This is a genomic window from Streptomyces composti (assembly GCF_012034205.1).
Taxonomy (GTDB): domain Bacteria; phylum Actinomycetota; class Actinomycetes; order Streptomycetales; family Streptomycetaceae; genus Streptomyces; species Streptomyces composti.
The window spans coordinates 1-89,831 of record NZ_JAATEM010000031.1 but is presented as its reverse complement, the minus strand read 5'-3'; the positions used below and the strand labels follow the sequence as shown (position 1 = coordinate 89,831).

At 73.8% G+C, this 89,831-nt stretch carries 84 protein-coding genes and 1 pseudogene; 46 read left to right on the top strand and 39 right to left on the bottom strand.

Annotation, left to right across the window (positions count from 1 at the left end):
* Positions 1-154 precede the first annotated feature (154 nt).
* A complete protein-coding gene (locus HCJ93_RS23815; protein WP_167997846.1) occupies positions 155-883 on the top strand; it encodes a lysophospholipid acyltransferase family protein in 729 nt (242 codons plus the stop codon).
* 58 nt (positions 884-941) lie between these two features.
* Here the strand turns inward: HCJ93_RS23815 and HCJ93_RS30245 are convergent.
* The 4 genes and pseudogenes from HCJ93_RS30245 to HCJ93_RS23795 all read right to left on the bottom strand — a co-directional run.
* Positions 942-1,189, bottom strand: a pseudogene (locus tag HCJ93_RS30245) (hypothetical protein); the annotation flags it as partial.
* Positions 1,190-1,429: 240 nt separating this feature from the next.
* Entirely contained in the window at positions 1,430-2,503 is a 1,074-nt protein-coding gene (locus tag HCJ93_RS23805; protein WP_167997845.1) for a threonine aldolase family protein, read from the bottom strand.
* Positions 2,500-3,246, bottom strand: a complete 747-nt coding sequence (locus tag HCJ93_RS23800; RefSeq protein WP_167997844.1) for an SDR family NAD(P)-dependent oxidoreductase — start codon at positions 3,244-3,246, stop codon at positions 2,500-2,502. The genes HCJ93_RS23805 and HCJ93_RS23800 overlap by 4 nt, the downstream gene beginning before the upstream one ends.
* Positions 3,247-3,284: 38 nt before the next feature.
* On the bottom strand, positions 3,285-4,682 hold the full coding sequence (locus HCJ93_RS23795) for a DUF6421 family protein (RefSeq protein WP_167997843.1): 1,398 nt from the start codon (positions 4,680-4,682) through the stop codon (positions 3,285-3,287).
* A 253-nt stretch (positions 4,683-4,935) separates the two neighbouring features.
* Here HCJ93_RS23795 and HCJ93_RS23790 point away from each other — a divergent pair, with 253 nt between their 5' ends.
* The gene (locus HCJ93_RS23790; RefSeq protein ID WP_167997842.1) at positions 4,936-5,619 is read left to right on the top strand and encodes a glycerophosphodiester phosphodiesterase; all 684 of its coding nucleotides are present in this window, start codon (positions 4,936-4,938) and stop codon (positions 5,617-5,619) included.
* 41 nt (positions 5,620-5,660) lie between these two features.
* On the opposite strand, the gene HCJ93_RS23785 is transcribed toward HCJ93_RS23790, so the two are convergent.
* The gene (locus HCJ93_RS23785) at positions 5,661-6,203 is read right to left on the bottom strand and encodes a GNAT family N-acetyltransferase (protein ID WP_167997841.1); all 543 of its coding nucleotides are present in this window, start codon (positions 6,201-6,203) and stop codon (positions 5,661-5,663) included.
* A 106-nt stretch (positions 6,204-6,309) separates the two neighbouring features.
* On the opposite strand from HCJ93_RS23785, the gene HCJ93_RS23780 reads away from it, so the two are divergent.
* Positions 6,310-6,702, top strand: a complete 393-nt coding sequence (locus tag HCJ93_RS23780; protein WP_167997840.1) for a VOC family protein — start codon at positions 6,310-6,312, stop codon at positions 6,700-6,702.
* Here HCJ93_RS23780 and HCJ93_RS23775 read toward each other — a convergent pair.
* Positions 6,672-7,625, bottom strand: coding sequence for a GNAT family N-acetyltransferase (locus HCJ93_RS23775; RefSeq protein WP_167997839.1), 954 nt, complete (start codon positions 7,623-7,625; stop codon positions 6,672-6,674). The genes HCJ93_RS23780 and HCJ93_RS23775 overlap by 31 nt on opposite strands.
* A gap of 233 nt (positions 7,626-7,858) precedes the next feature.
* On the opposite strand from HCJ93_RS23775, the gene HCJ93_RS23770 reads away from it, so the two are divergent.
* Positions 7,859-8,623, top strand: a complete 765-nt coding sequence (locus HCJ93_RS23770) for a VOC family protein (RefSeq protein WP_167997838.1) — start codon at positions 7,859-7,861, stop codon at positions 8,621-8,623.
* Between the two features lie 31 nt (positions 8,624-8,654).
* On the opposite strand, the gene HCJ93_RS23765 is transcribed toward HCJ93_RS23770, so the two are convergent.
* A complete protein-coding gene (locus HCJ93_RS23765) occupies positions 8,655-9,236 on the bottom strand; it encodes a MarR family winged helix-turn-helix transcriptional regulator (protein WP_167997837.1) in 582 nt (193 codons plus the stop codon).
* Positions 9,237-9,556: 320 nt separating this feature from the next.
* On the opposite strand from HCJ93_RS23765, the gene HCJ93_RS23760 reads away from it, so the two are divergent.
* The 4 genes from HCJ93_RS23760 (at position 9,557) to HCJ93_RS23740 (ending at position 13,186) form a co-directional block, all read left to right on the top strand.
* Entirely contained in the window at positions 9,557-10,099 is a 543-nt protein-coding gene (locus HCJ93_RS23760) for a DUF5134 domain-containing protein (protein WP_167997836.1), read from the top strand.
* 219 nt (positions 10,100-10,318) lie between these two features.
* Positions 10,319-11,254: a M56 family metallopeptidase gene (locus HCJ93_RS23755; protein ID WP_167997835.1), complete on the top strand. Its 936-nt coding sequence runs from the start codon at positions 10,319-10,321 to the stop codon at positions 11,252-11,254.
* Between the two features lie 63 nt (positions 11,255-11,317).
* Positions 11,318-11,992 (top strand): phosphatase PAP2 family protein, encoded by a 675-nt coding sequence (locus HCJ93_RS23750; RefSeq protein ID WP_167997834.1) that lies wholly within the window; start codon positions 11,318-11,320, stop codon positions 11,990-11,992.
* A gap of 384 nt (positions 11,993-12,376) precedes the next feature.
* Positions 12,377-13,186 (top strand): TetR/AcrR family transcriptional regulator, encoded by an 810-nt coding sequence (locus HCJ93_RS23740; RefSeq protein ID WP_240967791.1) that lies wholly within the window; start codon positions 12,377-12,379, stop codon positions 13,184-13,186.
* On the opposite strand, the gene HCJ93_RS23735 is transcribed toward HCJ93_RS23740, so the two are convergent.
* A complete protein-coding gene (locus HCJ93_RS23735; RefSeq protein WP_167997833.1) occupies positions 13,165-14,676 on the bottom strand; it encodes an LVIVD repeat-containing protein in 1,512 nt (503 codons plus the stop codon). The two genes, HCJ93_RS23740 and HCJ93_RS23735, sit on opposite strands and share 22 nt — an antisense overlap.
* A gap of 177 nt (positions 14,677-14,853) precedes the next feature.
* On the opposite strand from HCJ93_RS23735, the gene HCJ93_RS23730 reads away from it, so the two are divergent.
* Positions 14,854-15,534: a DUF305 domain-containing protein gene (locus HCJ93_RS23730; RefSeq protein WP_167997832.1), complete on the top strand. Its 681-nt coding sequence runs from the start codon at positions 14,854-14,856 to the stop codon at positions 15,532-15,534.
* 16 nt (positions 15,535-15,550) lie between these two features.
* On the opposite strand, the gene HCJ93_RS23725 is transcribed toward HCJ93_RS23730, so the two are convergent.
* Positions 15,551-16,021 (bottom strand): DUF6214 family protein, encoded by a 471-nt coding sequence (locus HCJ93_RS23725; RefSeq protein WP_167997850.1) that lies wholly within the window; start codon positions 16,019-16,021, stop codon positions 15,551-15,553.
* Between the two features lie 237 nt (positions 16,022-16,258).
* On the opposite strand from HCJ93_RS23725, the gene HCJ93_RS23720 reads away from it, so the two are divergent.
* The gene (locus tag HCJ93_RS23720) at positions 16,259-17,611 is read left to right on the top strand and encodes an FAD-dependent oxidoreductase (protein ID WP_167997831.1); all 1,353 of its coding nucleotides are present in this window, start codon (positions 16,259-16,261) and stop codon (positions 17,609-17,611) included.
* Positions 17,612-17,809: 198 nt separating this feature from the next.
* Here the strand turns inward: HCJ93_RS23720 and HCJ93_RS23715 are convergent, their stop codons facing one another.
* Positions 17,810-18,574 (bottom strand): PaaX family transcriptional regulator C-terminal domain-containing protein, encoded by a 765-nt coding sequence (locus tag HCJ93_RS23715; protein WP_167997830.1) that lies wholly within the window; start codon positions 18,572-18,574, stop codon positions 17,810-17,812.
* 73 nt (positions 18,575-18,647) lie between these two features.
* Here HCJ93_RS23715 and HCJ93_RS23710 point away from each other — a divergent pair, with 73 nt between their 5' ends.
* On the top strand, positions 18,648-20,342 hold the full coding sequence (locus tag HCJ93_RS23710; RefSeq protein WP_206317858.1) for a DNA alkylation response protein: 1,695 nt from the start codon (positions 18,648-18,650) through the stop codon (positions 20,340-20,342).
* Positions 20,343-20,459: 117 nt separating this feature from the next.
* Complete coding sequence (locus HCJ93_RS23705; RefSeq protein WP_167997829.1) at positions 20,460-22,553, top strand: HEAT repeat domain-containing protein; 2,094 nt, start codon at positions 20,460-20,462, stop codon at positions 22,551-22,553.
* Positions 22,554-22,634: 81 nt separating this feature from the next.
* Here the strand turns inward: HCJ93_RS23705 and HCJ93_RS23700 are convergent, their stop codons facing one another.
* Positions 22,635-23,225, bottom strand: a complete 591-nt coding sequence (locus HCJ93_RS23700) for an Rv1733c family protein (protein ID WP_167997828.1) — start codon at positions 23,223-23,225, stop codon at positions 22,635-22,637.
* A gap of 166 nt (positions 23,226-23,391) precedes the next feature.
* On the opposite strand from HCJ93_RS23700, the gene HCJ93_RS23695 reads away from it, so the two are divergent.
* The 4 genes from HCJ93_RS23695 to HCJ93_RS23680 all read left to right on the top strand — a co-directional run bounded on the left by HCJ93_RS23695 (position 23,392) and on the right by HCJ93_RS23680 (position 27,336).
* Positions 23,392-24,546 (top strand): WD40/YVTN/BNR-like repeat-containing protein, encoded by a 1,155-nt coding sequence (locus tag HCJ93_RS23695; RefSeq protein WP_167997827.1) that lies wholly within the window; start codon positions 23,392-23,394, stop codon positions 24,544-24,546.
* A gap of 70 nt (positions 24,547-24,616) precedes the next feature.
* Positions 24,617-25,294: a uracil-DNA glycosylase gene (locus tag HCJ93_RS23690; RefSeq protein ID WP_167997826.1), complete on the top strand. Its 678-nt coding sequence runs from the start codon at positions 24,617-24,619 to the stop codon at positions 25,292-25,294.
* Positions 25,291-26,319 (top strand): N-acetylglucosamine kinase, encoded by a 1,029-nt coding sequence (locus tag HCJ93_RS23685; protein WP_167997825.1) that lies wholly within the window; start codon positions 25,291-25,293, stop codon positions 26,317-26,319. The genes HCJ93_RS23690 and HCJ93_RS23685 overlap by 4 nt, the downstream gene beginning before the upstream one ends.
* An 84-nt stretch (positions 26,320-26,403) precedes the next feature.
* Positions 26,404-27,336: a sirohydrochlorin chelatase gene (locus HCJ93_RS23680; RefSeq protein WP_167997824.1), complete on the top strand. Its 933-nt coding sequence runs from the start codon at positions 26,404-26,406 to the stop codon at positions 27,334-27,336.
* 157 nt (positions 27,337-27,493) lie between these two features.
* Here the strand turns inward: HCJ93_RS23680 and HCJ93_RS23675 are convergent, their stop codons facing one another.
* Together HCJ93_RS23675 and HCJ93_RS23670 are read right to left on the bottom strand one after the other, a co-directional pair.
* On the bottom strand, positions 27,494-28,525 hold the full coding sequence (locus tag HCJ93_RS23675; RefSeq protein ID WP_167997823.1) for a lactonase family protein: 1,032 nt from the start codon (positions 28,523-28,525) through the stop codon (positions 27,494-27,496).
* Positions 28,526-28,725: 200 nt separating this feature from the next.
* The gene (locus HCJ93_RS23670) at positions 28,726-30,213 is read right to left on the bottom strand and encodes an FUSC family protein (RefSeq protein WP_167997822.1); all 1,488 of its coding nucleotides are present in this window, start codon (positions 30,211-30,213) and stop codon (positions 28,726-28,728) included.
* 210 nt (positions 30,214-30,423) lie between these two features.
* Between HCJ93_RS23670 and HCJ93_RS23665 the strand changes: the two genes are divergently transcribed.
* Positions 30,424-30,900 carry an Lrp/AsnC family transcriptional regulator gene (locus HCJ93_RS23665; RefSeq protein ID WP_167997821.1) on the top strand — a complete coding sequence of 159 codons (477 nt, stop codon included), beginning with the start codon at positions 30,424-30,426 and terminating at the stop codon, positions 30,898-30,900.
* 286 nt (positions 30,901-31,186) lie between these two features.
* On the top strand, positions 31,187-31,942 hold the full coding sequence (locus HCJ93_RS23660; RefSeq protein WP_167997820.1) for a DUF4142 domain-containing protein: 756 nt from the start codon (positions 31,187-31,189) through the stop codon (positions 31,940-31,942).
* A gap of 34 nt (positions 31,943-31,976) precedes the next feature.
* On the opposite strand, the gene HCJ93_RS23655 is transcribed toward HCJ93_RS23660, so the two are convergent.
* Positions 31,977-32,747 (bottom strand): LysR family substrate-binding domain-containing protein, encoded by a 771-nt coding sequence (locus HCJ93_RS23655; protein ID WP_167997819.1) that lies wholly within the window; start codon positions 32,745-32,747, stop codon positions 31,977-31,979.
* Positions 32,748-32,828: 81 nt separating this feature from the next.
* Here HCJ93_RS23655 and HCJ93_RS23650 point away from each other — a divergent pair, with 81 nt between their 5' ends.
* Entirely contained in the window at positions 32,829-33,218 is a 390-nt protein-coding gene (locus tag HCJ93_RS23650) for a DUF5997 family protein (protein ID WP_167997818.1), read from the top strand.
* Positions 33,219-33,310: 92 nt separating this feature from the next.
* On the opposite strand, the gene HCJ93_RS23645 is transcribed toward HCJ93_RS23650, so the two are convergent.
* A complete protein-coding gene (locus tag HCJ93_RS23645) occupies positions 33,311-34,543 on the bottom strand; it encodes a cation:proton antiporter (RefSeq protein WP_167997817.1) in 1,233 nt (410 codons plus the stop codon).
* A 4-nt stretch (positions 34,544-34,547) separates the two neighbouring features.
* Positions 34,548-35,018, bottom strand: coding sequence for a cation:proton antiporter regulatory subunit (locus HCJ93_RS23640; RefSeq protein WP_167997816.1), 471 nt, complete (start codon positions 35,016-35,018; stop codon positions 34,548-34,550).
* A 285-nt stretch (positions 35,019-35,303) separates the two neighbouring features.
* Between HCJ93_RS23640 and HCJ93_RS23635 the strand changes: the two genes are divergently transcribed.
* A complete protein-coding gene (locus tag HCJ93_RS23635) occupies positions 35,304-36,140 on the top strand; it encodes a universal stress protein (protein WP_309141490.1) in 837 nt (278 codons plus the stop codon).
* Positions 36,141-36,242: 102 nt separating this feature from the next.
* Here the strand turns inward: HCJ93_RS23635 and HCJ93_RS23630 are convergent, their stop codons facing one another.
* The gene (locus tag HCJ93_RS23630) at positions 36,243-36,671 is read right to left on the bottom strand and encodes a secondary thiamine-phosphate synthase enzyme YjbQ (RefSeq protein ID WP_167997815.1); all 429 of its coding nucleotides are present in this window, start codon (positions 36,669-36,671) and stop codon (positions 36,243-36,245) included.
* Between the two features lie 78 nt (positions 36,672-36,749).
* Between HCJ93_RS23630 and HCJ93_RS23625 the strand changes: the two genes are divergently transcribed.
* Positions 36,750-37,829, top strand: a complete 1,080-nt coding sequence (locus HCJ93_RS23625; RefSeq protein ID WP_167997814.1) for an NAD(P)-binding domain-containing protein — start codon at positions 36,750-36,752, stop codon at positions 37,827-37,829.
* Between the two features lie 129 nt (positions 37,830-37,958).
* Here HCJ93_RS23625 and mltG read toward each other — a convergent pair whose 3' ends face one another.
* Together mltG and HCJ93_RS23615 are read right to left on the bottom strand one after the other, a co-directional pair.
* Positions 37,959-38,840 (bottom strand): endolytic transglycosylase MltG, encoded by an 882-nt coding sequence (gene mltG, locus HCJ93_RS23620; RefSeq protein WP_167997813.1) that lies wholly within the window; start codon positions 38,838-38,840, stop codon positions 37,959-37,961.
* A gap of 43 nt (positions 38,841-38,883) precedes the next feature.
* Complete coding sequence (locus HCJ93_RS23615; protein WP_167997812.1) at positions 38,884-40,692, bottom strand: ABC transporter ATP-binding protein; 1,809 nt, start codon at positions 40,690-40,692, stop codon at positions 38,884-38,886.
* Between the two features lie 138 nt (positions 40,693-40,830).
* On the opposite strand from HCJ93_RS23615, the gene HCJ93_RS23610 reads away from it, so the two are divergent.
* From HCJ93_RS23610 to HCJ93_RS23590, 5 genes are all read left to right on the top strand, one after another.
* Positions 40,831-41,277 (top strand): MarR family winged helix-turn-helix transcriptional regulator, encoded by a 447-nt coding sequence (locus HCJ93_RS23610; protein ID WP_167997811.1) that lies wholly within the window; start codon positions 40,831-40,833, stop codon positions 41,275-41,277.
* Between the two features lie 138 nt (positions 41,278-41,415).
* Complete coding sequence (locus HCJ93_RS23605) at positions 41,416-43,290, top strand: ABC transporter transmembrane domain-containing protein (protein ID WP_167997810.1); 1,875 nt, start codon at positions 41,416-41,418, stop codon at positions 43,288-43,290.
* Positions 43,287-45,068, top strand: a complete 1,782-nt coding sequence (locus HCJ93_RS23600; protein ID WP_167997809.1) for an ABC transporter ATP-binding protein — start codon at positions 43,287-43,289, stop codon at positions 45,066-45,068. The genes HCJ93_RS23605 and HCJ93_RS23600 overlap by 4 nt, the downstream gene beginning before the upstream one ends.
* A 302-nt stretch (positions 45,069-45,370) precedes the next feature.
* The gene (locus tag HCJ93_RS23595) at positions 45,371-45,844 is read left to right on the top strand and encodes a DUF5709 domain-containing protein (protein ID WP_167997808.1); all 474 of its coding nucleotides are present in this window, start codon (positions 45,371-45,373) and stop codon (positions 45,842-45,844) included.
* 75 nt (positions 45,845-45,919) lie between these two features.
* Entirely contained in the window at positions 45,920-46,180 is a 261-nt protein-coding gene (locus tag HCJ93_RS23590) for a type B 50S ribosomal protein L31 (protein ID WP_167997807.1), read from the top strand.
* Positions 46,181-46,194: 14 nt separating this feature from the next.
* Here HCJ93_RS23590 and HCJ93_RS23585 read toward each other — a convergent pair whose 3' ends face one another.
* Positions 46,195-46,989, bottom strand: coding sequence for a metal-dependent hydrolase (locus HCJ93_RS23585; protein ID WP_167997806.1), 795 nt, complete (start codon positions 46,987-46,989; stop codon positions 46,195-46,197).
* A 145-nt stretch (positions 46,990-47,134) separates the two neighbouring features.
* Here HCJ93_RS23585 and HCJ93_RS23580 point away from each other — a divergent pair, with 145 nt between their 5' ends.
* Positions 47,135-49,648 (top strand): DEAD/DEAH box helicase, encoded by a 2,514-nt coding sequence (locus tag HCJ93_RS23580; protein ID WP_167997805.1) that lies wholly within the window; start codon positions 47,135-47,137, stop codon positions 49,646-49,648.
* Between the two features lie 18 nt (positions 49,649-49,666).
* Entirely contained in the window at positions 49,667-50,533 is an 867-nt protein-coding gene (locus HCJ93_RS23575; protein WP_167997804.1) for an acyl-CoA thioesterase, read from the top strand.
* Between the two features lies 1 nt (position 50,534).
* On the opposite strand, the gene HCJ93_RS23570 is transcribed toward HCJ93_RS23575, so the two are convergent.
* On the bottom strand, positions 50,535-51,506 hold the full coding sequence (locus tag HCJ93_RS23570; protein ID WP_167997803.1) for a DUF6397 family protein: 972 nt from the start codon (positions 51,504-51,506) through the stop codon (positions 50,535-50,537).
* 182 nt (positions 51,507-51,688) lie between these two features.
* Entirely contained in the window at positions 51,689-52,102 is a 414-nt protein-coding gene (locus HCJ93_RS23565) for a roadblock/LC7 domain-containing protein (protein WP_167997802.1), read from the bottom strand.
* A gap of 76 nt (positions 52,103-52,178) precedes the next feature.
* On the opposite strand from HCJ93_RS23565, the gene HCJ93_RS23560 reads away from it, so the two are divergent.
* A complete protein-coding gene (locus HCJ93_RS23560) occupies positions 52,179-52,607 on the top strand; it encodes a PPOX class F420-dependent oxidoreductase (protein WP_167997801.1) in 429 nt (142 codons plus the stop codon).
* A gap of 116 nt (positions 52,608-52,723) precedes the next feature.
* On the opposite strand, the gene HCJ93_RS23555 is transcribed toward HCJ93_RS23560, so the two are convergent.
* The 5 genes from HCJ93_RS23555 to HCJ93_RS23535 all read right to left on the bottom strand — a co-directional run bounded on the left by HCJ93_RS23555 (position 52,724) and on the right by HCJ93_RS23535 (position 57,945).
* On the bottom strand, positions 52,724-53,329 hold the full coding sequence (locus HCJ93_RS23555; RefSeq protein ID WP_167997800.1) for a GTP-binding protein: 606 nt from the start codon (positions 53,327-53,329) through the stop codon (positions 52,724-52,726).
* Between the two features lie 135 nt (positions 53,330-53,464).
* The gene (locus tag HCJ93_RS23550) at positions 53,465-53,875 is read right to left on the bottom strand and encodes a DUF742 domain-containing protein (protein ID WP_167997799.1); all 411 of its coding nucleotides are present in this window, start codon (positions 53,873-53,875) and stop codon (positions 53,465-53,467) included.
* Between the two features lie 23 nt (positions 53,876-53,898).
* On the bottom strand, positions 53,899-54,336 hold the full coding sequence (locus tag HCJ93_RS23545; RefSeq protein WP_167997798.1) for a roadblock/LC7 domain-containing protein: 438 nt from the start codon (positions 54,334-54,336) through the stop codon (positions 53,899-53,901).
* On the bottom strand, positions 54,333-56,972 hold the full coding sequence (locus tag HCJ93_RS23540; protein WP_167997797.1) for a sensor histidine kinase: 2,640 nt from the start codon (positions 56,970-56,972) through the stop codon (positions 54,333-54,335). Before HCJ93_RS23540 ends, HCJ93_RS23545 begins: the two co-directional genes overlap by 4 nt.
* A gap of 199 nt (positions 56,973-57,171) precedes the next feature.
* On the bottom strand, positions 57,172-57,945 hold the full coding sequence (locus tag HCJ93_RS23535; RefSeq protein ID WP_167997796.1) for an MHYT domain-containing protein: 774 nt from the start codon (positions 57,943-57,945) through the stop codon (positions 57,172-57,174).
* Between the two features lie 151 nt (positions 57,946-58,096).
* Between HCJ93_RS23535 and HCJ93_RS23530 the strand changes: the two genes are divergently transcribed.
* The 4 genes from HCJ93_RS23530 to HCJ93_RS23515 all read left to right on the top strand — a co-directional run bounded on the left by HCJ93_RS23530 (position 58,097) and on the right by HCJ93_RS23515 (position 61,757).
* On the top strand, positions 58,097-58,696 hold the full coding sequence (locus tag HCJ93_RS23530) for a class I SAM-dependent methyltransferase (protein WP_167997795.1): 600 nt from the start codon (positions 58,097-58,099) through the stop codon (positions 58,694-58,696).
* Between the two features lie 103 nt (positions 58,697-58,799).
* Positions 58,800-59,096: a hypothetical protein gene (locus tag HCJ93_RS23525; protein WP_167997794.1), complete on the top strand. Its 297-nt coding sequence runs from the start codon at positions 58,800-58,802 to the stop codon at positions 59,094-59,096.
* A gap of 137 nt (positions 59,097-59,233) precedes the next feature.
* Complete coding sequence (locus HCJ93_RS23520) at positions 59,234-60,145, top strand: hypothetical protein (protein ID WP_167997793.1); 912 nt, start codon at positions 59,234-59,236, stop codon at positions 60,143-60,145.
* A 226-nt stretch (positions 60,146-60,371) separates the two neighbouring features.
* Positions 60,372-61,757 (top strand): tannase/feruloyl esterase family alpha/beta hydrolase, encoded by a 1,386-nt coding sequence (locus HCJ93_RS23515; RefSeq protein WP_167997792.1) that lies wholly within the window; start codon positions 60,372-60,374, stop codon positions 61,755-61,757.
* Positions 61,758-61,835: 78 nt separating this feature from the next.
* On the opposite strand, the gene HCJ93_RS23510 is transcribed toward HCJ93_RS23515, so the two are convergent.
* The gene (locus HCJ93_RS23510; protein WP_167997791.1) at positions 61,836-62,018 is read right to left on the bottom strand and encodes a tail-anchor membrane protein; all 183 of its coding nucleotides are present in this window, start codon (positions 62,016-62,018) and stop codon (positions 61,836-61,838) included.
* 330 nt (positions 62,019-62,348) lie between these two features.
* Between HCJ93_RS23510 and HCJ93_RS23505 the strand changes: the two genes are divergently transcribed.
* The gene (locus HCJ93_RS23505) at positions 62,349-65,318 is read left to right on the top strand and encodes an SCO1167/SCO6262 family helicase (protein ID WP_309141489.1); all 2,970 of its coding nucleotides are present in this window, start codon (positions 62,349-62,351) and stop codon (positions 65,316-65,318) included.
* A complete protein-coding gene (locus HCJ93_RS23500; RefSeq protein ID WP_167997790.1) occupies positions 65,315-66,664 on the top strand; it encodes an SWF or SNF family helicase in 1,350 nt (449 codons plus the stop codon). Before HCJ93_RS23505 ends, HCJ93_RS23500 begins: the two co-directional genes overlap by 4 nt.
* Positions 66,665-66,936: 272 nt before the next feature.
* Here the strand turns inward: HCJ93_RS23500 and HCJ93_RS23495 are convergent, their stop codons facing one another.
* Positions 66,937-67,422: a hypothetical protein gene (locus tag HCJ93_RS23495; RefSeq protein ID WP_167997789.1), complete on the bottom strand. Its 486-nt coding sequence runs from the start codon at positions 67,420-67,422 to the stop codon at positions 66,937-66,939.
* 768 nt (positions 67,423-68,190) lie between these two features.
* Positions 68,191-69,357: a xylose isomerase gene (gene xylA, locus HCJ93_RS23490; RefSeq protein WP_167997788.1), complete on the bottom strand. Its 1,167-nt coding sequence runs from the start codon at positions 69,355-69,357 to the stop codon at positions 68,191-68,193.
* 144 nt (positions 69,358-69,501) lie between these two features.
* On the opposite strand from xylA, the gene xylB reads away from it, so the two are divergent.
* Positions 69,502-70,947 carry a xylulokinase gene (xylB, locus tag HCJ93_RS23485; RefSeq protein WP_167997787.1) on the top strand — a complete coding sequence of 482 codons (1,446 nt, stop codon included), beginning with the start codon at positions 69,502-69,504 and terminating at the stop codon, positions 70,945-70,947.
* A 103-nt stretch (positions 70,948-71,050) separates the two neighbouring features.
* Positions 71,051-72,262 carry an ROK family transcriptional regulator gene (locus HCJ93_RS23480; RefSeq protein WP_167997786.1) on the top strand — a complete coding sequence of 404 codons (1,212 nt, stop codon included), beginning with the start codon at positions 71,051-71,053 and terminating at the stop codon, positions 72,260-72,262.
* A 48-nt stretch (positions 72,263-72,310) separates the two neighbouring features.
* Here HCJ93_RS23480 and HCJ93_RS23475 read toward each other — a convergent pair whose 3' ends face one another.
* From HCJ93_RS23475 to HCJ93_RS23450, 6 genes are all read right to left on the bottom strand, one after another.
* On the bottom strand, positions 72,311-72,505 hold the full coding sequence (locus HCJ93_RS23475; RefSeq protein WP_167997785.1) for a hypothetical protein: 195 nt from the start codon (positions 72,503-72,505) through the stop codon (positions 72,311-72,313).
* A gap of 114 nt (positions 72,506-72,619) precedes the next feature.
* Positions 72,620-73,483, bottom strand: a complete 864-nt coding sequence (locus tag HCJ93_RS23470) for a phosphatidylinositol-specific phospholipase C/glycerophosphodiester phosphodiesterase family protein (protein ID WP_167997784.1) — start codon at positions 73,481-73,483, stop codon at positions 72,620-72,622.
* A gap of 275 nt (positions 73,484-73,758) precedes the next feature.
* Positions 73,759-74,853, bottom strand: coding sequence for an acyl-CoA dehydrogenase family protein (locus tag HCJ93_RS23465; RefSeq protein WP_167997783.1), 1,095 nt, complete (start codon positions 74,851-74,853; stop codon positions 73,759-73,761).
* Positions 74,850-76,031 carry an acyl-CoA dehydrogenase family protein gene (locus HCJ93_RS23460; protein ID WP_167997782.1) on the bottom strand — a complete coding sequence of 394 codons (1,182 nt, stop codon included), beginning with the start codon at positions 76,029-76,031 and terminating at the stop codon, positions 74,850-74,852. The genes HCJ93_RS23465 and HCJ93_RS23460 overlap by 4 nt, the downstream gene beginning before the upstream one ends.
* Complete coding sequence (locus HCJ93_RS23455; protein ID WP_167997781.1) at positions 76,028-77,005, bottom strand: NADPH:quinone oxidoreductase family protein; 978 nt, start codon at positions 77,003-77,005, stop codon at positions 76,028-76,030. Before HCJ93_RS23455 ends, HCJ93_RS23460 begins: the two co-directional genes overlap by 4 nt.
* 276 nt (positions 77,006-77,281) lie before the next feature.
* Positions 77,282-77,866 (bottom strand): helix-turn-helix domain-containing protein, encoded by a 585-nt coding sequence (locus HCJ93_RS23450; RefSeq protein WP_167997780.1) that lies wholly within the window; start codon positions 77,864-77,866, stop codon positions 77,282-77,284.
* Positions 77,867-77,945: 79 nt separating this feature from the next.
* On the opposite strand from HCJ93_RS23450, the gene HCJ93_RS23445 reads away from it, so the two are divergent.
* The 5 genes from HCJ93_RS23445 to HCJ93_RS23425 all read left to right on the top strand — a co-directional run bounded on the left by HCJ93_RS23445 (position 77,946) and on the right by HCJ93_RS23425 (position 82,722).
* Positions 77,946-78,902 carry an NAD(P)/FAD-dependent oxidoreductase gene (locus HCJ93_RS23445; protein WP_167997779.1) on the top strand — a complete coding sequence of 319 codons (957 nt, stop codon included), beginning with the start codon at positions 77,946-77,948 and terminating at the stop codon, positions 78,900-78,902.
* A gap of 96 nt (positions 78,903-78,998) precedes the next feature.
* Positions 78,999-80,537 carry an ATP-dependent DNA ligase gene (locus tag HCJ93_RS23440; protein ID WP_167997778.1) on the top strand — a complete coding sequence of 513 codons (1,539 nt, stop codon included), beginning with the start codon at positions 78,999-79,001 and terminating at the stop codon, positions 80,535-80,537.
* Entirely contained in the window at positions 80,534-80,998 is a 465-nt protein-coding gene (locus HCJ93_RS23435) for an NUDIX hydrolase (RefSeq protein WP_167997777.1), read from the top strand. Before HCJ93_RS23440 ends, HCJ93_RS23435 begins: the two co-directional genes overlap by 4 nt.
* Before the next feature lie 76 nt (positions 80,999-81,074).
* Positions 81,075-82,460 carry an NADP-dependent succinic semialdehyde dehydrogenase gene (locus HCJ93_RS23430; RefSeq protein ID WP_167997776.1) on the top strand — a complete coding sequence of 462 codons (1,386 nt, stop codon included), beginning with the start codon at positions 81,075-81,077 and terminating at the stop codon, positions 82,458-82,460.
* A 25-nt stretch (positions 82,461-82,485) separates the two neighbouring features.
* On the top strand, positions 82,486-82,722 hold the full coding sequence (locus tag HCJ93_RS23425; RefSeq protein WP_167997775.1) for a DUF6213 family protein: 237 nt from the start codon (positions 82,486-82,488) through the stop codon (positions 82,720-82,722).
* Between the two features lie 121 nt (positions 82,723-82,843).
* Here HCJ93_RS23425 and HCJ93_RS23420 read toward each other — a convergent pair whose 3' ends face one another.
* Positions 82,844-83,506, bottom strand: a complete 663-nt coding sequence (locus HCJ93_RS23420; protein WP_167997774.1) for a thiaminase II/PqqC family protein — start codon at positions 83,504-83,506, stop codon at positions 82,844-82,846.
* Positions 83,507-83,706: 200 nt separating this feature from the next.
* Positions 83,707-84,933, bottom strand: coding sequence for an acyl-CoA dehydrogenase family protein (locus HCJ93_RS23415; RefSeq protein ID WP_167997773.1), 1,227 nt, complete (start codon positions 84,931-84,933; stop codon positions 83,707-83,709).
* 173 nt (positions 84,934-85,106) lie between these two features.
* Between HCJ93_RS23415 and HCJ93_RS23410 the strand changes: the two genes are divergently transcribed.
* Entirely contained in the window at positions 85,107-85,748 is a 642-nt protein-coding gene (locus HCJ93_RS23410; protein WP_167997772.1) for a TetR/AcrR family transcriptional regulator, read from the top strand.
* A gap of 75 nt (positions 85,749-85,823) precedes the next feature.
* Here HCJ93_RS23410 and def read toward each other — a convergent pair whose 3' ends face one another.
* Positions 85,824-86,387 (bottom strand): peptide deformylase, encoded by a 564-nt coding sequence (gene def / locus HCJ93_RS23405; RefSeq protein ID WP_167997771.1) that lies wholly within the window; start codon positions 86,385-86,387, stop codon positions 85,824-85,826.
* A 148-nt stretch (positions 86,388-86,535) separates the two neighbouring features.
* Between def and HCJ93_RS23400 the strand changes: the two genes are divergently transcribed.
* From HCJ93_RS23400 to HCJ93_RS23390, 3 genes are all read left to right on the top strand, one after another.
* Complete coding sequence (locus tag HCJ93_RS23400) at positions 86,536-87,774, top strand: Mur ligase family protein (protein WP_167997770.1); 1,239 nt, start codon at positions 86,536-86,538, stop codon at positions 87,772-87,774.
* A gap of 17 nt (positions 87,775-87,791) precedes the next feature.
* Positions 87,792-88,520 carry a type 1 glutamine amidotransferase gene (locus HCJ93_RS23395; protein ID WP_167997769.1) on the top strand — a complete coding sequence of 243 codons (729 nt, stop codon included), beginning with the start codon at positions 87,792-87,794 and terminating at the stop codon, positions 88,518-88,520.
* Between the two features lie 284 nt (positions 88,521-88,804).
* A complete protein-coding gene (locus HCJ93_RS23390; protein ID WP_167997768.1) occupies positions 88,805-89,830 on the top strand; it encodes a 6-phosphofructokinase in 1,026 nt (341 codons plus the stop codon).
* The last annotated feature ends 1 nt before the right edge of the window (position 89,831 follow it).

Sequence of the window (89,831 nt, the reverse complement as noted above, 5' to 3'; positions counted from 1 at the left end):
GGACGTGACGAGAATCTCGCCGCTCGCGGGCTCCGGGGCTGGTTCACGGCGCGTTATTCGGGCACCATCAGCGACAAGCCGTGAACCTACGGCTGCGTAACTTCGACTGGGAGAGGCTCCTTCCCAGCAGAGACGGAAGGGTTCCATCCCGCCCATGGCAGAACTCGTCTACCGCCCCGTGATCGGTTTCGCCCGCACCCTGTTCAAGGTGTGGGACCTCAAGATCGACCTGAGGGGTTCGGAGTACATCCCGCGCACGGGCGGCGCCGTGCTGGTGAGCAACCACATCAGCTATCTGGACTTCGTCTTCAACGGTCTGGCCGCACTGCCGCAGAAGCGGCTGGTGCGCTTCATGGCGAAGGAGTCGGTCTTCCGGCACCGGATCTCCGGACCGCTGATGCGGGGGATGAAGCACATCCCGGTCGACCGCGCCCAGGGCGAGGCGGCGTACGAGCACGCGCTGCGCTCGCTGCGGTCGGGCGAGATCGTGGGCGTCTTCCCCGAGGCGACGATCTCCCAGTCGTTCACGCTGAAGAGCTTCAAGTCGGGTGCGGCACGCCTGGCGCAGGAGGCCGGCGTGCCGCTGATCCCGATGGCGGTCTGGGGCACCCAGCGCCTGTGGACCAAGGGCCGCCCGCGCAACTTCAAGCGCAGCCACACGCCGATCACCATTCGCGTGGGCGAGGCGCTGGAGGCGTCGAAGGACACCTACGCCGGTGTGATCACCCGGCAGCTGCGCGAGCGGGTCCAGGAGCTGCTGGAGGCCGCACAGCGGGCCTACCCGGTGCGCCCGCGGGGCCCCGAGGACACCTGGTGGATGCCGGCCCACCTCGGCGGCACGGCGCCCACCCCGGAGCAGGTCCGCGCGGCCGAGGCCCACTGAGTCAGGCGGCCCGCCGGCGCGCGGACGGACGCGCCGGCTCCCGGTCCGGCCCACCGGCTCACGGGCGGCCCCGCTCCCGGCAGCTCTGCTCCGCCGGCGAGGTGGGGAGCATCTGCCACAGGTCGGCCCGGTCCCGCGCGGTTCCGGGGGCCGTCACGACGGCCGGATGCGGTGCCGCGCAGCGGCCGGGGTGGTCGCGTTCGCCGGCCGCCGGGTCGGGCGTGAAGGCCGGGCGTTCGCCGCGCAGCGAGAAGCGGCGTCGACGCCGGGCCTGTTGCCGCGCGGGTCCTGCCGGTGCCAGGCGCCGCCGCACGAAGGCTCGTCGCGCGCAGTCATGCGGATCGGCGGCCTCGGCCGCCGGGCGGGCCGCCGACGCCCTGACCAGCGGATGCCCGTGGCCGGTCACGTCGTCGGCGGCCAGTACGCGGAGAGGTCCGGGTCTTCCCGGATCGGCTGCGTGCCGCCGGAGCGCAGGAGAGCGGCCGGTCGGATCGCCATGGATCCCCGACCGGCCGCACATCTGCGCACAGCTCGTGGCTCGCCGGGCTAGTGGCGCGCCATCTCCTCCTTGAGGGCCGCGAGGAACGTGTCGACGTCCTCCTCCGTGGTGTCGAAGGAGCACATCCAGCGGACGTCGCCCGCGGCCTCGTCCCAGAAGTAGAAGCGGAACTTCTTCTGCAGGCGCTCGCTGACCTCGTGCGGCAGGCGGGCGAAGACCGCGTTGGCCTGGACCGGGTAGAGGATCTCCACACCGTGCACGGCGCGCACGCCCTCGGCGAGACGCCGGGCCATCTCGTTGGCGTGCCGGGCGTTGCGCAGCCACAGGTCCCGGGCGAGCAGCGCCTCCAGCTGCACCGACACGAAGCGCATCTTGGAGGCGAGCTGCATGGACAGCTTGCGCAGGTGCTTCATGTGCCGGATGCCGTCCGGGTTCAGCACCACGACGGCCTCTCCGAAGAGGGCGCCGTTCTTGGTGCCGCCCAGGGAGAGGATGTCGACCCCGACGGCGTTGGTGAAGGTGCGCATCGGCACGTCGAGCGAGGCGGCGGCGTTGGCCAGCCGGGAGCCGTCGACGTGCACCTTCATGCCGCGGGCGTGGGCGTGCTCGCAGATGGCGCGGATCTCGTCCGGGGTGTAGACGGTGCCCAGCTCGGTGGCCTGGGCTATGGAGACCACCTGCGGCATGGCCCGGTGCTCGTCCTCCCAGCCGTACGCCTCCCGGTCGATCAGCTCGGGGGTGAGCTTGCCGTCCGGGGTCGGCACGGTGAGCAGCTTGATGCCGGCGACCCGCTCGGGCGCCCCGCCCTCGTCCACGTTGATGTGGGCGCTGTCCGCGCAGATCACCGCGCCCCAGCGGTCGGTGACCGCCTGGAGCGCGACGACGTTGGCTCCCGTGCCGTTGAAGACGGGGAACGCCTCGGCGGTCGGGCCGAAGTGACTGCGGATCACCTGCTGGAGGTTCTCCGTGTAGGCGTCCTCGCCGTAGGCGACCTGGTGCCCGCCGTTGGCGAGGGCCAGGGCGGCGAGCACCTCCGGGTGGGCTCCGGCGTAGTTGTCACTGGCGAAACCGCGGACGTCCGGGTCGTGATGACGACGGGCGTCGGTCCGCGGTGGGTTCACGGCTTCTCGGTCAGCCACAGACGGTTTCCGTTCACTTCCGCGGCGGGCTTGTCCCAGACGCCGGCGATGGCCTCGGCCAGGTCCTTGACGTCCGTGAAGCCCGCGAACTTCGCGTTGGGGCGTTCGGCGCGCATCGCGTCGTGCACCAGCGCCTTCACCACCAGGATGACAGCCGCCGAGGTCGGCCCCTGCTCGCCCCCGGCCTTGCGGAAGTAGTCGGCGAGGGCCAGCGTCCACGCCTCGGCGGCGGCCTTGGCGGCGGCGTAGGAGGCGTTGCCCGCGGTGGGCTTGGTGGCGCCGGCGGCGCTGATCAGCACGTACCGTCCGCGGTCGCTGCGCTGCAACGCCTCGTGGAACGCGAGGGAGGTGTGCTGCACGGTCTTCACCAGCAGCAGCTCCAGCAGGTCCCAGTCGTCCAGGTTGGTCTTGGTGAAGGTCTCGCTGCCGCGCCAGCCGCCGACGAGATGGACCAGGCCGTCGACCCGTCCGAACTCCTTCTCGGTGCGGGTGGCCCACTCCCGGGTGGAGTCCAGGTCCAGCAGGTCGACCGTGTCGCCGGTGACGGTGGCGCCGCCGTGCGCGTAGCGCGCCGCGTCCACGGCCTCCGCCAGCCGCTCCGGGTCGTTGTCGGAGGCGACGACGGTCGCCCCCGCATCGGCCAGCCTCAGCAGCGCCGCACGCCCCGCGGGTCCTCCCGCGCCGGCCACCGCGATCACCGCACCGTCGAGCGCCCCGTTCCCCATGTGTCTCGCCTCCTGAGCAGTTGTGTGAACGCGATCGCTCACGCGGCGACCCGCTCGGCGCTGTCCGCCGTGATGCCCTTGGTGGAGGCGATCACGTTCTTCAGCTTCTTGGACAGTGCCTCATAGAACATGCTCAGCGGAAACTCGTCCGGAAGCACGTCATCGACGAGTTTGCGCGGGGGCAGCGTCAGGTCAAGGGCCTCGGGACCCTTGGCCCACTTGGAACCGGGGTGCGGGGCGAGGTAGGTGGAGACCAGCTCGTAGCCCGCGAACCAGTGGACGAGCTTGGGGCGGTCGATGCCGTCCCGGTACAGCTTCTCGATCTCCGCGCACAGCTGGTTGGTGATCTGCGGAGCGCGCTCCCAGTCGATGGAGAGCTTGTTGTCGGTCCAGCGCACCACGTCGTGCTTGTGCAGGTAGGCGAAGAGCAGCTGGCCGCCCAGGCCGTCGTAGTTGCGGACCCGCTCGCCGGTGACCGGGAAGCGGAACATGCGGTCGAACAGCACCGCGACCTGCACGTCACGGGCCTGCGGCACGCCCTCGGCGGCGAGCTTCACGGCCTCCTTGAAGGCGGTGAGGTCGCAGCGCAGCTCCTCCAGGCCGTACATCCAGAACGGCTGGCGCTGCTTGATCATGAACGGGTCGAAGGGCAGGTCGCCGTGGCTGTGGGTGCGGTCGTGGATCATGTCCCACAGCACGAAGGCCTCTTCGCACCGCTTCTGGTCGTGGACCATCGCGGCCACGTCCTCGGGCAGCTCCAGGCCGAGGATGTCGACGGCGGCGGAGGTGACCCGGCGGAAGCGGGCGGCCTCGCGGTCGCAGAAGATGCCGCCCCAGGTGAAGCGCTCCGGCGCCTCGCGCACGGCGATGGTCTCCGGGAAGAGCACCGCGGAGTTGGTGTCGTAGCCGGAGGTGAAGTCCTCGAAGGTGATGCCGCAGAACAGCGGGTTGTCGTAGCGGGTGCGCTCCAGCTCGGCCAGCCAGTCGGGCCAGACCATGCGCAGCACGACCGCCTCGAGGTTGCGGTTCGGGTTGCCGTTCTGCGTGTACATGGGGAAGACGACCAGGTGCTGCAGGCCGTCCTCACGGTTCTGGGCGGGCTGGAAGGCCATCAGGGAGTCGAGGAAGTCCGGTACCCCGAAGCCGCCGTCGGCCCAGCGGCGCAGGTCCTTGACCACGGCCTCGTGGTACGCCCGGTCGTGCGGCAGCAGCGGGGACAGCTGCTCCACGGCCTCGGCGACCTCGTCGACGGCGCGCTCGGCCTCGGCGCGCCGGGGGGCGCCCTCGGCGTCGAAGTCGATCGAACCGTCCTTGTTCTGCCAGGGGCGGATCCGCTCCACGGCATCCTTGAGCACGGGCCACGCCGGGTGCTCGATCACCCTGCCCTCCGAAGGAACCTTCGCCTCCGTACCCGACTGCACAAGAATTTCCGTCATGTCCCATCCTCCACTGGAGAACCTCTCGTACGCCGACCGTATACATACGAGGTTTCTCCCAGCAAGGGGAGCCCCGGGAAAATATCCTGCATCACCCCGGACCTCACCGCATTTTTTCCTGCGATGCACGCGAGTGGGCGATGTCGCGCTCGAACGTGGTTCAGCCTCTGGACGATGCGGGCACAGGCGATACGGTCCAGGAGGGCCGCAGGGACGCGGTCCCCCGCCGCCGTCGACGGAAGCGAGTCGGATCTTGAACTTCCTCACCATCGGTCACCGCGGAGTCATGGGTGTCGAACCGGAGAACACCCTCCGGTCCTTCGTCGCCGCCCAGGAGGCCGGCCTCGATGTCATCGAGCTCGATCTGCATCTGAGCAAGGACGGCGCCCTGGTCGTCATGCACGACGCGGACGTGGACCGCACGACGGACGGCGCGGGCCCGATCGCCGACAAGACCCTCGCCGAGCTGCGCGCCCTGGACGCCGGGCGCGGCGAGCGGATCCCGCTGTTCGAGGAGGTGCTCGACGCCGTCCGGGCGCCGCTGCAGGCCGAGATCAAGGACACCCAGGCCGCCAGGGCGCTGGCGGAGGTGATGAACGAGCGCGGCCTCGCCGAGCGGGTCGAGGTGTCCTCGTTCCACGACGAGGCGATCGCCGAGATCGCCCGGCTGGTGCCCGGGGTGCGCACCGCGCTGGTCGCCAGCCGCTACGGCACCGACGTGGTGGACCGGGCGGTCGCGGTGGGCGCCGCCACCCTGTGCCTGAACATCCGGCGGCTCACCCTGGAGATCGTGGAGCGGGCCAGGAAGGCCGGCCTGCGGATCTTCGGCTGGACGGTGAACACCCAGGACCATCTGCGCCTGGTCCGCGCCCTGGGCCTGGACGGCGCCACCACCGACTACCCGGAGATCAAGCGCACGGGGCGCTTCACGGCGTGAACGGCGGCGGGCTCACACCGTGAGACGCGGCGGGCTGCTGGTCAGACGAGCTCCTTGACCAGCAGCTCGAACTCCAGGTCGTCGCGCTGCGGGATGCCGAAGCGCTCGTCGCCGTACGGGAAGGGGAACATCTTGCCGGTGCGGTGGTAGCCGCGCCGCTCGTACCAGGCGATGAGGTCCTCGCGCACGGAGATCACCGTCATGTGCATCTCCCGCACACCCCAGGTCTCCCGGGCCTGGCGCTCGGCCTCCGCGATGATCGTCTTGCCGAGGCCGGCCCCCTGCAGGGCGGGGCTCACCGCGAACATGCCGAAGTAGGCGTGGTCCCCGCGGTGCTCCAGCTGGCAGCAGGCGATGATCCGCTCGTCGCGCTCCACGGTCAGCAGCCGGCTGTCCGGCGACTCGATGACCTCCCGTACCCCCTCCGGGTCGGTCCGCTGCCCCTCGAGGATGTCCGCCTCGGTGGTCCACCCGGCCCGGCTGGACTCACCCCGGTACGCCGACTCGATCAGCGCGACCAGCTCGTCCACGTCGGCCTCGGTCGCGTCGCGGAATCTGGGTGCGGTGTCGGTGACGGCGTCCATGGGCAACTCCGGTTCCTGTGCAGCTGCGGCAGGGACGAGACTAACCCGGCGGCGCCGGGGCCCTGACGGGCGTCCTTCCTCCGGGACAGGCCCTAGGCTCGGCGGCATGGTGCACGTACTGGGCAGCCGCGTCCTGATCCGGCCCACCGACCCGGAACGCTCACGGACCTTCTACGGCGAGCAGCTGGGCCTCGCCGTCTACCGGGAGTTCGGCACCGGGCCGGAGCGCGGCACGGTCTACTTCCTCGGCGGTGGCTTCCTCGAACTCTCGGGCCGAGCGGAGTCCGCGCCCCGTCCGGGGCTGCGCCTGTGGCTCCAGGTCGCGGACGTCGAGGCGGCGCACCGGGAGCTGCTGGACAAGGGCGTCGAGATCGTCCGGCCGCCGGTGAAGGAGCCCTGGGGCCTGATCGAGATGTGGATCGCGGACCCGGACGGCACCCCGATCGTGCTGGTGGAGACCCCGGCCGATCATCCGCTGCGGTACCGGCCGGGGATCTGAGGTGCCTCTGCCGGGCCGGGTCGGGCCGGGCGCAGCTCCCAGCCGCGGTCGGTGCGCGTCAGTTCGATGAAGCCGGCCCCGGTCAGCAGGCCGTGCATCTCCGTCTCCTCCTCCCCCAGGTGGGCGGCGAGACGGTCGGCCCCGCACAGGCGCAGCCAGCCGGCGGCGTGGGCGAGCAGCCGGTGTTCCAGTCCGGTACCGAGGGCGGCGGGGTCGATGTGCAGGTCGCCGATGTCCGCGAGGCCGTCGGCGCGGAGGTGGCGTTCCGGCCGGGCCAGCGCGGTGTCGACCTCGATGAAGCCGAGGGCGCGCCCGTCGGCGCAGGCGGTGAACCGGGTGCCGCACTCCCCCACCGTCCGCCGGAAGGTGACGCCCCTGACGGGCTCGGGGTGCGGCAGGTCCGCCACCCGCGCCAGCAGGATCACCTCGGTGTCGCCGACGTGCCGGAAGCCCGCGGCCTCGTACACCGCGCGGATGTGCGGCCAGGTGCGGGGCAGCCCGTAGACGACGGGTGCGGGCAGGGCACCGTCGGCGTGGACGCGCCGCACCTTCCAGCGGGCGAGCCGGGCCAGGCAGGCACGCGTCAGCAGCTCGGCGGCGTCCAGGGCGTCCGGCCGGAAGGAGGCCGGCGGACGGCAGACGAACCAGTTGATCTCGCCGCTGTCGCGGTAGGACTCGCCGACCTCGGGGCCGGGCCGGCAGCGCAGCAGATGGGCGCCGGCGACGACGCTGCCGCGCTGCTCGGCGACGAGCGTGACCCGCTCGCTCACCCAGGGGTCGGTGATGAACCCCTCCGGCTGCCGTTCCAGGTCGCTGAGCACGGTGTTGACGGAGACGGAGACGCCGGGGACGACGGCCGCCACATGGGTGTTGACCAGGTCGGTGAGCTGATCGCGGTCGGCGCGGCGGAAGGGAACGCACACCGGGTGCGGGCGCGAAGGACCTCCGGGCAGGGGTGGTTCCAGGATCCGGTGGCCGCCACGCGATGCGGTACGGACAGGAGGGTACGGCGCCTGCGGCGACCCTCACCAGCCCGGGTCCCGGTCCGCCGGTTCCACCGGCCGCCCCGGCGACCCGGATGGCCCACCGGGACGGGCGGGTCTAGCGTGCTCGGAGGGGCGGCCGCCGCGATGGGGTCGCCCGGGGAAGGAGCGCCATGAAGCCGACCGCGCCGGTGAGCGGCGGACCTTGCTGGGCCGAGCTGGGGACCACCGACGTCGACGGGGCCAAGACGTTCTACACCCGGCTGTTCGGCTGGCTCGCCGAGACCGACACCCGTGAGCAGGCGGGCGGCTACACGGTGGCACGGCTCGGGGACGCGCCGGTCGCCGCGCTGACGCCGCTGTTCGATCCCTCGCATCCGGTCGCCTGGAACGTCTCGTTCTCGGTGACCGACGCCGAGGCCTGTCTGCGAGCGGTGCGGCACGCGGGCGGGACGCGGCTGCTCGGGCCGATGGAGGTCTTCGACCTGGGCCGTTTCGCCGTGATCGCCGATCCGGACGGCGCGGTCCTCCAGCTGTGGGAGCCGGGCACCTTCCCCGGCGCCGGGGTGCTCGACGTGCCGGGCGCGCTGGGCTGGGTGGAGCTCCTCACCGGCGCACCGGAGCAGGCGGTGGCCTTCTACACCACCGTGTTCGGCTGGAGCGTGGACACGAGCGGGCCCCGTCCGCGGTGGAGCATCGGCGGCGCCGGCTTCGGCGGCATGACGGCCGTGGACGAGAAGTTCCCGCCCGAGGTGCCCTCGCACTGGCTGCCGTACTTCGCCGCCGAGGACGTGGACGGGACCGCGGAAGCGGCCGCCCGCGGCAGGGGCACGGTGCTGATGGAGCCCACGGCGGTCCCCGGCGGCCCGCGCGTCGCGGTGCTGCGCGATCCGCAGGGGGCGGTGTTCGGGGTGTACGCGGCCTCCCACGAGCGCTGAGCGACGAGGAGTGCGGGCGGGGGGAGTCCGCTCAGGGGCGCAGTGCGCCGAGGCGGCCCTCCAGCTGGGCGAGGAGGGTGCCCAGGAGGGCGGCGAGTTCACCCAGTTCGGGGCCGTCCAGGCCGGACAGCACCGCGGCCTCGTGGGCGAGCTGCACGGGCAGCAGGTCGTCGACCAGGTCACGCCCGGCGCCGGTGAGGCGGACGTGGGTGACCCGGCGGTCACGGGAGTCGCCATGGCGCTCCACCAGGCCCCGCTGTTCGAGCTGCTTGAGGCGTTTGGTCACCGCGGCGCCCGAGGCGAAGGTCTCCCGGGCCAGTTCGCTCGGGGTGAGTTCCTGTCCGGTGCGCCGCAGCGCGGCGAGCAGGTCGAACTCGGGCCGGGTCAGTCCGGCCCGGCGCAGCGGAACGTCCTCGGCCTGCTGGAGCAGGGCCGCACAGCGGGTGATGCGGCCGACGACCTCCATGGGCGCGGTGTCGAGTCGGGGGTGCACGGCCCGCCACTGGCGCACCACCGCGGCCACCGTGTCGCCTCCCGCGCCGGCCGGCGGGGCGGGAGGCGCGGGATCCGCCTTGGCGTCGTCGGGGGGCGGGGTGGCTTCGGGCGCCGTCATGGCCGTGCGTCCTCCGTCGTCGTGCGCGGGCCGGGGTCCGGGGGCCCTGGCGTCGTACCGTCGCCGCGAGCGTACGGGCGTGCGGCCCGCCCGGCCCGGACGACCCGCTGCCGGGGCGGCACGCGCCGCCGCCTTTCACCCGGGGCGCCGTCGGCAGGGCGGGCGAGACCGCTGCTCGCCCATGCCCTGAGCTGCCGTGCACTCCCCCGCACGCCCCCGCGTACCTCCTTGCGCCCGCGTGCGCACCGCCGGGTCCGGGCATCCCTTGACCGATCGTCGAGGTGCCGTCGAGGTCCGGTGACGGGCGGGGGGAGACGGGAGTGCACGGACCTGCGTCGACCGGCTGGCTGCTGGTCGCGCTCTGCGCGGCGACCGGCGCCTACTGTCTGCTGCGGATGCGCAGCGAGGTGGAGGAGCAGCGCCGTGCGGCGGGCGGCGAGGCGCTGATGGGTTTCGGGATGGCCGCCATGGCCGTCCCGGGCGCGGTGTTCACCCCGCCGGAGTGGGTCTGGACCGCGTATGCGGCCGTGTTCGGCGCGGCGGCGCTGCACGCGCTGTGGGCGGCCCGGACGAGCGCGCACCATCTGCACCATCTGGTCGGGGCGGGCGCCATGGTCTACATGTCGCTGGCCATGGGCGCCGCGCCGGGGCACGGGCACGGCGGTTCGGGTCTGCCGCTGCTGACCGGGGTGCTGCTGCTGTACTTCGCGGGCTATGTGCTGGCGACGGGGGCACGGCTGGTCCCCGTGGCGGCGTCGGCCCGAGGCACCGGAGCCGTCGGCTGGGGGGACCGTCCGGAGCTGGCCCGGGCCTGCCGCCTGTCGATGGCGATGGCGATGGTGGCCATGCTGCTCACGATGTGAGCGGCGAGGCGCGCTCCCGTTGAACAAGCCGGGACAGCGCAGGGACCCTGAACGAGCCGGGAGCGCAGGGGCCCTGAACGGGCCGGGAAGGCAGGGGGCCCGTCCCCTGAACGGGGCGAAAGGGCAGGGGCCCGTCGGACGGGCGCATGGGCCGTTGAGTACGTCACTTTGCCCTCTTGGGCCGTATCCCCGACCGTGCGGCGCTCATAGGCTGCACGCATGATCCTTCCCGCCGTCCTGTTGCTGCTCGGCGTGCTGACCGCCGTGCTCGGCCCCCGGCTGCTCGCCCGGGCCGACTGGCCGGACCGGGAACCGGTGGTCGCGCTGTGGGTGTGGCAGTGCGTCGTCGGGGCGGTGCTGCTGTGCTGTGCGCTGTCGATGACGTTCAGCGCCGCGGCGGCCTGGCACGCGGTCGGGGGGCGGGTGTTCGCCACGGCGCCGCGCGCGGTCGTGGAGGCGTACGCGCTCGGCACGGCCGGCCCCTGGGCGGCGACCACCGCGGTCACGCTCGCCTGCGGGGGCCTGTGGACGGCGGCCATGCTGGTCCGGGAGATCGGGCGGGCCCGGGCCCGCCGGCGGGCGCGCCGGGCCGAACTGCGCGAGCGGGTACCGCTGCTGCCGGGCGAGGAGCCGGGCTCGGACCGTCTGGTGGTGCTGGAGGGCGAGCGTCCCGAGGCCTGGTGGCTCCCCGGGACCCCGCCTCGACTCGTGGTCACCACGGCGGCGTTGCGGCGGCTCAAGGGCCGGCAGCTGGACGCGGTCCTCGCCCATGAGCGGGGGCACGCGCAGGCCCGTCACGACTGGCTGCTGCACTGCTCCAGCGCACTGGCCGACGGGTTCCCGCAGGTGCGGGTGTTCGCCGCGTTCCGCGACGAGATGCACCGGCTGGTGGAGCTCGCCGCCGACGACGTGGCCTCCCGCCGGTTCGGCCGGCTGACCACCGCGCTGGCCCTGGTCGAACTCAACGAGCACCGGGGCGTGTTCGGTCCCTGCCCGGCCACGCAGGCCCAGGTCCCGGCCCGGGTGAACCGTTTGCTGACCCCGCCGGACCGGCTCACCGCCGCCCGCCGGCTGCGGCTGACGGCTGCGGCGTCCCTGGTTCCGGTGATCCCGGTACTGGTGGCGTTCGCCCCGGGATTGCGGGCACTGGGGTAGACGAGACTCGAGAGCGTCGGAGCAACGGGCTCCGGGCCCGTTTCCGTCGTCAAGGATTCCCGTATGCACACCCCCCACGTCGAGTCCCCGCCCCGTCTGTCCGGCGGGCGCGGCCCCACCGCCGTGTCCGCCGGGGTGCTGGGCCTGTGCTCCGCGCTGCTGCTGGCGCTGGTCGCCGTCGAATGGCACCCGCTGACCGCGCTGGACGGTGACATCTCCCGGACCACCCACCGCTGGGCGGTGGAGGAGCCGGGCCTGACGCAGGCGTGCCGCGTCCTGACGGACTGGGTCTGGGATCCGTGGACGATGCGCATTCTGTGCGGGGTTGCGGCAGCGGTCCTGGTGTGGCGGTTCGCGGCCCGCTGGACGGCGCTGTGGCTGGTGGTGACGGTGGCCGCGGGGACGGCGCTGCTGCAGGTGCTCAAAGCCGCCGTGGGCCGTGCCCGGCCCGTCTGGTCCGACCCGGTCGACAGCGCCCAGTACGCGGCGTTCCCCTCCGGCCACGCGATGACCGCCACGGTGGTGTGCGGGCTGCTGCTGTGGCTGCTGCACCGCGGCGGTGCGGGCCGGGCGCTGCGGCGTACGGCGCTGGCGGTCGCGGCGGTGTCGGTGATCGGTGTCGGGCTGACCCGGGTCTGGCTGGGCGTGCACTGGGCCACCGACGTGCTGGGCGGCTGGCTGATCGGCGCCCTGGTGGTGGTCGTGGCGGTCCGGGTGCATCTCCACCGGCACCCGTGACCGGGCCGCACCGCCGGCCCTGACCGCACCGGACCGCGCGGCGGCGTCCGCCCAGGCCATCGGCCGCTTCCCCGCCGGACCTGCTCCCCCGCCTGCGGCACGGCGGATGCACCGGAGAACCCGCTGCCGGGCCGGCCGTCGGACGCGCCGCACACGGTGCCACGACGACGCCCTCTGAGCCGCTGCGCTCCCCTCGCCTCCGCAGCGATTCTGGCCGGCCCCTGGCAGGGAAGTAGCCTCAGGCTACCGAACGGGTTCTGACGTCCGCCTCGGACGATCCCCCGCGTCGCCCGAGACGGACGGCAGCCCGAACAGGCCCACCAGGGGCCTGACCGGACGCGTTGAGTATAGTTGGCTGGCAGCCAGTCAACGCAGGAGTCCAGCATGTCCCCGCGCAGCGCCTTGGTCAATGAAGAGTTGCGGCGGCGTTCCAAGGAGCGGCTCCTGCAGGCCGCCGTGGAACTGGTCAGCGAGCGGGGTTACGAGGCGACCACCCTCGGTGACATCGCCGACCGGGCAGGCTCCGCACGGGGCCTGGTCTCGTACTACTTCCCGGGCAAGCGCCAGCTGGTGCAGTCCGCCGTGCACCGGCTGATGCACCGCACCCTCGAGGAGGAGCTGGAGCGCGAGCCCCGCACCGAGGACGGCCGGGAGCGCATGGCACGGGCGATCGACGCGATCCTGGGCCTCGCCCGGGACCGGCCCGTGCTGATGCGCCAGCACATGGCCGGGCTGCTGCAGGCCGAGGGCTTCGTGCCGTGCCCGGAGCAGCGGCGGCTCGCGGAACTGCTGAGCGACACGGTGGCCCGGCACGGCTCCTCGGACGTGGACAACGACTACCCGATGCTGCGCGCGCTGCTGATGGGAGCGGTGTACGCCGCGGTCATGCCGGGGGCGCCGATGCCGATCCCGGTGCTGCGCAGGGAGCTGTTCCGGCGTTACCGGCTGGACTGGGAGATGGGATTCCCGCCGGACACCGAGGTGCCCGGCGGGACGGGTGACGCCGGACCGTCGCAGCGGGCCGATCTGTCGCGCTTCTTCGCCACGGGGCCGGTCACCTGTGCGCGGTCCGGGGCGGAGCCGAAGTCCCGGCAGAAGCCCGGACCGGCACCTGAGGCGCCCGGATCACCCGAGGCCGGACCGGAGTCCGGCGCTCGGCCGGCTCAGTCGAATCAGTCGAGTCGGCCGAAGTAGTCCGGCTGCGTCTGCACGTTGAGCTCGCGCAGATGGATCCGTCGCGCGGGGTCCGTGCGCCGGTCGTCGATCTTCAGCACGTCCAGCCCCTTGGCGATGTCGTTCGAGTAGATGTGGCCGTTGTAGTAGTACGCCGACCAGGAACCGCCGGTGACGATCCGGTCGGTGGTCAGCGGACCGCGCTCGAAGTAGGCGATCTCCCTCGGCCTGGACGAGTCGGTGAACTCCCAGACGGAGACGCCGCCCTGGTACCAGGCCTGGACCATCAGGTCCCGGCCGCGGACCGGGATCAGCGAGCCGTTGTGGGCGACGCAGTTCTCCGTGTCGGCCTGGTGGCGCGGGATCTTGAAGTAGCTGCGGAAGACCAGCTTGCGCTTGTCGCCCTTGCCGACGATGTCGTAGATGCCGTCCGCACCTCGGTTCGGACCGATCTCGGCGTTGCAGGTGGCGCCGCTGCCGCCGCCCAGCTCGTCGGTGAACACGACCTTGTCGGCGCGCTGGTTGAAGGTCGCCGAGTGCCAGAACGCGAAGTTGGCGTTGTCCTGGACGCGGTCGATCACCTTCGGGCGCTCGGGGTTCTTGATGGAGAACAGGATGCCGTCGCCCATGCAGGCGCCGGCGGCCAGGTCCTTGGACGGCAGCACGGTGATGTCGTGGCAGCCGGTGGTCTTGGAGACGCCCGGGTTGGTGGGCGCGCCCGGGTTGCCGCCGCCGTCCGGACCCTCACCCGGGAACAGCACCGGGAAGGCGACGACCGCGGCCTTGTGCGGGGCGTGCCGCGGAACCTTGATCACGGAGATGCCGTCGTGCGGCGGTTGACAGTCCGGGTAGGCGGCGTTCGGGGAGTACGAGGAGACGTAGATGTAGACGTTCCTGCGCTCGGGCACCAGGGTGTGGGTGTGCGAACCGCAGGCGGTCTCGACGGCGGCCACATAGCGCGGGTTGCGCTTGTCGCTGATGTCGAAGACCTTCATCCCCTCCCAGGAGGACTTCTCGGTCGCCGGCTGGGTGGTGCTGTTGCAGCTGCTGTCACTGCGCGAGGAGTCGGTGGAGAGGAAGAGCAGGTTCCCCGAGACGGAGATGTCGTTCTGCGAGCCGGGGCACAGGACCTGGGCCACCGTCTTCGGCTTGCGCGGGTTGCTGATGTCGAAGATGCGGAAGCCGTCGTAGTTGCCCGCGAAGGCGTAGCGGCCCTGGAACGCGAGGTCGGAATTGGTGCCGGGGAGAAGGTCCTTGGGGACGTTGGCCAGGTGCCGGATGTTGGCCGAGTGGACGACCTCGTCCTGGCCGGGGATGTCACCGTTCTGGATGGCTCTGCGGGCCTCGGCCTGGTCACCGCGCGAGACCTCCCCGGAGGGCGCCGGGGCGTCACCGGGGTCGGGGATCGCCGCGGCCGGGCCCGCCGCCAGCATTCCGGCCAGCAGCGCGCCCGCCGCCACCGCGACGTGCAGGCGTCTGCGCCGGGATCGGGAATTGCCGAACAGGATCACTGTCTGCCTCCCTGCTTGGGTCAACCCGGAACGGGTTGCGCAAGGGCAGTATCCCTTGAGCATGTACATACCAACAGAGGGCATGCTTGGAACGCAGTGCGCCGATCAGCGACACACGTGGCGGTGCCGGGGCGGCCCTCCGGCGCGCAGACGGTGTCCCAGCCGCAGGAGGTTCTTGTGCTCTGTCGCCGTGTGCCACGCGGGTCCGCCGTCGCGGCCGGACTGACCGCACTCGCCGTGCTCGGGCTCGCCGCCTGCGAGTCGGGGTCCGGCGGCGCCGACCGGGCGGCGGCGAGCGGCCCTTCGGTGATCGTGCCGGGCGAGCCCGGTGAGCCGAACCGCACCCTGTCCGCCGAGGAGGCCGGCAAGCAGCGCGCCGAGGACGACTCCCCCAACTCCGCGGACGTCTCGTACGTCCGCATGATGATCGAGCACCATGCGCAGGCGCTGGAGATGACCGAACTCGTCCCGGACCGCGCCGAGTCACCGGGGATCGTGAAGCTGGCGGGGCGCATCGCCGCGGCGCAGCAGCCCGAGATCAAGGCGATGAAGGGCTGGCTGAAGACGCACGGCAAGCAGGAGAAGGACGACAGCGGCGGGCACCACCACGCGGCCATGCCCGGCATGGCGACCGAGGCCCAGCTGAAGAAGCTGCGCGCGGCCGAGGGCAAGGCGTTCGACCAGCTCTTCCTCACGCTGATGATCACCCATCACGAGGGGGCGATCACCATGGCCTCGGACGTGAAGGGCCAGGGCAACAACATCCAGGTCGAGGAGATGGCCGACGATGTGATCGCGCAGCAGACGGCCGAGATCAACCGCATGCGTGACATGGCCCGAGGCACGCAGAAGAGCTGACGGCACTGACGCGGCGTCAGCGGTCCGGGGCGGCGGCGCGGCGCCGGGCGTGACGGGGAGTCAGCAGGCCCGCGTCCCGGGCGCGGCCGATCAGGCGGAGGGCCCCGCGGCGGCTGCATCCGGTGGCGCCCATCACGGCCAGCACCGGATCGGTCCCCGCCAGCTGGGCGGCACGGTACTCGCGCGCCACCAGGCGTCTGCCCTCGGGGCCGGTCGGTCTGATCCGGCGTCCCCGGTGCGCCCCGGTGCCGTCTTCCGGTCCCGCCCCGCAGGCGCGGGCCAGGGGCGCCTCGATCCAGTGGGCGAGCTCCGCCAGGTCCTCCAGGGACAGCCCGGGCCCGGCCCGCACCTCCTCCACCCGGACGTCTCCCTCACCCACCACCGCGAGCGCCTCCACGCCGGCCCCGTCGGCGAAGGCGAGCCGGACCCGCAGCCACCGTGTCGCGCGGCTCCCCTCCCGCACCTCCCAGGCGGGGCACACGGACACCGTGCCCTCACCCGGAGAGCGGTCGGCGAGTCGAAGAGCAGACACCTCGGACACACACGCAACGTAACCGTGCGAACCCGCCCAGGCGAACGAACACGCTTCCCGGACGTCGCACGGCACCCTGTCAGCACAACGCCGTCGGTGCGATGCTGGAGGCGTCGGCGCCGGATGCGCTGGAGCGGTCTTTCGGCGCTGGATGGTCTCCTGAAGATCCCCTCGAGGGTGAGGAGCGCGGCCGTGCTGCGAGTCGCCGTCGTAGGTTCCGGCCCGAGCGGTTGCTACACCGCCCAGAGCCTCGTCCAGCAGGACCCCGGGGTGCGGGTCGATGTGCTGGACCGGCTGCCGTGCCCCTACGGCCTGGTCCGCTACGGCGTGGCACCGGACCACGAGAAGATCAAGTCCCTGCAGAACAACCTGCGCTCGGTGCTGGAGCACGAGCGGGTGCGCTTCCTCGGCGGGGTCGCGGTGGGGCCCGGCGGGGTGCCGGCCGCCCGGCTCGGGGAGCTGTACCACGCGGTGGTGTACTGCGTGGGCGCCGCCACCGACCGGCACCTGGGCATCCCCGGCGAGGACCTGCCGGGCAGCTGGTCGGCGACCGAGTTCGTGTCCTGGTACAGCGCGCATCCGGACGCGGCGGACGGCGGGTTCGTGCACGGGGTGCGGTCCGCCGTGGTGATCGGCATGGGCAATGTGGCGGTGGACGTCACCCGGATGCTGGCCCGGGACGTCACCGAGCTGGCCCCCACCGACATGCCGCAGGCCGCACTGACCGCACTCGCGGAGAGCAGGGTGACCGGCATCCACATGGTGGGCCGGCGGGGCCCGTCCCAGGCCCGGTTCACCACCAAGGAGCTGCGCGAGCTGGGCACGCTCCCGGACACCGCGGTGCTGGTGAACCGGCGGGAGGCCGGGACGGACCCGGCGTTCCTGGCCCCCTCCGGGCTGCCCAACGCCCAGCGGCGCAATGTGGAGGTGCTGCGCGGCTGGGCCGACGGGCCCGCAGTCCCGGACGCCCGGCGGCGGATCCGGCTGCGCTTCTACCTGCGGCCGGTCGAACTGCTGGAGCGGAACGGACGGGTGGGCGCGGTGCGCTTCGAGCGGACGGCGCCGGACGGGAGCGGCGGAGGGGGTGTGCGGGGCACGGGCCGGTTCGAGGAGATCGAGGCGCAGCTCGTGCTGCGGTCGGTCGGGTATCGCGGGGTGCCGCTGGAGGGGCTGCCGTTCGACACCGCGACCGGCACCGTGCCGCACCGGGCCGGCCGGGTGCTGCGCGGGGACACGGCGGCGCCCGGCGAGTACGTGGCGGGCTGGATCAAACGGGGCCCGACGGGCGTCATCGGCACCAACCGGCCGTGCGCCAAGGAGACGGTGGCCTCCCTGCTCGCGGACGCCGCCGCACTGCAGCAGCGGCAGGTGCCCTCCGATCCGCTTCCCCACCTGCGGGCGGCGGGGGCCGACCCCGTCGGCTGGTCGGGCTGGTGCGCCATCGAACGTGCCGAGGCAGCCCTGGGCGCCTCGCTGGGCCGCAGGGTCGTCAAGCTCCCGGACTGGGAGTCCCTGCTCGCGGCGGCGCGGACGGCACGGGCTTAGCGGGACGGGACGGGACGGGCCGGGCGGCTCCGGCTCGGTGCCTGCCGGGCAGCAGGCGGTTCCGGTGGTGGTCGGGGGATCGGAGTCCAGGGCCGAGCCGCGGACCGGCCGGGGCCCGGGCAGCCGTCTCGCCCCAGGAGCCGTCCGGCGGCGACGTCACGACCCGTGCCGTCCGGGCGTTTCTTCTCGGCCTCCGGTTCAGGCCGAGCCGCCCGTCACATGGGCGTGCACCTGGCTCGCCAGCTCCTGCTGGTAGTCGGTGTAGGCGGTGCGCAGCGCCTCGCCCGGCCAGTCGGGGGGCAGCAGGGCGGGCGGCAGGACGGGGTCGGCGAGGAGGTGGCGGACCACGGCGGCGAAGGCGGTGAGCCGGTCGGCGGGGTGATCGAGGCGTTCGATGTGTGCGAGCAGCGCACGGGCGTCGGCGGACCAGGTCCCGAGCGGCCACAGGCCGGCGGCGAGGTCGCGGGCGGGCTGCTCGGGGCGGGCGGTGTAGTGCTGGGCGACGGTGCCGAGCGCCGCCGGCAGCGGGCGGTCGAGGTTGGCGGGACGCAGCCAGACGCCCTCGCGCAGTTCGGCGAGGCGCAGCGCGGTGAGGCGCGAGCGCAGCTCCGCGCGTTCCGCGGGGCCGCGGCCGGTCGCGGTGACCACGACCATCTCCCAGTCGCCGTCCCAGGGCCTGGTGCGCGGCCGCACGGCCTCGTCCTGCCGGCGCTGGCGGTCCAGGAGCCGGTCGCTGAGCCGGTAACCGGTCTCCGTGCGCCGCAGGTCCCCGGCGGCCATCATCCGGCTGAGCGCGGCGCGCAGGGTGGACCCGCCGACGCCGAAACCCGCCATCAGACGCGCCAGGTCCGGCGCGGGCAGCTCCGGCGGGTGGGTGCCGAGCAGCAGGCTCAGCACGATCGACCGCGCGGACAGGGGCCGCAGACGGGGCTCGCCGGGGCGCGCGGGGTCGTTGATCGGCATGGGTCCGTACTGTACGTCGGCCAAGCCTGTTGCACTATTGCTGCGACCGTAGGAAGAGTGCAACACTCGCCCCATGGTCATGACTTTCGCGGAAGAGCAGGGCCCGGAGCCGGGCGCACCGGGCGGCGGACACGGCGGGTACGCCACGCACGAGGTCACCAATCAGGCGGGCCCGCTGGCCCCCTACGACGCCTCGGACGACGCCGCCCTTCTGGAGGGGCTGCGCCGCGAGGGCGCCGGGTGGGCCGAGGAGGATCTGCGCCGGCTCGGCCGGGCCGCGGGCAGCGAGCAGGTGCAGGAGTGGAGCGATCAGGCCAACCGCCACGAGCCGGAGCTGCGCACCCACGACCGGTTCGGGCACCGCATCGACGAGGTGGAGTTCCATCCGAGCTGGCACCACCTGATGCGCACCGCCGTGGCCGAGGGGCTGGCCGGGGCGCCCTGGGCGGACGAGCGGCCCGGCGCCCATGTGGTGCGCACCGCGGGCGGCCTGGTGTGGGGCCACACCGACGCGGGACACGGCTGCCCGACCTCCATGACGTACGCGGCCGTTCCGGCGCTGCGCCGGCAGCCGGAGCTGGCAAAGGTGTACGAACCGCTGCTGACCAGCCGGGAGTACGAGCCGGGCCTGCGGGTGCCCACCGAGAAACGCGGGCTGCTGGCCGGCATGGGGATGACCGAGAAGCAGGGCGGCTCGGACGTGCGCACCAACACCACCGTGGCCACCCCGACGGCCGAGGAGGGCGTGTACACGCTGCGCGGCCACAAGTGGTTCACCTCGGCGCCGATGTGCGACGTGTTCCTGGTGCTCGCGCAGGCGCCGGGCGGGCTGTCCTGCTTCTTCGTGCCGCGCGTACTGCCCGACGGCACCCGCAACACGTTCCGCATCCAGCGGCTGAAGGACAAGCTGGGCAACCGCTCCAACGCCTCCTCCGAGCCCGAGTTCGACGGCACCGTGGCCTGGCTGGTCGGTCCGGAGGGCCAGGGGGTGAAGACCATCATCGAGATGGTCAACTGCACCCGCCTGGACTGCGTGATGATGTCGGCGGCGCTGATGCGCAAGACGCTCGTCGAGGCGGGGCACCACGCCCGGCACCGCACCGCCTTCGGAGCGCGCCTGGCCGACCAGCCGCTCATGCGCAACGTGCTGGCGGATCTGGCGCTGGAGTCGGAGGCGGCCACGACGCTCACACTGCGGCTGGCCGGCGCCGCCGACCGCGCGGTGCGCGGGGACGAGAAGGAGCGGGCGTTCCGCCGGATCGCCACCGCCGTCGGCAAGTACTGGGTGACCAAGCGGGGTCCGGCGTTCACCGCCGAGGCGCTGGAGTGCCTGGGCGGCAACGGCTACGTCGAGGACTCCGGGATGCCCCGGCACTACCGCGAGGCGCCGCTGCTGTCCATCTGGGAGGGCTCGGGCAATGTGAACGCGCTGGACGTGCTGCGCGCCCTCGGCAAGGATCCGGCCACCGCCCAGGCCCTGTTCGACGAACTCGCCCTGGCCCAGGGCGCGGACGGCCGGCTGGACGCAGCGGTGGCCCGGCTGAAGCAGCAGCTCGGCGACGCCTCCCCGGTGACGGCCCGCCGGCTGGTGGAGCAGATGGCGCTGGCCCTGCAGGGCTCCCTGCTGGTCCGGCACGCCCCGGCCGCCGTCGCCGACGCGTTCTGCGCCACCCGGCTCGGCGGCGACTGGGGGCACGCCTTCGGCACGCTCCCCTCGGCGGCCGGCCTCGACACGATCCTGGAGCGTGCGCTGCCGGACGAGAACTGACCCGGCATCAAGCCACCGGCCGCAAGGTTTGCGCACAGTCACCCCTCGGGCGCGCATCGTTGTCAGTGTCGTGGTGCAGACTCGCGAGCAGTTGGCACTTCGCCCGGGGAGGACAGCGTGTTCACGGGGATCGACGAGGTCGACTGGGCCTCGATGCGGCATGCGTACGGGAGCGCGGAGGACGTGCCTCTCCTTCTCGAGGGGCTCGCCTCCGGGGACGCCGCCGAGCGGGAGACCGCGCTCGACGGCATGTACGGCGCCGTGCACCACCAGGGAAACGTGTACGACTCGACGCTGGCCTGCGTCCCGTTCCTCTTCGCGCTCGCCGACCGCGAAGAGGTGCCGGAGCGGGCGGGGATAGTGGACCTGCTGGTGAGCATCGGCGGGGAGGATCCGGCCGGCGGCGGCGCCCCGGACGACGGCACGGCGGACGGCACGACGGACGTCGACGCAGCGGGCGATGCCGAGCCGGACCGGCTGCGTGCCCGGGCGCGGGCGGCCGTCCGCGCCCGGGCCGAGGCGTTCGTACGGCTCACCGCGGACCCGGACCCGGCGGTACGCCGCGCGGCGGCGGGCGCGGCCGTCCGGTTCCTGGACGAACCGGGCCGCGCGCTGGGCCTGTTGCACAAGCGGCTCGCGGACGAGCGGGACGAGAGGGTGCTGCTCGCCCTGCTCGAGGGCCTCGGCCGGTTCGCCCGGCGGCACCCCGCGCACGCCGGACGGGCGGTGGAGCTGCTGGCGGCGCACAGCGCCCCGCCGCACGGCCCGGGGCTGCGGCTCGCGGCGCTCGGCCAGCTGGCGGGGTGCGCGCCGGAGCGGCTGCCGGCGGAGCCGGTGCCCACCGTGCTGCGGCTGCTCCGGGAGCGGGCCCGGTTACGCCCCGCCCTCCCCGACGAGACGGGCGGCCCCGACACCGACACCCTCGTCGGCCGGCTGCGGCGGCTGCGTCCCTCGGACGAGGAGGGCGCCCAGCTGCTGCGCACCCTGCACACGGCCCTCGACGACCGGGTCGCCGACCGCACGGCGCTGCTGGCGGGCCAGCTGGCCTGCTCCGACCCGGTGGACCGCTGTCACGCGGTGTGGATGGCGCCGGGCCTCTTCCGCACCTGGCGTGCCGACTACGCGGAGCCGATCGCCCTGATCGGCGCCCAGCTCGCCGACGAGGACGAACGGCTGCGCGACGCCGCGCTGTTCGTCCTCACCGAATTGTACGAACTCGCCGCGCCGGCTGCCGACGCGCTGCACGAGCTGGTGACCGGCCGCCCGGAGACGCGCATACGAAGATGGGGCAGCGGCGCCCCGACCCTGGGCGAGGCGGTCAAGGCGCTGGCCCGCACCGGAGATGCGCGTGCGGTGCCGGTACTGGCCGGGCTGCTGGCCGGACCGGAGGTCCCGGACGACCTCGGCCAGGTGATCCCCCACCTCGGCCCGGCGGCTGCACCGCTCGCCCCCGCGCTGCGCGAGCGGCTCGCCCGGCTCCCCCTCGGTTCACCGGACCTGCACGAGCGCGCCGCGCCGCTGCTGCGGGCGCTGGCCGCCCTCCGCGACACCGAGGCGCTGCCCGCGGTGCTGCGCCTGGCCACCGGGCTGCCCGCGGACCTGCGGCTGCGGGACTCGCTGCTGGACTCGGCCGCCCGGGCCCTGGGCGCGCTCGGGCGGCCGGCCCGGGAGGCGGCGGCGCCCGTGCTGCGCGGCCTGCTGGACGGCGCCTGCGGGGTGTCCGCCGCGGACGCGCTCTGGGCCGTCGAGGGCGACGCCGAGGCCATACTGCCCGTCCTGCTGCGGGAGCTGGCCGGCGACGGGGAGCACGGCGGTCCCCGGGCTGCGGCGGAGGCGCTGGGGCGCATGGGGCCGGCGGCCCGGGCGGGAGTCACGGGGCTGCGCGAGCTGGCCCGTTCCGGCGGCTTGTGGGAGCGGACGGCCGCCGCGCAGGCCCTGTGGCGCATCACCGGGGAACCGGAACCGGCGGCGGACGTGCTGCGGGCGGCGTGGCGGGAGAACGCGTACACTCGCGTCCCCATCGCGGCTCTGGCGGCGGAGCTGGGCCCGGCGGCCGAGCCCCTGCACGGCCTGTTCCGGGCGGAACTGGCCACCCGCCGCCGGCACCGGGCGAGGCCGGGCGGCCACTGCGACAACGATGTGCACGAGGACGAACTGCTGCTCCGCCACTGCCGGGAGGCGCTGCGAGGTTGCGACTCGCCCGTGGCGTAGGCACGGCCGGCCCGCGCTCACCGGATGGACGGGCCGCCCAGGAGCCGGCCGCCGTCGCTCCCGTCCGCGCTCGTCACCGGCTCAGCTGGTGCTGCGGCCCCACTGCGGTCCGAGCCTCGCCCACTCGTCGCCCCACTCCTCCAGGCGGCGCTCCTCGAGCCGCCGGCGCACCGCGCGGACGGCCGCGACCGGGATCAGGGAGGCGCCCACGGCGGCCGTCGCACCGACCAGGGCCGCCCGGAACCGGGCCTCGGAGGCGGTGGTGGGCCGGGTCACCTGGCGGCCCTCGCGGTCCGTCCAGACGGTGACCGGGGTGCCGGCCGCGCTCCCGGCCGGCACCCGTATCTGACCCGTGTGCGAGGCGCCGTCGGGGGCCGTCCAGCGGGCCGTGGCCCACACGTGGTCGGCCCGGCTGTCCCGCCCGTCGTCGCGCGGCGTGCCCGGTGCCGGCTCGGTCAGCTGCGCCTCGGCCCGGCGCCACTCCGCGCGTTCCCTGGCCAGCTCCTGCTCGACCGAGCGGGCCACCCCCGCACCGGCGGCCACCGCGATCAGCAGGGTGAGGACCCAGGAAGCCAGCAGGAACCAGGACTCGATCCGGTCCGATCGCCGCTTCAGCGGATTGCGCCGCCAGCGCCACAGCCACCGGCCGGGTCCCCGCACCGCCCTCGCCATAGACGGCCCCTCCTCACTGCCCGCGGGGTTCTCCCGCAGCCGCCCTCCCATACGCGGGTCCGCCGCCGGATGCTCACCGCGGGCGGTGTGAGCGGGACCGCACCCGGCCCGCGGCGCCGCGACACCCGGCTGAGCTGCGGCCCGGCTGATCCACAGGTGACTGTCAGTGGCGGGGTGCAGACTGGCCCGTGTCCGGAATCGAGACGTCGACGGCGACGTCGCGGAGGTGATCGGCATGACCGAGGTTCTGCTGGCCGTGGGCACCCGCAAGGGCCTGTTCATCGGGCGCCGGCGAGGAGGCGCCTGGGAGTTCGACGAGAGCCCGTACTTCAACGCCCAGGCGGTCTACTCGGTCGCCATCGACACCCGTGGCCCGGCCCCGCGGCTGCTGGCCGGCGGAGACAGCTCGCACTGGGGCCCGTCCGTGTTCCACTCCGACGACCTGGGCCGCACCTGGACCGAACCGGCCCAGCCCGCGGTGAAGTTCCCCAAGGACACCGGGGCGTCCCTGGAGCGGGTCTGGCAGCTGCACCCGTCCGCCGCCGAAGAGGACGTGGTCTACGCGGGCACGGAACCGGCCGCGCTGTACCGTTCGGAGGACCGCGGGGAGAGCTTCGAGCTGGTGCGCCCGCTGTGGGAGCATCCGACGCGGTCGAAGTGGATGCCGGGCGGCGGAGGCGAGGGCCTGCACACCGTGCTCACCGACGCACGCGACCCGCAGGCCGTCACCGTGGCGGTCTCCACAGCCGGCGTCTTCCGCACCCTGGACGGCGGGGCGAGCTGGGCGCCGTCCAACTCGGGGGTGTCCGCGGTGTTCCTGCCGGACCCGGACCCTGAGTTCGGCCAGTGCGTGCACAAGGTGGCGCGGGACGCGGCGGACCCGGACCGGCTGTATCTGCAGAACCACTGGGGCGTCTACCGCAGCGACGACGCGGGCGCGCACTGGACGGACATCGGCGAGGGACTGCCGTCCACCTTCGGCTTCGCGGTGGTGGCCCATCCGCATCGCGGCGACACCGCGTACGTCTTCCCCATCCAGGCCGACTCCGACCGCGTGCCCGCCGGGCGGCGCTGCCGGGTGTTCCGGACGGCGGACGCGGGCCGCAGCTGGGAGCCGCTCAGCGCCGGCCTGCCGCAGGAGGACCACTACGGCACGGTGCTGCGCGACGCCATGTGCCACGACGGCGCGGACCCGGCCGGTGTGTACTTCGGCAACCGCAACGGCGAGGTGTACGCATCGGCCGACGACGGCGACAGCTGGCGGCAGTTGGCCCGGCACCTGCCGGACGTGCTGTGCGTACGGGCCGCGGTGGTCGGGTGAGCCGAGGTCTGCCACGCGGTCGTGGCCACTGGTTGATCTCCCGCGCCGTTGCGGCAGTAGGGTGACGCCCGTGGCACCACGACCCTTGCACGAGATTGTCGAAGCGGGATGGGCCAAGGCCCTGGAACCGGTGGCCGGACGCATCGCCGCGATGGGTGAGTTCCTGCGCGCGGAGATCGCCGCGGGGCGCACCTACCTCCCGGCCGGGCATCACGTCCTGCGCGCCTTCCAGCAGCCCTTCGACGAGGTACGCGTTCTGATCGTCGGGCAGGATCCGTACCCGACACCGGGGCACGCGGTGGGGCTGTCGTTCTCCGTCGCCCCGGATGTGCGGCCGCTGCCCGGCAGTCTGGTCAACATCTTCCGCGAGCTGACCGCCGACCTGGGCGTGCCCCAGCCGAGCACGGGTGATCTCACGCCGTGGACCGAGCAGGGCGTGCTGCTGCTCAACAGGGCGCTCACCACGGCCCCGCGACGGCCGGGTGCGCACCGCGGCAAGGGCTGGGAGGAGGTCACCGAGCAGGCGATCCGGGCGCTGGCCGCGCGCGGCAAACCGCTGGTCTCGATTCTGTGGGGCCGCGACGCGCGCAACTGCCGTCCGATGCTGGGCGATCTGCCCGCGGTGGAGTCCGCGCACCCGTCCCCGATGTCGGCCGACCGGGGCTTCTTCGGCTCCCGCCCGTTCAGCAGGGCCAACGACCTGCTGATCCGTCAGGGCGGCCAGCCGGTGGACTGGCGCCTGCCGTGAGCGGGACCGGGGCCGAGCCGGGGTCCGGCTTCCTCGCCGTCGACTCCGGCGGTTCGGGTCTGCGGGTCGTCGTGGGGACGGCCGGGCGGGGACCGCTCGCCCGTGCCGCCTCCGGCGAACCGGTGCGCACCGGTGCCGGGGGGATCGACGCCGGCCACCTTCTGGAGCAACTGCTGCCCCTGGCCCGGTCCTTGGCCGCCGAGGCGGGTGCCGGGCGGCTGGAGACGGCGGTGGTCGGGGCGGCCGGCCTGGCCAGCCTGGGCGACGAGCTGCGGGCCGAGCTGCCGGGTGCGTTCGCCCGGGAGCTGGGCACGCGGCGGACCGCGCTGGCCGCCGACGCGGTCACGGCGTACGTCGGCGCCCTCGGGCCGCGCCCGGGTGCGGTGGTCGCCGCCGGTACGGGTCTGATCGCGGTCGGCACGGATCTGACCGGCTGGCGCCGGGCCGACGGCTGGGGCCATCTGCTCGGCGACTGCGGCGGCGGCGCCTGGATCGGCCGGGCGGGCCTGGAGGCCGCGCTGCGCGCCCACGACGGCCGCCCGGGCGGCTCCGCCCCGCTGCTGGCGTGCGCCGAGGAGATGTTCGGTCCCGCCGCGGGACTGCCTGGGCAGCTGTATCCGCGCGCCGACCGGCCTGCCGTCCTCGCCTCGTTCGCGCCGCGGGTCGCCGAGTGCGCACCGGACGACCCGGTCGCCGGGAGCATCCTGCGGGCGGCGGCGCGGCACATCGCGGACTCGGCCGCGGCCGTTCTCCCGCGAGGCGGCGACGCCGAGCCGCTGGTCGCGCTCACGGGTGGTCTGCTGAATCTCGGCGACCCGCTGGTGACGGCGGTGGACGAGGAGCTGGCGAAGCGGGTGCCGGGCGTGCCGCGGGTGCCTGCGGAGGGGGATCCGCTGCACGGGGCGGTGCGGATCGCCACCGATCTCGCCACCGGCTCGTTCACCCTTCCGGGCGACGAGGCGATGCTGTGTGTGACGGGTCCGGCAGATGAGCGGAGCATCCCCGAGCCGGGCACCGACACGTAACGCAAGCGACATATCCGGACGGATACCGCTCACCTGCACCCTCCCCGAACAGGGGAGCCCAAGAAGCCACTAACATGCCGCACCATGAGCACCCCCACTGGGCCCGCGTCCGGCCTGCCAGTACGAATGCCGCGCCCCCGCCAGCCTGGACGGCACCGCCGCCCCGAGCCTCTGGTGGCTCCCGAGGGCGCGCCCGCGCTCGTCCTCGCCGTGCCGGGTACTCCCAGTAGTGCCATTCGCTCGCTCGCCGACGAGGTCGTGAGCATCGCCCGTTCCGAGCTGCCCGGCCTCGACGCCCGGATCGGCTACCTCGACGGCGAGGGCGACGCGAGCGCGGAGTTCCCCGCGCTGCAGGCGGTCCTCGCGCGGACCGCCGAGGAGCGCACCGCCCGCTACGAGCAGGCACGTGCCGCCGGTCACGACGTGAAGGAGCCGGACGGCCCCGTCGCCGTGGTCGTGCCGCTGCTCGCCGGCCCGGACAGCGCACTGCTGCGCCAGGTCCGCCAGGCCGTGATGGACAGCCGGGTCGCCGCCGATCTGACCGATGTGCTCGGCCCGCACCCGCTGCTCGCCGAGGCGCTGCACGTGCGGCTCTCCGAGGCGGGTCTGGCGCGCGCCGACCGCGCCCGCCTGTTCACGGTGGCGACCGCCGCCGACGGCATCATCCTGGCGTCCGTGGGCGGCGACGAGGCGGTGCAGGCGGCCGGGATCACCGGCATGCTGCTCGCCGCGCGTCTCGCGGTGCCGGTGATGGCGGCCGCGCTGGACCAGGAGGGCTCGATCGCCTCCGTCGCCGAGCAGCTGCGCGGCGCCGGTTCCCAGCAGCTGGCCCTCGCGCCGTACCTGATCGGCCCGGAGATCGACCAGAGCCTGATCGCCGAGGCCGCGAAGGAGGCGGAGTGCTCCGCCTCCGAGCCGCTGGGCGCGTACCCGGCGATCGGCAAGCTCGCCCTGGCCAAGTACACGACCGCCCTGGGCATCACCCCGCAGCAGCCGCAGGGCACGCCGGCCCGCTAGACGCGGCCGCCGCACCGGCCGGCAGAGGGGCCCGCTCACCGCGAGCGGGCCCCTCTCGGCGTTCGGCCGGTGCTTGCGGCGGGCCGATGCGTGCGGTGGCGGACACGGCGGCCGGCCCGGTGGCACCGGTCGGCGCCTCTGCGGCCGGCGCCGGTGGTCAGCCGATCACCACGCAGGACGCCGCCGTCACGTCGATCGCGCCCCGCCGGCGCGGCACACCGGTGGCCGGATCCGTCTCGAACCAGGCCACGTCGCCCGAGCGTTCGTTGGCGACGTAGAGGAAGCCGCCGTCCGCGGTGAGCGCGCGGGGCCAGTGGCCGCCGCAGGGCACGGTGGCTGTCAGTTCCGGGACCGCGGCGTCCGGGCCGGCCGTGAACACGGACAGCACGTCCTCGCCCCGGGTCGCGGTCCACACGAAGCGGCCGTCGGGCGAGACGGCCACGCCGGACGGGTAGGCGTCCCCGGCCGGGGCGCCGGGCAGCACCGGCAGCTCGGTGAGCGGCTTGAGCAGGCCCTCGGCGGCGTCCCAGTCGCAGACCAGGAGCGTGGGGCTGAGCTCGTTGAGGACATAGGCCCGGGACCCGTCCGGATGGAAGGCCAGGTGGCGCGGGCCGGAGCCGGGGCGCAGGGCGATCTCCCGGTGCACCACGGGCACGCCGTCGTCGAGGGTGCACACCCGCACCGAGTCCGTGCCGAGGTCGACGCTCACGGCCCAGCGGCCGCTCGGGTCGGGCTGCACCTGGTGGGCGTGCGGCCCCTGCTGGCGCTGCGGGTGGGGCCCGGAGCCGGTGTGCGGCAGCGTCCCGGACGGCGCCGGGGCGAGCGAGCCGTCCGCCAGGACGGGCACGGCGGAGACGCTGCCGGAGCCGTAGTTCGCGGTCAGGACGTGCCCCTCGAACAGGCTGAGGTGGGTCGGCCCGTTCCCGTCGACGGGCACCGGAGGGCCCTGTGGTGCGGGCCGGTCGCCGTCCACCCGGTAGGCGGCCACCGCGCCCTCGGCCGTCTCGCTGACCACGTACAGGGTGCGCCCGTCGGCGGAGAGAACCAGATAGGACGGGTCAGGTACGCCGTTCAGGGCCGTCAGGGCGGTCAGCGCGCCGTCGTCGGGCGAGACCGCCGCGGTGACGATGCCGGGGCCGCCGGCCGCCGTGAAGGATCCGATGAACGCCCGTCGCCTGCCGTCCGTCACGGCTGTTCCCCTCTCGTCCCCTGCCGTCCCCTGCCGCTGTCCGCTCGCCTCCCCTGCCGCCGTGCGGCCGGGGCGTGCCGCGTCCGCCCGACGACCGACGGTAGCAGTCGATCAGTTCAGGTCCGGACCAAGTGCCGAGCGGGCGGCGTCCCCGACGGGTGCGTGCGACGCCCCCCGGCGGGTGCAGGGAGTGCGGCGGCTCAGGCGCGGACCAGCGGCGAGCCGGACGGGGCGCGCAGGGGCGCGGCCAGCTCGGCGAGGGCGCGCTCCAGGCCGTGCAGGTGCTCCAGGGCGGGTTCGGTGGCCGCCGGGGCTGTGCGGGGAGCGATCTCGCGCCCCTCGGTCAGCGCCTCGACCGCCGCTTCCACCCGCCAGCAGGCGGCGGCCAGCCGGGCGTCGTGCGAGGCCTCGGGGTCGGCGGCGACGGCGACCAGGCCGCGGATCTCGCGGGCGCAGTCGTCCAGCAGGTCGAGCACCCGGCGGGCCCGCCGCTTGCGGCCGAGCATCGGGTTGAGCGGATGCACCAGCGGGGCGACGGAGAGCCGCACCCGGGCCAGCAGCTGCTCCAGCTCGGCCACCTTCGGCCGAGGGTCCGCGCCCTCGGTGCCGGAGAGCCGGGCGGCCGTCTCGGCCGTGCAGGCGTGGACGCAGCGCAGGGCGCGCTGGATCCAGGCGTCGGTGACGCTGTGCGTGGTCACGGGCAGGAGGAACGCCACCGCGAGCGCACCGCCGAGCACGCCGACACCGGTCTCCGCCAGCCGCAGCGCCAGCAGGCCCGGGCTGAGCACGCCCAGGAGGCCGTAGAGCATCGCGGCCAGCACGGTCACCCAGAGCATCATCCAGGTGTAGGAGAGGGCGGCGGTGTAGAAGATGCCGAAGACCGCGACGGCCACGATCACGGCGGTGGGCAGCGCGTCGCCGTGCACCGGGACGGCGATCAGCAGGCTGAGCGCGCCGCCGAGCACCGTGCCCGTGAACCGGCGGAAGCCACGGACCAGGGTCTCGCCGCGCGAGGTGGTGTTGACGAAGATCCACCAGGTGGCGCCGACCGCCCAGTACCAGCGCTCGCCGGACACCAGCTGGCCGACGACGAGGGCGAAGCCCGCTCCCGCGGTCGCCTGGACCGCCTGGCGGGTGGTGATGCGGGCCAGGCCGGTTCCGCCCGGCGGCGCCGGCACGGTGGCGGGCGGCATCCGGCGCTCGTAGCACCACAGTCCGAACCGCACGACGGCGGCGGTGAGCACGGACAGCAGCACGGAGGCGTACAGCTCGGGCAGCCTGCCCGGCGTCGCCTGCAGGAACTGCGCCACGAAGTACGTCATGAACGCGAACACACCGAGGCTGTGCCCGCGCGGGCCCCAGCGCCGGGCGTAGACGCCCGCGCCGACCACGGCGAGGAAGGCGAGGTCCCGGGCGAGCGGCTGGTCGTGCAGCTCGGCCGCGAGGGCGAGCACGGGCAGGCCGACGGCCGGCAGCAGCGCCGTGGTGACCGCCTGTTCGCGGACGGTGGCGTCGGTGACGGTGAACAGCGCGAGCAGGGCGGCGAGGCCGCCGGTGACGGCACCCACGAGCGAGTGTCCGGCCAGGCCGCACACGAGGACGGCCAGACCGATGCCGAGCACGGCACGGGTCGCGAAGCGCAGCCGCACGCGACCCGGGTCCGGAGCCATGAACGCCCTCTTCAGCACCGTCTACCGCCCCCTGGAAGGTCCATCGGAATGTGGCATGAAAAAGGCGCCGCGGACATCCGCAGCGCCATCGACCCCTCTATATCACCATCACTGCCACCAACGGCTCAAGCAACCAGCTTCTCACTATGCCATTGGTACAGTACGAAGCCCCGAAGAGCGGCCGCTGGAGTGCCAACGGCCGACGCTGACCCGAGGAGGCCGCCTGCCATGGCCGTGGACGAGCTGGACACCCGCATCCTGCGGCTGCTGCTCGAGCAGCCCCGTACCAGCGTGCGGGAGTACGCCCGCATCCTCGGCGTGGCCCGCGGCACGCTGCAGGCCCGCCTGGACCGCATGGAGCGCGAGGGCGTGATCACCGGCACCGGCCCCGCTCTCTCCCCCGCCGCACTGGGGCATCCGGTGCTCGCGTTCGTGCACATCGAGGTCACGCAGGGCCATCTGGACGAGGTCGGCGACGCGCTCGCGGACGTGCCGGAGATCGTCGAGGCGTTCTCCATCACCGGCGGCGGCGATCTGCTGACCCGGGTGGTGGCGCGGGACAACGAGCATCTGGAGGACGTGATCCAGAAGCTGATCAGCCTGCCCGGTGTGGTGCGCACCCGCACCGAGGTGGCGCTGCGCGAGCGGGTTCCGCACCGGCTGCTGCCGCTGGTGGAGTCGATCGGGCGCGGTGCCCGCGGCTGAGACACCGGGATCACCTGCGCCGCGATGTCCGGCTCGCGTGCGATCAGACACCCCGCCCCATGTGTGATCTTCAGCACGCCCCCTGCCGAGACCCTCGACTCTTTGCCCGGAATGCCCGGTTCGCGGGCCGCTGAGCGGGGCGGACGGCACCCGGAGGGCGGTGACGGCACGTCAACTGGCCCAGGAGCCGCGAGATGCGCCGAAAGATTTTTCCCGGAACGCTGATTGTCTTGCCGCTGCCGTGCGTACTTCCTGCTGTTGGGCCGTTCTTATCCCAGGAGGCACGATGCGCATCTCGCGCAGCACGGCAGGAACCGCGTTCGTGGGCGGAGCCATGGTGCTCACCCTCGCCGCGCTCGCTTATCCCACCATGCTGGGCGTGCAGAACACATCGACCAAGCAGGACCGCATCATCGCCAACACCAACTACGGTCCGCTGACGGAGGCGGACCGCGACTTCGTGGTGAAGGTGCGGGCTGCGGGCCTCTGGGAGCACCCCCTGGGCCTGATGGCGATGAAGCGCGGCACCACGAAGGAGATGAAGGAGGCGGGCGAGCATCTCGTCGTCGGGCACGGCCGGCTGGACGAGAGCTGCCGCAAGATCTCGCTGGAGCTGGGCATCACGCTGCCCAACCAGGCGTCGCCGCAGCAGGAGCAGTTCGTGCAGACCGTGAACTCCGCCACCGGCAAGGAGTTCGACTCGGTCGCGGTGAACATCATGCGGGTGACGCACGGCCAGATCTTCCCGGTCATCGCCAAGGTGCGTGCCACCACCCGCAACTCGCTGATCCGGCAGCTGGCCGACCAGGCCAACGACACCGTGCTCGACCACATCACCGTCCTGGAGAAGACCGGCCTGGTCAATCAGGAGCAGGTCAACTTCCAGCAGACCAACCCGCCCAAGATGCCCGCGGAGCAGGTGACCCCGCCGGCGCCGGCGGCCGGCGCACCGGTGAAGGTCCTGGAGATCCCGGAGAATCTGAAGGACCTCAACACCGCCTCGCCCGCTCCGACGCCGTCGCCGTCGGGCGAGGTCAAGTAACGGCCCGCCCCCGGTGGCCCCCTTCGGCACCTCCCTATGACCTGCGGCGGGGCTTGCCCCGCCGTGGGTTCCCGGTGGCGCCGCCGGTGCCTCCCCGGCGGCCGCTGCCCTTGCCGGTGGCCGCCGCCCGCCGATTCCCGGCCCGGTCCCGGCCGGTGCGGCGCTCCTTGTCCCGCCCCGCGGGCTCGGGCCGCTTGCGGCCGCGGGTGCTGTTGACGGTCCGGCCGCGGACGATGCCGATGAAGTCCTCCACCTGGTCGGTGTGCGCGTCCTCCCGCCAGGCCAGCGCCACGCTGGACGCGGGGGCGTCCGTCAGGGGCCGGTGGGTGAGGTCCCTGCGGTGGTGCAGCCGGGCCAGCGACAGCGGCACCACGAGCACCCCGATCCCCGCGGCGACCAGCTCCACGGCGTCGGCGGTGGTGGCGGGCCGCTCCAGGGCGGGCCTGCCGGGCAGGGTGTCCCAGCCGAGGACGTCGTCGAGCGGGTGCAGCACGATGTCGTCGGCCAGGTCCTCGGGAGACACCTCGTCGACGGCCGTCACCAGATGGTCCTTGGGCACCACGACGACGGTCTGCTCGGTGTAGAGGGGGATCGCGCTGAACACCGTCCGGTCGACGGGCATCCGGACCAGGCCGGCGTCCGCGTCCCGGTCGCGCAGCCGCTCGACCGCCTCACCGGGCTGCGCCTGGGTGAGGGTGAGCGGGACGCCGGGCAGCCGCTCGTTCCAGATGCGCACCCATTTGTCGGGCATCACGCCGGGGACGTACACGAGCCGGAACGACGGGGACACTTCCGAGCCTGTCACCAGGCCAGGTTACCGGCCGTGGCCCCGCCCGGGGTCACCGGCCGTGGCGGCGCCCGGGCGCCCGCTCGATACGCTGGACCCATGACGTCGCACCAGAACACCCAGACGATGAAGCCCGCGACCGCGGCGAAGAAGCTGGGTGTGTACCTCGAGGCCACCCCCGCCGAGTTCCGTGAGGGCATGGTCTCGCGGGACGAGCTGAACGCGCTGCAGGCCGACCCGCCCGAGTGGCTGCGGGACCTGCGGCGCAACGGCCCGCACCCGCGTCCGGTGGTCGCGGCGAAGCTGGGTGTGTCCATCTCCGGGCTGGCGCGCGGCGGGGTCACCGAGCCGCTGACCACCGAGCAGATCGAGGCACTGAAGCAGGAGCGCCCCGAGTGGCTGGAGCGGGAGCGCGCCACCCAGGCGGAGGTCCGCAAGGAGGCGGCCCTGCTCAAGCAGCAGCGCAAGGCGGAGCGCGAGACTCGCTGAGACCCGCCCGCATCCGCGCCCGCCCCGGCCATGAACGAAACCGGCGGCCGGTCCGAAGCTCGGACCGGCCGCCGGTTCGGTGGTGACGTCAGCTAGCGCTCCAGACTCTCGTCGACCGGCTCCAGGGACTCCTCCCCGGACTTGGGGGCCGGGGCGGCCGTCGCGGCGCCGCGGCCCGCCAGGCGGAGGGCGATGGGCTCGGTGTAGCGGGCGGTGAGCGGGCCGAGGATGACCAGCACCAGGACGTAGGCGGTGGCCAGGGGGCCCAGCTGGGGTTCGACACCGGCGGTGACCGCAAGGCCGGCGATGACGATGGAGAACTCACCGCGGGCGACCAGCGTGCCGCCCGCGCGCCAGCGCCCCTTGGGCGAGACTCCGGCCCGGCGTGCGGCCCAGTAGCCGGTGGCGATCTTGGTGAGCGCGGTGACCACGGCGAGGGCCAGGGCCGGCAGGATCACCGGCGGGATCGACTGCGGGTCGGTGTGCAGGCCGAAGAAGACGAAGAACACCGCGGCGAACAGGTCCCGCAGGGGCGCCAGCAGGTTGTGCGTGCCCTCGGCGACCTCGCCCGACAGGGCGATACCGACCAGGAAGGCGCCGACCGCCGCCGAGACCTGCAGCTGCTGGGCCAGGCCCGCGACGAGCAGGGTGAGGCCCAGCACCACCAGCAGGAGCTTCTCCGGGTCCTCGCTGGAGACGAAGCGGGAGATGACCCGGCCGAAGCGGACGGCGACGAAGAGCACGAGCCCGGCGACCCCGAGCGCGATGGCCAGGGTGACGCTGCCCGCGGCCAGGCTGACGCCGGCCAGCAGGGCGGTGATGATCGGCAGGTAGACCGCCATCGCCAGGTCCTCGAGCACCAGGATGCTGAGGATGACCGGGGTCTCGCGGTTGCCGAGGCGTCCCAGGTCGCCGAGCACCTTGGCGATCACACCGGACGAGGAGATCCAGGTGACGCCGGCCAGCACCACGGCCGCGACCGGCCCCCAGCCCATCAGCAGTGCGAGGGCGGCGCCGGGCAGGGCGTTGAGCGCCATGTCCACCAGGCCGGCCGGGTACTGGGTCTTGAGGTTGGAGACCAGGTCACTGGCCGTGTACTCCAGACCCAGCATGAGCAGCAGCAGGATCACACCGATCTCGGCGCCGATCGCGACGAACTCCTCACTGGCGCCGAGCGGCAGCAGCCCGCCCTCGCCGAACGCCAGTCCGGCGAGCAGGTAGAGCGGGATCGGTGAGAACTGCAGGCGCCCGGCGAGCCGGCCCAGCAGACCGAGGCCGAGAATGATCGCACCGAACTCGATCAGGAAGATTGCAGAAGAGTGCACGTGCTCACTCCCGGTCGAGTATCCGGGCCGCCGCCTCGACGCCTTCGCGGGTGCCGATGAGGATCAGCGTGTCGCCGCCCGCCAGGCGGAAGTCCGGCGCCGGCGACGGAATCGCCTCCGCCCTGCGCAGCACCGCCACGATCGACACGCCCGTCTCGGTGCGCATCCGGGTCTCGCCGAGCAGGCGGCCGTTCCAGTAGGAGGTGGTGGACAGCTCGATCCGCTCGGCGACCAGACCGAGGTCGGTGGTGTGCAGCAGGTTCGGGCTGTGGTGGTCGGGCATCAGCGCGTCTATCAGCGCCGCCGACTCGGCGACCGTCAGCTTCAGCGACTGGGCGCAGGCGTCGGGGTCGTCGGAGCGGTAGATGTTGACCGTGCGGGCGCCGTCCCGGTGCGCGATGACGGACAGGTGCTGGTGCTCACGCGTCGTGAGGTCGTATTGCACGCCGATGCCAGGCAGCGGCGTGGTGCTCATCCGTGGAGCAGGCACAGCCCGTCCCCTTCCAGTTCTGCTTCGTTCTTGGTCGTGCGACATGCCGGGCATGCCGAATGTGGCGCTTCATCGTACTGATGGTCCACACCCACGGCGGACATCGTGCCATCCGGCCGTTCGGCGCGGACATGGGTGTCGCCACGGATGGACAGACGCCCGCCGCGGCACCAGGATCCCCGCCGGAGGTCGTGTCGCCGCGACCCGGCCCGCCCGCGTAGACGTCCGCGCCCGCGGGTACCCGGTGGCACCCGGGGACGGGAGTGAGCAGTGAACGACACCGTGATCGTGGGAGTGGACGGCTCGCCGCACAGTCTCGCCGCGGTCGACACCGCGGCCCGCGAGGCCCGTCTGCGCGGCGCCGGGCTGAGGATCGTGCACGCCTTCAGCCACGCGGCGGATCTGGACCCGATGATCCACGGGGCCCTCGCGCAGGCCGAGCAGCGGGCCGCCGACCTCTTCCCCGATCTGGAGATCGCCAGGACGGTGGCGGCCGGGGACACGCTGACGGTGCTGCAGAGCGAGTCGCGGCACGCGGTGCTCGCGGTGGTCGGCAGCCGCGGGCACAGCGGGTTCGGCGATCTCCTGCTCGGCTCGACGGTGGTGAAACTGGCCGCGCACGGGTACTGCCCGGTGATGGTGGTCCGCGGGCGCCCCGCCCCCGAAGGGCCGGTGCTGCTCGCCGTGGACGGCTCCGAGGCCGGGGCGGCCGCCGTGGGCTTCGCCTTCCGGGAGTGCGCGCTGCGCGGGGCGCCGCTGGTGGCGATGCATGTGTGGAACACCTGGAGCGAGCCCACGCCCTACGCGGGCCCGGCCGACCCGCTGAACGTCGTGGTCGACCTGGACCAGCTGCGCGAGACGCACGAGCGGCTGCTGGCGGACGCGGTGGCGGCGGAGCGCGCCGCTCGTCCGGAGGTCCCCGTGGAGCTGCGGGCGGAGCGGGGCCGGGTGCGGCACGCGCTGCTGGAGGCCTCGAAGGACGCCCAGCTGCTGGTCACCGGGGCGCGCGGGCACGGCGGCTTCACCGGGCTGCTGCTGGGCTCGGTGAGCCAGGCGCTGCTGTACCACGCCGACTGCCCGGTGGTCGTGGTGCGCCACCGGGAGTGAACCGCGTTCCCGGAGTGAGCCGGGGCCCGCTCGCTCGGGGCGCGTACGGCCGGGGTCCCGCTCGGAGCACCCGCGGTCGCGTCCCGCCCCGGGCACGCACGGTCAGGCGCCCGCGAGGAAGCTGAGGCGTACCCGGCGCTCGGGGTTGTCGCGGTTGGTGTCGACCAGACAGACCGACTGCCAGGTGCCCAGCTCCAGGCGGCCGCCGATCACCGGGAGGGTGGCGTGCGGCGGGACCAGGGCGGGCAGCACATGGTCGCGGCCGTGGCCGGGGCTGCCGTGCCGGTGCTGCCAGCGGTCGTCGGCGGGCAGCAGGGTGTGCAGGGCCGCCAGCAGGTCGTGGTCGCTCCCCGCGCCGGTCTCGATGATCGCGATCCCGGCGGTGGCGTGCGGCACGAAGACGTTCAGCAGACCGTCGCGGCCGGCCGCCGTGTCCCGCAGGAAGGACTCGCAGTCGCGGGTGATGTCGACGACCCTCTCCGCGGATCCGGTGGCGACGGTGAGGACTCGGGTGGTGAAGGCATCTGACATGCCCTCCATCCTCACCCATGCGCCGGGCTTCGCCGGGGAGGCGGGAAGTTCCACGGACACGGCACGGTTGTTGAAACCGTGAACACCAACCGTGAGGTCGACGTGGTCGTCATCGGCGCCGGGCAGGCGGGCCTGTCCAGCGCCTACCACCTGCGGCGCACCGGCTTCGTGCCGGACCGCGACTTCGTGGTGCTGGACCACTCCCCGGGTCCCGGCGGCGCCTGGCGGCACCGCTGGCCGTCCCTGACGTACGGCAAGGTGCACGGCATGCACGCGCTGCCCGGCATGGAGCTGACCGGCGCCGACCCGGAGCGCCCCTCCGCCGAGGTGATCACCGAGTACTTCGACCGCTACGAGCGGACCTTCGGCCTGCGGGTGCGGCGCCCCGTGGATGTGCGGGCCGTGCGCGAGAACGGCGACGGGCGGCTGCTGGTGGAGTCGTCCGGCGGCTCCTGGACGGCACGGGCCCTGATCAGCGCCACCGGCACCTGGGACCGGCCGTTCTGGCCGCGCTATCCCGGCCAGGAGACCTTCCGGGGACGGCAGCTGCACACCGCGCAGTACCCGGGGCCCGAGGCGTTCGCCGGGCTGCGGGTGGTCGTGGTGGGCGGCGGGGCCTCGGGTACCCAGCATCTGCTGGAGATCGCCCCGTACGCGGCGAGCACCACCTGGGTGACCCGGCGCCCGCCGGTGTTCCGCGAGGGACCGTTCGACGCGGAGGCCGGGCGGGCGGCGGTGGCCCTGGTGGAGGAGCGGGTGCGGCAGGGTCTGCCCCCGCGCAGCGTGGTCTCGGTGACGGGGCTGCCGCTCACCGAGGCGATCCGGCAGGGCATCGCCGACGGTGTCCTGGACCGGCAGCCCATGTTCGACCGGATCACCCCGGACGGCGTTCAGTGGCCAGACGGGCGGCGGATCGAGTCCGACGTCATCCTCTGGGCCACGGGTTTCCGTCCGGCGGTGGACCATCTCGCTCCGCTGCGGCTGCGCGAACCGGGCGGCGGCATCCGGATGGAGGGCACGCGGGTGGCCGCCGATCCGCGCATCCATCTGGTCGGCTACGGCCCGTCCGCCAGCACCATCGGCGCGAACCGCGCCGGGCGCGCCGCGGTGCGGGACATCAGGCGGCTGCTCGCCGAGCAGCCGCTCGCCGCGGCCTGACGGGCGGCCGGTGCGGACGGGGGATGCCCGCCCGCACCGCCCGGGTGGCGCGGGTGGCGCGGGTGGCGCGGAACGGTGCAATCGCTGCCCGGTGCGCCGGTGCACCCGGCGGCGCACCGGCGCACCGGCTCACCCCTGGGCGGCCGCCTTCTTCTGCTCGTTCTCCTGCTCGTTCTTCTGCTCGGCGGCCTTCTTCCGTGCGGCGTCGCGCTCGGCGACATTGCGCTGATGCTCCTTGAGGTCTGCGGTGAAGCGGGTGTCGCCGGGCTTGACCGTGACGAAGTAGAGCCAGTCGCCGGGGGTGGGGTTGATCGCGGCGCGCAGCGCCTTCTCGCCGGGGTTGCCGATGGGGGTCGGCGGCAGGCCCATGCGCTGATAGGAGTTGTAGGGACTGTCGACCTTGGTGTCGGCGGCCTTGGCGTGCAGGGTGGGCCGGCCGAGGGCGTAGGAGACCGTGGAGTCCATCTGCAGCGGCATGCCGCGTTCCAGCCGGTTGAAGATCACCCGGGCCACCTTGCCCATGTCGTCCTCGGTGGAGGCCTCCGCCTGGACGATGCTGGCGATGGTGACCGCCTGGTAAACGTTCATGGCGTTGCGCTGCGCACCGGCGGCGATCGGCACCCCGTTGAACTTCCGGTGGGCGGCCTCGGCCATCTCGGCCAGCAGCTTCTCGGGGGTCGTCCCCTTCTGCAGCGGATACGTCCCGGGGAAGAGGTAGCCCTCGGGGTTGCCCTCCGCGTCGCCGGGCAGCTTGAGGCGGGCCTTGGCGAGGGACTTCTGGGTGGTGCCCGCGGGCAGGGCGAGGGCCTTGTCGACGGCGGCGTAGACCTGGTTCGCGCGCCAGCCCTCCGGGACGACCAGCGCGGTGGGGCGGGCATCGCTCTCGTCCCCCAGGATCAGCAGCGGCACCGCCACGGCGGTGCCTGCCACGACGGCCCCGGTCGCCATGAGGGCGAGACGGCCCCGGCGCGTCAGCCGGATCGAGTTCCGTGACGGAGTGTTGGTCTGCATGCGGGCACGGTAACCCTCATATCGTCATAATCCCGGCATATTTTCAGTTTGTCGGTTCCAGTTGAGCATCCCGGCGTACCAGCGCCGCGTACCGTCCGCCCCGCTCCAGCAGTTCCTCGTGCGTGCCGCGCTCGACCACCTGCCCGGAGTCGAGCACCACGATCTGGTCGGCGTTGCGGACGGTGGACAGCCGGTGGGCGATGGTGATGGTGGTGCGGTCGGCCGACAGGGCGTCGATGGCCTTCTGCACGGCGGCCTCGGTCCGGGTGTCGAGGGCGCTGGTGGCCTCGTCGAGGACCAGCACCGGCGGATCGCGCAGGATGGTGCGGGCGATGGCCAGCCGCTGCTTCTCGCCTCCGGAGAAGCGGTGCCCGCGCTCGCCGACGACCGTGTCGTAGCCGTCGGGCAGGGAGGCGATGTGGTCGTGGATCTGCGCCGCCTCGGCCGCCGCGCGCAGCTCCTCGTCGGTGGCGTCCGGCTTGGCGAAGCGCAGGTTGTCGGCGACCGAGGCGTGGAAGAGGTACGTCTCCTGGGAGACCACGCCGACCGCGCGGGCCAGGGTGTCGAAGTCGAGGTCGCGCACGTCGACCCCGTCGAGGGTGACCCGGCCGCCCGTCACGTCGTACAGGCGGGGCACCAGATGCCCGAGGGTGGACTTGCCCGCGCCGGTCGGGCCGACCACGGCGAGGCTGGAGCCGTCGGGGACGGTGATGTCGATGCCGTCGAGGACGGTGGTGCCCTTGCCGTCGTAGCGGAACTCGACGTTCTCGAAGCGGACCTCGCCCTTGACCCGCTCCAGGCGCACCGGGTCGGGGCGCTCGGTGATGTCGACCGGCAGGTCGAGGTACTCGAAGATGCGCTGGAACAGCGCGAGCGAGGCCTGGATCTGCACACCGGTCGACAGCAGGCTCACGGCGGGCCTGAACAGCCCCTGCTGGAGCGAGACGAAGGCGACGAGCGTACCGAGGGAGACGCCGGGGCCGCCCGCCTGGACGGCGATGCCCGCGGTCCAGTAGATGACGGCGGGCATCGCGGCCATGACGACGGTGATCACGGCCATGCGCCAGCGGCCGGCCATGCTCGACCGCACCTCCAGATCCACCAGCGCCTCGGACTCCTCGGCGAACGCCCTGGTCAGGGAGTCCGAGCGGCCCATGGTGCGGCCCAGCAGGATGCCGCTGACGGACAGCGACTCGGTGACCGTGGCGGCCATCGCCGCCATCTGCTTCTGGCGCTGGGTGGTGATCCTCTTGCGCTCGTCGCCGACCCGGCGGCTGATCCACACGAACACCGGCAGCAGAGCCAGCGAGACCACCGTCAGCCGCCAGTCGAGGGCGAGCATCGCCACCACGGTGGCCACCACGCTGGTGAGGTTGGAGACCAGGGAGGTGGCCGTGGAGGTGACCGTCGCCTGCATGCCGCCGATGTCGTTGGCGATGCGGGACTGGACCTCGCCGGTGCGGGTGCGGGTGAAGAAGGCGAGCGACATCCGCTGCAGCCGGCCGTAGACGGCGGTGCGCAGATCGTGCATGACGCGCTGCCCGACCGTGGTGGAGATCAGCGTCTGCAGCACGCCGAACACGCTGGTGAGGACCGCGCTGAGGATCATGCCGAGGGCGAGCAGGCTGAGCAGCCCGGTGCGGCCCTCGGGGAGCGCCACGTCGAGGATCGCCTTCAGCAGGAACGGGGAGGCGACGGTGACCAGCGAGGAGGCGCAGACGAGCAGACCGACGAGCGCGAGCCGGCCGCGGTAGGGGCGGAAGAGGCGCAGGATGCGCCGGACCTGCCGGGGCTGGTCGCTCTGCACGCCGTCGGGCGGGGGCGGGATCACTGGGCCGTGGTCGGGGTGCATGGTCTCCTTCGGCTCGGGCGGGCGGGCCTCGGCTCGCACCGGGGGCGTCCGGTCCGCGCGGGGCGACGCCGGATCAATGGGAGCCTAGCTCATTGTTACCTATGCTCATAATGAATGACCTCCTGATATTGTCTGCGCATGACCTCCCCCGATCCCGACGGCCTGCTGGCCGAGCAGCTGCTTCGGCTCACCCGCCGGGTGCACCGCATCCAGAAGCATCACCTGGAGCGGCGCGAACTCGGCATCACCCCGGCCCAGTCACGGCTGCTGCGCACCCTCGCGCACTACGGCTCACCGCCGCGCATGGCGGACCTCGCCGAGCGGCTGGAGGTGGTGCCCAGGGCGGTGACCACGCTGGTCGACGGGCTGGAGGCGAGCGGCAAGGTGCGGCGGGTGCCCGATCCGGACAATCGGCGGGTGACCCGGATCGAGCTGACCGACGAGGGACGGGCCGCGCTGCGGGAGCTGCGCGCGGCCCGCAGGTCCGCCGCGGAGGAGATCCTCGCCCCGCTGGGGGACCAGCAGCGCAAGATCCTGGGCGAGCTGCTCGACACCCTGGTCGACGGGACCGCGGCTCCGCACTGAGTCCGTTCCCACCGGATCCCGGGCTCCGGCCGGTTCCGGGTGGCGGGGTCGAAAACCGGTTGCCCGCCCGAACGGAACGAGGTCAACCTGTCACGGCTTGCAGCCATTGTCTGCCCTAGCTCCGAGCCCTGGGATCTCATGCGTATTCAAGACCTTCCGTTTCCCGATCCGGGTGTGCCCGACGCGCGTTCGGGCCCCCGGCTCCTGTGGTGGCTCTTCGGCAACCAGCTGTCCGGGCAGCTCGTCGCGCTCGCCTGGGGTCTGCTGCACTTCGCCTCGGTGGCCGCGCTGCCGTTCTGCGTGGGCGTGGCCGTGCAGGCCGCCGTCGACCGCTCCGGTGAACGGCTGGCGCTGGCGGGCGGTCTGCTGGCGCTGGTCTGTGTGAGCAACGCCGTCGGTGACACCTTCCTGCACCGGGCCGCCGTCACCAACTGGATCACCGCCGCCGCCCGCGTCCAGCAGCTGCTGGCGCGCAAGGCCGCCGACCTCGGTGCCGCGCTGACCCGGCGGGTCGCGGCCGGTGAGGTGGTGACCGTGTCCACGGGCGACGTCGAGAAGATCGGCTGGTTCGTGGAGGCCCTCTCCCGTTTCACCGCGGCGGCGGTCACCATCGTGCTGGTCTCCGCGGGCCTGGTCGTCTACCAGCCGGCGCTCGGTGTCGTCGTCGCCGTGGGTGTGCCGGTGCTGGCCTGCGCCGTGCTGCCGCTGCTGCCGCACGCCACCCGGCGGGCCGATGTGCAGCGCGCCAAGGCGGGGCGGGCCACCGAACTCGCCTCCGACACCGTGGCGGGACTGCGGGTGCTGCGCGGCATCGGCGGCGAGGAACTCTTCCTCGAGCGCTACCGGCGCGCCTCCCAGGAGGTGCGGCACGCGGCGGTGCGCAGCGCCCGCATGTGGTCGCTGATCGCCGCGCTCCAGGTGCTGCTGCCGGGGCTGCTGCTGATCGGCGTCGTCGCCTACGGCGTGCACCTCGCCCGCCAGGGCCGGGTCGAGGTCGGTGAACTGGTCGCCGTCTACAGCTCCGTGATGCTGCTCGGCTACCCCCTGCGCCATGTGATGGAGATCGCCATGGCCTACTCGTTCTCCAAGCCCTCCGCCCGGCGGGCCGCGCGGGTACTGGCCCTGGAGCGGGCCATGGACGCCGAGGGCTCGCTGCCCGGGCAGAGCGTGTCCGGCGATCTGTACGACCCGGAGACGGGTCTGTGCGCCCCGTCCGGCCGGCTCACCGCCGTGGTGTGCGGGGACCCCGACGTGGCCGGGAGGCTGGCCGAGCGGCTCGGCGGGCACGCACCCCAGCCGGGCGCCTCGGTGCTGCTCGGCGGTGTGCCGCTGGACGAGCTGCCGCTGGAGAGCGCCCGCGAGGCGGTCCTGGTCCAGGACAAGGACCCGGTGCTGCTGTCCGGCACCCTGCGCGAGCTGCTCGACGTGCCCGCCTCCGGGAAGGTCGAACCGCAGGCCGCGCTGGAGGCCGCGCAGTGCGGGGACGTGCTGGCGGCACTGGTGCAGGGCTCGCTGGACGTCCGGGACCCGATGGACGCGCGGCTCACCGAGCGCGGGCGGTCGCTGTCCGGCGGCCAGCGCCAGCGGCTCGCCCTGGCCCGGTCGCTGGTCGCCGACCCCGAGGTGCTGGTCCTGGACGAGCCAACCTCGGCCGTGGACTCGCACACCGAGGCCCGTATCGCCCAAGGGCTGCGCGATCTGCGGTCCGGGCGGACGACGGTGGTGTTCACCTCGTCGCCGCTGCTGCTGGACCGGGCCGACCGGGTGGTGTTCCTGCACGAGGGCACGGTCGTGGCGGTCGGCACCCACCGCGAGCTGGTGCGCACCGAGCCCCGGTACCGGGCGGTGGTGACCCGGGAGACCGAGGACGAGGCCCGGCTCGAGGAGCCGCGCGACACCCGGGAGGACCGCGCGGCACCGCCGGAGGACCGCGCGGCACCGCCGGAGGTGCCGCACCGGCTGGAGACGTTCGAAGAGCCCGAGGAACTCGAAGAGATCGAGGAGACCGCATGATCGGCGTGGCGCCCCCGGCCCACGACCCGGCGGCCCCGACCACGGCCGGCACCCTGCCCGTGGGTGCCCCCGCCACGGTCCGCGCCTACGTCGGCGAGCTGCTGCGCCGGCACCGCCGGGCCTTCCTGCTGCTGATCACCGTGAACGCGATCGCGGTGATCGCCTCGATGGTGGGGCCCTACCTGCTCGGCACCCTGGTCGAGCGGGTCTCCAGTGGAGCGCGGGAGCTGCATCTGGAGCTCACGGCCGGGTTCTTCCTGCTCGCGCTCCTGGTGCATGCCCTGTTCGTGCAGCAGGTGCGGCTGCGCGGGGCGATGCTCGGCGAGCGGATGCTGGCCGATCTGCGCGAGGACTTCCTGGTGCGGTCGGTGGGGCTGCCGCCCGGGGTGCTGGAGCGGGCCGGCACGGGTGATCTGCTGTCCCGGATCACCACCGACATCGACCGGCTCGGCAACGCCATGCGGGAGGCCGTGCCCACGCTGACCATCGGCGTGGTGTGGGCCGCGCTGCTGCTGGGCGGCCTGGTGGTCACCGCGCCCGAGCTGGCGCCGGCCGTGCTGGTGGCCGTACCGCTGCTGGTGGCCGGGTGCCGCTGGTACTTCCGGCGGGCGCCCTCCGCCTACCGGTCGGAGGCCGCCGGCTACGCCGCCGTGGCCGCCGCGCTCAGCGAGACCGTGGACGCCGGCCGCACCGTGGAGGCGCACCGCCTCGGCGAGCGCCGGGTGGCGCTGTCGGACCGCCGGATCCGGGAATGGACGGCGTGGGAGCGCTACACGCTCTGGCTGCGGTCGGTCCTCTTCCCGGTCGTCAACATCACCCATGTGACCGTGCTCGCCTCGGTCCTGATGATCGGCGGGGTGCTCGTCCTGCAGGGCTGGACGAGTGTGGGCCGGCTGACCACCGGCGCGCTGATCGCCCAGATGCTGGTGGAGCCGGTGCAGCTGATCCTGCGCTGGTACGACGAGCTGCAGGTGGCGCAGGTGTCGCTGGCCCGGCTGGTCGGGGTGCGGGACATCGAACCGGACGCCGGCGACGCCACGCTCACGCCCGACGGGCGGCAGGTGAGGGCGTCGGCGGTCCGCTTCGGCTACCGCGAGGGCGTGGACGTGCTGCGCAAGGTGTCGCTGGAGGTCGCACCCGGCACGCGGATGGCCCTGGTGGGCCCCTCCGGCGCGGGCAAGTCGACGCTGGGCCGGCTGCTGGCCGGCATCTACGAGCCGCGGGACGGCTCGGTGACCCTGGGCAGGGCTGAGCTGTCCCGGATGACCGCGGAGCAGGTGCGGTCGCATGTGGCGCTGGTCAACCAGGAGCACCACGTCTTCGTGGGCTCCCTGCGCGACAACCTGAGGCTCGCCCGGACCGGCGCGCAGGACACCGAGCTGTGGGCCGCGCTTCGCGCGGTCGACGCGGACGGCTGGGTCCGCGCGCTCCCCGGCGGACTCGACACCGAGGTCGGCTCCGGCGGCGTGGCGCTCACCCCGGCCCAGGCCCAGCAGGTCGCGCTGGCCAGGCTGGTGCTCGCCGATCCCCACACGCTGGTCCTGGACGAGGCGACGTCCCTGCTCGACCCGCGCGCGGCCCGGCATCTGGAGCGGTCCCTGGCCCGCGTCCTGGACGGCCGCACGGTGGTCGCCATCGCGCACCGGCTGCACACCGCCCACGACGCGGACGTGATCGCCGTCGTCGAGGACGGCCGGATCAGCGAGCTGGGCAGTCACCAGGAACTGGTCGCGGCGGACGGCGCCTACGCGGCGTTGTGGCGGTCCTGGCACGGGTGAGGTGAACGGCTGGCCGGTCGGGCGGGCTCCTCTCGGGGCCGTCCCGCCGGCTGCCCGGCCGTTCGGGCCCGGCCGGCCCGTGCCCCGGGCGTCCGGCGGGTGCGGGCGTGCCCTGTGACCCCCTGTGCGGAAGTCGTGCCGTTGCGCGGTGCCGAAGCGGGGTGGAAGGCTGGAGTCAGGCATTGGCTCGGGGAACGCCCGGCACCCCGGACGAGGGGCCGGCGGCACCAGTGCCCCGTGCAGTGGCGGCCCGGTGCGGGCCACGGCGGGAACGGATCTGTCCCCGACCCCTGGAGGTACCCGTGAGCAGCGCCGACGGATGGGGAGACGACGTCTACCAGCCCGACGCGTCCGAGATCCAGGACGACGCCGGACTGCTCGACGCCGAGGACACCCTGGAGGACGACGGCGTGGCCGACCCCCTGGACCGGGGCTGGTCCCCGCCCGAGCGACCGTGGGCGGTGGAGCACCGCAGGGTGACCGCGGCCGAACGCCTGGAGGGCGAGACCCTCGACGAACGGCTCGCCGAGGAGCTGCCCGATCTCGCTCCCGCCCCCGACGGCGACGGAATCGGCGACTGCGACGGAACGGACGGCGAACTCCTCGACAACGAGGTCGGCGCCATCCGCTCCGGCCGGCTGGTGGCCCCCGACGAAGGGGCGCACGAGGACGAGGAGGAAGCCCTGGTCGCGCGGGACGTCGGCATCGACGGCGCGGCCGCCTCCGCCGAGGAGGCCGCGGTGCACATCGTCGACGAGGACGCCCTGCCCGGCTGACCCCCGGCACCCGGCCGTCCCCCCGCCCCCGTCCGCCGGCCCGGCCGGCCGGACCACCCCGAACAGGGAGCAGCCATGCAGCAGGACAAGCACCCCGACTACCACCCGGTCGTCTTCCGTGACCGTGCCGCCGGGTACGCCTTCCTCACCCGGTCCACCGCGCACAGCGACCAGACCATCGAGTGGGACGACGGCGAGACCTACCCCGTGGTGGACGTGGAGATCTCCTCCGAGAGCCACCCCTTCTACACGGGCAGGGCCCGCACGGTGGACGCGGAGGGACGCGTCGCCCGCTTCGAGCGCCGGTACGGCGGCGAGGGCGGGGCCGGCCGCTGAGCCCCCGAGTCGCGTCAGATCACGTTGAGCGCGGCCGCGCCGCCCACTCCGCCGAGCACCATGAACGCCGGCATCAGCACCTTCAGCTCGACCCAGCTGCCCGCGCGGAACCGCATCGCCTTCGGCGGCCCGACCGGGTACCACCGCTTGCGGCCCACCGGTATCGGCCACAGGATCGGGCAGCCGGACACCGTCAGGGCGTCGCCGATGTCGTGCACCAGCGCGCCCAGCACGATCGGCAGGCCCAGCCACAGGTACTCCTGGCCCGGCGCGGTGAACAGCCAGTCGGAGCCGTTGCCCGGCTGGTCCAGGAGACCGGCGAGGATCCAGGAGCTGGTCGCGGCCAGCAGCCACACCAGGACATCGCTGCTGGAGCCCCGGGTCGCCCGCCACAGCAGGCCCTCGATGGCGAGCACCATGTGCACGAAGAGGATCCCCAGCACCGCCCAGCGCCCGCCGAAGATCGCCAGCGCCGAGGTGCCGGTGCCGATCAGCACCGCCCACAGCCAGGTGTGGGTGAGCGTGCGGTGGCCGCCGGACCTGCGCGGATCGCCCTGCATCCTGGTCGCCTTGTAGACGGCGTAGGAGAGCTTGTCGACGATCTCGCACAGCCACCGGGACAGCGGTCCGAAGGACCGCGAGATGGTCGCCGCCTTGTGGTCGAGGTCGGGGGCGAGCGCCGCCCCCGCGCAGATCAGCGCGCCCGCAAGGAGCACCGGCCAGGGCATCGGACGTCCGGCCGCGGCACTCGCCGCGCCGACGCCGAGCCAGGCCGCAGCGCCCGAAAGTGAGTGTGCCGGTCCCATCATCGCCGTTGCCCGCCCCGTTCCTCGTGTACCGCCGGCCCGCTCGCCGGCTCTGCTTCCCCTCTGCCGACGGCACAGCGTAGCGTTCGCGATCTTCGTGCTCGCAGCCGATTCCCGGTTCCGGCGGGCGGGCGGGCAAGATGGGGGCGTGACCCTCATCGATCAGCTGCCGCCGACCGCCGACCCCGACGCCCTGTACGAAGCCTTCGAGTCGTGGGCGCAGGAGCGGGGTCTCACCCTCTATCCCCACCAGGAGGAGGCGCTGATCGAGGTGGTGTCCGGGGCGAATGTGATCGTCTCGACGCCCACCGGCTCCGGCAAGAGCATGATCGCCGCCGGTGCCCACTTCGCCGCGCTGGCCAGGGACGAGGTCACCTTCTACACGGCGCCCATCAAGGCGCTGGTGTCGGAGAAGTTCTTCGAGCTGTGCAAGCTGTTCGGCACCGAGAACGTCGGGATGCTCACCGGCGACGCCTCGGTCAACGCGGACGCTCCCGTCATCTGCTGCACGGCCGAGGTGCTGGCGTCGATCGCGCTGCGCGACGGCCGGCAGGCGGACGTCGGCCAGGTCGTGATGGACGAGTTCCACTTCTACGCCGAGCCGGACCGCGGCTGGGCCTGGCAGATCCCGCTTCTGGAGCTGCCGCAGGCTCAGTTCGTGCTGATGTCGGCGACCCTGGGCGACGTGTCCTTCTTCGAGAAGGACCTCACCCGCCGCACCGGCCGCCCCACGGCGGTGGTCCGCTCGGCGACCCGCCCCGTGCCGCTGTCCTACGAGTACCGCTACACCCCGCTGACCGAGACGCTCACCGATCTGCTCGAGAACCGTCAGGCGCCGGTGTACATCGTGCACTTCACCCAGGCGCAGGCGGTGGAGCGGGCGCAGGCGCTGATGAGCATCAACATGTGCTCGCGGCAGGAGAAGGAGCAGATCGCCGAACTCATCGGCAACTTCCGCTTCACCACCCGGTTCGGCCGGAATCTCTCGCGGTACGTGCGGCACGGCATCGGCGTGCATCACGCCGGCATGCTGCCCAAGTACCGGCGTCTGGTGGAGAAGCTGGCCCAGGCGGGCCTGCTGAAAGTGATCTGCGGGACGGACACCCTGGGTGTGGGCGTCAATGTGCCCATCCGCACGGTGCTGTTCACCGCGCTCACCAAGTACGACGGCAACCGGGTGCGGACCCTGCGCGCCCGCGAGTTCCACCAGATCGCGGGCCGCGCCGGGCGGGCCGGCTTCGACACCGAGGGCTTCGTGGTCGCGCAGGCGCCCGAGCATGTCATCGAGAACGAGAAGGCGCTGGCGAAGGCCGGCGACGACCCGAAGAAGCGCCGCAAGGTGGTGCGCAAGAAGGCCCCCGAGGGGTTCGTCGGCTGGACCGACAAGACCTTCCAGAAGCTCATCGACTCCGAGCCGGAGCCGCTGACCTCGCGCTTCAGGGTCACGCACACGATGCTGCTGTCGGTGATCGCCCGTCCCGGCAACGCCTTCGAGGCGATGCGCCGTCTGCTCGAGGACAATCACGAGCCGCGCAAGCAGCAGCTGCGGCACATCCGGCGGGCCATCGCCATCTACCGTTCGCTGCTGGACGGCGGCATCGTGGAGAAGCTGGACACCCCGGACGCCGAGGGCCGCATCGTGCGCCTGACGGTGGATCTGCAGCAGGACTTCGCGCTGAACCAGCCGCTGTCCACCTTCGCGCTGGCCGCGTTCGAGCTGCTGGACCCCGAATCGCCGTCGTACGCGCTGGACATGGTGTCCGTGGTGGAGTCCACGCTCGACGACCCGCGCCAGATCCTCGTCGCCCAGCAGAACAAGGCGCGCGGCGAGGCGGTCGCGGCGATGAAGGCGGACGGGGTCGAGTACGAGGAGCGCATGGAGCGCCTCCAGGACATCACCTACCCGAAGCCGCTGGAGGAGCTGCTCTTCCACGCGTACAACACCTACCGCAGGAGCCATCCGTGGGTCGGTGACCATCCGTTGTCGCCGAAGTCGGTGGTGCGGGACATGTACGAGCGGGCGCTGTCCTTCACCGAGCTGGTGTCGTTCTACGAGCTGGCCCGCACCGAGGGCATCGTGCTGCGCTACCTCGCCAGCGCCTACAAGGCGCTGGAGCACACTGTCCCGGACGATCTGAAGTCGGAGGATCTGCAGGATCTGATCGCCTGGCTGGGCGAGATGGTGCGCCAGGTCGACTCCAGCCTGCTGGACGAGTGGGAGCAGCTGGCCAACCCGGAGGAGATGACCGCCGAGGAGGCCCAGGAGAAGGCCGACCAGGTCAAGCCGGTCACCACCAATGCGCGCGCGTTCCGGGTGCTGGTGCGCAACGCCATGTTCCGCCGGGTGGAGCTCGCCGCGCTGGACCGGGTGGAGGAACTGGGCGAGATGGACGCCGAGTCGGGCTGGGACGCGGACGCCTGGGCCGAGGCGATGGACAAGTACTGGGACGAGTACGAGGAGCTCGGCACCGGACCCGACGCCCGCGGCCCCAAGCTGCTGCTGATCGACGAGGAGCCGGAGAACGGGCTGTGGCGGGTCCGGCAGATCTTCGACGACCCCAACGGGGACCACGACTGGGGCATCAGCGCCGAGGTCGATCTGGCCGCCTCCGACGCCGAGGGCCGCGCGGTGGTGCGGGTCACCGACGTCGGCCAGCTGTGACACGGGGGTACCGCAGCCATGACGAACCCTGCCGAACGGCTTGTCGACCTGCTCGATCTGGAGCAGATCGAGGTGAACATCTTCCGGGGCCGCAGTCCCGAGGAGTCGCTGCAGCGGGTCTTCGGCGGGCAGGTGGCCGGGCAGGCACTGGTCGCTGCGGGGCGCACCACGGACGGCGACCGGCCCGTGCACTCGCTGCACGCGTACTTTTTGCGCCCCGGGCGGCCGGGGGTGCCCATCGTGTACATGGTGGAACGCGTGCGGGACGGGCGGTCGTTCACGACCCGGCGGGTCACCGCGGTGCAGCAGGGCCGCACGATCTTCCATCTCACCGCTTCCTTTCACCGGCCCGAGCAGGGCAGTTTTGAGCATCAGCTGCCGCCGGCGCGAGAGGTCCCGGACCCCGAGACGCTGCCGACGGTCACGGACGAGATCCGGGAGCATCTGGGCACGCTGCCGGAGCAGTGGGAGCGGATGGCCCGCCGACAGCCCTTCGACATCCGCTATGTCGACCGGCTGCGCTGGGACCCCGAGGAGGTGAAGGGCGCCGCGCCGCGCAGCGCGGTGTGGATGCGGGCGGTCGGCCCTCTCGGCGACGACCCGCTGGTGCACACCTGCGCGCTCACATACGCCAGCGACATGACCCTTCTGGATGCCGTCCGCATCCCGGTCGAACCCTTGTGGGGGCCGCGGGGTTTCGACATGGCGTCACTGGACCACGCCATGTGGTTCCATCGGCCGTTCCGCGCGGACGAGTGGTTCCTCTACGACCAGGAGTCGCCCATCGCCACGGGCGGGCGGGGCCTGGCCCGCGGGCGGATCTACGACCGGGAGGGCCGGATGCTGGTGTCCGTCGTGCAGGAGGGCCTGTTCCGGGCGCTGTAGATCACCGGTCGCCGATCGGGCGCCTGCTCCGGCACCACCTGCGGCCGAGGAGGGCCCGCAGTCCGCCGAGCGGCCGGTCCCGCTCCGGGGTGCCCGTGCACACGGCCCGGGAAGAGCGGGGCGTCGGCCCGGGTGCCGGACGGTGCTCGCGTGCCTGTGCGACCAGCCCCGTCAGCTCCGCCCGCAGCCAGGCGGTCTCGTCCTCGTCCTGCGCGGTCGTCAGCTCTCGGGCGAGCCGGACGGCGGAGGGCCCGGATGCCCCGCCGGCCGGGGGCGCCGCTCGGTGTGCGTTCAGACGGGAGCGCTCGTAGGGGTCCTTGACCACCTCGGCGACCTGCAGCGGGTCGAGCAGCGACGCCACGGCTCCCGCGCGGCCCCAGGGGTCGCCGTCGGCCAGGCGGAGCAGGCAACCCAGATGCCGGTTGCGCCAGTTGCGCGGCCGCACGTCGAGATCGGGGTCGAGCGGGGTGCCGAGGGCACCGGACGGGCGGCCGGTGAGCAGCTCGGCGTTCTCCTCGGCGGCGGCGAACGCGCGCAGCTCCTCGGCCAGATAGAGCCAGTCGACGGCCCCGTGCGGGCCGAGCGTGAACCGCACCGGAACCAGCAGGCCGAGCCGGGCCAGGCGGGTGAAGCGGTCCTCGGTCACCTTCATCAGGGCGGCGCCTCGTGCCGTGCCCACCGTCTCCACACAGGCGCGCAGCGCTTCGGGGAAGCCGGGCCGGGCGCGCAGCCTCGCGATCTCGGTACGGGCGACCGCACGGCCGCCGTCTCCCCCGCCGACGGGCCGGGTACGGATGCGGCCGAGCCGCACCGCGAGGTCGAACTCGTGACGCTCGAGACCCAGTTCCCGCGCCGCACGGCTCGGTTCGAGCCAGGGGTCGCGGCCGGGGCTGCGGCGCTCGGCGGCGACGGGCGACGGGACGGACGTGACCGCCGTGACAGAGGTGACAGACGTGAAGGTGCTCCCGGACATGGTGGTCTCCCCCGTGGGACGTGTGCGGCGAGCGCCGGGTGCGCCCGTCGATGGACGGCCGGGCGCCGGATGCGCCCGCCGGACAAGACCGTAGCCCAGTTGTCACTCTCCGTGTCCAGCCTGTGGACAACTCCGCCCGCAGCCACAGATGCGCAGGTCGGAGTCGTACGGAGAGCCGAGTGTCAGAGGTCGGGCCCGGGGTCCGCCGCGGGCCGCCGCGCGTCCACGTCGAGGTGCTCGCCGACCCGGTTGACCAGCAGGGTCATCTCGTAGGCGATCTGCCCGATGTCGGCCTCGGCGCCGCTGAGCACGCACAGGCAGCTGCCGCTGCCGGCAGCGGTGACGAAGAGGACCGCGTCGTCGAACTCGACCATCGTCTGCCGCACCGCCCCCGCGCCGAAGTGCCGGCCCGACCCCTTGGCGAGGCTGTGCAGTCCTGAGGAGACCGCGGCGAGGTGCTCGGCGTCCTCGCGCCGCAGCCCGGTGCTCGACCCCGTCACCAGCCCGTCGTTGGACAGGATCAGTGCGTGCCGTACGTGTTCGACCCGCTCGGCCAGGTCGTCCAGCAGCCAGTCGAGTGCCTGGTTCTGCGCCATGATGCGCGCCCTCCCCGTGTGTTCTCCCCGCGCCAGCCTTCCCCACCTGCGGGCGCCGGGCAAGCAGGATGGAGCCATGGCAGAGAAGATGACCGACGAGGAGTGGCGGGCGTTCGTCTCGTACGGGACCCGCACCGGCAAGCTGTGCACCGTCCGGGCGGACGGCAGCCCGCATGTGGCGCCTATCTGGTTCCTGCTGGACGGCGACGAACTGGTGTTCAACACGGGGGCCCGGACGGTGAAGGGGCGCAATCTGGCGCGGGACGGCAGGGTCGCCCTGTGCGTGGACGACGAACGGCCGCCGTTCGCCTACGTCATCCTGCACGGACGGGCGCGCTTCGTGGACGACCCCGTCGAGCTGCGGCGCTGGGCCGCCAGGATCGCGGGACGATACATGGGCGAGGACCGCGCCGAGGAGTTCGGCGAGCGCAACGGCGTGCCCGGCGAGCTCCTGGTCCGCGTCACCATCGACAAGGTGCTGGCGGAGAAGGGCCTTGCGGACTGACGACCGGGCCGGGGCCACCTCCGGGGCCTCGGCCGCCCTGTCCCCGTCTCACCCCGCCGATGTTCCTCCCCCACCTCACCCGATACTTCTCTCCCACCCCCGTCGATGTCTCCGTCTCACCCCACGGAGTCGAGCAGCCGGGCGGTGTGGCGGCGGCCGGCGTACTCGACGAGGCGGATGAGTACCTCCTTGCCCGATTCGCGTTCGCGGGCGTCGCACAGCACCACGGGCGTCCCGGCGTCCAGGTCCAGGGCGCGGCTGACGTCCTGCGGGGCGTGGCGGCGCGCCCCGGCGAAGCAGTTGACGGCGACCACGAAGGGGATGGCCCGGTGCTCGAAGTAGTCGACCGCCGGGAAACAGTCCTCCAGGCGCCGGGTGTCGGCGAGGACCACCGCGCCGAGGGCGCCCTGGGCCAGTTCGTCCCACAGGAACCAGAAACGGTCCTGTCCCGGGGTGCCGAAGAGGTACAGGGACAGCCCGGAGCGGATGGTGATGCGGCCGAAGTCCATCGCGACGGTGGTGGTGGACTTCTGGTCCACCCCGCCGGTGTCGTCGACCAGCTCGCCCGCCTGGCTCAGCATCTCCTCGGTGCGCAGCGGCCGGATCTCGCTGACCGCTCCGACCAGGGTGGTCTTGCCCACGCCGAAACCGCCGGCGACCAGTATCTTCAGCGCCAGTGCGGTCGGTTCGCCGCCGGGGGTGTCGGGGTGCTCAGGGGCCATGGATCACTTCTCTCTCGAGTGCCGGCCGCGGTCGGCAGGGGTACGGGGCGTCGCGTGGTGCGGCTTGCGGCACCCGCGGCTCGGGAACGGGGGCGGGCGCCACGGGACCCGCACGCCCGGGAACAAGGGCGGGCCTCACAGGGCCCGCAGACCGGCGATCACCTCGCGGAGGATGCGTTCGTCGGGCAGGTGCGCGGGCGGCACGGGCCTGCTGACGGTGACACAGCCGCGTTCCACCAGGTCGCCGAGGAGGACCCGGACCACGCCGACGGGCAGGTCCGCGTCCGCGGCGAGTTCGGCGACCGACTGGGTCTCCGGCCGGCACAGCTCGATCAGGGTGCGGTGCTCCGGTCCGAGCGCCGGGTCGTCGATGCCGGGGGCCGCCGGGTCCAGGGTGACCAGGGCGATCAGGTCGAAGTGCACGCCGGTGACGGCGGGTCTGGTGCGTCCGCCGGTCACGGCGTAGGGGCGGACGAGGGGCCCGGCCTCCTGGTCGTACCACTGGCTGCCGGGCTCGCTCGGAAAGCCGGTCGTGTGCTCGGTCATCGGCTCGGGCCGCTGTTCTCTCCTCATCCGGCGGGGGTGGGCCGCGCGCCGACGCGGGGCGCGGTGTACAGGTGCTCGCCGACGCGTTTGACCAGCCGTGCCATCTCGTAGGCGACGAGGCCGATGTCGGCGGTGACGGCGGTGAGGACGGCGAGGCAGGAGCCCTCTCCGGCGGCGGCCACGAAGAGGAAGGCGTCGTCCATCTCCACCATGGTCTGGCGCACTCCGCCGGCCCCGAAGTGCCGGCCCGCTCCCTTGGCGAGGCTGTGGAATCCGGAGGCGACGGCCGCCAGGTGCTCGGCGTCCTCCCGGCCGAGGTCGGTGGAGGCTCCCACGGCGAGCCCGTCGTTGGACAGCACCACGGCGTGCCGGACGTCGGCGACGCGGGACACCATGTCGTCCAGCAGCCAGTCGAGTTCACCGGTCCGCCGGGGGCCTCGCCTGCTCGGGTCCTGGATCATGCGGGGTCTCCTTCACTGCCGTGGTGCTGCCTGTGGGGGCCGGGTGCGCCGCCGCGGCCGGGTCGTCTGCCGCCGCCGCGCACCCAGCCGGCGCGATAGGCGGCCATGCGGTCGCGCACGAGTTCCGGTGTGCGTTCGTCCTCGTCGTGGCGGGCCGGGGCGGGGGTGCCGGTCTGCTGCTCGCGCAGCTGGGGGGCGAGGCTGGCCTGCCGTACGCGGCGCGGGAGGTCGTCGGAGCCGGCCGGCTCCTGGGGCGGACGGTGCAGACGCAAGGGGGCGGCTCCCTGGGACCGGTCCGGAGCGGGGGTGTCGGTGGCGCCGGCCGGGGGTGTCGCGGGGGCCACCAGCGAGGGCCGCCCGTCGGGGGCGGACACGGCACGCTGCCGCGGGAGGTCACCGGACATCCGCGCGTGCGTGTCCCCGTCGCCGGTGACGGCGGTGACGTGCCGGTCCCCTGCGACGCCGCCCTCGACACCGTCGCGCGCACCGCCCGCGAGGGCGGCGACGGGCGTGTCCCTGTCGCCTGCGACGGCGGCGAACGCGCGTTCCTCGGCCGGGCGGGACGGGCGGATCCCGCCCGCGGAGCGGGCTTCGGCGCTGTCGTCGAGCAGGCTGGTGGGCAGCAGGACCACCGCGGTGGTGCCGCCGTACGGGGAGGTCTTCAGGTGCACCTTGATGTCGTGCCGGGCGGCGAGCCTGCTGACCACGAACAGGCCGAGCCGGTCGCTGTCGAACAGGTCGAGCGCCTCCGACTGGGCGATGCGCCGGTTGGCCTCGGCGAGGGACTCCTTGCCCATGCCGAGTCCCCGGTCCTCCACCTCGATGGCGTATCCGTTGCCGACGGGTTCGCCGGTGACCCGCACGCGGGTGTGCGGCGGGGAGAACTGGGCGGCGTTCTCGATGAGTTCGGCGAGCAGGTGGGTGAGGTCGGCGACGGCCGCTCCGACCACGGCGGCCTCCGGCAGCTGGCGCACCTCGACCCGGGCGTAGTCCTCGACCTCGGAGACGGCGGCTCGCACCACGTTGGTGAGGGAGACGGGCATGCGCCAGGCGCGGCCGGGTGCCGCCCCGGAGAGGATGATCAGGCTCTCCGCGTGGCGCCGCATCCGGGTGGTGAGGTGGTCGAGGCGGAACAGGTCGCTCAGCTCGCCCGGGTCGTCGGAGCGGCGCTCCATGCTGTCCAGCAGGCTCAGCTGACGGTGCACCAGGACCTGGCTGCGGCGCGCGAGGTTGACGAAGACCCCGGAGATGCCGCCGGCGAGTTCGGCGCGCTCCACGGCGGCGTGCAGCGCGGCCCGGTGCACGGTGCCGAGGGCCTCGGCGACCTGGCCGGTCTCGTCCTGCGCGGGCGGTCCCGGCGGGGCCTCGGTGTCGATGTCGATCTCCTCGCCGGCCCGGAGCCTGCGCATGGCCTCGGGGAGTTTGCGGCGGGCGATCTCCAGGGCGTCGTTGCGCAGCCGCACCAGTTCGACCACCAGACCGCGGCCGATGCGCACCGAGATGACGAGGGAGGCGGCGACCGCGGCGAGGCCGAAGAGCACGGCGGCGCCCGCCGGGGTGAGCAGTCCGCGGGTGAGCGGGTCGGCGCGGTGGGCGACGCCCCGGCCGGCCTCGTCCTCGATGGACCGCATGCCGTCGCGGACCCGGATGTGGGCGGCGTTCCAGGTGCGGGCGGGTGCCGCCTGGACGGCCCGGGTGCCGGAGCCGGCGGCGAGCACCTTGTCCTCGGTGGCGGCGAGGGCGGCGTAGGCCTCGCCGCGGGCGAGCTCGTCCCAGGCGGTGCGTTCCTGGCCCTTCAGGTCCGCGACGGCGGAGTCGGTGAGGGCGCGGCGCAGTTCGACGGCTCCGGTGAACAGCCGCAGCCGTTCGCCGTCGAGCCGGCCGTTCAGCCGGGCGCCGGCCAGCAGTGCGTCCTCCTGGGCCAGTGCCTCGCCGGCGCGGGAGAACTCCAGCAGGACGCGGGCGTCGGAGCCGAGGTCGGCGTCCCGCAGGCCGGTGAGGGAGCCGACGGCGCCGAGCGCCGCGGCGATGGTGCCGGTGTACCGGTCGTAGGTGGTGCGCCAGGCGGCGTCGCCCTCGCGCACGTCGGTGCGCAGCGGGCGGAGCCGTTCGGCGGCGGAGACGAAGGTCTGGAGCCGGTCGGCGACGGTGCGGGGCAGTTCCTGGCCGTAGGCGACGGTGCCGTTGTCGCCGAGTTTCAGGCGGGCGACGGCCCGGTCGGTGACGCGGGCGCGTTCGGTGAGGTCCTGGTCGGGGACGGAGGAGGCGTCGGAGACGCGGCGCACCGCGGCTGAACGTTCCGCCTGGAGGGCGGCGACGGCCGCGGCGAGCGGGGCACGGACCTTGGCGTCGACGCGCTGGATCTGGCGGAGCTCGGCGATGTCCTGGGCGGTGGTGACCGTGGCGTGGCCCCACAGGGCGAGCAGGGAGACCACGGGCACCATCAGCAGGCAGACGATCTTGGCGCGCACCGTGCGCGGTCCGCTGAGCCTCCGTCCGGCACGGGCGGTCGCCGCGGTGCCCCGCGGGTCCGGGCCTTCGTCGGCGGGCGGTCCGGCGTGGGCGCGCCGGCCGCGCCTGGGCGGCGGGGGCGGCGCTTCGGCGCGGGCCGTGGGGCTCCTACGGGGTGGGCGCATGAACTCCTCGCTCGAGGGTGGTCGGGGCGGACCTCTCGCCGCATCGGCCCGTGCCGCACCGCCGGATGCGGTCCGGTACCGGCGGGGCCCGGTGCGGGCCGGGGGCGGCGGCAGGTGCGGAAGGGTGGGAGGACGGCGGGTCCGGGGTGCGGACAGGACGGGGTCGGACGGTGGGCTGCGGAGGACGGGGGCCGAGGATTCAGGAGGTGGCGGGTTCGACCGGCCGCTGGGCGGAGGCGGAGGCCTCGCGCTCGTTCGCGGTCGGCGACAGGGCGACGAAGGCCGAGGTGATGAACAGGTAGGACCCGAGGCCGACCGCGAGCGGGAAGATGAACTGCATCGCCGTGGCCCCGGACAGCGGGTCCGAGGAGGGCGTGACGCGGACACCGACCGCGAACATTCCGGTGTAGTGCATGCTGGTGACCGCCGCTCCCATGATCAGGGAGGCGACGGTGACCGCGACGGGCGACTTGATGTTGAGCGCCGCCCACAGCGCGGCGGTGGCCGCGACGACCGCGATCAGCACCGACACGCCGACGAGCACCGGGTCGTAGCTCACCTCTCCGTGCAGCCGCACCGCCGCCATGCCCAGGTAGTGCATGCTCGCGACGCCGAGGCCGGTGGTGAGCCCGCCGAGCAGCAGTGCCCGGCCCCGGTCGCGGCTGTAGCCGACGGCGAACACGCCGGCGCAGACGACGAGCATGGCGACCAGCAGGCTGGCGATGGTCAGGGGTACGTCGTAGCGGATCTCGGTGCCGCTGACACCGAAGCCGAGCATGGCCACGAAGTGCATGGTCCAGATGCCGGTGGCGATCGCCGAGGCGGCGGTGATCAGCCAGTTGCGGCGGGAGCGGCCGGTGGCGGCGAGAGCGCGGACGGTGCAGCGCAGCCCGAGGGCGGCGCCGGTACAGGCCATCACGTACGACAGCACGGGGGTAAGCCACCCCAGGGCGGCGTGGTCCAGGTGTCCCATGGCTCCGGGACGCTAGGGGTGCGTGGGCGCACGAAGGGGGCGCGTTTCGAAAGGTGTTGGAATATGACGCCGAAATGCGCCGGAACGATCGCCTCGCGCTCGAACATGCGCACAGCGGCATCCTCCGTACCGGTGAGGGATCATGCGGAGCATGAGCGACGACCACACACGTGTCCAGGAGTTCTTCGCCGCGCGGGCCGCCGACTGGGAGCGGCGCTTTCCCGACGACGGTCCCGCCTACCAGGCGGCGGTCGCCGAACTCGGGCTGCGTCCCGGCGACCGGGTGCTGGACGCCGGCTGCGGCACCGGGCGGGCCCTGCCGCCGCTGCGTGCCGCCGTGGGCCCCTCGGGCGTGGTCATCGGCGCCGACCTCACCCCCGAGATGCTGCACGAGGCGGTCCGCAGAGGCCGGGACCGGGACGGAGCGCTGCTGCTCGCCGACGTCACCGCGCTGCCGCTGCGCTCCGGTTCGCTGGACGCGGTGTTCGGGGCGGGGCTGATCGCCCATCTCCCCCGGCCGGCGGAGAACCTGCGCGAGCTGGCGCGCGTGGTGCGGCCCGGAGGCGTGCTGGCGCTGTTCCATCCCGTCGGGCGGGCGGCGCTCGCGGCGCGCCAGGGACGGCAGATCACTCCGGACGATCTGCGCGCCGAGTCCCGTCTGCGCCCGCTGCTGGCCGGTTCCGGCTGGCGCATGACCTCGTACGCCGACCGGGACGACCGGTTTCTGGCGCTGGCGGTGCGTACGCCCTGAGCGCCCCCGGTCGCCCTCTTCTGCGACGGCGCTTCCAACTCTACGTTGAGGGAGAGGAGATGCCCGGTCGGCGAGGGCAACCGCTCAGCGAGAGGGTGGACCGATGTGGGGCAGGGTTCGCAGGTTCGGCGGCAGGGTGATCGGCAGTCTCCGCACCGAGGAGCGGCCGGCGCGGCGGGAGCGTCCGCACAACCTCTTCGAGGCCGCGGCGGCGTACGTCTCGGCCTGCGCGGAGGACGACCAGGACCGCATCGAGGAGGCGGCGGGCTGGGTGTCGCCCGAGGCGCTGTCGTTCGGGGTCAATGAGCTGGCGTGCCGGGCGGTGATCGCGCTGGCCCGGGAGCGCGACGAGTCCCCGCGGACGGTCGCACGGTCCCTCCTGGGGCTGCCGGCCGTCTGATTCGTCCCCCGGCGCTTGGCCGATTCGCCCCGTCCGGCAGGAAAACTGCAGCTCCGGCAGTGCGGGCCGGGTCGTGACAAGGGGCTCGGGGTCGGCATAGGGTGCGCGCCGATGGACGAACCGATGGGGAGGCTGGGATGGCCGGGACGGACGAGCAAGCCGTCGCCGCCGAGGACGACGCGCTCTATGTGCTCACGGCGGTGCTGCTGACACCGGCGAAGTTCCCGAGTGTGCTGGGCGACGACTACCCGGAGGCCTGCGCGGCGCTCGGTCTGCCTCCCGTGGCCGACGGCTACGGGCTGGTTCTCGGCCAGGACGGCGAGGGCGCCCGGTGGACCGTGGTGGTCGACGACGTCTCCCTGGTCGCGGTCGCGATCGCCTCGTGGGACTGCGGCATGGAGCACGACCTCTCGCCGGACGAGCGCACGGTGGTCACGGCGCTGCCCGGCTGGCCCCTCGCGGTCGCGGTGGCGGCCCCGAACGTGCCCGCGCCGCACGACCCCGACCCGGAGATCGCCGGCCGTGCGCCGCTGGCCCCTCCGGACACCAGCGTCTGGGGCCCGGCCCAACGACGCCTGGGCGCCGACGAGATCGCGCAGCAGTGGGCCACGTGGCGCGAACAGGTCGACGACAGCGTGTTCGTGATGCCGGGCGAGGGCGACGAGGCCGCCGCCGAGGACGCCGGAAGTGCGGCATCCGGCGACTCGGGCGACGCGGACGCCGGAAGTCCGGACGGCGCCGACGGCTCCGGCGACGCCCCCGGCGAGGCACGGCAGCCGCGCCATCCCGGCATCCGGCGGGTCCTGGCCGAGGCGCGCGCGTACATCGACGCGCCGCCGCCGCTCGGACGCATCCGTTCCTCCTTCGCCCCCGGCGGGGCACGCACGCTGCGGGCCGACGGCCCCGGCTGGTCCCTCGTGGCCCGCACGGACGACATCGCCTTCGTCCTGCTCGACGACGAGCCCAACGAAGTGCTCCCGGTGGGCCGCGGAACGGAACTGCCGGCGTTGCTGGAGGCCCTCGACAAGATCGCGGTGCGGCCTCTCTGAGGACGGGAGTGCGGCCTCGCGGCCTCTGCGCCGACGGCGGTGCGGTCTCCCTGAGCACGGCGGCCGATGACGGTGCCCCACCCCACGTGTTGGGACCCGCCACGGTCGGGCACCGGGCCATGTGGTGCCGACCCATCGCTGACAGCCGGACGGGACTCCACCATGGGGCAGCCGCACGCAGCGGCAGCTGCTCTCTTCCCGCGTCCCGCACCTCTCGGAGGCCGTCATGCGCCCGTACCGTGGCGTTCCGCTGCTCGCCCTCGCCCTCACCTCGGTCGCCCTGACCGCTCCGGCTCCCCCCGCCACGGCGGCGGAGGGCCACTGTGACCGCCAGGAGCGCGTCCGGGTGCCGGGCGCGGCCCATCAGCGCAGCGCCTGTCTGGCCGATCTGACCACGACGGGGCTCGCGGGAACCCCGTACACCGACATGGCGGACCAGGCGGGTCTCACGGCCTCGGGCACCCGCTCCCCCTCCGGTGTGCCCGGGGTGCAGATCGACGGCTACTTCCCGGACTCCTCCCGCTTCAACAACACGCACGGCTGGCAGCACGACGCGCAGTTCGTGATCCGGCTGCCGGACCGGTGGAACGGCGGACTGGTCGTCACCGGGGCGCCCGGCACCCGCAAGCAGTACGCCACGGACAAGGCGATCTCCGACCAGGTCCTCGCGCGCGGCTACGCGTATGCCGCGACCGACAAGGGCAACAGCGGAGCCGACTTCTACCGGGACGGCCGCCGGCCCGGCGACGCGATCGCCGAGTGGAACACGCGGACCACCCAGCTCACCCTCGCCGCCCGGAAGGCCGTCGCCCAGCGCTACGGCCACGCCCCGCGCCGCACCTACATCACCGGGATCTCCAACGGCGGCTACCTCACCCGCTGGCAGTTGGAGAACCACCCCGAGCTGTACGACGGCGGGGTCGACTGGGAGGGAGCGCTCTGGACCGCCGACGGACCCAGCCTCCTCACCTCGCTGCCGGTCACGGTGGCCCGCACGCTGGGCGGGGCGCGGGACGAGGACCTGCACGCGGTGGGCTTCGCGCCGGGCTCAAAGTTCCTGTGGCCGTATCACGAGAAGGCGTACTGGGGCCTGACCCAGAAGATCTACCGGGCCGAGTTCGACCCCTCCTACGACCGTGCCTGCCCGGGCCCCTCCGCCGGGAGCACCACGGAGGAGATCCTCGCTCCGTGCGCCTCCGACGCCGCCTACGACTACGCCCGGCGCCCCGCCTCCGTGCATCGCGCGGTGGCCCGGGTGTCGCTGACCGGACGCATCGGCAGGCCGCTGATCACCCTGCACGGCGATCTGGACGCCCTGCTGCCGGAGGCCGCCGACTCCGCCGTCTACGCCCGCATGATCGAGGTGCGCGGGCGGGACGCGCTGCACCGCTACTACACGGTGCAGGGCGGTACGCACGTGGACGGGCTCCACGACACCTACCCGGACCGGCTCCGGCCGATCCTGCCCTGCCACCGTTCGGCCTTCGACGCCCTGGTCGCCTGGGTGGAGCGCGGCGTCCGGCCGCCCGCGGACCACACGATCACCCGGCCCGCGGACGGCGACGTGGTCAACTCCTGCGCGCTGGGAGAAGACGGGACGGCCAAGCGCTAGCGGAGCGTGAGCCGTGCCTGCCCTTCGCGGCTCCTGGCCCCGGGCCGGCGCCTCCTGGACTCTTCCTCCGGCTCCTGCTCAGCGGCCGAGCTCCCGGCGGGAGACGCGGCGGAGCCTGCGCCGCTGGGAGGGGTCCAGGGCGAGGTAGGCCGCGGCGGGGACGCCGAGGATGATCAGAAGGGCGGCCCACCAGGGCAGCCATATGAGCAGGATGAGCCCGGCCGCCACGCCCCCCGCGGCGATCTTCGCGTTCTTCGACATGAGTGTCGCCTCCTTCGCGGCCCTTGCCGCTCTCTGTCGTGAAAACGGCCCCGCGTCGGCGCCGGTTCCTGGCCTCGTCCCTGAGACGACCCTGAAGTACGCCCCCTAGGGCTTCGCTCGGCTGCGTCCCTTCTCCGCCCTCGGCCTTCATAGTGACCCTACTCACCATGCGAGGCACAGGCGGTCGACGCCGGACGTGGTGTACCCTCGGCGGCCCCGACGGCACTAGTCAAATTTGAGGACTCGATCATCACCACGCAGACGGCTCCCTCCGCTCCGCCCTTCTCGTCCTGCGGCCCGCACCCGCATCCGCTCACCCGCTGCTCCGCCGTGTTCCTGCCGGGCGACCCCGCCCGCACCGGCCGCGTCGCCTTCTGGCATCCCGACGGACCGCCGCCACAGGTCCTCGAGCACGACCGGCCCGAGGAGCTGACCGTGATCACGCCCGGTCCGGACGGCGCCGGGCGGAGGACGGTGCCCGCGCTGCTGGTGCCGGTGCGCACCGCTCTGCCCCTGCTCCTCCGCGCGCGCACCTTCGGGCAGGGTCATCGGGCCACCGTCTTCTGGGGTGCGGCCACCCTGCACGCCCTGCATCTGGTGGCCCGCGGGCTGCTGCTGCCCGGACTCTCCCCCACCGATCACGACGCCTGGCGCGTGGGCCCCCTGAGCCCCGAGGACATCGAGGCGGTGCACCGGCTGGCCGCCGCCATGCCGCCCGAGGCCCACGCCGTCCCGGCGGATTCCGGCGGAGCCCGCCACGTCCCCGTGGACGCCGGCGGACTGCTGCGGCTGCCCGCCCCGGCGCGCCTGCTGCGCGCCTTCCTGGACGCGGTCGCCGACTCCCTCCCCCGCACCCCCGCCGCACCTCTGCTCACCGGCACCCCCGCCTACACCGCGCCGGTGCCGCAGCGGCTGCCGGAGCTGCGGGCCTGGGCCGCCGATGTCGCCGCGGGCCATGACGCGGGCGTCCGGCTCTCCCTGCGTATCGAGGTGGACGGGCTCACGGACGACGCGGCGGGCGCGGCCGTGCCGCCCGCCCGTACACCAGACGGGACCATCGGCTCCACCGCCACCGCCGCGGACGGCGCCACCGGCTGCGCGGACGGCGGCCCCAGCTCGCCCCCTGTGACCTTCCGCGCCGTGCTCCAGGTGCACAGCGTCAGCGACCCGGCCCTGGTGTCGGATGCCGCCGATGTCTGGTCCACGGCTCCCGGCGCCACCGGCACCTCCACCGGCACCTGCGGCGGCGCCTTCGGCGCGGCGGAGCGCAGGGACGCCCTGCTGGCCCTGCGCCGGGCGGCCCGCGCCTGGCCGCCGCTGTCGCCCCTGCTGTCGACGACCGTCCCTGACGCGGTGGAGCTCGCCGACGAGGAGGTCGTCGATCTGCTCGGCGAGGGGACGCGGGCGCTGGCCGGTGCGGGCGTGGAGGTGCACTGGCCGAAGGAGCTGACCCGGGGTCTGGTCACCCGCGCGCAGGTCGGCCCCGCCGACGAGGAGCGGAAGTCCGGGCCGGACGGCTTCGGTCAGGGGCCGTCGTTCCTGTCGGCCGAGGCGCTGCTGGCCTTCGACTGGTCGTTCGCCGTCGGCGGGCACAAGATCACCCGGGCGGAGCTGGACCGGCTCGCCGAGGCCGGCCGGCCGGTGGTGCGGCTGCGGGACCAGTGGGTGCTGATCGACCCTCAGGAGATCGAGCGCGCCCGCGCCCGCCGGGCCCGCAAGGTGACGCCGGTCGAGGCGCTCGGCGCGGCGCTGACCGGCTCCGTGGAGGTGGACGGGCGCCGGATCGAGGTCCGTCCGGCCGGGTGGCTGGCGTCGCTGCGCGACCGGCTGGCCGAGCCCGGGGCGCAGGAGCCGGTCGAGCCGCCGGCCGGGCTGGCTGCCCCCCTGCGCGACTACCAGCGGCGCGGACTCGACTGGCTGGCGCGCATGACCTCGCTGGGCCTGGGCTGCTGTCTCGCCGACGACATGGGGCTCGGCAAGACCATCACCCTGATCGCGCTGCATCTGCACCGGCAGAGCGATCCGGCGGCGGCCGGGCCCACGCTGGTGGTCTGCCCGGCGTCGCTGATGGGCAACTGGCAGCGGGAGATCGAGCGGTTCGCGCCCGGCACGGCCGTGCGGCGCTTCCACGGGGCGCGCCGCTGTCTGGACGGCCTGGGGGACGGCGAGTTCGTGCTCACCACGTACGGGACCATGCGTCTGGACGCCGGCCGGCTCGCCGAAGTCGACTGGGGGATGGTGGTCGCCGACGAGGCCCAGCACGTGAAGAACCCGTACGCCTCGACAGCACGTCAGCTGCGGTCCGTCGGCGCCCGGGCCCGGGTGGCGCTCACCGGCACGCCGGTGGAGAACGACCTGACGGAGTTGTGGGCGATCCTCGACTGGACCACGCCGGGCCTGCTCGGCCGGCTCGGCACCTTCCGCAGGCGGTACGCGGACGCCGTGGAGGGGGGCCGGGACCCGGCCGCGGCGGAGCGGCTGGCCAGGCTGGTGCGGCCGTTCCTGCTGCGCCGCCGCAAGTCGGATCCGGGGATCGCCCCGGAGCTGCCGCCGAAGACCGAGACCGATCACGCCGTGTCCCTCACGCAGGAGCAGGCGGGGCTGTACGAGGCCGTGGTGCGCGAGGCACTCGCCGGGATCGCCGAGGCGGACGGGCCGGCGCGCCGGGGACTGATCGTGAAACTGCTGACCGGTCTGAAGCAGATCTGCAATCACCCGGCGCAGTACCTCAAGGAGCCGCGCCCGGTGGTCGCGGGACGCTCCGGCAAGCTGGAGCTGCTGGACGAACTGCTCGACACCGCGCTCGCCGAGCAGGCGGGTGTGCTGGTGTTCACGCAGTACGTGGCGATGGCCGGAATCCTGGAGCGCCACCTGGCCGCGCGGGGCGTTCCGGCTCAGCTCCTGCACGGCGGCACGCCGGTGGCGGCGCGCGAGGAGATGGTGCGGCGTTTCCAGGCGGGCGAGGTGCCGGTGTTCCTGCTGTCGCTCAAGGCGGCCGGCACCGGCCTGAACCTGACCCGCGCCGAGCATGTCGTGCACTACGACCGCTGGTGGAACCCCGCCGTCGAGGCGCAGGCGACGGACCGGGCGTACCGCATCGGCCAGACCCGGCCGGTGCAGGTGCACCGCATCATCGCCGAGGGGACCGTCGAGGACCGCATCGCCGCCCTGCTGGAGAGCAAGCGGGAGCTGGCCGACGCGGTGCTGGGCTCCGGCGAGGCGGCGCTCACCGAACTGACGGACGCGGAGCTGGCGGACCTGGTGGCGCTGCGCGAGGACGAACGAGGGGGACGGCGATGACCCGGAACGACGATGAGCACGGCGGTGAAGGCGCCGACGCGGAGCGGACGTTCGCCGCGCTGCCGCCGGCGCGGGGACGGGCCTTCGCCCTGACCTGGTGGGGGCGCGCCTGGCTGACCGCGCTGGAGAGCACGGCCCTGGACCCGGGTCAGCTCAAGGCGGGCCGCAGGCTCGCGCGGGCGGGCGCGGTCGGCGCGGTGTCCGTGCGGCCGGGCCGCATCACCGCGGTCGTCCAGGACCGCGACGGCACCGGGCACCGGGCGGATGTCCTGCTGCAGCAGCTGACCGACGAGCAGTGGGACCGCTTCGCCGACATGGCGGCCGAACGGGCCGGGCATGTCGCGGCGTTGCTCGACCGGGAGATGCCGACGCACCTCGTGGAGGACGCGGAGCTGGCCGGGGTGGTCCTGCTGCCGGGGCTCGGCGATCTGGAGGCCGAGTGCGACTGCGGGGCCTGGGACCACTGCGGTCACACGGCGGCGCTCTGCTACCAGACGGCCAGGCTCCTGGAGCAGGATCCGTTCGTCCTGCTGCTGATGCGCGGGCGGGGTGAACGCGCCCTGCTGGAGGCGCTGGAGTCGCGCACCGGGACGCCGGGGCCGGACGCAGGCCCGGCAGGAGCCGACGGGGCGCACGGGTCCAACGACATGCGCGGGGCGCACGGAGCGCACGACGGGCACGGGGTGGACGCGGACGAGGCGTTCGCGTCCGGGGCCGTGCTGCCTGCGCTGCCGGACCTTCCCGCACTCCCGGCCGGACCTGGCGCTCCCCCGTCGCTGGACACGGAGACTCCGCCGCCCGCCGGGACCGACCCGGGCGCCTTGGAGTTCCTCGCCGCCCGGACGGCGGCCGAGGCGCACCGGCTGCTCTCGGACGCGCTGCGGGAGGGACAGCGGGGCCGGCTGGAGCACCTGGTACATCCCGCGGCAACCGTCGCCGAGGACGCGGTGCGGCTGGCCGCCGGGGAGCCCGCGCCGGAGGTGGCGGACCGGCTCGCCGAGGGTTCGGGGCGCGGCCGGGAGGGGCTGTCCCTGGCGGTCCGGGCGTGGCAGCAGGGCGGGGCGGAGGCCCTCGAGGTGTTCGACGAGGAGTGGACGCCGGACCGGGACACCCTGGCCCGGGCGCGTGCCGCGCTCGACACCGCCTGGGAGGAGGACGAGCGTCCACCTCTGAAGTCCCGCGCCAACCGGTGGACCGTCGTCGGCGCGCCCGTCCAGCTGCGCCTGGGCAGGGACGGACGCTGGTGGCCTTATCGCAGGGAACGCGGCCGCTGGACCCCGGCGGGGGCGCCCGCCCAGGACCCGGCGACCGCGCTGGCGACGGCGGAGGGTGCCACCGGCCCCTAGGCGGCACGCACGCAGCGCCTCGCCCGGCTGCGCGCGGAACACGCGCGGCGCCCTCGACCGGCTGCGCCGCCGGGTCACCGGGTGGGTGGCGCCGCTTCCGGCCGGAGCGCGCGCGGGTCCCCGGGCCGGGCGCGCCGTCGCCGGCTGGGCTGACGGTGCCGCCGATCCCTCGGCTGCAAGCGCCGCAGGTCCTGGGCACGGCACGTCCCCGGTCCCCGGGCGTGCAGGTCGGCCCGCCCGAGGTGGGCAGGTCGGTGCCCGGGGTGTGCAGGTCAGCGCGCCGCGGCCTCGTCCAGGGACGGGAGCAGGGACTCGAGCCCGCTCGGCAGATGGCTGGGGAAGCCGGAGGGCCACGCCGTCGGGAAGCCGGACGGCAGCTCGGAGGGGAACCCCGACGGCAGCTCGGACGGGAGCTCGCTCGGGAACCCGGAGGGCAGCAGACCGCTGGGGAAGCCGGACGGGAGGTCCAGCGAGGGGCTGGGTGAGTCGGTGGCGGACGGCTCCGTGTCCGGGGAGTCGTCGTCGCCGGTGGCGAACAGCACGATCAGCGACAGGGCCGTGACGGCCACGACCGCCGCGAGCAGCACGAGCAGGACCCGGCGTCCGCCGGGCCCGTGTCCTCCCCCGTCGCCGTGGTCGTGGGGAGGTTCCGGGGGCGGTGCTCCGCCGTGGGAGGGCGGTCCGTAACCGCCGCCCGGAGGCGGCGCATCGCCCGGAGGTCCGGCCGGCGGCTGGGGCGGTACGGGTGGAGTGGCCATGGGCCCCATGGTCCCCGCAGGGGGCGCGCGGCGCGAGCATGCCGCGCGGAACGGAGGTGTCACGGGGTGCCGCCGCCCGCATGGGCACGCCCCGGCCGCACGCCCGGCGCACACCCGCCCCGCCGTCCGGGCGACGACCCGTCTCGGGCAACCACCCGTCCGCGCACCCGGGCAGCCGCGCACCAAGCGGCCTGCACCGCCCGCACCGCCCTGCTCCTCGCCGACCGCCCGGGGGTCCCGGTGGCCCCGCCTGCGCCACCACCGCGTCCCCCACTGTCTGTCCGCGAGGCCGTCAACGCGCCGGCACAGCCCGGCCGGCCGCATGACCCCCGCGCACCGGATCTGGCCCGTCCGGACAGCGGCGCGGACCCGTGGGGCGGCACCCGGCGGCCTCCCGTGCCCCGGCCGGACTGCCAGAAGGGACGTCGCGACGACCCACCACCGGATCCTCCCGGGCGCGGTGCTGCCGATGCGCGTCGGCAGCCCCCCCGACGACGGCGTCGTCGCGCGCGCCCCGCAGACGCCCGGGCACCCGCCCGCCCGGCAGCCGGAGCCGGCACGCGACGCACCGAGCCGCTGCGCGCCGCCGGCAGCGCGCCCGGACCGGACATCACCCCACCGGGCCCGGCTCGACATCACCCCACCGGGACCGGCTCGCCGTCCCCGCGCCCCGGACGCCTCGCCCCCGCCCGGCACCGGACCGGACGGGGGCGGACTACAGCAGTCAGCGGCGGCGCGTCACGACAGGGGCCGTGCGGACCCCGCCGGTCAGCCGCGGGCGCCCAGCAGGTGATCCATGGCCAGCTGGTCGAGCCGCTCGAAGGCCATCCCGCGGGCCGCCGCGGCCTCCACGTCGAACTCCTCGAAGGCCGACCGGTCCTCCAGCAGGGCCTGGAGCCCGTCCGCGGCCGTGGGCTGGGCCAGCTCGTCCAGCCGGGCCGCGCGCAGCGCCTCCTGCACCTCGGGGTCGGCACGGAAGGCCGCCGCGCGCTCCTTGAGGATCAGGTAGTTGCGCATGCAGCCGGCGGCCGAGGCCCACACGCCGTCCAGGTCCTCGGTGCGCGGCGGTTTGAAGTCGAAGTGACGCGGGCCGGTGTAACCGGCCGACTCCAGCAGGTCCACCAGCCAGAAGGCGGACCGCACATCGCCCGCGCCGAAGCGCAGATCCTGGTCGTACTTGATGCCGGACTGGCCGTTGAGGTCGATGTGGAAGAGCTTGCCCGCCCACAGCGCCTGGGCGATGCCGTGCGGGAAGTTCAGCCCGGCCATCTGCTCGTGGCCGACCTCCGGGTTCACCCCGTACAGCTCCGGCCGTTCCAGGCGCTCGATGAACGCCAGCGCGTGCCCGACGGTGGGCAGCAGGATGTCGCCGCGCGGCTCGTTCGGCTTGGGCTCGATGGCGAAGCGCAGGTCGTAGCCCTGGGAGGTGACGTACTCGCCGAGGAGGTCGAAGGCCTCCTTCATGCGGTCCAGGGCCACCCGGACGTCCTTGGCCGCGCCGGACTCGGCGCCCTCGCGCCCGCCCCAGGCGACGTACACCTGGGCGCCCAGCTCGACGGCGAGATCGATGTTGCGGATGGTCTTGCGCAGCGCGTAGCGGCGCACGTCGCGGTCGTTGGCGGTGAAGGCGCCGTCCTTGAACACCGGGTGGGTGAAGAGGTTGGTGGTGGCCATCGGCACCTTCATGCCGGTGGCGTCCAGCGCCTGCCGGAACCGCTTGATGTGCTCCTCGCGCTCGCTGTCGCTCGAGCCGAAGGGGATCAAATCGTCGTCGTGGAAGGTGACCCCGTAGGCGCCCAGCTCGGCCAGGCGCCGCACCGTCTCGGCGGGGTCGAGGGCGCGCCGGGTGGCGTCGCCGAAGGGGTCCCGTCCCTGCCAGCCGACGGTCCACAGGCCGAAGGTGAATTTGTCCTCGGGGGTGGGCTGGTGGCTCATGCCGCGGCTCCTTGGGTCGCTGAGGCTATTTCGTCATGGCGATTTACAAATTAGTATGCGGGCGCACTCCTGGGAAGTCACAAGGTGTCCTGTGTCCGTCCGCCCGTGACCCGTCCCGACCGAGCCCGGAAGAGGGAGAGACCGATGTCAGCAGCCGAGGGTCCGCTCGTCGTCGGCGTGGATACGTCCACCCAGTCCACCAAGGCGCTGGTCGTCGACGTGGCCACCGGCAGGGTGGTCGCGAGCGGTCAGGCACCGCACACGGTGACCTCGGGCGCGGGCCGGGAGAGCGATCCGCGCCAGTGGTGGGACGCGTTGTGCGAGGCGCTGCGGCAGTGCGGCGAGCCGGCGCACGAGGCGGCAGCCGTGTCCGTCGGCGGGCAGCAGCACGGTCTGGTCACCCTGGACGAGCGCGGCGAGCCGGTGCGTCCCGCGCTGCTGTGGAACGACGTGCGCTCCGCGCCCCAGGCCGCCCGCCTGGTCGAGGAGCTGGGCGGAGCGAAGTTCTGGGCCGAGCGCACCGGCAGCGTCCCCACCGCCTCCTTCACGGTCACCAAGTGGGCCTGGCTGGCCGAGCACGAGCCGGAGTCGGTCCGCGCCACCCGGGCGGTGCGGCTCCCCCACGACTATCTGACCGAGCGGCTCACCGGAGAGGGCACCACCGACCGGGGGGACGCCTCCGGCACAGGCTGGTGGGCCTCGGCGACCGAGAGGTACGACGAGGAGATCCTCGCCCATGTGGGCCTCGACCCGGCGCTGCTGCCCCGGGTGGTGCGCTCCGGCGAGGTGGCGGGCACCGTCCGCGGCAGCCACGACCTGCCGTTCTCCAGGGGCACCCTGGTGGCGTGCGGCACCGGCGACAACGCCGCGGCGGCCCTGGGCCTGGGGCTGCGGCCCGGCATGCCGGTGATGAGCCTCGGCACCTCGGGCACGGTCTACGCGGTCTCGCGCCGCCGGCCCGCCGACCCCAGCGGGACGGTGGCCGGTTTCGCCGACGCCCGCAACGAGTGGCTGCCGCTGGCCTGCACCCTCAACTGCACGCTCGCCGTGGACCGGGTCGCGGCGCTGCTCGGTCTGGACCGTGAGGCGGTCGAGCCGGGCGGCCGGGTCACCCTGCTGCCGTTCCTCGACGGCGAGCGCACCCCGAACCTCCCGCACGCCTCCGGCCTGCTGTACGGGCTGCGTCACGACACCACCGGCGGGCAGCTGCTGCAGGCCGCCTACGACGGCGCCGTGCACTCGCTGCTGGACGCGCTCGATCTCGTGCTCGACGAGGACGCCGACCCGTCGGCGCCGCTGCTGCTGATCGGCGGCGGGGCGCGCGGCAGGGCCTGGCAGGAGACCGTGCGCCGGCTGTCGGGGCGCCCCGTCCAGGTGCCCGAGGCGAAGGAACTGGTGGCTCTCGGCGCCGCGGCCCAGGCGGCCGGGCTGCTGACCGGGGAGGACCCGGCGGCGGTCGCCCGGCGCTGGAACACTGCGAGGGGGCCGGTCCTCGATCCCGTGGAACGGGACGAGGAGACGCTGGCCCGGATCTCCGGGGTACGCTCCGACGCGGCGCCGCTGCTGGACCGCCCGGCGGACACGGACTGACGGCGCGGACCGGCCCGGACTCCCGACCGGTGAAACGGGAGCGGCACGGACCGCACCGCGCGGCCGCCCCGACGGGCGCCACTGACCGAGGACTGACGGAGGCATGAGCGCACCGCTGCACGACGCACGACCCGCGGCCGGTCCGGGGCGGGCGCTGCCCGACACCCAGCAGGGGATGCGCCGCCGCAACCTGGCGCGGGTGATGCACACCGTCAGCGCCGAGGGGCCGCTGTCCCGCGCCGCCGTCGCCTCACGCATCGGCCTGACCCGCGCCGCGGTGTCCACCCTGGTCGACGAACTGATCCGCTCCGGTCTGCTGGAGGAGCTGGGCCCGGAACGGCCCCGCAGGGTGGGCCGGCCCGGCTCCGCGCTCGCGGTCAGCGGGCACGGTCCTGCGGGCATCGGCGCCGAGGTGGGGGTCGACCATCTCGCCGTCTGCGCGGTGGACCTGCGCGGCGAGGTCCGGGCGCGGGCGGTGCGGCAGACGGCGAACCGGAACCGGCCGCCCGAGCCGGTGATCGCGGAGCTGAGGGAGCTGATCGACCGGGTCGTGGCCGGGGCGGAAGGCGCGGGACTGTGGCCGGCGGGGCTGGCGGTGGCCGTGCCCGGTCTGGTGGCCCGGGACGCCCGGACGGTGGTCCGCGCACCCAACCTCGGCTGGCAGGACACCGACCTCGCCGCCCTGCTGCCCGCGCGGTGGCCGCTGACCGTGGGCAACGAGGCCAACTTCGGCGCGCTGGCCGAGCTCTGGCTCGGCGAGGACGCCCCGCGCGACTTCCTGCATGTGTCGGCGGAGATCGGCATCGGCGCGGCCGTGGTCGTCGACGGGCGGCTGCTGTACGGCAACCGCGGCTTCGCCGGGGAGCTGGGCCATGTCCCGGTCCACCCGGACGGCCCTGCCTGTCCCTGCGGGGGCCGCGGCTGCCTGGAGCAGTACGCAGGCGAGGAGGCGGTGCTGCGGGCGGCGGGCCTGGAGCCCGGCGAGGACCGCGTGGGCCTGCTGGCGGCCCGCGCCGAGCAGGGCGACCGGGCCGTGCGGGAGGCGCTGCGCGAGGCGGGGACCGCGCTCGGCATCGCGCTGACCGGCGCGGTGAATCTGCTCGACCCGCGGAGCGTGGTGCTGGGCGGCGCGCTGGCGGGCCTGGCCCCCTGGCTGCTGCCGTCGCTGCGCTCGGAGCTGGCCCGCCGCACCGCAGGTCCCGCCTGCCCCGTCACGGTCTCCTCGCTGGGCCCGCAGGGGCCGCTGCTCGGCGCGGCGCACTCGGTGGTGCGGGGCGTCCTGGACGACCCGGCCGCCGTGTCCGAACGCGCCTGACGCCCGGCGCTCCGGCCCAGCACGGCCCGCCCGCGCCCTGGTGCGGGTCTACGGCCGGAGGCTGCTGACGATGTCCGCCGTCGCCGTGAGGCCGCTGTGGATGGTGGGGGCGATGCTGGTGCTGGCCAGGTAGAAACCGAGCAGCAGACACACCAGGGCGTGGGAGAACTTCAGCCCGCCGTTGCGCAGGAAGATCACCGCCAGGATCCCGAGCAGCAGCACCACCGAGATGGAAATCGCCATCGTCTACCTCCTCCGCCACGTCCGCTTCGCGGCGTTCGGCCGCAAGTGTGGCGTAGCGGAGGGTTCGTCCGGGCAGCTGAGGTGTCCTCCGAACGTGTGGTGTCCGCGCCGACGCTATGCCGGACGGCGGGAGTCCAGGAACGATTCCAGGCCCGCCAGGTCGTCGGTGTTGAGGAAGTCGACGCCCGCGTCGGCCAGTTCGCGCCACACCGCCTCGCGCTCGGGGCCCGGCAGGTCCGGGGTGGCCCAGAAGCGCACCTTCTGGCCGCGGACGTGGGCGGTGCGCACGATCTGCCGCAGCTTCGCCCGCTCGGCCTCCGGGAAGGCGCCGGACCCGAGCCAGGTGAAGTGCAGTGACCAGTTGTCGCTGATCAACGGTACGAGGGAGGCCGGCGCCGGGCCGCCGAGGTCGGCCAGCCGGCCGTCGTAGAAGGCGCGGCGCACCCGCTGCGCCTCCATCGGCAGCCGGGCGGCACGGTCGCCCGAGACGACGGCGGTGACCGGCCCGGGCAGCACCCGGCCGTGCGCGTACGTGGTGAACAGGTGCCGGTAGCGGCGCAGTCGGCGGTCCAGTTCGAGGTAGGTGGACGAGCCCTCGGTCTTGATGTCGATGAGCAGCTGGAGCGGCGTGCGGTGCCCTCGGTAGACCGCGCCGCGGTTGGCGCGCACCCGGGCGGCCAGGGGCTCGAGGTACAGGGACTCCAGGGTGCGGGACGGGTCGAGGTCCACGGGGTCGTGGGCGACGAGGAGTTGGCCGCCGCCCAGGAAGATGTCGGCCTCGACACTGCCGAAGCGGTGGTCGAGGGCGTCGAACAGGGGCCGGGGATGCTCGTAGTCGTTGTGGGCGTGGGCGCGCCACAACGGGCGTGCCCGGTGGTGCCGTTCACCGGCGAGCGCCTGGGTGGCGGGCAGTGCGAAGGAACCGGCGAGGGCGGCGCCGAGGGTGGTGAGGGCTCTGCGGCGGGTGGTGAGGGCCATGCTCTGCCTCCCTGGAAGGGCCTGCGGGACCTCAGGGGAGTATGCGGGGCGCAGGGCGCCGAACAGCAGAGCCGTACGCGGAGTTGGCCGATCCGCCGCCGGGTGTTCACCTCACCGGCACAGGGACCGCACGACGGGAGGACGGAGGCGCCGCAACGGGAACGAACGGGAACGTCCGGAGCCCGCCCCCCGAGAGGGGACGGACTCCGGACGGGGACGGGCTCGGCTCTCCGCCCGTGCAGGCGGAACAGGCTCGGTCCGAATCCGCCGGCGGGTCAGGGCGCCCGCAGGTCGACGAGTTCGGCCAGCGCCGCGCGGTGGGCGCCCGCCGTGCCGTAGGCGATCGAGTCGGCCTTGGCGCGCTTGAGGTAGAGGTGGACCGGGTGTTCCCAGGTCATACCGATGCCGCCGTGCAGTTGCAGGGCCTCCTCGGCAGCGTGGACGGCCGCCGGCGCCGCGTAGGCCTGGGCCACGGCGACCGAGACATCGGTGTCCGCGCCGGTCGCCAGGGCGTCGGCGGCGGCCCGTGCGGCGGCGCGGAGGTTGACGACCTCCAGCCACAGCCGGGCGAGCCGGTGCTTGAGCGCCTGGAAGCCGCCGACCGGGCGGTTGAACTGCTTGCGGTCCTTCAGGTAGCGGACGGTCTCGGTCAGCGTCCAGTCGGCGAGCCCCAGTTGCTCGGAGGCCAGCAGTCCGGCACCGGCCCGCAGGGCGCGCCGGACGGCGGGCCCTGCGTCACCGATCCGGCGGCCGGGGGCGGCGTCGAGCCGCACCTCGGCGAGGGGGCGGGTGAGGTCGAGGGAGGTCTGCGGGGTGATGGCGGCCGCGTCGGCGTCCACCGCGTACAGCCCGCCGTCGTCCGCCGGGACCAGCAGCACGTCGGCGACCGCGGCGTCCGCGACACCGGTCACCGTGCCGCTCAGCGTCCCGTTCTCCGCCCGGACGGAGGTGAAGGCACCCCCGGCGGCGGTGTGCAGACCGACGGCGAGCGCTCCGGTCTTGCGGGCGGAGGCCAGATCGCCGAGGAGCTCCTGCCCCACGGTGTCCCCGTCGCAGGCGAGCAGGGCCTCGGTGGCCACGACCGCGCTGGTGAGGTACGGCACCGGAGCGACGGCACGGCCGAGCTCCTCCAGGACGACGGCGGCCTCCCGGTGGGTGGCGCCCTGGCCGCCCCGGTCCTCGGGGACGAGCAGCCCGGCGAGGCCCATGCCGTCGGCGAGCTCCTTCCACAGCGACAGGTCGTGCGGGGTGTCGGTCTCGGCGCGGGCGAGCACGCCCGCCGCGTCGCAGTGGTCCGTGAGCAGGTCACGGACGGCGCCGCGCAGCGCCTCTTCCTCCTCCGAGTACAGAAGGTCCGGCTGTGTGCTCATCGGGCGAGGTCCTTCCAGGCGACGTCCTTGTCGGTGCGCGGCTCGGCCGGCAGGCCGAGGACGCGCTCGGCGACGATGTTCAGCAGGACCTCGCTGGTCCCGCCCTCGATGCTGTTGCCCTTGGCGCGCAGGTAGCGGTATCCCGCCTCGCGGCCGGTGAAGTCGACCTTCTCGGGGCGGCGCATGGTCCAGTCGTCGTACAGCAGCCCCTCGGCGCCGAGCAGTTCCACCTCCAGTCCGCTGATCTCCTGGTTGAGGCGGGCGAAGCCGAGCTTCATCCCGGCGCCCTCGGGTCCGGGCTGTCCGGCGACCAGCTGCTGGCGCAGGCGTTCGCCGGTGAGGCGGGCGACCTCGGCGTCCACCCAGAGCTTCAGCAACCGCTGGTGCAGCTCGTGGGTGCGCAGTTCGGGCCGCTCCCGCCATGTCCGGGAGACGGGGCCGATCATGCCGCCCTCGCGGGGCAGCCGCATGCCGCCGATGGCGACGCGCTCGTTGTTCAGCGTGGTCTGGGCGACGCGCCAGCCGTCACCGACCTCGCCGAGGCGGTGCGAGTCGGGGATGCGGACGTCGGTGAGGAAGACCTCGTTGAACTCGGCCTCGCCGGTGATCTGGCGCAGCGGGCGCACCTCGACGCCGGGGTCGGTCATGTCGCACAGGAAGTAGGTGATGCCCTTGTGCTTGGGCACGTCCGGGTCGGTGCGGGCGATGAGGATGGCCCACCGGGCGACATGGGCGCTGGACGTCCACACCTTCTGCCCGTTGACCACCCAGTCGTCGCCCTCGCGGACCGCGCGGGTGCCGAGGGCGGCCAGATCGGATCCGGCCCCGGGCTCGCTGAACAGCTGGCACCAGACTTCCTCCCCGGTCCACAGCGGCTTCAGGAAGCGGCGCTTCTGCTCCTCGGTGCCGTACTGGAGGATGGTCGGCGCGGCCATGCCGAGGCCGATGCCGATGCGGCGGGGGTCGTTGTCGGGTGCTCCGGCGGCCTCCAGCTCGGCGTCCACGACGGCCTGGAGCGCGCGGGGGGCGCCGAGGCCGCCGAGCCCCTCGGGGAAGTGCACCCAGGCGAGTCCGGCGTCGAAGCGGGCCCGCAGGAAGTCGAGGCGGCCGGTGGCGGCGGGCGGGTGCGCCGCCAGGAACTCCCGGGTGCGGCGGCGCAGTTCGGAGGCGTCGGTCATGCTGCGGCTCCGTTCTCCGGCGAGGGCAGCACGGTGACGCGCCCGGTGGTGGCGCCGTCGGCGACGCGCTGGACGGCATCGGCGGCGGCCGCGAGCGGGACGCGCTCGCTGACCAGCGGCTTGACGGCGCCACGTGCGGCCAGTTCGACGAGCTGCTCGTGGCAGTGCTGGACCAGCTTCGGGTTCTTGGTGTTGTACAGACCCCAGTGCAGGCCGAGGATCGAGTAGTTCTTGATCAGGGCGTGGTTGAGCGCGGGGCTGGGGATCTCGCCGCCGGCGAAGCCGACGACCACGATCCGGCCCTCGAAGGCGACGGTCTTGGCGGACTGGGCGTAGGCCTGGCCGCCCACCGGGTCGTAGATCACGTCGGCGCCGCGGCCCCCGGTGGCCTCCTTCACGGCGGCCACCACGTCCTGCTCGCGCCGGTCGATCACCACGTCGCAGCCCAGCTCGCGGGCCACCTCGGCCTTGCGGGCGCCGCCGACGACGCCGATGACGGTGGCGCCGGCCGCCTTGCCGAGCTGCACGGCCGCGCTGCCGACGCCGCCGGCCGCGGCGTGGACGAGCAGCGTCTCCCCCGCCTCGAGGCGGGCCCGGCGGTGCAGGCCGAACCAGCTGGTCTGGTAGCCGATGTGCAGGGCCGCCGCCTCGGCGTCGTCCAGCGCGTCGGGGGCGGGCAGCAGCGCCCTGGCGTCGGCGACGGCGTACTCGGCGAAGCCGCCGTGGGGCAGTGCCGGATTGGCGATCACGCGGCGGCCGTCCTCGGTCTCGCCGCAGATCTCCACGCCCGGGGTGAACGGCAGGGGCGGTTTGGTCTGGTACAGGCCCCGGCACATCAGCGCGTCGGGGAAGTTGATGCTGGCGGCGCGCACCTTCAGCAGGACCTGCCCCTCGCCGGGGACCGGCTGCTCGACGTCCGCGAGGCGCATCACCTCACCCGGCTCACCGTTCTCGTGCACTTGCCATGCCTGCATGCGGGCCTCCACGGGGGGACTGCTTCGTCGGACCGGGTCGGTTGGCATACTAAGCGGTCGCTTGCCCGTGAGGGAACAGTCCGCGGCATCTTCGGCGACCGGCCGGGGCTTCACAGGCGGGCGGATCGGGTCACCCCCGCCGCCGGGCCGGGCCGCCCCCGGCCACCGGGACCGGTCCGGTCCCGGCCGCGTGGTCACGCCGATCCCGGCCCTGCGGCCGTGCGGAGGGGTCACGCCGATCCCGGCCCTGCGGTCAGGCGGATGCCGGCCCGGCGGTCAGGCCGGCTTCGGCCGCGCCCGCACATGCATCCGCTCGCCCTGCGGCCCGAACAGGCTGAGGAACTCCACCGGCCCCTCCCCCGTCGACCCGAACCAGTGCGGCACACGCGTGTCGAACTCCGCCGCCTCGCCCGCCGTCATCACCACGTCGTGCCCACCGAGCACCACCCGCAGCCGCCCGGAGAGCACATACAGCCACTCGTAGCCCTCATGGGTGCGCGGCTCGGGCTCCTCGGTGCTCTGCGGCACCAGCACCTTGAACGCCTGGAGTCCCCCGGGCTGCCGGGTGAGCGGCCAGTAGGTGCGACCGTGCCGCACCAGCGGCTTTGCCCGCACCCTCGGATCCCCCACCGGGGGCGCGCCGACCAGCTCGTCCAGCGCCACCTGGTGCGCCCGCGCGATCGGCAGCAGCAGCTCCAGGCTGGGCCTGCGCCGCCCGGACTCCAGCCGCGACAGGGTGCTCACGGAGATCCCGGTCGCCTCGGACAGCGCGGCCAGCGTCACCTCCCGCTCCTTGCGGATCCGGCGCAGCCGGGGGCCCACGTTGGCGAGAACGTCGTCCGTCTCGTCCGTCGTCGTCATGCCGGACATTGCAGTTCCGGCAAAGATGTTTGTCAACGCGGCAGGTGCCGGGCGACCGTCGGGCGTGGAGGTGGTCGACATGACCGACAGCAGGACATCGACAGGGCACCCCGCCGGGCGGTACGACGTGGTCGTCGTCGGAGGCGGCGCGGCCGGGCTGTCCGCCGCACTGGTGCTGGGCCGGGCCCGGCGCCGGACGCTGGTGGTGGACGCCGGGGAGCCGCGCAACGCGCCCTCGGCGCACATGCAGGGCTATCTGTCGCGGGACGGCATGTCCCCGGCCGGGTTCCTCGCGGTGGGCCGGGAGGAGATCGCACGCTACGGGGTCGAGCTGGTGCGGGGCCGGGTGACGGACGTGGCGCGGGGCGAGGACTTCGCCGTCTCCCTGGAGGACGGGCGCGAGGTGCGCGCCCGGCGCCTGATCGTCGCCACGGGGCTGCGGGACGAGCTGCCCGGCGTCCCCGGTGTCGCCGAGCGGTTCGGCCGGGACGTGCTGCACTGCCCGTTCTGCCACGGCTGGGAGGTCCGGGACGAGCCGTTCGGCGTGCTGGCGTCCACCCCGGCCGGCGTGCACCAGGCCCTCATGGTGTCCCAGTGGTCGAAGGACGTGACGTTCTTCCTGCACGCGGTCGCCGAGGAGGACCTGACCGACCAGGACCGGCGCAGGCTGTCCGCCGCCGGAGTGAGGGTGGTGCCCGGCGAGATCACCGAGCTCGTCGTCGACGACGACCGGCTCACCGGCGTGCGCCTCGCCGACGGCTCCTTCCACGCCCGGTCCGTCCTCTACGTCGCCCCGCGCCCCGTCCCGCGGACGGGCCTGCTGGAGCAGCTGGGCGCGCAGCTGGACGAGACCCCGTTCGGCGCGTACCCGGTGGTCGACGCCACGGGCCTGACCTCGGTGCCGGGCGTCTGGGCGGCGGGCAACGCGATCGGCTTCGCCGAGCAGGTGATCCACGCGGCGAGCGGCGGGTACCGGGCCGCGGCGGCCGTCGTGGGCGACCTGCTGATGAGCGAACTGGACGCCGCGGCCGGATGACCCGGCCGCCGGGGAGCGGACCAGGGCCGGACAGCCGGCCGGATCCCGGGGCACCGCCCGGGTGTGGAGCCCACACCTCCGGTGCACCATGGCTGCATGCTGCTGTCCCGGCTGGCCCGTGTGTCCCAGGAGGTCGCTGCCACCTCGGCGCGGTCCCGGAAGATCGCTCTGCTCGCCGAGCTGTTCCGGGAGGCGGAGCCGGAGGACGCGCGCATCGTCATCCCGTATCTCGCCGGCAGGCTGCCCCAGGGAAGGCTCGGGGTGGGGTGGAAGGTACTGAGCCGACCGGTGCCTCCCGCCGCCGAGCCGACGCTGACCGTGCGTGAGGTCGACGCGCTGCTCGGCGCCCTGGGGAAGGTGTCGGGGCCGGGGTCGCAGGCCGAGCGGGCCCGGCTGGTCGGGGAGTTGCTCGGGGCGGCGACCGAGGAGGAGCAGCGCTTCCTGTTCGGGCTGATCACCGGCGAGGTGCGGCAGGGTGCGCTGGACGCGGTCGCCGTGGAGGGGCTGGCCCGGGCCACTCGGGCGCCGTCGGACGCCGTGCGGCGGGCGGTGATGCTGGCGGGTTCGCTGCAGGAGGTGGCGGAGGCGCTGCTGTCGGAGGGGCCGGGGGCGCTGGAGCGGTTCCGGCTCACCGTCGGCCGGCCGGTGCTGCCGATGCTGGCGCACAGCGCCTCCTCGGTGGCCGAGGCGGTGGAGAAGCTGGGCACCTGCGCGGTGGAGGAGAAGCTGGACGGCATCCGGGTGCAGGTGCACCGCGACGGCGACACCGTGCGGGTGCACACCCGGACCCTGGACGACATCACCGACCGTCTGCCGGAAGTGACCCGGGCGGCACGGGAGTTGCCGGGCGAGCGGTTCATCCTGGACGGCGAGGTGATCTCCTTCGACGCCGGTGGCCGGCCCCGCTCGTTCCAGGAGACCGCGGGACGGGTCGGCTCGCGCGTGGATGTCGCCACCGTCGCCCGCGAGGTGCCCGTCTCCCCCGTCTTCTTCGACGCGCTGAGCGTCGACGGCCGCGACCTGCTGGACCTTCCGTTCACCGAGCGGCACGCCGAGCTGGCCCGGCTGGTTCCGGAACCGATGCGGGTGCGGCGCACGGTGGTGTCGGGACCGGACGACGTGGCGACCGCGGAGAGCTTCCTCGCCGAGACCCTGGAACGCGGCCACGAGGGCGTGGTGGTCAAGAGCCTCGACGCCCCCTACAGCGCGGGCCGGCGCGGCGCCTCCTGGCTGAAGGTCAAACCCGTGCACACGCTGGACCTGGTGGTGCTGGCCGCCGAGTGGGGCCACGGCCGCCGCACCGGGAAGCTGTCCAATCTGCACCTGGGCGCCCGCACCGCCGACGGCGGCTACGCGATGCTCGGCAAGACCTTCAAGGGCATGACCGACAAGATGCTGGCCTGGCAGACCGAACGGCTGCGCGAGCTGGCCGTCGAGGAGGACGGGTACGTGGTCAGGGTGCGTCCCGAACTCGTCGTGGAGATCGCCTACGACGGCCTGCAGCGCTCCACACGCTACCCGGCCGGTGTCACCCTGCGCTTCGCGCGCGTGGTGCGCTACCGCGAGGACAAGCGCCCGGAGGAGGCGGACACGGTGGAGACGGTGCTCGCCGCCCATCCCCGGGTGCGGCCGTGACAGGCGCCCGCAGCGCCGGCCTGCTGGTGTTCCGGCGCACCGGCGGGGGCCTCGAGGTGCTGCTCGGTCACATGGGCGGCCCGTTCTTCGCCCGCCGGGAGGCCGGTGCCTGGACGGTGATCAAGGGCGAGTACGCGTCGGACGAGCCGGCCTGGGAGGCGGCCCGCAGGGAGTTCGAGGAGGAGCTGGGCCTCCCCCCGCCGGACGGGGAGGCGATCCCGCTGGGCGAGGTGCGCCAGTCCGGCGGCAAGGTGGTGACGGCGTGGGCCGTGGAGGGGGACGTCGACCCGGAGGCGATCGTGCCGGGGACGTTCGAGATGGAGTGGCCGCCGCGGTCGGGGCGGACGCAGGAGTTCCCGGAGCTGGACCGGGTGGCGTGGTTCGGGCTGGACCGGGCGCGTGAGGTGATCGTCAAGGCGCAGACGGCGTTTCTCGACCGCTTGGCGGAGCACTCGCTCTGAGGAGCCCTCCCGCGTTGCGCCGCCCCCGGCCGCGCGGGAAGGTCGAAGCAAGCCCGTGCCCCCAGGGAGGTCCGCGATGCCCATCGCAACGGTGAATCCGGCGACCGGCGAGACGCTCAAGACGTACGAGGCCATGGGCGAGGAGGAGATCGAGCGCCGGCTCCAGCTCGCCGAGGCCACCTTCCGTACGTACCGGACGACGAGCTTCGAGGAGCGGTCCGCACTGCTGCGCCGCGCCGCCGACCTGCTCGACGAGGACAACGAGAGCGTCGCCCGGGTGATGACCACCGAGATGGGCAAGCCGCTGAAGCAGGCCCGCGCGGAGGCCGCCAAGTGCGCCAAGGCCATGCGCTGGTACGCCGACCGCGCCGCCTCGCTGCTCGCCGACGAGGAGCCCGACGCCGCCGACGTGCGGGACTCCGGCGCCTCGCGGGTCGTGGTGCGCTACCGGCCGCTGGGTCCGGTGCTCGCGGTGATGCCGTGGAACTTCCCGCTGTGGCAGGTGGTGCGGTTCGCCGCGCCCGCGCTGATGGCGGGCAACGTGGGCCTGCTCAAGCACGCCTCGAACGTGCCGGAGACCGCCCTGTACCTGGAGGACCTGTTCCACCGCGCGGGCTTCACCGAGGGCTGCTTCCAGACGCTGCTCATCGGCTCCGGCGCGGTCGACGAGATCCTGCGGGACGACCGGGTCAAGGCGGCCACGCTCACCGGCAGCGAGCCCGCCGGGCGGGCGGTGGCGTCCACCGCCGGGGAGATGATCAAGAAGACGGTGCTGGAGCTGGGCGGCAGCGACCCCTACGTGGTGATGCCCTCCGCCGACCTGGACCGGGCCGTTCGGGTGGCGGTCACCGCGCGGGTGCAGAACAACGGGCAGTCCTGCATCGCCGCCAAGCGCTTCATCGTGCACACGGACGTCTACGACGCCTTCGCCGAGCGCTTCACGGAGGGCATGAAGGCGCTGAGGGTCGGCGACCCGATGGAGGAGGAGACCGACGTCGGGCCGCTGGCGACCGAACAGGGGCGCAGCGATCTGGAGGAGCTGGTCGACGACGCGGTGCGCGCCGGAGCGGAGGTGCTGTGCGGCGGCGAGCGCCCCGAGGGCCCGGGCTGGTACTACCCGCCGACGGTGCTGTCCGGGATCGACCGGGAGATGCGCATCCACCGGGAGGAGGCGTTCGGGCCGGTGGCGACGCTCTACCGCGCCGCGGACCTGGCCGAGGCGGTGCTGATCGCCAACGACACCCCGTTCGGGCTGAGTTCGAACGTCTGGACGCGGGACGAGGCCGAGGCCGAGGAGTTCGCACGGGACCTGGAGGCGGGCGGCGTCTTCATCAACGGCATGACGGCCTCTCACCCGGCCCTCCCGTTCGGCGGGGTGAAGCGGTCCGGCTACGGGCGTGAGCTGTCCGGGCACGGAATCCGGGAGTTCTGCAACATCACCACGGTTTGGCAGGTTGCGTGAGGCTTCCGGGGCTACGATCCGATCTGTGAACCGCGAAGTGACTCTGCCTCTGATCGTCGACGACCGCGGGAAACTGCAGGTGGCCGCGGCCGATGTCAGCAAGCTGCTGCGGACGGTGGGCGGCCGCTGGGTGCGGCTGGTCGAGGACGGGGAGCAAGGGCTCGACGAGGACACGGTGGCCGCGCTCACCATCGAGCTGGCCAAGCTGGCCGACCGGATCGACGTGGCCTGCATCGCGCACAGCAGCGGACGCACGCCGTGATCCGCGGCGCGTGGCGGTGCCGGCGCACGGGGCGCCGGCGGGGCAGCCGGGCGGGATGCCGGAGGGCCCGGCCGGACCGGGCCGCCGGAGGGTCCGGCGGAGCGCTCCGCCGGCGGATCCGCTAGGCGGACCGCTGCAGGGTCCGCCAGAACAGCGCCTCGTAGCTCTGCAGCAGATGCCCGTAGGAGCGGGCCCGCCTCTCGTCCAGACGGCCCGTGTCCAGGGCCGCCTGGACGGCGTTCTCGGCCGTGCGCTCCAGGTCCGGGGCCGGTTCGGCGAAGAAGTCGAAGAAGGCGCACGCCTCGTCGGTGAAGCCGTAGTGGGTGCGCAGGGCGCCGGCGATGGTGGCGCAGTAGCCGCCCCACGCCGAGAAGTTGGCGGTGACGGCCAGCACCGCGTCGGCCGGGGCGGCGTTCAGGGCCAGCCAGGCCACATAGGCGGGGTAGGCCTGGCAGCCCGGCAGCGGAGTGTACGCCGAGGCGCGGGCCTCGTCGACTCCGCAGGCCGCGGCGAAGGCCGCCAGCCGCTTCCCGGCGATCGCCTCTCCCTCGGCCAGTGCGGTGAAGCAGGCGTCGGCCTCCGGCTCGGCCGAGGAGCGCAGGGCCAGCTGGAGGAAGGCGCGCCGGTCGGCCGGGATCACCCTCATCTGCTCCAGGGCGAGCGTCGCCAGCACCTCCCGGTCCGCCTCACCGGAAGCGATCAGCGGAACCAGCGGGTTGGACCGCGGGTCGGGCGCGAGCTCGGCGGTGATCGTCCTCAGCAGTTCCCGGGCCGTACGTGTCATCGCGTCCTCCGTGGCGTCGCTTTTCCCCTGAGATGTGCCCGGGGTCCGGCCGGGGGCAACCCGGCCGGAGGGGGGAACGCCGGAGCGCCGGCACGGGAACGGCCCCTCCCGGTGGACGGGAGGGGCCGCGGCCGTGGGGGCGGGCCGTTCGGTGGAGCGGCCGGCGGACCCCGCGGGGGTGTGCGGGCCGGCCGGGCGGGTCAGCGGATCGGCATGCCCGAGAGGGTGCGGGCGATGACCAGGCGCTGGATCTCGCTGGTGCCCTCGAAGATGGTGTAGATCGCGGCGTCGCGGTGCATGCGCTCCACCGGGTACTCGCGGGTGTAGCCGTTGCCGCCGAGGATCTGGATGGCCTGGGCGGTCACCTTCTTCGCCGTCTCGCTGGCGAAGAGCTTGGACATCGAGCCCTCGGCCGCGGTGAACGGCTTGCCGTTGATCGCCATCCAGGAGGCCCGCCAGACCAGCAGGCGGGCGGCGTCGATCTGGGTGCGCATGTCGGCGAGCTGGAAGGCGACGCCCTGGTTGTCGATGATCGGGCGGCCGAACTGCTCGCGGGTCTGCGCGTACTCCAGGGCCACCTCGTAGGCGGCGCGGGCCGTGCCCACCGCCATCGCGCCGACCGCGGGGCGGGAGGCCTCGAAGGTGGCCATCGCGGCGTTCTTGACGCGCTCGCCGCCCTTCCTGGCCTTCTCCCGGGCGCGGGCGAGCCGCTCGTCCAGCTTGTCCTTGCCGCCGAGCAGGCAGGAGCCGGGCACGCGCACGTTGTCCAGGATGACCTCGGCCGTGTGCGAGGCGCGGATGCCGTGCTTCTTGAACTTCTGGCCCTGGGACAGGCCGGGGGTGTTCGGCGGGATGATGAAGGAGGCGTGGCCCTTGGAGCCGAGCTCGGGGTCGACGACCGCGACCACCACGTGCACGTTGGCGATGCCGCCGTTGGTCGCCCAGGTCTTGGTGCCGTTGATCACCCACTCGTCCTTGGCCTCGTCGTAGACGGCGCGGGTGCGCATGGAGGCGACGTCGGAGCCGGCGTCGGGCTCGGAGGAGCAGAAGGCGGCCACCTTGACATCGTTGGCGTCGCCGTACATCTGGGGGATCCAGGTGCCGATCTGCTCCTCGGTGCCGTTGGCGAGGACGCCCACGGCGGCGAGGCCGGTGCCGACGATGGACAGGGCGATGCCCGCGTCGCCCCAGAACAGCTCCTCCATCGCCATGGGGATGCCGAGACCGGTCGGGTCGAAGTACTGCTGCGCGTAGAAGTCCAGGGAGTAGATTCCCACCTTGGCGGCCTCCTGGATGACCGGCCAGGGAGTCTCCTCACGCTCGTCCCATTCGGCGGCCGCGGGGCGGATGACGTCGGCGGCGAAGCCGTGCAGCCAGTCCCGCACCTCCTTCTGTTCGTCGTTGAGCTCCATGGTGAACTCGGCCATGTCCCCTCCAGCGGCGGCGCACGTGCATGTTACTTGCGGTAACCGCAGTCTGTTACCGGCGGGTAGGAAAAGTCAACTCCCGAGGACAGGTCGGCATCCCCGTTCGACGGACCGGACAAGGGCAGTGCTACTTTGCGCAGGCGTCACCGAACCAGCACGGGTGGGGAGAGCTCATGGACACCACACAGCGGACCGATCAGCAGCGGGCCGCCGACCGCCGCCGGCGCGAGCTGCTGGAGGCCGCCGACCGGGTGGTGCTGCGCGACGGCCCGCAGGCGTCGATGAACGCGATCGCCGCGGAGGCGGGGATCACCAAGCCCATCCTGTACCGGCACTTCGGCGACAAGGGCGGCCTGTACGCGGCACTGGCCAAGCGGCACACCGACGCCCTGCTCGACTCGCTGCGCGCCGCGCTGGACGCGCCGGCCGACCGGCGGGAGCGGGTGGAGAACACGCTCGACACCTATCTCGCGGCGATCGAGGCACGGCCGCAGGTGTACCGGTTCCTGATGCACCCGGCCGAGGGGTCGTCCGGGGACCAGGGCTTCGACGTCGGCAAGCACTCGGCGCCCCTGCTGCGCCGCATGGGCGAGGAACTGGCGCAGGTGATCGAGGAGCGCGTCGACCTCGGGCCGGACTCGCAGCAGCTGGCCCGCGTCTGGGGTCACGGGATCGTCGGGATGATGCACGCGGCGGGCGACTGGTGGCTGGGCGAACGCCCCTGCTCCCGCGCCGAGTTGGTGCGCAGCCTCGCCGACCTCCTCTGGGGCCGCCTGGCCGCCGCCGGGGACAGACTCGGCGGCCCGGGCTTCTGACCCCGCCGAGCCCCGCGCGGGCCCGGGACTCCGGCTAGGCGGCATACGCCGCGCCGCCCGGACGGCCCGGTCGGCTCACCCGCCCCGGCCCCATGAGGTGTCCCGGCCCCAGGAGGTGCGGGAGATCCGGCGCGCCAGCCGGCGGCGGCGCCAGCCGCTGAGGTGGTCGGCGTAGACCCGGCCCTCGAGGTGGTCGGACTCGTGCTGCAGACAGCGGGCGAACCAGCCGGTGCCGTGCACCGTGACAGGCTCGCCGGTCTTCGTCACGCCCTCGATCACCGCGTGGTCGTGGCGTTCGGTGCCCGCCTCCAGGCCCGGCAGGGACAGGCAGCCCTCCGGGCCGCGGACCGTCACGCCGTCCAGCTCCACCAGGCGCGGGTTGACCACGTGCCCGAGGTGCCGCTCGTCCTCGTCGTCGGGGCAGTCGTAGACGAACACCCGCAGCGGCACCCCGATCTGGTTCGCCGCCAGGCCCACCCCCCGCGCCGCGTACATGGTGGCGAACAAGTCCTCCACCAGCCGGCCGAGTTCCGGACCGAACTCCGTGACCTCCCGGCACGGCGTGTGCAGGACAGGGTCGCCGAGCAGGGTGAGGGGGCGCACGCGTCCGTGGACGCCGGGGATGGGGCCGTGTCGCATGGCGGTCAGGGTACGGTCCTCGCACCGGCGCCCGTCACAACCGGGAGCCATGGTTCTGGGCCGCCAAAGGATCTCGATAGGCTGAGGCCCACACCACGTGGCCGTCAGGCACAAGGCGCGGCGCGTACGCAAGGAGGATCGAGAACTGATGGCAGGCAACTCGGACCCGCTCACGCCGCGGGCCAAGCTGGCCGTGACCGCGGGCAAGGCGGTCGCAGCGGCATCCCGCGCCGCCGGGCGCGGCAGCGGTTCGGTGATCGGTGGCCGGGTGGCGCTGAAACTCGATCCCGATCTTCTCGCGCGACTGGCGCAGAACCTGGACTGCGTTCTCGTCTCGGCGACCAACGGCAAGACCACCACGACCCGGCTGATCGCCGAGGCGCTGCGCGCCGCCGGTCCCGTGGTCTCCAACGCGCTCGGCGCCAACATGCCCGCCGGCATCACCTCCGCGCTGGCCGGCGGCTCGGACGCGAAGTTCGGTGTCATCGAGGTCGACGAGAAGTACCTCTCCGGCGTCGCCCGCGACACCGACCCCAAGTGCATCGCCCTGCTGAACCTCTCCCGCGACCAGCTGGACCGCGCGGCGGAGACCCGCATGCTCGCGGAGAACTGGCGCGAAGGGCTCGCCGGGTCCAAGGCCGTCATCGTGGCCAACGCCGACGACCCGCTGGTGGTCTGGGCCGCCTCCTCGTCGCCGAACGTGATCTGGGTCGCCGCGGGCCAGATGTGGAAGGACGACGCCTGGTCCTGCCCCTCCTGCGGCGGTGTGATGCAGCGTCCCGGCGACGACTGGTTCTGCGGCGAGTGCGGCTTCCGCCGGCCGACGCCGAGCTGGGCGCTCTCCGGCGACCATGTGATCGACCCGCACGGCTCCGCCTGGCCCATCCACCTGCAGCTGCCGGGCCGCGCCAACAAGGCCAACGCCGCGACCTCCGCCGCCGTGGCCGCGGTGTTCGGGGTGCCGCCGCAGGTGGCGCTGGAGCGGATGTACCAGGTGCAGGCCGTCGCCGGACGCTACGACGTGGTGCAGTTCCAGGGCCGCGACCTGCGGCTGCTGCTCGCCAAGAACCCCGCGGGCTGGCTGGAGACGTTCTCGCTGATCGACCCGCCGCCCACGCCGGTGATCCTCTCGGTCAACGCCCGCTCCGCGGACGGCACCGACACCTCCTGGCTGTGGGACGTCGACTACACCCGGCTCACCGGGCACCCGATCTGTGTCATCGGCGACCGGAGGCTGGACCTCGCGGTGCGCCTGGAGGTGGCCGATCAGCAGTTCCAGGTGTGCGAGAACCTCGACCAGGCGGTGGCGGCCTGCCCGCCGGGCCGCATCGAGGTCATCGCCAACTACACCGCGTTCCAGGACCTGCGCCGCCGCGTCGGCAACTGACAACTCAGGGGACTTTTGTGAGTGACAACAGCCTGCGGGTCGTCTGGGTCTATCCCGACCTGCTCAGCACCTACGGCGACCAGGGCAATGTGCTCGTCGTGGAGCGCCGCGCACGCCAGCGCGGCCTGGACGTGTCCCGGCTCGACGTGCGCAGCGACCAGCCGGTCCCCACGTCCGGGGACATCTACCTGATCGGCGGCGGCGAGGACCGGCCGCAGCGTCTCGCGGCCGAACGGCTGCGCCGGGACGGCGGTCTCAACAGGGCGGTGGAGAACGGCGCGATCGTGTTCTCGGTGTGCGCCGGCTACCAGATCCTCGGCCACGAGTTCATCAACGACCTCGGCCAGCGCGAGCCCGGCCTCGGACTGCTGGACGTGGTCTCGGTGCGCGGCGAGGGCGCGCGCTGCGTCGGCGACGTGCTGGCCGACATCGACCCGGAGCTGGGACTGCCTCCGCTGACCGGCTTCGAGAACCACCAGGGCGTCACCCACCTGGGCCCCTCGGCCCGACCGTTCGCCCGGGTGCGGTTCGGCAACGGCAACGGCACCGGCGACGGCACCGAAGGCGCCTACAACGACACGGTGTTCGGCACCTACATGCACGGCCCGGTGCTGGCCCGCAACCCGCAGATCGCCGATCTGCTGCTGAAGCTGGCGCTGGACGTCAACGCGCTCCCGCCGACCGACGACCGGTGGTACGAGTCGCTGCGCAACGAGCGCATCGCCGCCGCGCAGCAGCCCGGGTGAATACGCTGCGCCCTTGAGGTGACCCGGCGGCGCGGCGGGGTGTTCACGCACCCCGCCGCGCCGTCGTCGTCTCCGGCCTCCGCACCCCCGGACGAACCCGTCGGAGAGCCCCTCACCAAGCCCGCCGGAAAGCCCGTCTGACGCCTGGTCCGCACAGGTGAGCGGGCTCGTCCAGCAGGCGGACGCGAGATGCGGCCCCGCCCCCCTCAGCCGCTAGGGTGGCGGGGATCGAGCCGGACAGCGCGGTCCGGTCCCGGCCCACTTCGAGAAGGTTGTTTCGGGCTATGCGCATTGGTGTCCTCACGTCCGGCGGCGACTGCCCCGGCCTGAACGCCGTCATCCGGTCCGTCGTGCACCGTGCCGTCGTCGACCACGGCGACGAGGTCATCGGGTTCAGGGACGGGTGGAAGGGCCTCCTGGAGTGCGACTACCTCAAGCTCGACCTGGACGCGGTGAGCGGCATCCTGGCTCGCGGCGGCACCATCCTCGGCTCCTCCCGGGTCCGTCCCGAGCATCTGCGGGACGGCGTGGAGCGCGCCAAGGGGCACGTCCGTGACCTCGGCCTCGACGCGATCATCCCGATCGGCGGCGAGGGCACGCTCAAGGCGGCCCGGCTGCTGTCCGACAACGGGCTGCCGATAGTCGGCGTGCCGAAGACCATCGACAACGACATCGCGGTCACGGACGTCACCTTCGGCTTCGACACCGCCGTCGGCGTCGCCACCGAGGCCCTGGACCGGCTGAAGACCACCGCCGAGTCCCACCAGCGGGTACTGATCGTGGAGGTCATGGGCCGCCACACCGGCTGGATCGCGCTGCACTCCGGCATGGCGGCCGGCGCCCACGCCATCGTGGTGCCCGAGCGGCCCTTCGACATCGACGAGCTGACCGCGAAGGTCGGCGCGCGGTTCTCGGCGGGCAAGCGGTTCGCGATCGTCGTGGCCGCCGAGGGTGCCAAGCCCAGGCCCGGGACCATGGACTTCGACGAGGGCGGCAAGGACATCTACGGGCACGAGCGCTTCGCCGGTGTCGCCCGGCAGCTCGCCCAGGAGCTGGAGTCGCGGCTGGGCAAGGAGGCGCGGCCGGTGATCCTCGGGCATGTGCAGCGGGGCGGCACGCCCACCGCCTACGACCGGGTGCTCGCCACCCGGTTCGGATGGCACGCGGTGGAGGCGGTGCACCGGGGCGAGTTCGGCAGGATGACGGCGCTGAAGGGGACCGACATCACGATGGTGTCGCTGGCCGAGGCCGTCGCCAGTCTCAAGACGGTGCCCGAGGAGCGGTACGCCGAGGCCGAGTGCGTGCTCTAGG

What these genes read in the sequence shown, in the direction of transcription:
- HCJ93_RS23815 (WP_167997846.1), top strand. Translation starts at nt 155, where the DNA reads ATGGCAGAACTCGTCTACCGCCCCGTGATCGGTTTCGCCCGCACCCTG.
- HCJ93_RS23800 (WP_167997844.1), bottom strand. Translation starts at nt 3,246, where the DNA reads ATGGGGAACGGGGCGCTCGACGGTGCGGTGATCGCGGTGGCCGGCGCG.
- HCJ93_RS23795 (WP_167997843.1), bottom strand. Translation starts at nt 4,682, where the DNA reads ATGACGGAAATTCTTGTGCAGTCGGGTACGGAGGCGAAGGTTCCTTCG.
- HCJ93_RS23785 (WP_167997841.1), bottom strand. Translation starts at nt 6,203, where the DNA reads ATGGACGCCGTCACCGACACCGCACCCAGATTCCGCGACGCGACCGAG.
- HCJ93_RS23780 (WP_167997840.1), top strand. Translation starts at nt 6,310, where the DNA reads ATGGTGCACGTACTGGGCAGCCGCGTCCTGATCCGGCCCACCGACCCG.
- HCJ93_RS23770 (WP_167997838.1), top strand. Translation starts at nt 7,859, where the DNA reads ATGAAGCCGACCGCGCCGGTGAGCGGCGGACCTTGCTGGGCCGAGCTG.
- HCJ93_RS23765 (WP_167997837.1), bottom strand. Translation starts at nt 9,236, where the DNA reads ATGACGGCGCCCGAAGCCACCCCGCCCCCCGACGACGCCAAGGCGGAT.
- HCJ93_RS23755 (WP_167997835.1), top strand. Translation starts at nt 10,319, where the DNA reads ATGATCCTTCCCGCCGTCCTGTTGCTGCTCGGCGTGCTGACCGCCGTG.
- HCJ93_RS23750 (WP_167997834.1), top strand. Translation starts at nt 11,318, where the DNA reads ATGCACACCCCCCACGTCGAGTCCCCGCCCCGTCTGTCCGGCGGGCGC.
- HCJ93_RS23740 (WP_240967791.1), top strand. Translation starts at nt 12,377, where the DNA reads ATGTCCCCGCGCAGCGCCTTGGTCAATGAAGAGTTGCGGCGGCGTTCC.
- HCJ93_RS23715 (WP_167997830.1), bottom strand. Translation starts at nt 18,574, where the DNA reads ATGCCGATCAACGACCCCGCGCGCCCCGGCGAGCCCCGTCTGCGGCCC.
- HCJ93_RS23710 (WP_206317858.1), top strand. Translation starts at nt 18,648, where the DNA reads ATGGTCATGACTTTCGCGGAAGAGCAGGGCCCGGAGCCGGGCGCACCG.
- HCJ93_RS23700 (WP_167997828.1), bottom strand. Translation starts at nt 23,225, where the DNA reads ATGGCGAGGGCGGTGCGGGGACCCGGCCGGTGGCTGTGGCGCTGGCGG.
- HCJ93_RS23680 (WP_167997824.1), top strand. Translation starts at nt 26,404, where the DNA reads ATGAGCACCCCCACTGGGCCCGCGTCCGGCCTGCCAGTACGAATGCCG.
- HCJ93_RS23665 (WP_167997821.1), top strand. Translation starts at nt 30,424, where the DNA reads ATGGCCGTGGACGAGCTGGACACCCGCATCCTGCGGCTGCTGCTCGAG.
- HCJ93_RS23660 (WP_167997820.1), top strand. Translation starts at nt 31,187, where the DNA reads ATGCGCATCTCGCGCAGCACGGCAGGAACCGCGTTCGTGGGCGGAGCC.
- HCJ93_RS23650 (WP_167997818.1), top strand. Translation starts at nt 32,829, where the DNA reads ATGACGTCGCACCAGAACACCCAGACGATGAAGCCCGCGACCGCGGCG.
- HCJ93_RS23640 (WP_167997816.1), bottom strand. Translation starts at nt 35,018, where the DNA reads ATGAGCACCACGCCGCTGCCTGGCATCGGCGTGCAATACGACCTCACG.
- HCJ93_RS23630 (WP_167997815.1), bottom strand. Translation starts at nt 36,671, where the DNA reads ATGTCAGATGCCTTCACCACCCGAGTCCTCACCGTCGCCACCGGATCC.
- mltG (WP_167997813.1), bottom strand. Translation starts at nt 38,840, where the DNA reads ATGCAGACCAACACTCCGTCACGGAACTCGATCCGGCTGACGCGCCGG.
- HCJ93_RS23615 (WP_167997812.1), bottom strand. Translation starts at nt 40,692, where the DNA reads ATGCACCCCGACCACGGCCCAGTGATCCCGCCCCCGCCCGACGGCGTG.
- HCJ93_RS23610 (WP_167997811.1), top strand. Translation starts at nt 40,831, where the DNA reads ATGACCTCCCCCGATCCCGACGGCCTGCTGGCCGAGCAGCTGCTTCGG.
- HCJ93_RS23605 (WP_167997810.1), top strand. Translation starts at nt 41,416, where the DNA reads ATGCGTATTCAAGACCTTCCGTTTCCCGATCCGGGTGTGCCCGACGCG.
- HCJ93_RS23600 (WP_167997809.1), top strand. Translation starts at nt 43,287, where the DNA reads ATGATCGGCGTGGCGCCCCCGGCCCACGACCCGGCGGCCCCGACCACG.
- HCJ93_RS23590 (WP_167997807.1), top strand. Translation starts at nt 45,920, where the DNA reads ATGCAGCAGGACAAGCACCCCGACTACCACCCGGTCGTCTTCCGTGAC.
- HCJ93_RS23585 (WP_167997806.1), bottom strand. Translation starts at nt 46,989, where the DNA reads ATGATGGGACCGGCACACTCACTTTCGGGCGCTGCGGCCTGGCTCGGC.
- HCJ93_RS23575 (WP_167997804.1), top strand. Translation starts at nt 49,667, where the DNA reads ATGACGAACCCTGCCGAACGGCTTGTCGACCTGCTCGATCTGGAGCAG.
- HCJ93_RS23570 (WP_167997803.1), bottom strand. Translation starts at nt 51,506, where the DNA reads ATGTCCGGGAGCACCTTCACGTCTGTCACCTCTGTCACGGCGGTCACG.
- HCJ93_RS23565 (WP_167997802.1), bottom strand. Translation starts at nt 52,102, where the DNA reads ATGGCGCAGAACCAGGCACTCGACTGGCTGCTGGACGACCTGGCCGAG.
- HCJ93_RS23560 (WP_167997801.1), top strand. Translation starts at nt 52,179, where the DNA reads ATGGCAGAGAAGATGACCGACGAGGAGTGGCGGGCGTTCGTCTCGTAC.
- HCJ93_RS23555 (WP_167997800.1), bottom strand. Translation starts at nt 53,329, where the DNA reads ATGGCCCCTGAGCACCCCGACACCCCCGGCGGCGAACCGACCGCACTG.
- HCJ93_RS23550 (WP_167997799.1), bottom strand. Translation starts at nt 53,875, where the DNA reads ATGACCGAGCACACGACCGGCTTTCCGAGCGAGCCCGGCAGCCAGTGG.
- HCJ93_RS23545 (WP_167997798.1), bottom strand. Translation starts at nt 54,336, where the DNA reads ATGATCCAGGACCCGAGCAGGCGAGGCCCCCGGCGGACCGGTGAACTC.
- HCJ93_RS23540 (WP_167997797.1), bottom strand. Translation starts at nt 56,972, where the DNA reads ATGCGCCCACCCCGTAGGAGCCCCACGGCCCGCGCCGAAGCGCCGCCC.
- HCJ93_RS23535 (WP_167997796.1), bottom strand. Translation starts at nt 57,945, where the DNA reads ATGGGACACCTGGACCACGCCGCCCTGGGGTGGCTTACCCCCGTGCTG.
- HCJ93_RS23530 (WP_167997795.1), top strand. Translation starts at nt 58,097, where the DNA reads ATGAGCGACGACCACACACGTGTCCAGGAGTTCTTCGCCGCGCGGGCC.
- HCJ93_RS23525 (WP_167997794.1), top strand. Translation starts at nt 58,800, where the DNA reads ATGTGGGGCAGGGTTCGCAGGTTCGGCGGCAGGGTGATCGGCAGTCTC.
- HCJ93_RS23520 (WP_167997793.1), top strand. Translation starts at nt 59,234, where the DNA reads ATGGCCGGGACGGACGAGCAAGCCGTCGCCGCCGAGGACGACGCGCTC.
- HCJ93_RS23515 (WP_167997792.1), top strand. Translation starts at nt 60,372, where the DNA reads ATGCGCCCGTACCGTGGCGTTCCGCTGCTCGCCCTCGCCCTCACCTCG.
- HCJ93_RS23510 (WP_167997791.1), bottom strand. Translation starts at nt 62,018, where the DNA reads ATGTCGAAGAACGCGAAGATCGCCGCGGGGGGCGTGGCGGCCGGGCTC.
- HCJ93_RS23500 (WP_167997790.1), top strand. Translation starts at nt 65,315, where the DNA reads ATGACCCGGAACGACGATGAGCACGGCGGTGAAGGCGCCGACGCGGAG.
- HCJ93_RS23495 (WP_167997789.1), bottom strand. Translation starts at nt 67,422, where the DNA reads ATGGCCACTCCACCCGTACCGCCCCAGCCGCCGGCCGGACCTCCGGGC.
- xylA (WP_167997788.1), bottom strand. Translation starts at nt 69,357, where the DNA reads ATGAGCCACCAGCCCACCCCCGAGGACAAATTCACCTTCGGCCTGTGG.
- xylB (WP_167997787.1), top strand. Translation starts at nt 69,502, where the DNA reads ATGTCAGCAGCCGAGGGTCCGCTCGTCGTCGGCGTGGATACGTCCACC.
- HCJ93_RS23480 (WP_167997786.1), top strand. Translation starts at nt 71,051, where the DNA reads ATGAGCGCACCGCTGCACGACGCACGACCCGCGGCCGGTCCGGGGCGG.
- HCJ93_RS23475 (WP_167997785.1), bottom strand. Translation starts at nt 72,505, where the DNA reads ATGGCGATTTCCATCTCGGTGGTGCTGCTGCTCGGGATCCTGGCGGTG.
- HCJ93_RS23470 (WP_167997784.1), bottom strand. Translation starts at nt 73,483, where the DNA reads ATGGCCCTCACCACCCGCCGCAGAGCCCTCACCACCCTCGGCGCCGCC.
- HCJ93_RS23465 (WP_167997783.1), bottom strand. Translation starts at nt 74,853, where the DNA reads ATGAGCACACAGCCGGACCTTCTGTACTCGGAGGAGGAAGAGGCGCTG.
- HCJ93_RS23460 (WP_167997782.1), bottom strand. Translation starts at nt 76,031, where the DNA reads ATGACCGACGCCTCCGAACTGCGCCGCCGCACCCGGGAGTTCCTGGCG.
- HCJ93_RS23455 (WP_167997781.1), bottom strand. Translation starts at nt 77,005, where the DNA reads ATGCAGGCATGGCAAGTGCACGAGAACGGTGAGCCGGGTGAGGTGATG.
- HCJ93_RS23450 (WP_167997780.1), bottom strand. Translation starts at nt 77,866, where the DNA reads ATGACGACGACGGACGAGACGGACGACGTTCTCGCCAACGTGGGCCCC.
- HCJ93_RS23445 (WP_167997779.1), top strand. Translation starts at nt 77,946, where the DNA reads ATGACCGACAGCAGGACATCGACAGGGCACCCCGCCGGGCGGTACGAC.
- HCJ93_RS23440 (WP_167997778.1), top strand. Translation starts at nt 78,999, where the DNA reads ATGCTGCTGTCCCGGCTGGCCCGTGTGTCCCAGGAGGTCGCTGCCACC.
- HCJ93_RS23430 (WP_167997776.1), top strand. Translation starts at nt 81,075, where the DNA reads ATGCCCATCGCAACGGTGAATCCGGCGACCGGCGAGACGCTCAAGACG.
- HCJ93_RS23420 (WP_167997774.1), bottom strand. Translation starts at nt 83,506, where the DNA reads ATGACACGTACGGCCCGGGAACTGCTGAGGACGATCACCGCCGAGCTC.
- HCJ93_RS23415 (WP_167997773.1), bottom strand. Translation starts at nt 84,933, where the DNA reads ATGGCCGAGTTCACCATGGAGCTCAACGACGAACAGAAGGAGGTGCGG.
- HCJ93_RS23410 (WP_167997772.1), top strand. Translation starts at nt 85,107, where the DNA reads ATGGACACCACACAGCGGACCGATCAGCAGCGGGCCGCCGACCGCCGC.
- def (WP_167997771.1), bottom strand. Translation starts at nt 86,387, where the DNA reads ATGCGACACGGCCCCATCCCCGGCGTCCACGGACGCGTGCGCCCCCTC.
- HCJ93_RS23400 (WP_167997770.1), top strand. Translation starts at nt 86,536, where the DNA reads ATGGCAGGCAACTCGGACCCGCTCACGCCGCGGGCCAAGCTGGCCGTG.
- HCJ93_RS23390 (WP_167997768.1), top strand. Translation starts at nt 88,805, where the DNA reads ATGCGCATTGGTGTCCTCACGTCCGGCGGCGACTGCCCCGGCCTGAAC.